The organism is Streptomyces sp. NPDC059092, assembly GCF_042756365.1.
Taxonomy (GTDB): Bacteria; Actinomycetota; Actinomycetes; order Streptomycetales; family Streptomycetaceae; genus Streptomyces.
Window position 1 is genome coordinate 1 of sequence record NZ_JBHZEJ010000023.1, and the last position, 99277, is coordinate 99277.

General features: G+C 72.4%; 76 protein-coding genes and 2 pseudogenes. 41 read left to right on the forward strand and 37 right to left on the reverse strand.

The window, feature by feature from the left end; genetic code table 11:
- Positions 1-115: 115 nt before the first annotated feature.
- Complete coding sequence (locus tag ACFXPL_RS15955; protein WP_384918692.1) at positions 116-640, reverse strand: ATP-binding protein; 525 nt, start codon at positions 638-640, stop codon at positions 116-118.
- A 363-nt stretch (positions 641-1003) separates the two neighbouring features.
- Positions 1004-1321, reverse strand: a complete 318-nt coding sequence (locus ACFXPL_RS15960; protein WP_384918695.1) for a hypothetical protein — start codon at positions 1319-1321, stop codon at positions 1004-1006.
- Positions 1322-1519: 198 nt separating this feature from the next.
- On the opposite strand from ACFXPL_RS15960, the gene ACFXPL_RS15965 reads away from it, so the two are divergent.
- The gene (locus tag ACFXPL_RS15965; protein WP_384918698.1) at positions 1520-2704 is read left to right on the forward strand and encodes a PLP-dependent cysteine synthase family protein; all 1185 of its coding nucleotides are present in this window, start codon (positions 1520-1522) and stop codon (positions 2702-2704) included.
- Between the two features lie 51 nt (positions 2705-2755).
- Here ACFXPL_RS15965 and ACFXPL_RS15970 read toward each other — a convergent pair whose 3' ends face one another.
- Positions 2756-3208, reverse strand: coding sequence for an SRPBCC family protein (locus ACFXPL_RS15970; RefSeq protein ID WP_384918701.1), 453 nt, complete (start codon positions 3206-3208; stop codon positions 2756-2758).
- A 79-nt stretch (positions 3209-3287) separates the two neighbouring features.
- Positions 3288-4157: a DeoR/GlpR family DNA-binding transcription regulator gene (locus ACFXPL_RS15975; protein ID WP_384918704.1), complete on the reverse strand. Its 870-nt coding sequence runs from the start codon at positions 4155-4157 to the stop codon at positions 3288-3290.
- Between the two features lie 245 nt (positions 4158-4402).
- Here ACFXPL_RS15975 and ACFXPL_RS15980 point away from each other — a divergent pair, with 245 nt between their 5' ends.
- Positions 4403-6880 (forward strand): hypothetical protein, encoded by a 2478-nt coding sequence (locus tag ACFXPL_RS15980; protein ID WP_384918895.1) that lies wholly within the window; start codon positions 4403-4405, stop codon positions 6878-6880.
- Here the strand turns inward: ACFXPL_RS15980 and ACFXPL_RS15985 are convergent.
- The 4 genes from ACFXPL_RS15985 to ACFXPL_RS16000 all read right to left on the reverse strand — a co-directional run bounded on the left by ACFXPL_RS15985 (position 6850) and on the right by ACFXPL_RS16000 (position 12029).
- Entirely contained in the window at positions 6850-9264 is a 2415-nt protein-coding gene (locus ACFXPL_RS15985; protein ID WP_384918707.1) for a right-handed parallel beta-helix repeat-containing protein, read from the reverse strand. The two genes, ACFXPL_RS15980 and ACFXPL_RS15985, sit on opposite strands and share 31 nt — an antisense overlap.
- Before the next feature lie 265 nt (positions 9265-9529).
- Positions 9530-10129, reverse strand: a complete 600-nt coding sequence (locus tag ACFXPL_RS15990; RefSeq protein WP_384918897.1) for a hypothetical protein — start codon at positions 10127-10129, stop codon at positions 9530-9532.
- 311 nt (positions 10130-10440) lie between these two features.
- Positions 10441-11409, reverse strand: coding sequence for an MOSC domain-containing protein (locus ACFXPL_RS15995; RefSeq protein ID WP_384918709.1), 969 nt, complete (start codon positions 11407-11409; stop codon positions 10441-10443).
- Between the two features lie 125 nt (positions 11410-11534).
- Entirely contained in the window at positions 11535-12029 is a 495-nt protein-coding gene (locus ACFXPL_RS16000; protein ID WP_384918712.1) for a DUF6643 family protein, read from the reverse strand.
- Between the two features lie 258 nt (positions 12030-12287).
- On the opposite strand from ACFXPL_RS16000, the gene ACFXPL_RS16005 reads away from it, so the two are divergent.
- Positions 12288-13682, forward strand: coding sequence for a TerD family protein (locus tag ACFXPL_RS16005; RefSeq protein ID WP_384918715.1), 1395 nt, complete (start codon positions 12288-12290; stop codon positions 13680-13682).
- A 30-nt stretch (positions 13683-13712) separates the two neighbouring features.
- Here the strand turns inward: ACFXPL_RS16005 and ACFXPL_RS16010 are convergent, their stop codons facing one another.
- Entirely contained in the window at positions 13713-14921 is a 1209-nt protein-coding gene (locus ACFXPL_RS16010) for a glycosyltransferase (RefSeq protein WP_384918718.1), read from the reverse strand.
- A 58-nt stretch (positions 14922-14979) separates the two neighbouring features.
- On the opposite strand from ACFXPL_RS16010, the gene ACFXPL_RS16015 reads away from it, so the two are divergent.
- Together ACFXPL_RS16015 and ACFXPL_RS16020 are read left to right on the forward strand one after the other, a co-directional pair.
- Positions 14980-15786, forward strand: coding sequence for a glutamate racemase (locus ACFXPL_RS16015; protein ID WP_384918721.1), 807 nt, complete (start codon positions 14980-14982; stop codon positions 15784-15786).
- Positions 15787-15859: 73 nt separating this feature from the next.
- Positions 15860-16426: a hypothetical protein gene (locus tag ACFXPL_RS16020; protein ID WP_384918724.1), complete on the forward strand. Its 567-nt coding sequence runs from the start codon at positions 15860-15862 to the stop codon at positions 16424-16426.
- Between the two features lie 126 nt (positions 16427-16552).
- Here ACFXPL_RS16020 and ACFXPL_RS16025 read toward each other — a convergent pair whose 3' ends face one another.
- Positions 16553-17635, reverse strand: a complete 1083-nt coding sequence (locus tag ACFXPL_RS16025; protein ID WP_384918727.1) for an O-antigen ligase family protein — start codon at positions 17633-17635, stop codon at positions 16553-16555.
- Positions 17636-17853: 218 nt separating this feature from the next.
- On the opposite strand from ACFXPL_RS16025, the gene lnt reads away from it, so the two are divergent.
- Both lnt and ACFXPL_RS16035 read left to right on the forward strand, forming a co-directional pair.
- Positions 17854-19482, forward strand: a complete 1629-nt coding sequence (gene lnt, locus ACFXPL_RS16030) for an apolipoprotein N-acyltransferase (protein ID WP_384918730.1) — start codon at positions 17854-17856, stop codon at positions 19480-19482.
- 10 nt (positions 19483-19492) lie between these two features.
- On the forward strand, positions 19493-19972 hold the full coding sequence (locus ACFXPL_RS16035) for an NUDIX domain-containing protein (protein WP_384918733.1): 480 nt from the start codon (positions 19493-19495) through the stop codon (positions 19970-19972).
- Positions 19973-20009: 37 nt separating this feature from the next.
- Here the strand turns inward: ACFXPL_RS16035 and ACFXPL_RS16040 are convergent, their stop codons facing one another.
- The 3 genes from ACFXPL_RS16040 to ACFXPL_RS16050 are packed head-to-tail and all read right to left on the reverse strand — an operon-like array spanning position 20010 to position 23067.
- Complete coding sequence (locus tag ACFXPL_RS16040) at positions 20010-20843, reverse strand: carbohydrate ABC transporter permease (RefSeq protein WP_384918736.1); 834 nt, start codon at positions 20841-20843, stop codon at positions 20010-20012.
- Positions 20840-21712: a carbohydrate ABC transporter permease gene (locus ACFXPL_RS16045; protein ID WP_384918739.1), complete on the reverse strand. Its 873-nt coding sequence runs from the start codon at positions 21710-21712 to the stop codon at positions 20840-20842. The genes ACFXPL_RS16040 and ACFXPL_RS16045 overlap by 4 nt, the downstream gene beginning before the upstream one ends.
- Entirely contained in the window at positions 21709-23067 is a 1359-nt protein-coding gene (locus ACFXPL_RS16050) for an ABC transporter substrate-binding protein (protein ID WP_384918742.1), read from the reverse strand. Before ACFXPL_RS16050 ends, ACFXPL_RS16045 begins: the two co-directional genes overlap by 4 nt.
- A 313-nt stretch (positions 23068-23380) precedes the next feature.
- Between ACFXPL_RS16050 and ACFXPL_RS16055 the strand changes: the two genes are divergently transcribed.
- From ACFXPL_RS16055 to ACFXPL_RS16065, 3 genes are all read left to right on the forward strand, one after another.
- Positions 23381-24403, forward strand: coding sequence for a LacI family DNA-binding transcriptional regulator (locus tag ACFXPL_RS16055; protein ID WP_384918745.1), 1023 nt, complete (start codon positions 23381-23383; stop codon positions 24401-24403).
- Positions 24404-24590: 187 nt separating this feature from the next.
- Positions 24591-26525, forward strand: a complete 1935-nt coding sequence (locus ACFXPL_RS16060) for a cellulase family glycosylhydrolase (protein WP_384918748.1) — start codon at positions 24591-24593, stop codon at positions 26523-26525.
- Positions 26526-26582: 57 nt separating this feature from the next.
- Positions 26583-27224: a hypothetical protein gene (locus ACFXPL_RS16065; RefSeq protein ID WP_384918750.1), complete on the forward strand. Its 642-nt coding sequence runs from the start codon at positions 26583-26585 to the stop codon at positions 27222-27224.
- 84 nt (positions 27225-27308) lie between these two features.
- On the opposite strand, the gene ACFXPL_RS16070 is transcribed toward ACFXPL_RS16065, so the two are convergent.
- On the reverse strand, positions 27309-28253 hold the full coding sequence (locus ACFXPL_RS16070; protein ID WP_384918753.1) for a D-2-hydroxyacid dehydrogenase family protein: 945 nt from the start codon (positions 28251-28253) through the stop codon (positions 27309-27311).
- Positions 28254-28486: 233 nt separating this feature from the next.
- On the opposite strand from ACFXPL_RS16070, the gene ACFXPL_RS16075 reads away from it, so the two are divergent.
- From ACFXPL_RS16075 to ACFXPL_RS16105, 7 genes are all read left to right on the forward strand, one after another.
- The gene (locus tag ACFXPL_RS16075) at positions 28487-29521 is read left to right on the forward strand and encodes a helix-turn-helix transcriptional regulator (protein ID WP_384918755.1); all 1035 of its coding nucleotides are present in this window, start codon (positions 28487-28489) and stop codon (positions 29519-29521) included.
- Positions 29522-29680: 159 nt separating this feature from the next.
- Entirely contained in the window at positions 29681-31327 is a 1647-nt protein-coding gene (locus ACFXPL_RS16080) for an ABC transporter substrate-binding protein (protein WP_384918758.1), read from the forward strand.
- Between the two features lie 7 nt (positions 31328-31334).
- Positions 31335-32294, forward strand: coding sequence for an ABC transporter permease (locus tag ACFXPL_RS16085; protein ID WP_384918761.1), 960 nt, complete (start codon positions 31335-31337; stop codon positions 32292-32294).
- Between the two features lie 65 nt (positions 32295-32359).
- Complete coding sequence (locus tag ACFXPL_RS16090; protein WP_384918764.1) at positions 32360-33226, forward strand: ABC transporter permease; 867 nt, start codon at positions 32360-32362, stop codon at positions 33224-33226.
- Positions 33226-35070, forward strand: coding sequence for a dipeptide ABC transporter ATP-binding protein (locus ACFXPL_RS16095; RefSeq protein ID WP_384918766.1), 1845 nt, complete (start codon positions 33226-33228; stop codon positions 35068-35070). Before ACFXPL_RS16090 ends, ACFXPL_RS16095 begins: the two co-directional genes overlap by 1 nt.
- Before the next feature lie 105 nt (positions 35071-35175).
- Positions 35176-37197, forward strand: coding sequence for a CocE/NonD family hydrolase (locus tag ACFXPL_RS16100; RefSeq protein ID WP_384918769.1), 2022 nt, complete (start codon positions 35176-35178; stop codon positions 37195-37197).
- The gene (locus ACFXPL_RS16105) at positions 37164-37826 is read left to right on the forward strand and encodes a TetR/AcrR family transcriptional regulator (RefSeq protein WP_384918772.1); all 663 of its coding nucleotides are present in this window, start codon (positions 37164-37166) and stop codon (positions 37824-37826) included. The genes ACFXPL_RS16100 and ACFXPL_RS16105 overlap by 34 nt, the downstream gene beginning before the upstream one ends.
- 104 nt (positions 37827-37930) lie before the next feature.
- Here the strand turns inward: ACFXPL_RS16105 and ACFXPL_RS16110 are convergent, their stop codons facing one another.
- From ACFXPL_RS16110 to ACFXPL_RS16130, 5 genes are all read right to left on the reverse strand, one after another.
- On the reverse strand, positions 37931-38995 hold the full coding sequence (locus tag ACFXPL_RS16110) for a bile acid:sodium symporter family protein (RefSeq protein ID WP_384918774.1): 1065 nt from the start codon (positions 38993-38995) through the stop codon (positions 37931-37933).
- 114 nt (positions 38996-39109) lie between these two features.
- Positions 39110-39985: a hypothetical protein gene (locus tag ACFXPL_RS16115; RefSeq protein ID WP_384918777.1), complete on the reverse strand. Its 876-nt coding sequence runs from the start codon at positions 39983-39985 to the stop codon at positions 39110-39112.
- 142 nt (positions 39986-40127) lie between these two features.
- Entirely contained in the window at positions 40128-41135 is a 1008-nt protein-coding gene (locus ACFXPL_RS16120) for a 1-aminocyclopropane-1-carboxylate deaminase (protein WP_384918780.1), read from the reverse strand.
- 79 nt (positions 41136-41214) lie between these two features.
- Positions 41215-41904: a GntR family transcriptional regulator gene (locus ACFXPL_RS16125; protein ID WP_384918783.1), complete on the reverse strand. Its 690-nt coding sequence runs from the start codon at positions 41902-41904 to the stop codon at positions 41215-41217.
- A gap of 62 nt (positions 41905-41966) precedes the next feature.
- On the reverse strand, positions 41967-42659 hold the full coding sequence (locus ACFXPL_RS16130) for a PAS domain-containing protein (RefSeq protein ID WP_384918785.1): 693 nt from the start codon (positions 42657-42659) through the stop codon (positions 41967-41969).
- A 183-nt stretch (positions 42660-42842) separates the two neighbouring features.
- Between ACFXPL_RS16130 and ACFXPL_RS16135 the strand changes: the two genes are divergently transcribed.
- Entirely contained in the window at positions 42843-46220 is a 3378-nt protein-coding gene (locus tag ACFXPL_RS16135; protein WP_384918787.1) for a cytochrome P450, read from the forward strand.
- Between the two features lie 29 nt (positions 46221-46249).
- Here the strand turns inward: ACFXPL_RS16135 and ACFXPL_RS16140 are convergent, their stop codons facing one another.
- Both ACFXPL_RS16140 and ACFXPL_RS16145 read right to left on the reverse strand, forming a co-directional pair.
- The gene (locus ACFXPL_RS16140) at positions 46250-46729 is read right to left on the reverse strand and encodes a MarR family winged helix-turn-helix transcriptional regulator (RefSeq protein WP_384918900.1); all 480 of its coding nucleotides are present in this window, start codon (positions 46727-46729) and stop codon (positions 46250-46252) included.
- A gap of 89 nt (positions 46730-46818) precedes the next feature.
- Positions 46819-48633 carry an FUSC family protein gene (locus ACFXPL_RS16145; RefSeq protein ID WP_384918790.1) on the reverse strand — a complete coding sequence of 605 codons (1815 nt, stop codon included), beginning with the start codon at positions 48631-48633 and terminating at the stop codon, positions 46819-46821.
- A gap of 151 nt (positions 48634-48784) precedes the next feature.
- Here ACFXPL_RS16145 and ACFXPL_RS16150 point away from each other — a divergent pair, with 151 nt between their 5' ends.
- From ACFXPL_RS16150 to aspA, 7 genes are all read left to right on the forward strand, one after another.
- Entirely contained in the window at positions 48785-49243 is a 459-nt protein-coding gene (locus tag ACFXPL_RS16150) for an SPW repeat protein (protein WP_384918793.1), read from the forward strand.
- 108 nt (positions 49244-49351) lie between these two features.
- Positions 49352-49996 (forward strand): peptide deformylase, encoded by a 645-nt coding sequence (gene def, locus ACFXPL_RS16155; protein ID WP_384918796.1) that lies wholly within the window; start codon positions 49352-49354, stop codon positions 49994-49996.
- A gap of 396 nt (positions 49997-50392) precedes the next feature.
- Positions 50393-51349: a TauD/TfdA dioxygenase family protein gene (locus ACFXPL_RS16160; protein ID WP_384918799.1), complete on the forward strand. Its 957-nt coding sequence runs from the start codon at positions 50393-50395 to the stop codon at positions 51347-51349.
- 147 nt (positions 51350-51496) lie between these two features.
- A complete protein-coding gene (locus ACFXPL_RS16165; protein ID WP_384918802.1) occupies positions 51497-52234 on the forward strand; it encodes a FadR/GntR family transcriptional regulator in 738 nt (245 codons plus the stop codon).
- A complete protein-coding gene (locus tag ACFXPL_RS16170) occupies positions 52231-53787 on the forward strand; it encodes an amino acid permease (RefSeq protein ID WP_384918805.1) in 1557 nt (518 codons plus the stop codon). The genes ACFXPL_RS16165 and ACFXPL_RS16170 overlap by 4 nt, the downstream gene beginning before the upstream one ends.
- Positions 53788-53789: 2 nt before the next feature.
- Positions 53790-54815, forward strand: coding sequence for an asparaginase (locus ACFXPL_RS16175; RefSeq protein WP_384918808.1), 1026 nt, complete (start codon positions 53790-53792; stop codon positions 54813-54815).
- 80 nt (positions 54816-54895) lie between these two features.
- Positions 54896-56341 carry an aspartate ammonia-lyase gene (gene aspA / locus ACFXPL_RS16180; protein WP_384918811.1) on the forward strand — a complete coding sequence of 482 codons (1446 nt, stop codon included), beginning with the start codon at positions 54896-54898 and terminating at the stop codon, positions 56339-56341.
- A gap of 136 nt (positions 56342-56477) precedes the next feature.
- On the opposite strand, the gene ACFXPL_RS16185 is transcribed toward aspA, so the two are convergent.
- A complete protein-coding gene (locus ACFXPL_RS16185) occupies positions 56478-58076 on the reverse strand; it encodes an alkaline phosphatase D family protein (protein ID WP_384918814.1) in 1599 nt (532 codons plus the stop codon).
- A gap of 392 nt (positions 58077-58468) precedes the next feature.
- On the opposite strand from ACFXPL_RS16185, the gene ACFXPL_RS16190 reads away from it, so the two are divergent.
- Genes ACFXPL_RS16190 through ACFXPL_RS16205 form a run of 4 tightly spaced genes read left to right on the forward strand, consistent with a single transcriptional unit; the run spans position 58469 to position 64570 of the window.
- A complete protein-coding gene (locus ACFXPL_RS16190) occupies positions 58469-61405 on the forward strand; it encodes a family 78 glycoside hydrolase catalytic domain (protein WP_384918817.1) in 2937 nt (978 codons plus the stop codon).
- Positions 61402-62712: an extracellular solute-binding protein gene (locus ACFXPL_RS16195; protein WP_384918820.1), complete on the forward strand. Its 1311-nt coding sequence runs from the start codon at positions 61402-61404 to the stop codon at positions 62710-62712. Before ACFXPL_RS16190 ends, ACFXPL_RS16195 begins: the two co-directional genes overlap by 4 nt.
- On the forward strand, positions 62709-63689 hold the full coding sequence (locus tag ACFXPL_RS16200) for a carbohydrate ABC transporter permease (protein WP_384918823.1): 981 nt from the start codon (positions 62709-62711) through the stop codon (positions 63687-63689). Before ACFXPL_RS16195 ends, ACFXPL_RS16200 begins: the two co-directional genes overlap by 4 nt.
- Entirely contained in the window at positions 63686-64570 is an 885-nt protein-coding gene (locus ACFXPL_RS16205) for a carbohydrate ABC transporter permease (protein ID WP_384918826.1), read from the forward strand. Before ACFXPL_RS16200 ends, ACFXPL_RS16205 begins: the two co-directional genes overlap by 4 nt.
- A gap of 39 nt (positions 64571-64609) precedes the next feature.
- Here ACFXPL_RS16205 and ACFXPL_RS16210 read toward each other — a convergent pair whose 3' ends face one another.
- From ACFXPL_RS16210 to ACFXPL_RS16220, 3 genes are all read right to left on the reverse strand, one after another.
- Positions 64610-66061, reverse strand: coding sequence for an FGGY family carbohydrate kinase (locus ACFXPL_RS16210; protein ID WP_384918829.1), 1452 nt, complete (start codon positions 66059-66061; stop codon positions 64610-64612).
- Between the two features lie 56 nt (positions 66062-66117).
- Positions 66118-67134: a 2-hydroxyacid dehydrogenase gene (locus ACFXPL_RS16215; protein WP_384918832.1), complete on the reverse strand. Its 1017-nt coding sequence runs from the start codon at positions 67132-67134 to the stop codon at positions 66118-66120.
- 153 nt (positions 67135-67287) lie between these two features.
- Positions 67288-68082 (reverse strand): DeoR/GlpR family DNA-binding transcription regulator, encoded by a 795-nt coding sequence (locus ACFXPL_RS16220; protein ID WP_384918835.1) that lies wholly within the window; start codon positions 68080-68082, stop codon positions 67288-67290.
- Positions 68083-68375: 293 nt separating this feature from the next.
- Here ACFXPL_RS16220 and ACFXPL_RS16225 point away from each other — a divergent pair, with 293 nt between their 5' ends.
- From ACFXPL_RS16225 to ACFXPL_RS16240, 4 genes are all read left to right on the forward strand, one after another.
- Entirely contained in the window at positions 68376-69902 is a 1527-nt protein-coding gene (locus ACFXPL_RS16225; protein WP_384918838.1) for an FGGY-family carbohydrate kinase, read from the forward strand.
- Positions 69899-70546, forward strand: coding sequence for a histidine phosphatase family protein (locus ACFXPL_RS16230; RefSeq protein WP_384918841.1), 648 nt, complete (start codon positions 69899-69901; stop codon positions 70544-70546). Before ACFXPL_RS16225 ends, ACFXPL_RS16230 begins: the two co-directional genes overlap by 4 nt.
- 87 nt (positions 70547-70633) lie before the next feature.
- Positions 70634-70891 (forward strand): hypothetical protein, encoded by a 258-nt coding sequence (locus ACFXPL_RS16235; protein ID WP_384918844.1) that lies wholly within the window; start codon positions 70634-70636, stop codon positions 70889-70891.
- Between the two features lie 174 nt (positions 70892-71065).
- A complete protein-coding gene (locus ACFXPL_RS16240; protein ID WP_384918847.1) occupies positions 71066-71959 on the forward strand; it encodes a serine protease in 894 nt (297 codons plus the stop codon).
- A 118-nt stretch (positions 71960-72077) separates the two neighbouring features.
- Here ACFXPL_RS16240 and ACFXPL_RS16245 read toward each other — a convergent pair.
- The 3 genes and pseudogenes from ACFXPL_RS16245 to ACFXPL_RS16255 form a co-directional block, all read right to left on the reverse strand.
- Positions 72078-73205 (reverse strand): annotated as a pseudogene (locus ACFXPL_RS16245) (glycoside hydrolase family 43 protein); the annotation flags it as partial.
- A gap of 75 nt (positions 73206-73280) precedes the next feature.
- Positions 73281-73589, reverse strand: a pseudogene (locus ACFXPL_RS16250) (immunoglobulin-like domain-containing protein); the annotation flags it as partial.
- 193 nt (positions 73590-73782) lie between these two features.
- Positions 73783-75984, reverse strand: coding sequence for a glycoside hydrolase family 36 protein (locus ACFXPL_RS16255; RefSeq protein WP_384918850.1), 2202 nt, complete (start codon positions 75982-75984; stop codon positions 73783-73785).
- A 103-nt stretch (positions 75985-76087) separates the two neighbouring features.
- On the opposite strand from ACFXPL_RS16255, the gene ACFXPL_RS16260 reads away from it, so the two are divergent.
- The 5 genes from ACFXPL_RS16260 (at position 76088) to ACFXPL_RS16280 (ending at position 83086) form a co-directional block, all read left to right on the forward strand.
- Positions 76088-77203, forward strand: a complete 1116-nt coding sequence (locus tag ACFXPL_RS16260) for a LacI family DNA-binding transcriptional regulator (RefSeq protein ID WP_384918853.1) — start codon at positions 76088-76090, stop codon at positions 77201-77203.
- Between the two features lie 103 nt (positions 77204-77306).
- Positions 77307-78635 carry an ABC transporter substrate-binding protein gene (locus tag ACFXPL_RS16265; RefSeq protein WP_384918856.1) on the forward strand — a complete coding sequence of 443 codons (1329 nt, stop codon included), beginning with the start codon at positions 77307-77309 and terminating at the stop codon, positions 78633-78635.
- 63 nt (positions 78636-78698) lie between these two features.
- Complete coding sequence (locus tag ACFXPL_RS16270; RefSeq protein WP_384918859.1) at positions 78699-79625, forward strand: carbohydrate ABC transporter permease; 927 nt, start codon at positions 78699-78701, stop codon at positions 79623-79625.
- Positions 79626-79627: 2 nt separating this feature from the next.
- Positions 79628-80500: a carbohydrate ABC transporter permease gene (locus ACFXPL_RS16275; protein WP_384918903.1), complete on the forward strand. Its 873-nt coding sequence runs from the start codon at positions 79628-79630 to the stop codon at positions 80498-80500.
- 36 nt (positions 80501-80536) lie between these two features.
- Positions 80537-83086 (forward strand): CBM35 domain-containing protein, encoded by a 2550-nt coding sequence (locus ACFXPL_RS16280; RefSeq protein WP_384918906.1) that lies wholly within the window; start codon positions 80537-80539, stop codon positions 83084-83086.
- 78 nt (positions 83087-83164) lie between these two features.
- Here the strand turns inward: ACFXPL_RS16280 and ACFXPL_RS16285 are convergent, their stop codons facing one another.
- The 5 genes from ACFXPL_RS16285 to ACFXPL_RS16305 all read right to left on the reverse strand — a co-directional run bounded on the left by ACFXPL_RS16285 (position 83165) and on the right by ACFXPL_RS16305 (position 90781).
- Entirely contained in the window at positions 83165-85201 is a 2037-nt protein-coding gene (locus ACFXPL_RS16285) for an RICIN domain-containing protein (protein WP_384918862.1), read from the reverse strand.
- A gap of 105 nt (positions 85202-85306) precedes the next feature.
- Positions 85307-87358: a beta-galactosidase gene (locus ACFXPL_RS16290; RefSeq protein ID WP_384918865.1), complete on the reverse strand. Its 2052-nt coding sequence runs from the start codon at positions 87356-87358 to the stop codon at positions 85307-85309.
- A 112-nt stretch (positions 87359-87470) separates the two neighbouring features.
- Positions 87471-88817, reverse strand: coding sequence for an ABC transporter substrate-binding protein (locus ACFXPL_RS16295; RefSeq protein ID WP_384918868.1), 1347 nt, complete (start codon positions 88815-88817; stop codon positions 87471-87473).
- Between the two features lie 90 nt (positions 88818-88907).
- Entirely contained in the window at positions 88908-89855 is a 948-nt protein-coding gene (locus ACFXPL_RS16300; RefSeq protein ID WP_384918871.1) for a carbohydrate ABC transporter permease, read from the reverse strand.
- A gap of 2 nt (positions 89856-89857) precedes the next feature.
- A complete protein-coding gene (locus tag ACFXPL_RS16305; RefSeq protein ID WP_384918874.1) occupies positions 89858-90781 on the reverse strand; it encodes a carbohydrate ABC transporter permease in 924 nt (307 codons plus the stop codon).
- Between the two features lie 317 nt (positions 90782-91098).
- Here ACFXPL_RS16305 and ACFXPL_RS16310 point away from each other — a divergent pair, with 317 nt between their 5' ends.
- Together ACFXPL_RS16310 and ACFXPL_RS16315 are read left to right on the forward strand one after the other, a co-directional pair.
- Complete coding sequence (locus tag ACFXPL_RS16310) at positions 91099-92094, forward strand: LacI family DNA-binding transcriptional regulator (RefSeq protein ID WP_384918909.1); 996 nt, start codon at positions 91099-91101, stop codon at positions 92092-92094.
- Positions 92095-92203: 109 nt separating this feature from the next.
- Entirely contained in the window at positions 92204-93061 is an 858-nt protein-coding gene (locus tag ACFXPL_RS16315; protein WP_384918877.1) for an SMP-30/gluconolactonase/LRE family protein, read from the forward strand.
- Positions 93062-93127: 66 nt separating this feature from the next.
- On the opposite strand, the gene ACFXPL_RS16320 is transcribed toward ACFXPL_RS16315, so the two are convergent.
- Together ACFXPL_RS16320 and htpX are read right to left on the reverse strand one after the other, a co-directional pair.
- Positions 93128-93718 (reverse strand): hypothetical protein, encoded by a 591-nt coding sequence (locus tag ACFXPL_RS16320; protein ID WP_384918880.1) that lies wholly within the window; start codon positions 93716-93718, stop codon positions 93128-93130.
- Positions 93719-93747: 29 nt separating this feature from the next.
- The gene (gene htpX, locus ACFXPL_RS16325) at positions 93748-94653 is read right to left on the reverse strand and encodes a zinc metalloprotease HtpX (protein ID WP_384918883.1); all 906 of its coding nucleotides are present in this window, start codon (positions 94651-94653) and stop codon (positions 93748-93750) included.
- Positions 94654-94923: 270 nt separating this feature from the next.
- Between htpX and ACFXPL_RS16330 the strand changes: the two genes are divergently transcribed.
- Complete coding sequence (locus ACFXPL_RS16330) at positions 94924-95529, forward strand: LuxR family transcriptional regulator (protein ID WP_384918886.1); 606 nt, start codon at positions 94924-94926, stop codon at positions 95527-95529.
- Between the two features lie 14 nt (positions 95530-95543).
- Here the strand turns inward: ACFXPL_RS16330 and ACFXPL_RS16335 are convergent, their stop codons facing one another.
- Together ACFXPL_RS16335 and ACFXPL_RS16340 are read right to left on the reverse strand one after the other, a co-directional pair.
- Positions 95544-97403 carry an ATP-binding cassette domain-containing protein gene (locus ACFXPL_RS16335; RefSeq protein WP_384918889.1) on the reverse strand — a complete coding sequence of 620 codons (1860 nt, stop codon included), beginning with the start codon at positions 97401-97403 and terminating at the stop codon, positions 95544-95546.
- A complete protein-coding gene (locus ACFXPL_RS16340; protein ID WP_384918892.1) occupies positions 97400-99184 on the reverse strand; it encodes an ABC transporter ATP-binding protein in 1785 nt (594 codons plus the stop codon). Before ACFXPL_RS16340 ends, ACFXPL_RS16335 begins: the two co-directional genes overlap by 4 nt.
- Between the last annotated feature and the right edge of the window lie 93 nt (positions 99185-99277).

The following is a 99277-nucleotide window of genomic DNA, read 5'->3' on the forward strand; positions in this document are numbered from 1 at the left end:
GGCGGGTGGGGGTTACTCTCTTCACTCCCTCGGGGTCCTTGGGTGGGGGGGCGGCGGGGGGTGGCCGTTCCCCCGGGGGGTCCCGCGGTGTCTTCCCCCCGCGCCGCTGTTCCGGTCAGCCGATCACGGCCGACCGGGCCGCGCCGAGGCCGTGCACCTCGGCCACGATGCCGAACTCCATGGCAGGGAAAGGGCCGTCGGTGGTCGCGCCGTACACCGGACGCAGCGGCAGGGCCAGGGCGACCGGCGGGGCGGGAAGCGTGAACCATATGCTCTTCCCCGTGTCGCCCCGGGGACGGATGCCCCAGCTCTCGCTCACGGCCGCTATCAGCGCGAGGCCGCGGCCACCGGTGTCGGACAACTCGGCGTGGTGCACCGTCGGCACGCGTGGATCGTGGTCGCTGACCGAGACCATGAGGCGTTCGAGCAGCAACTCGATGTCGACGGTGCATCTCTTGTCCGGCTGTGCGTGCCGGTGGACGTTGGTCAGCAGCTCGGTCACCCCGAGAGCCGCTGGGTCGATGAGAAGATCGAGGTGCCAGTAGCGCAATTGCGCGGAGATGATTCTGCGGATCTGACCGATCCGTGACGGCAGGGCCTGGAGCTCCACCGTGCAGTGCCTGCTGGGCTGGCTGATCACGGCTGCGACTCCCCGAATGAGGTCCGGAAGAAGACGAGGATGCGGAATCAGCGACCGGCTCGCCGCCGTTTCCCGCCCGGCGGGGCTGGGTCGCAGGGTCACCGCCGGGAAACGCTGAGTGATGTGTGACCAGAGTGAACCAGGGGGCCTGGCTCCGCAACTCGCGGCAGAGCGGCTACGCGGCAGCGGGTTCGCGGCCCTTCACGACGCCGGAGCCGCGCCCGGCCTCGGCGCAGCACGTGACGCCGGAGCCGCGCCCGGCCCCGACCCGGCACGCGCCGTCGGAGCCGCGCGTGGCGCCGGAGCCGCGCACGGCGCCGGCGCTTGTCCCGGCGTCCGCGCGCCGCACCGCGCCGACGCGCCTCACGGCTTCGGGTGACTCGCCCTGCTGACCGCTTCCATGAGCCGCCCGGTCAGCGCCGTCGCGTCGGGACGGCGCCCCCGCTGCCCCATGGTCAGCCGGTAGCGGGTCCCGTTGACGGTCGCGACCATGCTGCCGCTCCCCGCGAACCAGGGCCGTGCCGCCCGGACGGCGCGCAGCGGTGCGCTGTCGATCACCCGCCCGTAACTGGTCAGCAGCGCCAGCCTGCCGTCCTGGACCAGGACCTGGCCCGCCCTGGTGAGCGAGCGGGGCCACCGCTCGATCCGTACGCCGCGCACGTCGAACTCCGGTTCCGTCATGGCGTTTCTGCCCCCTCCGTGCCCCATCCCCGTACGTCCCCTCAAGGCAGTTTGCACAAGTATGGCGCCCGGCACCAGAGCGCATGGAGCGCACTCGCCAAAAGCCATTCCTATGGGTACCCAAAGTAAGCGTTTACGCAGGTGGTAGGGGTACGGTGCGGCTGGGGGCCGGTGCGGAGACAGCGAGGAGCGGCGCGCATGAACGGGCGAGACACGAGCGGACGGCCGGAAGAGCCGACGGAACCGGCGGGCGGGCCCGTTCCCGGGACCACCGGCGGGCGGGTCACGCCGACCGTCGACGTGGACCGCAGCGACCTCGGCTACCGAGCCTGGCTCAAGGAAGCCGTACGCAAGGTCCAGGCCGACGCCAACCGTTCCGCCGACACGCATCTGCTGCGCTTCCCGCTGCCCGAGGAGTGGGGCATCGACCTCTACCTCAAGGACGAGTCGACCCACCCCACCGGAAGCCTCAAGCACCGGCTCGCACGCTCGCTGTTCCTGTACGGCCTGTGCAACGGCTGGATCAGGCCGGGCAAGCCGGTCATCGAGGCGTCCAGCGGCTCGACGGCCGTCTCCGAGGCGTACTTCGCCAAGCTGATCGGCGTGCCGTTCATCGCCGTCATGCCGCGCACCACCAGCGCGGAGAAGTGCCGGCTGATCGAATTCCACGGTGGCCGGTGCCACTTCGTGGACGACGCGGGCACGATCTACGAGGAGTCCGCGGGGCTGGCCGAGCGGACCGGCGGCCACTACATGGACCAGTTCACCTACGCCGAGCGCGCCACCGACTGGCGTGGCAACAACAACATCGCCGAGTCGATCTACCAGCAACTCCGGCTGGAACGCTATCCGGAGCCCGCGTGGATCGTCGCCACGGCGGGGACGGGCGGCACCTCCGCGACCATCGCGCGCTACGTCCACTACATGCAGTTCGACACCCGGATCTGTGTGCCCGACCCCGAGAACTCCTGTTTCTTCGACGGCTGGACGCGCCACGACGCCCGGGCCCGCAGCACCCGCGGCTCCCGGATCGAGGGGATCGGCCGGCCCCGTATGGAGCCGAGCTTCGTGCCCGGCGCCATCGACCGGATGATGAAGGTCCCGGACGCCGCGAGCGTCGCCGCCGTACGGGCGCTGGAGCGGGCCATCGGACGCAAGGCGGGCGGCTCCACCGGCACCGGACTGTGGAGCGCCCTGAGGATCGTGGCGGAGATGGTCGCACGGGGGAGCACCGGCAGCGTGGTCACCCTGCTCTGCGACCCGGGCGACCGCTACCTCGACAAGTACTACGCGGACGCCTGGCTCGCAGAACAGGGCCTGGACATCGCCCCGTACACGCGGACGCTCGACCGCTTCCTGGAGACCGGCGTCTGGCCGGACTGAGCCCCGTACCGCCGCCACCGAGCGCCACGGCAACCCGCGGCGCCGCGCGTTTCAGCCCCGTAGCAGCCGGTCGACGGCCCGGCCGAACACCAGCCGCCCGGCGCGCGCGGTGAGCGGGTCGAGGCGGCGGGGGAGCGGGCCGATCCGCAGCTCCTCCTCCCAGCGCACCCGGGCGGGGCCGCCGTACGCGTTCCCTTCGGCGTCCTGGCGTACGTGGATCTCCGCCCAGCCGGTGATCGTCCCGCCGCGCTTCTCCAGGCGGCAGCGGCCGGGGCTGCCCGGCGCGGGCGGCTGCCAGCGGACGACCTCCATCGGGTCGTCGAACGTCGCGCGGCCGAGCCCGGTCCGCGCGACGAAGACCGTTCCGGTACGGGTCGGGCCCGGCGTCACTACGGTGATCCGCGTCAGCGGCACCTGGGCGGCGTGTGCCGGCCAGTCGGTGAGCCGCCGCCAGGCCTCCTCGGCGGGGAGCGGGGTGGTCCGGTCGATACGGAAGGCACTCATCCGGTGATCGTAGGCCCGGTGGGGCGGGGGAAGGTGTGACGGCGCGTCAGCCGTCCCGGAAGTCCGTGCGGGCCGCGCGTCAGTGGTCGCCCGGAGTCCGCGCGGGCTCGTCACCCTCGGCGGGCTCGTCCTGTTCGCCCGCCACCACCAGCCCCGGCAGCAGCTCCGTGATCTCCGCGCGGTCCCGCGCCGACAGCCCCGCGTCCGTCACCAGTGTGTCGACCTGGTCCAGCGTCGCGAAGGAACTCAGGCCCACCGTGCCCCACTTGGTGTGGTCGGCCACGACCACCACCCGGCGCGCCGACCCCACCAGCCGCCGGTTCGTCTCCGCCTCGCCCAGGTTGGGGGTGGAGAGCCCGGCCTCCACCGAGACGCCGTGCACCCCGAGGAAGAGCACGTCGAAGTGGAGCGAGCGGATCGCCTGGTCGGCGACGGGGCCGACCAGCGAGTCCGACGGCGTCCGCACACCGCCCGTGAGCACCACCATGGCCGCCCCGGGGCGGCCGGCGCCGCCCGGCTCCGCCTGCTGCGCCGCGTGGAACACATCGGCGACCCGCAGCGAGTTCGTCACCACCGTCAGCTCCGGCACGTCCAGCAGCAGGTGAGCCAGCGCGTAGGTCGTCGTCCCGCCGGACAGCGCGATCGCGCTGCCGGGCACGACCATCGCCGCCGCCGCTCGCGCGATGTCCTGCTTGGCGGTCAGCTCCAGCGCCGACTTGGCCTCGAACCCCGGCTCGTGCGTACTCGCCTCCACCACCGGCACCGCACCGCCGTGCACCTTCTCCACGACGCCCTGCCGGGACAGCGCGTCGAGATCCCGGCGCACCGTCATGTCGGAGACATTGAGCCTGCGCGTCAACTCGTTGACCCGCACACCGCCCCGTCGACGCACCTCGTCCAGGATCAGCGCACGACGCTGCTCCGCCAGCAGGTTCAGGTTGTCGCTCACCGCCGCGCCGGCCTTCCGTCTCGTCGTGGACCACGGCCGTGCACCGGCATCGCGCGCCCCCGTCCCGTCCGTTGTGCGGCCCATCCTCGCACGGGGGCCGGACGGCCGCCCCGGTGGTCGCGGAACGAGGGAGCCGGGGAGATTCGGTGACGGAGCGGCGCCGAACTGCCACAATCCGGGACTCTGAAGCCCCGCACTCTTCCACCGCACCGATCCGCCGCACCGTCCCCCACACGAGAGCGAGCATCGAAGTGTCCTCACCAACAGCGGCGCCGCACGGTGGCGGCGCCGCACTCGAACTGCTGGTCCACGGCGTCGGCGGGGCCACCCCGCAGGAGATGCTCGACGACCCGCGCACGGTCAGGGTCACCGGCGACCGGACGGCCGCCGTGTACCGGCGGGCCGACGACGCCGAAGCCGAACAGCACCCGGAGGACTACCGCGACCGCCCGATCCCCGAGGCGTACTGCTGGTCCAACCTCACCTCGGGCAACGGCTCCCGCGCCCTGTGGCTGCTGCTCCTGCCCTTCATGGTGGTCAACCTCGCCCACTGGATGCGCCCGGCCACCAAAGGGCTCGGCAGATCCCAGCGGCTGTACGGCCTGCTGGTCCGCCTGGTCGCCCTCACCCTCACCGTGCTGCTCACCGCGGCGGCCTGCGAGGTCGCGCTCGACCTGACGGCGTGGCAGTGCGCGGGCTCGCCGGCGTGTGTCGAAGAGCGCTCCTGGCTCGGCTTCCTCTCGCCCGAGGCCCACGGCTGGTGGTCGCAGCCGGGCCGGCGCCTCGCCCTCGCCGCCGCCGTGCCCACCGCGCTGGTCACGCTGTTGTGGTACCTCTCCAACCGGACGTGGAGCGCGTACGAGGCGCAGCGCCCGCCCGTCCACGGCAGCGCCGCCCCCGAGCCGTCCGCCAGGGACGCGGCAGCCGCCGACGCCGCCCGCACCGCCGAAGCCGCCCGCACCGCCGGTTCCGCGACCGGTGACGACGGGCGGGCGCGGGTGCGCCCCGCGCTCGGCCGGCCCGGCTTCTGGTACGGCCGCCGCCTCGTCGCCCGGCTGCGCGCCGCGCACACCGCCGCCGGTTTCCTCACCATCGCCGCCGCCCTCGTCGCGGCGGGCGCCGACCACGACCGGAGCGCCGGCGGCCGGCCGCTCGAACCTTTCGGCCTGCTGCTCCAGGCGACGCTCGTCGCCGGCCTCGGCGCCGTGCTGTACGTCGTGTGCAGCAGAGGCCGCAGCGAGCGCCGCAGCGACGGCTCCCTCGACCGGATGGTGATCAGCAGGCTGCCCGCGGGATCGCTCGCCGTCCTCGTCCTGGCCGTGGTGTACGCCGGGTGGTCCAGACCCGGCTGGGCCTCCTCCGGCGCGCTGCCCGGCAACCTCTCCTTCCGGGTGCTCGCGCTCGCCCAGGTCGCCCTGATCGTCGCCCTCGCCGTCACCGCCCACGTCCTGCACCGCCGCGTCGCCCAGCCACGGACGGCGCTGCGCGGACTCGCGGGGCCCGCCGTCGCCATGCTCGCCTGCGCCCTGGCCGGCGTGATGACCGGCGGGGTCGCCCAGCGCGTCGCCGACTGGCTGGACGGCGACGCCACCCCCGGCATGGGCGGCGGCGCGATCGCCGGCCCGCCTGCGCTGCTGAGCTGGCAGGCGTCGGTCATCCCGGTCCTGCTGGTCCTGCTGGTGATCCCCGTCGCCGCCCTGTGCGTCCGTACCGTACGCACCACCCGGGCCCTGGCCCCCGCCGTGGAGAAGGAGTACGGCGAGAACGCCGCCGACTCGCCGCGTACCCGTCAGGTCGCGGGCGCCCGCGCGCGGGCCGAACTCACCGACTCCGTGCCCCGGCTCGTCGGGCTGGTCTCCGGCGCCGCCCTGTTCCTGGGAGCCGCCGCCGTCGCCGGATCCTGGATCAGCGGCCAGGTGCCGGGCAGGGCGATGCGGGGCACCTCACCGTTCCTGGAGTCCGTGGCACAGACCGCGCAGGCGCTCGGCTCCTGGTTCGTGGGGCTCGGCTTCATACTGCTGGTCACCTGGGGCCGGCGGGCCTACCGCGACGCCTCCGCCCGCCGCACCATCGGCATCCTCTGGGACGTCGGTACGTTCTGGCCGCGCGCCGCCCACCCGTTCGCACCGCCCTGCTACGCCGAGCGCGCCGTCCCCGACCTCACCTGGCGCATCGCCTCCTGGACCGAGCGCACGGGCGGCCGGCTGGTCCTCTCCGGGCACTCGCAGGGCAGCGTGCTCGCCGCCGCCGCCATCTGGCAGCTCGCGCCCGCCACCCGCCACCGCGTCGCGCTGCTGACGTACGGCTCCCCGCTGGAGCGGCTGTACGGCCGCTGGTTCCCCGCGTACTTCGGAGCCGGTCAACTCAGCGACCTGAGCAAGGAGTTGCACTGCTGGCGCAATCTGTGGCGCGCCACCGACCCGATCGGCGGCCCGGTACTGGTGCCCGCCGACGGAGACGGGGCCGACGTCGACCGGGGACCGCTGAAGGACCCGCTCGCCTACGGCCGTACGGTGCTCCACCCACTGCCCGAGCCGATCCTCGGCCACTCCGACTACCAGGCCGACCCCGTCTTCGCCGAGGAACGGGCCGAACTCCTCGACCGGCTGCCGCCGCTGCTGCCGCCGCAGCGCACCGACGCGGGCCGGGCCCGGACCGCGCCGCCACCGCCACCGCCGGGTGGCGGCGGTGCTCAGGGCAGGTCGGGCAGGTCGTCGGCGTAGAGCAGGGTCAGGTCGTCCGTGCTGGTCTCCGGGAGCTGGGCGACCCGGCCCGCGTGCCGCTCCACCATCGACTCGAACGTCTGGCGCGCGGTACGGCCGTTGCCGAAGGCGGGCCCCTTCGGCAACTCCGTGAAGTACGTGAGCAGGGCCTCGGCCGTCCCCTCGCCCAGCCGGTACTCCTGGTCCTCGGACTGCTGCTGGATGATCCGCAGCAGCTCCTCGGGGACGTAGTCGCTGAAGGTGATGGTCCGGGAGAAACGGGACGCCACACCGGGGTTGACGGTGAGGAACCGCTCCATCTCCGCGGTGTACCCGGCGACGATCACCACGACCGCGTCCCGGTGGTCCTCCATCAGCTTCACGAGCGTGTCGATGGCCTCCTTGCCGAAGTCACGCCCGGAGTCCTCGGGGGAGAGCGCGTACGCCTCGTCGATGAAGAGCACACCGCCGCGCGCCCGGTCGAACGCCTCCTGCGTACGGATCGCCGTCGACCCGATGTGCTCGCCGACCAGGTCCACCCGGGACACCTCGACGAGGTGGCCGCGCTCCAGCACCCCGAGGGAGTGCAGGATCTCGCCGTACAGCCGTGCCACGGTCGTCTTGCCGGTGCCGGGGGAGCCGGTGAAGACGAGATGGCGGCGGACCGAGGCCGCCTTCAGGCCCGCCTCCTTGCGGCGCCGGCCGACCTCGATCATGTCGGTGAGCGCCCGTACCTCGCGCTTGACGCTGTCCAGACCGACCAGCGAGTCCAGCTCCCCGAGGACCTCCTCCGACCCGCGCGCCGGCTCGGAGGTGGCGGTGACACCGGGCGGCGTGGCCGGGGCGGCCGGCGCGGGGAGCGGCCCGAGCAGCCCGGGGGACTGGGTGGCCGTCAGCTTCGCCGTGAACTCGGCGGACGAGGCCGGTGGGGCCAGCACGCCGCTCTCGTCGCTCGTGCAGTCCTCGGCGGTCGGCCCGTCCTCCGCGAAGTCGTACCCGCCGCGCGCGCACCGTTCCGTACGGCAGCGGGTGAGCGTCGTACGGCAGCCGTCCATGACGTGGAAGCCGTAACCCCCACTGCCCGTCACCCGGCAGTTGTGGAAGGTGCCACGGCCCTCGGCCGAGACGTAGAAACCCGCCTCGGTGGGCGAGGTGACCGTACAGCGCTCGATCGTCGGGTCGGCGCCCTTGGTCACGATGACCCCGGTCTGCACGGCGTCGATGGTGCAGGAACTGAGGGTGCCGCCGCTGCCGTGGTCGCGGAACCACGCCCCCGTGGACGCCTCCCTGATCCGGCAGTCGTCGAGCTGGGCGGTCGCCCCGTCACTCACCGACACGGCCGTGTTGCGCACCTGGGAGATGTCGCTGTCGACGACATCGGCGCGCGAGCCCCGGTCGAGGACGAAGAGCGCGTCGGGCACGTCGTGGAGCCGGCACGAGTCGAGCACGACGGTCGCGCCGTCGCTGACCCAGACCGCCGGGTAGTCACCCGTACTGTCGTGGATCTCGCACTGGTTCGCGTCGACGCGGGTGCCCGGGTCCCACACGGAAAGCCCGTTGCGGCCGAAGCGGCGCACGGTCGAGCGGGTCAGCGTCAGCACCGAACGGGACCGCAGATCGACCGCGTTCTCCGGGATGTCGTGGATGTCGCAGTCGGAGAGCGTGAGAACGGCGTCGGTGTCCAGGGTTATCCCGTCCGCCGAGGTGCGGTGCACGGACGAGTCGGTGAGGTGGACCGTCGCGCGGGACGCGATCTGCACACCCGTGCCCTTGATCTCGTACACCTCGCAGCCGATCGCCTCAAGACCGCTGCCCTCACCGGTGACGGCCAGACCGGAACCGGAGGCGTGGTGGACCCGGCACCGCTCCAGCCGGGGATGCGCGCCCCCGTGCACCGAGATGCCCGCCTGGCCGGCCGCGACGATCTCGCACTCCTCGAACACCCCGCCGGCCCCGTCGAGCACGGCTATACCGACCCCGGCCGGATTGTCGACCGTGCACCGCCGCACGGTGGGGCGCGCCGCGCCACGGACCTCAAGACCGGCCGCCGAGCGGGTCACGATCCGCAGATCCGTCAGCTCCGGGGTGCCGTCCTCCACGAGCAGCGCGGGGGCCGTGGCGTCCTGGCCCTCCACGTGGAGATCCTGGACGGTGGCCGAGGCGCGCACGATCAGCGGGACGCCGTCGAGCGGCGCGATCCGTACGGAGCCGAGTGACCCCTCCGCGCCACGTAGCGTGACCGCCCGCGTCACGACGAGATTCTCCCGGTAGGTCCCGGGGGCGACCGTGAGGATGTCGCCGTCACCGGCGGCCTCCAGTGCGGCGGCGAGAGAGGTGTACTCGCCCGTGCGCCGCCGCCAACGCGATGTTCCGGTGTTGGTCACCTGGACCGTGCCCTGTGCCATGGCGTTGTTCTGTCCCCACCTCGTGCGTGTGCCCGTGTCGTGCCGTCCCGGGTGCCGGCCCCGGCCCCCGGTCAGTGCGGCGTACCGGGCGGCACCACCGTAGCGCGCGCGACGCCGCCGAGTTGACGCGAACAGCAGGTCCGCGACCCCGCTTTCCGGCCGCGCCCCGGACATGGCGGACAACTTCCCGGGCGAGCCTCCGGCCTCTGCCCCGCACTCCGGCCTCTGCCCGGCACTCCGGCCGTGCCCGCTCGGAACGAGAGGTCTAACTGCCCGCTCCCGTACGCCCCCAGTCCGGACCGGCCTTGGCCCACGCGCGGTCGAGCCGCTCGTACCGCCGCTGTACGAGCCGCCGTACGATCAGCCGCCTGGCGCACTCGACCAGCCCCGCGGCCAGGATCGCGAAGCCGAGACCGGCCAGTACGGCGTGGGCGCGCCCCGCCTCGGCGTTCATCGGAGCGCGTACGTGTCTGCCCTGCCCGTCGGCCCAGAGGGCGAAGGTGTCCCCCGCGCGGGGAGTGCGCAGCGTCGTGGGGACCGTGCCCGTGCGCGCCGTGCCGTCCGGCGCGCGCCAGGACGCGACCACCCGGCTGCCCGTCTTCTGCTCCGTCACCGACTCCGCGTCGTACGTCAGGAACGGCCGCTGCGGTGCGCGCGAGACGACCACGGCGGGGGTCCGGTGCCGCTGTTCGTGCTGGATCCGTACCGTCTCACGCAGCGCCGCGTCGACCCGCTTGCCGCCGAGCCAGCCGACGGCCGGCGTCGCCAGTGCCAGGAGCAGTACCGCCGTCAGCGCGACCCAGGCCTCGATCAGGTCGGTGCCCCGGCGCAGGGGGTTGCGCCGCCAGCGCCAGAGTCCCACCATGGTGCGCACGAGTCCGCACCCCCTCTCCGTGTCCTTCCCCGTCCTTCCCTGTCCGTCCTGTCCGGGGCGGCGGGCTCCACGCGCCGCGCGCGTGAAGAAGAGAGCAAGCTCACTTCGGTGCCCTATGCACCGACATTCGCCCGCCCGGTCAACGGACGGCCCTGTACGCCGTGTTCCCGCGAGCGCGGGACATCGCCGCGTGGAGGGGGCTTTTCGGCCGCGCGGCGCACCCGTCGCCCGCGCCGACGTGCGGGGCGGCGAGGTACCTCTGCTCCCTCAACCGCTCCTGTGGCGCCGTCGCGTGGCGCGTGTCACTCCAGCACCGTCACCGGATCGCCCACCCGTACCGTGCCGGTCGACCCGGGGATCAGGTTCTGCCCGAAGACGAGCTTCCCGTCGAAGCGGCGGTGGCGGCCGAGTGTCCGCAGCGGCTCCCTGCCGCGCTCCGCCGTGCGCTGGTCCGTGGTGGTGATGACACAGCGCCCGCAGGGCTTGGCGACCCGGAAGGCGACTTCGCCGACGGTGAGACGCCGCCAGCCGTCCTCGGCCCAGGCCTCCGTCCCCGACACGACGAGATTAGGCCGGAACCGGTCCATCGGCAGCGGCCCCTCGTCCGGGTGGTCCCCCTGCGCGATCAGGGCGTTGAGGGCGTCGAGCGACGCCGTGGTGGTGACGAGCAGCGGAAAGCCGTCGGCGAACGAGACCGTCTCGCCGGGCCGGGCGAAGAGCGGGTCGACCGGGCGCCGCGTCGCCGGGTCGTCGAGGTGGACGAGCCGGACCTCCTCCCCGAGGTACGCGCTCAGCCGGCGGTCCACCTCTCGCGCGGCCGGGCCGGCCGGCACCGACTCGACCTTGGTCCCGAAGATGTCCGCCACGACGAGGTCCGTCCCGGCGGAGCCCGTCAGCGCCGGGTCGGTCAGCGCCGGGTCGGTCAGGGCCGGGCCCGTTCGGTCCGGGTCCGCTCCGGAGGAGGCCACCGCGGCCGTACGTCCCGCCGCGCCCCGGCCTCCCGGATCCGGAACCACGACGTCCACCGGGCCGTCGAGGCCGGGCCCGCGCAGCCGGATCCCGCCTCCCGGCAGCGGCTCGGCGCGGACCAGCGCAAGCCCCGGACGCTGGCGCTGCGTGACCACCTTCCCCGTACGGTCGACCAGGGCCCAGCGACGGTCCGCGGCGAGCCCCCAGGGCTCCACCACGGCGCTGCCGGGCGTGCAGCCGGCCATGGACTTGACCGGGTGGACCCCCAGGGCGTGCACAACGGCGTGGAGCGGCTTCGGCATGAAGCCATCCTGTCAGCCGCCGCCCGCATGACCGATCCTGCCCCGGCCCGCCCCGCGGGCCGGGCACCACCCGTCCTTCCCTGCCACCCCTCCTGCCGATGCCTCCGGCCCGGAAGAGGGCTGTCTCAGTAACCCCGGCTCTGGTAGGGCCGGTTGTACGGGTCCTCGTACTGCTGCTGCGGAGCGGCGGGCGCCGGGCGGGCCGCCGCCGGACGCATCGCCTCGTACCCCGTACCGGGCATCGGACGCTGCGGCTGCGGCTGCCCGTACTGCTGGGGCGGGGCCGCCTGGTAACCGCGGGGCGCCGCCTGCTGCTGCGGGATGTACGGAGCCGGTGCCTGCTGGAGCGGCATCGGCTGCGGCATCTGCTGCATGGGCTGCTGTTGCGGGTAGCCGCCTCCGTAGGACGGGGCGGACTGCGAGGGACCCGCCGGGAGGGCGGGCAGCGCGGCGGGCAGCGCCGGCAGATAGCTGTTGCCCGTGTCGTAGGCGGCGGGAACTCGGATCGGGGCGATCTGAGGCGTGCCCCGCTCCGCGACCAGAGAGTCGTAGATAGGGGTGTCCGGGAACGCCGGGGCGGTGTAGTAACCGCCGCCGTAGGTGGCGCGGGGGGAGGTCATAGAACATAAGTTAAGCGCAGGACGCGTCGGTTGGGGAGTCGGGATTGGGGGTTCTTTAGGGAGCTCTGGGTGACTTCGCATCCCCAATGCGAGCGAACTTGGGGAAAACGGTCGTCCTGACGCGTTGGGATCGTGTAAAAGGCAAGTTCGCGGGGGGTTACCGGTGCGTCCCGCGGTGTCCTCGGTGTCAACGGGGGCGCCGCGCCGACGCCTCGATTAGGTTTGACGGGACCGAATCATCGGACTCAGCGACACGCGATGGGGGCGAGCATGTCCATGCTTAAAGGAGCCAATCTTCCGGTGACGGCGTCCGCCGTTCGCGTCGAATTGGGATGGCGTTCGGGACCGGGGGTGCCGGACGTCGACGCGTCGGCGCTCCTGCTCGTGTCCGGCAAGGTCCGCTCGGACGCGGACTTCGTCTTCTACAACCAGCCGCGGCACGCGTCCGGGAGCGTACGGCACGAAGGCAAGAAGCCCGGCGGCGCGGAGGTCACCGACATCCTCGCGGTCGATCTCTCCCGGGTCGAACCCGCCGTCGAGCGGATCGTCCTCGCGGCTTCCGCCGACGGCGGCACCTTCGGCCGGGTGCCGGGACTGCGCGTACGAGTGCTGGACGCGGCCACCGGCGCCGAGATCGCGCGGTACGACTCCACCGACGCGACCGTCGAGACGGCGTTCGTCGTCGGCGAGCTGTACCGGCGCCAGGGGCAGTGGAAGTTCCGGGCCGTCGGCCAGGGCTACGACAGCGGACTGGGCGGTCTGGCCACGGACTTCGGTATCTCGGTCGACGACCCGGGCCCCTCGGACCCGGCCCCGGCGCGGACGCCGCCCCGGTCCGCGCCCGCCGCTCCCCCCGGCCGCCCGGCGAACTCCGCGCCGCCCGCGCCGCCCACCCGACCGGCACCGGCCCCGGCACCGACCGTGCCGTCCCTCTCCGTCCCTCCCGTTCCCGTCACGCCACCGGCCCCCGCTCCGGCCGCCGCGCCCGCCCCGCGGGCGACGCCCGCGACGCCCGTACGCCTCAGCAAGGTGACGCTGACGAAGGAGGCGCCTTCGGTCTCCCTGGCCAAACAGGGGGGAACCTCGGGTGCGATGCGGGTGAACCTCAACTGGCAGGTGCGTAAACAGTTCAAGGGCTGGGGCGCCAAACTCGGCCGGGCCGTCGCCATGCACGGGGACCTCGATCTTGACCTGTGCGCCCTCTACGAACTGACCGACGGCCGCAAAGGCGTGGTCCAGGCGCTCGGGAATGCCTTCGGCGCGCTCAACCAGCCGCCGTACATCCATCTCGACGGCGACGACCGCACCGGCGCCGTCTCCAGCGGCGAGAACCTCACCATCAACCTCGACCACAAGGACCGGCTGCGCCGCGTCGTCATCTTCGTCACCATCTATGAAGGCGCCCGCAGTTTCGCGGATCTTGACGCGACGGTCACCCTCCAGCCGCAGCACGGAGCCGCGATCGACTTCTCGCTCGGCGAATGCGCGGTGGCCTCGACGGTCTGCTCACTCGCGCTGATCACCAATACCGGTTCCGACCTCGTAGTCCAGCGCGAGGCGCGTTTTCTCGTACCGGAACGGGGTGTCAGTCCGCAGCGCACCATCGATTACGCCTATGGCTGGGGCATGAACTGGACACCCGGCAGGAAGTGACCTACGCCGACGGCCGACCGCCCGCGTCCCTCAGGGGTCGGGGGCGGTCCGGGGACGGCTGTACGTACGTCCCTTCCAGGCCGCCCCCTGTCCCCGGTAGTGCCGCACCGCCGAATCGACCGTCATCAGCAGGTAGAGCAGCGCGGTGAACGGCAGCAGCGGCGCCAGCCACAGGGACAGCCGGTAGTAGCGCAGTATCGGGACGTACGTCCCCGTCATCACCGCCCACGCCGCGAACCCCAGCCACCCCGCGGCCCCGTTCCCGCCGAACGCCCCCACGAACAGGGCCACCGGCGGCGCCAGATAGACCACCGAGATCCCCGCCACCGTACCCAGGAGCAGCAGCGGGTTGTGCCGGAGCTGGGCGTACGCGCTGCGCGAGACCATCCGCCACAGATCGGCCAGCCGCGGATACGGCCGCACACTGTCCACCCGCTCCGCCAGGCCCAGCCAGATCCGGCCGCCGCTCCGCCGCACCGCGCGGGCCAGGGACACGTCGTCGATCACGGCCTGGCGGATCGACTCCGGCACCCGGGCGCGTACGGCGGTCTCCGTCCGCAGCAGGACACAGCCGCCCGCCGCGGCCGAGGTCCGCGCGCCGGGACGGTTGATCCAGCGGAACGGGTAGAGCTGGGCGAAGAAGTAGACGAACGCGGGGACGACGAGCTTCTCCCAGCCGCTCGTCACCCGCAGCCGCGCCATCTGCGAGACGAGGTCGAACTCCTGCGACCGGGCGGAGGCCACCAGCTCCCGCAGACTGTCCGGCTCATGGGCGATGTCCGCGTCCGTCAGCAGCAGGTACTCGGGGGCGCGGGCGCGGGCCAGCGCGATGCCGTGCCGCAGCGCCCACAGCTTGCCGGTCCAGCCGGGCTCGGGCTCCCCGGGCGACGCCACGGTCAGCGGGAGTCCGCCGTAGCGCGCGGAGAGCTCGCGCGCCAGCGCGCCGGTGCCGTCCTCGCTGCCGTCGTCGATCAGGAAGATCTCCGCCTTGCCGGGATAGACCTGGGCCAGCAGGGACGGCAGCGACTCGGGCAGTACGGCGGCCTCGTCCCGGGCCGGTACGACGACGGCGACCGACGGCCAGCACCGCCCGTCGTCCCCCTCGGGACCCTTGAGACCGTCCCGGTACGCGTCATGCTCGGGCAGCCGCTGATCCGTACGCCAGAAGAACCCCTGCCCCAGCAACAGCCAGCCCCACGCGGCCAGCGAACCCACGGCGATCCAGACAACGGCGCTCATTCGCCGCAGTCTGCACCACTGGGGGAGGACCGCAAGGGCCGTCGACTATGGTGACCGGGTGAAGATCGCGCTCATGGACTCCGGCATTGGCCTTCTCGCGGCGGCGGACGCGGTACGGAGGCTGTGCCCCGACGCCGATCTCGTCCTCTCCTCGGACCCCGACTCGATGCCCTGGGGGCCCCGTACCCCCGAGGACGTCACCGAGCGGGCCCTCGCCGTGGCCCGCGCCGCGGCCGAGCACCGTCCCGACGCCCTGATCGTCGCCTGCAACACGGCCTCGGTCCACGCGCTGCACACGCTCCGCGCCGAACTGGAGCCGGGGCTGCCCGTCATCGGCACCGTCCCGGCGATCAAACCGGCGGCGGCCGGCGGCGGCCCCGTCGCGATCTGGGCGACCCCGGCCACCACCGGCAGCCCGTACCAGCGCGCCCTGATCCGCGACTTCGCCTCCTCCGCCGAGGTCACCGAGGTGCCCTGCCCGGGGCTCGCGGACGCCGTGCAGCACGCCGACGAGGCGGCGATCGACCGCGCGATCGCGACCGCCGCGGCGCTGACCCCCCGTGACGTTCGGGCCGTCGTCCTCGGCTGCACCCACTACGAGCTGGTCGCCGGGCGCATCCTCGCCGCGGTCGGCGTGGCCGGTCCGCCGGCGCCGGCGCTGTACGGCTCGGCCGGTGCGGTCGCCGCGCAGGTGCTGCGCCGTATCGGCGCGGCCCCCGCCGGAGCCGCACGTTCCGGCGCGGGACTCCCGGGCGCCGGAGGGCGGCTCACGGTGCTGCTGGGCGGGCGCGAGTCCGTGCTGCCGCCGTCCGCGCTGGCCTACGCGGAGGGGCGCGCGCTCGCGGGGCTCGTACGGGCCGAGTAACCCGTTCGGCGTAGCCGCCGTCCGTTGTCCACAGGGACTCCCCGACGCGCGGAATCTGAGTACGCTGCAAGGCATGAAGGACCATCCCGGGCCCGAGGGCCAGGTGGCGCCGCCCCCGCCGGAGACCTGGAGCGGCCGCGCCACCAACCGTGTGCAGTGGCTGCTGGCCGCCGCGGGCGCCGCCTGTGTCGCGCTCGGCGTCGAGCTGGCCGTCGAGTCCAGTTGGAACAGCGGCCCCGTGGCCCTGTTGATGTCCGTCGTCGGCTGCGTGGCGGCGGGCCTGCTGATCCTCTTCGGCACGCTGGCCTTCGTCCATGTGGCGGTCAGCGTCGACGAGGAGTGCCTGGAGGTGCGCTGCGGTCATATAGGCCTGCCGCGCCGCCGTATCGAGTTCGCCCAGGTGGTGGACGCCGACTTCGCGCCCCGGGTCACCCCGCGCCAGTGGGGTGGCTGGGGCTACCGCTGGCGTCCCGAGATGGGCACGGCGGTGGTCGTACGACGGGGCGAGGCCCTGGTCCTCAAGCTGGGCGACGGCCGGACGTTCACGGTCACGGTGGACGACGCAGAGTCGGCGGTACGGGTCATCCGGCACCGGCTGGGCCTGCTGCCGCCGACCGAAACCGGCACGGCCGGCGTCTGATCCGACGGCTCCGTCCGCCCCACGCATCCGCCGGCAAGACGCGTCTGCCGACCCGAAGCGTCCGCCGGCACGGCGCCTCCTTCGACCTGACGGCTCCGCGCCCCCGTCGTGGGGCTCCGCGCCCCGCTACGCCTCGGCCGTGGCCCCGGCCGGTGCCCTTCCGGCCCGGTCCGGCGGCTCGTCGGGGCCGTCACCCGCCGCCGGCCGCGCCGTCGCCAGCCCGGCCAGCAGCCCCGCGCCCACCGTCACCTGTGTGAAGCTCAGCGCGTTCCCCACGGTCGCCAGCCCGGCCAGTGCCGTCAGCGCGGCCCCCGCCGTCAGAATCACCGGAGTGGAGCAGGGCGAGCGCCCCAGTGCGTACAGCGACCAGCCGTACAGCGCGCCCAGCAGCACCACGCCCACCACACCCTGCTCGGCCGCCTGCTGGAGCGGCGCCGAGTGCGGCTTGCCGTCGCTGTCCAGCGACCGCGCGGCCGTCGGGCTGAGATCGCCGAACCGGTCGGGCCCGGCCCCACGCCCCGGACGTTCCCTTGCCAGCTCCGCGGCGTCGTGCCACAGCTCCACCCGGTGCCGGGTGAGCTGCCCCTCCAGAGAGACCGTGAGACCCTCGGGAAGCGCGCGCTCCGCCACGGCCCAGGACCCCCCGACCACCACCACCGTGACCAGGGCGTACCCCGTGAGCCCCAGGAACCGCCGACGCATCCGGGCCGCGGCCAGCGAGCACAGCAGAACGCCGAGCGCCGCGAGGAACCCCACGACCGAGCCGAGGAGCAGCGCGCACCCCGCGATCGCCACGGCCAGCAGCCGCAGCGCCAGCCGCCCGGACGCCCGCCGGGCCCCCGCAGCCGCGCAGCAGGCCGCCCCGCCGCCCAGCACCAGCAGCGCGGCCACCGCGCCCGAGTCGCCGGGCGGGGAGGTCACGCTCACCGCCGTACCGAGCGCTTCCTGGCTTGATGCGACCGCTCCCGCGAGCCAGACCAGCGCCATGGCGGACGCGGTGGCGACCGGTACGAGCGATCCGCAGATCCGGCCCACGGCGTACCCCGCGGCGACGGCGAGCACCGCGAGCAGTACCCCCTCGGGTCTGGCCTCCCGCCCCGCCGCGCTGATCAGCGCCCACACCGCGCAGCCGGCGAGGAGCGTGGCGCCGACCGTGTCGGGCGCCCTGCCGCGCCGCCCCGGCGCGCCCGGTTCCGCCGGTGCGGCCATCGTGTCGACCCCCGAGCTGTGTCAGGCCCCGCCCTGTGCGCATGGCCGGATCCGGGCGATGTGCCACGGACTGGCGCACACGGTAACGGCAGGGACGGGCGTTTGTGGAGGGATGCGGAGGGATTGCGGAGAAGTGTTCCGGGCTCGGGTGCTCGCGCCGGCCCCACCGCACAGGTCTCGCCCCCCGGCACACGGGGCGCCACCGTAGACTCCGCCAGGTGAGCGCCACCATGACCACCGTCGAACCCCCGCAGCCCGCCGCCCCGACCGGCCCCGGGTGGTCCCTGGCCCGACGGTTCGCCCGGCCGGCCGGAGCCGCGGCGTCCGGGCTGCTGCTGTACGCGAGCTTCCCGCCCCGGACCCTGTGGTGGCTGGCCCTGCCCGCCTTCGCCCTGCTCGCCTGGAGCCTGTACGGGCGCCGGCCGCGCGCGGGCCTGGGCCTCGGCGCTCTCGCGGGGCTCGGCTTCCTGCTGCCGCTGCTGTACTGGACCGGCGCCGAGGTGGGACCGGGCCCCTGGCTCGGTCTCGCGGCGATCGAAGCCGTCTTCATCGCGTTCACGGGGCTCGGGATCGCCGTCGTGAGCAGACTGCCGCCGTGGCCGGTCTGGGCCGCAGCGGTCTGGATCCTCGGCGAGGCGGTCCGCGCCCGGGTGCCGTTCGGCGGCTTCCCCTGGGGCAAGATCGCCTTCGGCCAGGCGGACAGTGTCTTCCTGCCGCTCGCCGCGGTCGGCGGCACCCCCGTGCTCGGCTTCGGTGTCGTGCTCTGCGGCTTCGGACTGTACGAGGGCGTGCGCCAGGTCCTCGCGTACCGCAGGACCCGCACGGTCCCGCGGGGAGCGGTCGCCGCCGCCGCGGCGACCGTCCTCGTACCGGTCGTCGCGGCGCTCGCCGCGCTGCCGCTCGTCAGCGACGCGGCCGAGGACGGCACGGCGACCGTCGCCGCGATCCAGGGCAACGTGCCGCGCGCCGGTCTCGAATTCAACGCCCAGCGCCGGGCCGTCCTCGACAACCACGTGCGCAGGACCCTGGAACTCGCCGCCGATGTGAAGGCGGGCAAGGAGCCGCGGCCCGACTTCGTGCTCTGGCCGGAGAACTCCTCCGACATCGACCCGTACCGCAACGCCGACGCGTACGACGTGATCGAGCAGGCGGCGAAGGCGATCGGTGTACCGATCTCCGTCGGCGCCGTCGTCACCCCCGACTCCGGTCCGCTGTACAACCGGCAGATCCTCTGGGACCCCGAGCGCGGCCCGACCGCCACGTACGACAAGCGGCAGATCCAGCCGTTCGGCGAGTACCTTCCGCTGCGTTCCGTGGTGCGCTGGATCAGCCCCGGCTACGCGGAGATGGTCCGCAGGGACTTCGCGCGCGGCACCGGCACCGGCGTCTTCGACCTCGCGGGCACCAAGGTCGGCCTCGCCACCTGTTACGAGGCGGCGTTCGACTGGACCGTACGGGACGCCGTCACGCACGGCGCCCAGCTCATCTCCGTACCCAGCAACAACGCCACCTTCGACCGCAGCGAGATGACGTACCAGCAGCTCGCGATGAGCCGGGTGCGGGCCGTCGAGCACAGCAGGACCGTCGTCGTCCCGGTCACCAGCGGGGTCAGCGCCATCATCCAGCCGGACGGCAGGATCACCCAGCAGACCGGGATGTTCACCCCCGACGCGCTCGTGGCGAAGGTTCCGCTGCGCTCCTCGCTGACGCCCGCGACCCGGCTCGGCACGCTGCCCGAGGCGCTGCTGGTGGCTGTCGCGGTGGCCGGGCTCGGCTGGGTGGCGGTCGGCGCCGTACGCGCCCGGCGCGCCCGTACGGCCGCCTCGGCCCCGGCGGTGGCCGGTTAGGGTCGGTGGCATGGGAACCCCTGACTTCATCCGTGAGATCCGGGCCGACGCCGGCCACCAACTGCTCTTCCTGCCGGGCGTCAGCGCCATCGTCTTCGACGACGAGGGGCGCGTCCTGCTCGGGCGGCGCGCCGACACCGGCGCGTGGTCGATCATCGGCGGGATCCCCGAACCGGGGGAGGAGCCCGCTGTCGCGGCGGTGCGTGAGGTGGAGGAGGAGACGGCCGTACGGTGCGTGGCGGAGCGGGTCGTGCTCGTCCAGGTGCTGAAGCCGGTCGTCTATCCCAACGGCGACAGGTGCCAGTACATGGACATCGCCTTCCGCTGCCGGGCCGTCGGCGGCGAGGCACGTGTCAACGACGACGAGTCGCTGGACGTCGGGTGGTTCCCCGTGGACGGACTGCCGGAGCTGGCGGAGTTCGCCCTCTTCCGGATCAAACAGGCGCTCGGTGACGAGCCCACCTGGTTCGCGCCCGCCGCTCTCGGCTGACGCCCGTACTCCTGTCCGGTCTCGTTGTGGGCCGGTCTCAGCGGGTCGCCCCCCGGGTGAAGCCGTTGTAGATGTAGCGCTGGAGGAAGAGGAACACGGCCAGCGTCGGGACGATGACCAGCACCGCGCCCGCCGAGATGTTCTCCCAGTGCGCCCCGAAGGGCCCCTTGAAGCGGAACAACGACGTGGAGATCGTGCCCCGTTCCTCCGACGGCAGGTAGAGGAACGGGATGTAGAAGTCGTTGTAGACGGTGATGCCCTTGATGATCACCACGGTGGCGACGGCCGGCTTGAGCAGCGGAAAGATGATCTTCCGGAAGATCGTGAAGGAGTTGGCGCCGTCCAGCCGCGCCGATTCGTCCAGCGAGACCGGGATCCCCCGGATGAACTGGAGGAAGATGTAGACCGAGACGATGTCGGTGCCCATGTAGAGCACGACCGGCGCCCAGAGCGAGTCGAAGAGCCCGAAGCTGTTGACGATCTGGAAGGTCGCCACCTGCGTCGTCACCCCGGGCACCAGCGTGGCGACGAGGAAGAGCGCCACCACCAGCGTGCGGAACCGGAAGTCGAAGCGGTCGATGGCGTACGCCGTCATGGAGCCGATGACCACCGTCCCGGTGATCGCGAAGAACAGGATGAACGCGGTGTTCCCGAAAGCGCCGAGCATCTTGCCGTCCGAGAACGCCGTCGCGTAGTTGGCGAAGTTGAACAGGTTGTCCGGCAGCGCCAGCGCACCGCTGCCGTCGGCCATCTCCTCACCCGTCTTCAGCGAGGTAAGGAACACCACTCCGAGCGGCAGCAGGACCACCACGGCCGCCACCACCAGGGAGAGGTACTTCAGGGAGCCGGCCAGCCGCGCGCGGGCGCTCATACGAGATCCACCTTGTCGTCCGGGACGAGACGCCGCTGCACCCACGTCACCGCCAGGATGATCAGCAGCAGGACGACGGCCGCCGCCGAGGCCAGCCCCGTCTTGTTGAACTGGAACGCCAGCTTCACGGTCTGGATCACGAAGGTCTCGGTGCCGGTGGCCCCGCCGGTCATGATGTACGGGATCTCGAAGACCGAGAGCGAACCGGAGACCGCGAGAATCACACTGAGGCTCAGGACCGGCCTGATACCCGGTGCGATGATGTGCCGGAACTGCTGCCAGCGGCCCGCCCCGTCCAGTTCGGACGCCTCGTACAGCTCACCGGGGATCGACTGGATCGCGCCGAGGAACAGCACGAAGTTCAGCCCCATGAAGCGCCACACCGACACCCCGGCCAGGGAGATGTTCGCCGAGGTGGAGGAGGAGAGCCAGGCATGGTCGCCGGAGGCCCCGAAGAGCCGCAGCACCGAGTCGAGCGTGCCGCCTTCCTGGAAGAAGTAGAGGAAGACGAAACCGATCGCGACCCCGTTGACCAGGTACGGGAAGAACAGCACGCCTTTGAAGAAGTTACGGAAACGGGTGTGGAAGCTCAGCACGGTCGCGAAGTGGAGCGCGGCGGCGATCTGCACCACGGACGCCGCCAGGTAGTAGCCGCTGACGAAGAAGACCTGGAACAGCTCGGGCCGGGTGAAGAGCTCCACGTAGTTGCCGATCCCGGTGAACGTCAGATCCGGGCCGACCCCGTCCCAGTCCGTGAAGCTGTACACGATCATGTTGACGACGGGGGCGTACGTGAAGACCACCAGCAGCGCCAGCGGTACGAGCAGGAAGAGCCAGGGCGTCAGTCCCCGCCACAGCCGCCGTCTCATCGCGCGCCCGCGCTCTTCTCCGCCTCGTTCCAGCGACGGGAGAGCCCGGCGAGGAACCCGTCGAGATCGCCCTCGGCGGCGCCGCGCGCCACATCGACCAGATCCTGCCGGTAGTCCGGCTTCTGCAGACCGACCTCGGCCGCGTTGTCGATCTCGTTGACCAGCGCCGCGTCCTTCTGGTCCAGCTCGATGAACCTCACACCCCGGTCCGTGTACGGCTTCAGCACATCCGGCAGCGGAGCCCCCTTCAGCGGCGAGAGCGCCAGGTTGTCGGCCGCGTACCCGGACTTCTCGGTGAACCAGTCGATCCAGGCGCGCGCCGCCTCCTTCCGCTTCGAGTGGACGTTCACCGCCTGCGCGTAGTCCGGTGAGGCGACCGCGCAGAACGCGCCGTCCACCTGGGCGGGGAAGGGCATGAAACCGATGTCGCCGGGGTCCGTACCGGCCTGCTCGGCGGCGGCCCGGAACTGGGTGACCGCCCAGGAGCCCAGCCACATCGTGGCGATCTCGCCCTTGGCCAACCGGGTTTTCGAACCCTCCCAGTTGGTGGTCGACGGATCCTTCTCGACCAGCTTCCCGCGCACCATGTCGTACAACAGCGCGTCGATCGTGCGCAGTTCTGACCCCTTGGCCCACGGATCGTCCGTCGCCAGCAGGTTGTTCGCCTGGACGTCACAACTCACCGAACCCAGCGCGGTGGTCCACTGGGTGAGCGGCCACATGTCCTTGAAGTTGGTGTAGTACGGCACAGCGTCCGTCCTCGACTTGATCGCCTTCAGGTCGTCGAGGAACGCGGCGGGGGTCGTGGGCCACTCCGTGATCCCGGCCTGCTCCCACACCTTCCGGTTGTAGAGGAAGCCGGGGGTCACCCCGATCGGACTCTGCCCGTAGACCTTGTCGTCCACCGTGGTGAAGGCCGTGAACCGGTACTTCTTCTCCCGCTCCGCCCGGCTGCCCAGGGAGGCGAAGAACCTCGGGTAGTCGTTCTTCCTGATCGCACCCGGGATCATGAGGACGTCGCCGTAGTTCTCGGTGTTCATCCGGATCTTGACCTCCCCCTCGTAGTCGGTGATCCCGTCGAACTTGACGGTCACCTCGGGGTAGATCTTCCGGAAGGCGTCGGCGTACTTCTTCATCGTGCCGTCCTGCACCCAGTCCGTGCGGTGGGTCAGCACGGTGATGGTCCCCGAGACCTTCGACGGGTCGTCGGCCGCCCTCGCCTCCTCGCCCCGGGAGGCGGCGCCGCCGCCGGTGCAGCCGGCCACCAGCAGCGCGCCGGCGACGGCGGTGGCGATCAGGGTCACGGCGGGCGCCCCGCGGCCCGCGCGCACGGTGGTCACGGTCGGTACGGTCATGTCGGCCCCTTGGCTCGGTCGTACGACGGCTGTGAGGGGTGAGTCCGGAACAGCGCCTCCCCGCAGGCGAAACCTCGGACCCACCCGTCCAGGGCCGGGGGTGGTCCGCGCACCTTCCGGCGCGGTGAAAATTAGGGGCGCCGCAAAGCGAGTGTCAATGCCGTTGCATTGCCTTTCTCAACTTCCCTGGTAAACGATGTGCGAGGGCCGGGTTTTCCTCCCGGACCGATTCGGCCATATTTCCCGGAGGCCCACCGGAGGCCGTGACCCGGTAATCCGTCCGTACCTGCGGAGAAAAGCGAGGCACCCCACCGTGAAGCGCCCCACCATGGCCGATATCGCCGAGCGGGCCGGCGTCACCAAGGCCGCCGTCTCCTTCGCCCTCAACGACCGCCCCGGGGTCTCCGAACCCACCCGGCGGCGCATCCGGGCCATCGCCCAGGAGCTGGGCTGGCAGCCCAACAGCGCGGCGCGCGCCCTCTCCGGGGGTACGGCGGGGGCGTTCGGCCTGGTCATCGACCGCCCCGCGCACACCCTCGGCCTCGAACCCTTCTTCATGCAGCTCATCTCCGGGATCCAGGCCGAACTGATCGCCGACGCGACCCCGCTCGTCTTCACCATGGCCGAGGACCGGAACACCGAGATCGCCCTCTACCGCTCCTGGTCGGCGCGGCGCCGGGTGGACGGCGTCTTCCTGGTCGACCTGAAGGTCGACGACGCCCGCGTCCCCGTCCTGGAGGAACTGGGCCTGCCCACCGTGGTGATCGGGGCGCCGGTCGGCACCCGCAGGCTGCCCGCCGTGTGGAGCGACGACGCCGCGGCCGTCACCACCGTCGTCCGCCACCTCGCCGGCCTGGGCCATCGCAGCCTCGCCCGCGTCGGCGGCCCGGCCCCGCTGCGCCACACGGCGATCCGTACGGAGGCCTTCGACGCGGCCGTCCGGGACCTGGGGCTGACCGGCAGGACCGTGGAGGCCGACTACAGCGGCGAGGGCGGCGCGGCGGCCACCCGGGCCCTCCTCGGCGCGGAGGGCCCGCCCACCGCGATCCTGTACGACAACGACGTGATGGCCGTGTCGGGCCTGACCGCCGCGCACTCCCTGGGCGTGCGCGTTCCCGCCGACCTCTCCGTGATCGCCTGGGACGACTCGGCCCTGTGTGAACTGGTCGACCCGCCGCTGACCGCGCTGAGCAGGGACATCGTCGCCCACGGCGCACGCGCCGCCCGGATGCTGCGCGAGGTGGCGGGCGGGCACGCGGTGCGGGACCTCCAGGACCCGGCGCCCCGCCTCACCGTGCGGGGCAGCGTCGGGCCGCCGCCCGCGGCGAAGTCCTGAACCGGTTTATGAAACGGACGGGTGGGGTTGACGCTAAACCGGTACAGCGATTCACTGGAAAGGATGTGGCGCCGCCCGTCCGCACCGGGGCCGCATACGATCTCCACGCACTCGCTGACGCACCGCCTGACGCCCGTCCGACGCACACAGGTATGTCATCGGTCCCCGTTCTAGGGAGAGCACGAAGATGCCGCGTCCCGCTGCCCGGATTTCCGCCGGAGGACACCCCGTCACCTGGATCGGCGCCAATTTCTGGTCGCGTACCGGAGGGCCGCTCATGTGGCGCTCGTACCGGGGCGAGGTGGTCGACGAGGAACTGCGCGTGCTGCGCGACCACGGGCTCAACATGACCCGGTCGTTCTTCTACTGGCCGGACTTCATGCCGGAGCCCGACCGCATCGACGAGCGGCTCTGCGCCCACTACGCGGACTTCCTGGACCGCCACCACGACCTCGGTATGACCACCGTCCCCACCTTCCTCGTGGGCCACATGTCCGGCGAGAACTGGGACCCCGCCTGGCGGGGTGGCCGGGACCTCTACACCGATGTCTGGCTGGTCTCCCGGCAGGCGTGGTTCGCCCGCGAGATGGCGGCCCGCTTCAAGGACCACCCGGCCGTGGCCGGGTGGCTGATCTCCAACGAGATGCCGATCTACGGTCGGGCGGGCGCCGCACGGGAGGAGGTGGCCGCCTGGGCCCAGCTCGTCGTGGACGGCGTACGGGCCTCGGGCGCCCGGCAGCCGGTCTCGCTCGGTGACGGCGCCTGGGGCCTGGAGAACTCCGGCCACGACAACGGCTTCCGGCTTCGGGACTGCGCCGCGCTCACCGACTGGCTGGGCCCGCACGTGTACCGGATGGAGGACGACCCGGTCCGCCAGCACTACGCGGCGGCCTGGGTGTGCGAACTGACCGGCGGCTTCGGACTCCCCGTCGTCCTGGAGGAGTTCGGGCTCACCTCCGACTTCGCGTCAGGACCGCACGCCGCCCGCTACTACCGCCAGGCGCTGCACAACAGCCTGCTGGCCGGCGCCACCGGCTGGATCGCCTGGAACAACACCGACTTCGACGCCCTGCGCGAACAACCGCCCTACTCGCACCACGCCTTCGAGATGCACTTCGGGCTGACCGACAGCGCGGGCACGCCCAAACCGCAGCTCAAGGAGGTCCGCGCCTTCGCCGAACTGCTGGAGCGCGTCGACTTCGGCCACTGCGTCCGGCCAGGTACCGACACCGCGCTGGTGGTCTCCTCGTACCTGGACACGCTCTACCCCTTCACCCGCGAGGAGGACCGCTCGTACGTGGAGCGGACCGGGCGGCAGGCCTGGATCAGCTCCCGGCTGGCCGACGCCCCGGCGACCGTCGTACGGGAGAGCGACGGCATCGCGGACGGCCACCGGCTCTATCTGCTGCCCTCCACCAAGCAGTTGCTCTCGGCGAGCTGGTACCGGCTGGAGGAGCTGGCCCGCGGTGGTGCGACCGTCTACGTCTCCTACTCGCCCGGCGCCCACGAGGAGCAGCGCGGCCCCTGGTACGCGCATCTCGACCGGCTCTTCGGCGTCCGGCACACGCTGGAGTACGGGCTGGTCGACCCGATCGAGGACGACACCGTCACCCTCACCCTCACCCGGCCCTTCGGCACCCTTGCCGAGGGCGACACCCTCTCCTTCCGGGCGGCCGGCACACCCAGCAGCCGGGTCTTCCTGCCCGTGGAACCGTACGGGGCCGAGGTGCTGGCCACCGACGGCCGGGGCCGCCCCGCCCTGCTGCTGCGCGAGACCGGCGCGGGCTCCGTGGTGCTGTGCACCTACCCGCTGGAACACATGGCCTCCGTCACGCCGCGCGTCAACCCGGAACAGACGGTGCGGCTGTACGACGCGCTCGCCGCGCACGCGGGGGTGCGCCGCCCGGTCACCGTGGACGACCTGAGGGTGGCGGTCGACCTGCTGGACCACGAGGACGGCCACCGCTACGTCTGGCTGGTGAGCCAGGGCCGGGAGGAACTGCTGGTCAAGCCCGCCGTCGAGGCCGGGCTGCGGCTGACGGAACTGGACGGACCGGCCGCGGACGAGGTCACCCTGGAGCCGTACGGGGTACGGGTGCTGCGGCTGGTCGGGGCAGGCTGAGCGGGGCGGCGGTGGGCTCACTGGGCTCATACAGCTTCGTCGTCCATACTCACTGCCGTGGAGCAGCGCATAGATCCGAAAATCCAGACCGAGTTCGCCGTGGGGACAGACCCGGCGTACATCCCCGGTCTCGTGGCCCCCTCCCCGCCGAGGCCGGCGGAGACGGACCCCGGGCGGGCCGAGGACGAGAGCGAGGAGCCGGCCGTCGCCGACGACGACGCGAGCGCCCCGGTGACGGCGGAGAAGGGAGAGGAGCAGCCGGAGGACGAGAAGGAGAAGGAACAGGACGAGCAGGAACAGGACGAACGCGACGAGCACGACGTCAGGTCCGAGCACGACGGCAAGTCCGGGAAGGGCGGCAAGGCCGAGCAGGACGGTGAGGCCGACACCGACCCCGAGGGGGAAGCGGCCCCCGAGGACGGTCCCGTCTTCGAGGTCAGCGACCGCCGCGGCTCGATCACCGCGGACCGGGAGGGCGTCCGGTTCCGGCTGGACGACCAGGAGGCCGAGTTCGACTGGGACGAGATCGGCGCGGTCGAGGTCACGACCCCCCGCTTCGGGCGCCGGTTCACGGTCACGGTGCACACCTCGGCCCGCCGCTGGTTCGACGCCGAGGTGGAGGCGCCGGCCAGGAAGCTCCTCAAGGAGTGGGAGGCGGAGCTGGACGTGGTCCTGGACGCCTACTTCGAGGAGTCCTGACCGAGGCCCGCACACGGCGACCGACGGCCGCCCGCCCGCACGGGTGGGCGGCCGTTTCCGTGGGCGGCACCGCCCACAGGGCCCTCAGCCGGTGAGGACGCGCAGCGGGGTGCCCGCCAGGAACGCCGCGATGTCCTCGGCCGCCTGACCGTAGAACACCTCGTACGTGGCCTCGGTGACATAGCCGAGGTGCGGGGTCAGGACCGTACCGGGGAGGGTGCGCAGGGCGTCGTCGGCGGGCAGCGGCTCCATGTCGTACACGTCGAGGCCGGCGCCCGCGATCCGGCCGGCGCGCAGGGCCTCGATCAGGGCCGCGGTGTCGATCAGGGGGCCCCGTGAGGTGTTGACGAGGAGGGCCGTCGGCTTCATCCAGGACAGCTCCCGCGCTCCGATCAGCCCCGTACTGCGCTCACCGAGCTTGTAGTGGACGGTGACGACGTCGGCCCGGGAGAACAGGGTCCGCTTGTCGACCGGCTCCACGCCCGCCGCCACGGCCCGCTCCGCGTCCAGGTTGCCGCTCCACGCGACGACCCGCATCCCGAACGCGGCGCCGATCGCGGCGACCCGGGAACCGAGCCGCCCCAGGCCGACGACACCGAGCGTGCGGCCGTGCAGATCGCGGCCGATCGTCCGCTGCCAGCCGCCCTCCCGCATCCCGGCCGACTCCGCGGGGATGTTCCGGGCCAGCGCGAGGATCAGACCCCAGGTCAGCTCCGCCGTGGCGTGCGGCACCGACTCCGTGCCGCAGACCGTCACCCCGTGGCGCCGCGCCGCCGCCAGATCCAGTGAGGCGTTCGCCAGGCCCGTGGTCACCAGTAGCCGGAGCGCGGGCAGCCGGTCGAACAACTCGGCGGTGAACGGCGTGCGTTCCCGCATGACGACCACGACGTCGAAACCGGCCAGTGCCGCGCTCACCGCGTCCACCCCGGAGAGCGGCTCGTGGAAGAAGACCACCTCGCCGCCGAGCGCGTCCCAGTCGGCGAAGCGACGGGCGGCCCGCTGGTAGTCGTCGAGGACGGCGATACGCATGGATGGCTCCTTCACACGGGAACACGAGGACACAGGTCTACGGGTGAAACGGGCGTACGGACGTATGGATGCACGGATGCGCGGGACGGTGCGCAGGTCCGGCGGCGTGTACCGTCCCCGGCTCGTCCTGGTCGGAAGTCAACACGATGGGCCGGGGCCACGCCGGACCGGCCGGGCGTCACCGCGGGGCCGGGCACCGTCCTCCCGCCGGTCCGAGGAGGAGAATGGGCGGTATGAGGGCCGATCGCCTGGTGGCGACGCTGCTGCTCCTCCAGGCGCGTGGGCGGGTGACCGCGACCGAGGTGGCGGCAGAACTGTCCGTGTCCGAACGTACGGCACGCCGTGACCTGGAGGCGCTGGCGACCGCGGGCATCCCCGTCTACCCGCAGCGCGGGCGGGGCGGCGGCTGGGCACTGGTGGGCGGGGCACGGACTGATTTCAACGGACTGACCGTCGGCGAGATCCGTGAGCTGTTCCTGGTCGCCGGGGTGTCGCCGGCCGCCCCGGAGCCGCGGGAACTCGTCCGGGCCCGACCGCCGGCGCCGCGTTCCGACGCCGGGGCCGCGCCCCGGACCGGGGCCGTGGAGTGGTCCGACCGGCCGGGCGCCCCCCACGAGGGCGTCACACCGCACCTCAGGGCGCTCGAACGTGCCGTGGTCGACGGGGCACAGGTCCGCCTCGGGTACGAGCGGCCCGGGGGACCGGTGGACGAACGGATCGTCCACCCGCTGGGCCTCGCGACCAGGTCCGGGGTCCGCTACCTCGTCGCGAACACGAGCGCGAGTACGGGCTCCGGCACCGGGACCGGCTCCGGCACCGGCACCGGGAGCGGCTCCGGCTCCGGCTCCGACCGGGGCGCGGGCGGCCTGCGGATCTTCCGGCTCAGCCGCGTCACCTCCGTCGAGCCGACCGGTGACCCCGTCGTCCGCCCGGCGGGGTTCGACCTCGCCGTGGCCTGGCGCTCCCTCGCCTCGACGGCCGAGGAACGGACGCGCGCGGCGACCGTACGGGCCAGGGCCGAGCGCGGCGCCGAGGCCGGTCTGCGCGCGCTGTTCGGCAGCCGGCTGCGGCTCGGCGGACCGCTCGCCCACGGATGGATGGCGTTCGAGGTCGACGGCCCGTCGCCGCAGGCCCTGGCGGCGCGACTGGCCGGGCTGGGGGCCAGGATCGAGATCCTCGCGCCCCGGGAGGCCCGGGAGCACCTCGCGCGCCTCGCGGCCGAACTCGCCGCGCTCTACGGACCGCCGACGGCCCCGCCCGCCGGCTGACGGCAGCGCACCGCACCGAGGGCCGCCGCAGGTAACGAGTCGATTTCCCGGGTTAATTTCCGCGCACAAGGGGTTGGCGGGGCGGTGACGCCTGGCTATCGTTCACGCACTTCACCCAATCGTTCAACGGAACGAATCAATGCGAAGGGTGTCCGGTACATGTCCGACACTTACCGACGAACGGACCCCGGGGCGGCCGACCTGGCCGTCACCGCCGGGGCGGCAGGTCCGCCCCGGCGCTCGCTGCTCACTGCCGCGGCGGCCGGCGGCGCGGCGCTCGGCGCCTCCTGGCTGCTCACCGGCTGCTCCGGCGGCGCCGGATCCGGTACGGCGGCGGGCGCCGTGCCGGACGCCGCGCCCGCCGGCCGGCCCGACCGCGGCGGCACCCTGCGCATCGCCAGGCCGCCCGCCTCCGAGGCCGAGACGCTGGACCCGGCGAGCGCGCTCTCCGCGTACGAATACCTCGGCGCCCTCTACAACCGGCTCGTCCGGGTCGGCCCCGACGGCCTGCTCGCCCCCGACCTCGCCGAGTCCTGGGAACCGGACGACCAGGCCCGCACCTGGACCTTCCGGCTCCGCCGCGGCCTCACCTTCCACGACGGCCGGGCCTTCACCTCCGCGGACGCCGCCTACACGCTGCGCCACATCCTCGACGCCGCGACCGCCTCACCGCAGGCCGCCGTCCTCGCCCCGCTCATCGACCCGAAGACGCTGCGCACCCCCGACGCGTACACCCTCGTCGTCCCGCTGAAGACGCCGAACGCCGAGTTCCCCAGTCTGCTGACGCACTACAACTGCTATGTCATCCCTGACGGAAGCGCCCGTTCCATCGGCCGTACCGGCATCGGCACAGGGCCCTTCAAGCTGACGTCCTTCTCCGCCGCCGGACCCGGACGCGTCACCGCGTACGCCGAGCACTGGGCCGGCCGGCCCGTCCTCGACGCCATCGACTTCTACTCCGTCGCCGACATGCAGGCCCGCTCGAACGCCCTGCTCGCCGGGCAGGTGGATCTGCTCTCCCAGACCAATCTGGACTTCGCCACCGCCCGGGTCGTCGCCGCCTCCGACCGTGCCACCATCGCCCGCGTCAAGGACGCCCAGTGGTACGTCCTGCCGATGCTCACCACCGAGAAGCCCTTCACCGACGTCCGCGTACGCCAGGCGATGAAGCTCGCCTACGACCCCGAGCACGTCCTCAAGGTCGCCCTCCAGGGCGCCGGCACCCTCGGCTGGGACAACCCCGTACCGCCCAGCGACCCCAACCACCTCGCCGACCACCCCGTCCACGACCCGGAGAAGGCCCGTCATCTCCTCAAAGCCGCGGGCCAGGAGCGGCTGGCGGTCGACCTCTACACCTCCTCCTACGACCCGATCTTCACGCCCATGGCCCTCGCCTACCAGGAGTCGGCCCGGCGCGCCGGCATCCGGATCAGGGTCAAGACCGCCTCGGCGGACTCGTACTACACCCAGATCTGGATGAAGAAGCCGCTCATGGCCACCTACTGGTTCACCGGCCGCCCCGTCGACCAGCTCCTCAACCAGGTCTTCCGCGGCGGCTCCGGCTACAACGAGACCGCCTGGTCGGACCAGGGGTTCGACGCGCTGCTCGACCGGGCCAGGCGCGAGACCGACGACACGCGCAGGCGCGAACTGTACGGCCAGGCGCAGACCTTCGTCATCGAGAAGGGCGGGGCGATGACCCCGATGTTCGCCGACCGGCTCGTCGGCATCTCCCGCGCCGTGCGCGGCTACGCCGAGCACGGATTCGAGTTCGACTACCTCGGCATCGGCCTGAAGGGAGCCTGAGACCACCGTGTTCACCTTCGTGGCCCGCCGCGTCGTCACCGCGCTCGGCACCCTCCTGCTCTCCTCCGTCCTCGTCTTCCTCGCCGTCCAGGCACTGCCGGGCGATGTCGCCACCCAGGTCCTCGGCAAGGACGCCACCCCCTCCGCCGTCGCCGCGCTGCGCGACAAGCTCCATCTCGACCAGCCCGCTTGGGAGCGCTACGTCCAGTGGGTCAAGGGCGCCGTACAGGGCGACTTCGGCAGCTCGCTCGTCTCCGGCAAGGCCGTGGGCGGCGAGGTGGCGCAGTACCTCGGCAACTCCCTGCTGATCGCCGGTGTCACCGTCCTGTTCGCCGTCACAGGCTCCCTCGTCCTCGGCGTCGTCGCCGGGTACTACCGCGACCGCTGGCCCGACCACCTCATCTCCACGGTCAGCCTGGTCGGGATGAGCGTCCCCGAGTTCGTCGTGGCGACCGTCCTCGTCCTCGCCTTCTCGGTAGCCCTGCCGCTCTTCCCCGCGGTCGTGCTCTACGGTCCCGGCGCCACCGCCGGACAACTGCTGCCGGCGATCTGGCTGCCCGCCGCCTCGCTCGCCGTCGTGATGGCCGCCTACATCGTCCGCATGGCGCGCACCTCGGTGATCGACGTGATGGCGAGCGAGTACGTCACCACCGCCCGCCTCAAGGGCCTCTCCTCCTGGCGCGTGGTCACCCGCCACGCGCTGCCCAGTGCCCTGCTGCCCACCCTCCATGTGATCGCCCTCAACGTGGCCTGGCTGATCGGCGGCGTCGCCGTGGTCGAGAACGTCTTCAACTACCCGGGCATCGGCAAGCTGATGCTCTCCTCCGTGCAGAACCGCGACCTGCCCGTCCTCCAGGCGATCGCCCTCATCAGCGCGGTCGTGTACGTCCTGTGCAACCTCGCGGCCGACCTCGGCGCGATGGCCCTGAACCCCAAGCTCCGTATCCGCGGCGGGAGGACTCGATGAGCGAGGACCCGATGAGTTCCGTGAGTTCCCCGGCTTCCCCGACTTCCCCGGGTTCTCCGCCTTCCGTGCCGCCGCCCCCGCGTCCGGGCTTCGCGGCCCGCACCTGGCGGACCGTACGCTCCTCCCGCGCCGCCTCCATCGGCCTCGCCGTCGTCGCCGTCCATGTGGCCGTCGCCCTGCTCGCCCCCCTCCTCACCCCGTACGCGCCCACCGTGGGCGACTCCTCGCGCGCCCTGCTCGGACCGGGCGCCGGCCACTGGGCCGGCACCGACCAGTACGGGCGCGACGTCCTCACCCGCGTGCTGTACGGAGGGCGGTACGCGCTCGGCGTCTCCGTCGCCGCGACCCTGCTGACCGTCGCCCTCGGCACCGTCCTCGGCTGCGCCACGGCCCTGCGCGGCGGCCGGCTGGACGACGCGCTGATGCGGGTGCTGGACGCGGTGCTCTCCGTCCCCTCGATCCTCGCCCTGCTCGTCATCGTCAGCGCGCTCGGCTCGGGCCCTGGCGTCATCGTGCTGGCCATCGCCGTCGTCTACGTACCCCAGGTGGTACGGGTCGTGCGCGGCGCGGCCCTCGCCGTCGTCCCCGCGGACTACGTCACCGCCGCGCGCGCCCGGGGCGAGTCGACCTGGTCGATCCTGCGCCGCGAGGTGCTGCCCAACATCACCGACGTGGTGTGCGTCGAGTTCGCGATGCGCGCCTCCTGGGTCGTGCTTCTGATCAGTTCCCTGTCCTTCCTCGGCTTCGGCGCCAACCCGCCCACCCCCGACTGGGGGCTGATGGTCGCGGAGAACCGGACCGCCATCACCGTCGTACCGATGGCCAGCCTCGCCCCTATCATCGCCCTGGCCACTCTCGTGGTCGGGCTCAACCTCGCCGCCGACGGCCTCTCCAAGGCGTGGGGCGTCGACCGGATCAGGGAGGGTTCCTGATGACCACGCACGCGACCGGCGGCGCCGCCGCCCGTACGACCGCCCGGGGCGCCGCCCTGGTCTCGGTGGCCGGCCTCCACGTCGCCTACCGCTCCGGCGGCGTGGACGTACCTGTCGTCCAGGACGTCTCCTTCGACGTACGGCCCGGCCGGACCCTCGCCCTGGTCGGCGAGTCAGGCAGCGGCAAGTCCACCGTCGCCGCCACGCTCCTGGGCCACCTGCGGCACGGGTCCAGGATCACCGCGGGCACCGTACGCGTCGACGGCCAGGACGTCTTCGCGCTGCCGGCCCGGGAGTTGCGACGGCTGCGCGGCGGTACGGTCGCGATGGTCGCCCAGAACGCGGGGCACGCGCTCACCCCCTCCATGCGCGTCGGCCGGCAGATCGCCGAGGCGCTGCGCGACGAGGACGCCGCCCACCACTCGGTGGCCGCCCTCCTCGAACAGGTACGGCTGCCCCGCCCCGCCGACCTCGCCCGCCGCTATCCGCACGAACTCTCCGGCGGCCAGCAGCAGCGCGTCGCCATCGCCATGGCCATCGCCGCCCGGCCCCGGGTCCTGGTCCTCGACGAACCGACGACCGGCCTGGACGTCGTCACGCAGCGCGGCGTCCTCGACCTGATCGGCGCGCTGCGCGACGAACTCGGCCTCGCCGCCGTCCTGGTCAGCCATGACCTCGGGGTGGTCGCGCACATGGCCGACCACGTCACCGTGTTGCGCGCGGGCCGGGTCGTGGAGAGCGCGCCCACGCACCGGCTCTTCGGCGCGCCCGCCGAGCCGTACACGCGCCGGCTGCTCGCCGCCGTCCCGCGCCTCGCCGACGACGGCCTCGCGCTGGTCGCCGAGGACGGCACGCGCGAGATCCGCCCCCGGGCCGTGCTGCCCGCCGACGCCCCCGAGGCCGTCGCCGTACGGGACGTCACCATCGACTACGGGGCCACCCGCGCCGTCCACGGCGTCTCGTTCCAGGTGCGGCGCGGCGAGATCCTGGCGCTCGTCGGGGAGTCCGGCAGCGGCAAGTCCACCCTCGCCTGGTCGCTGGCCGGGCTGCGCGCCCCGTCCGGCGGGACGATGACGGCGGCGGCCGACCGCCAGGGCGACGGCGGCCGGGGCAAGGGAGCCCCGGCCGGCGGCGGTCCGGCTGACGGCGGTCCGGGCGACGGGGACCTCACCGCGTCGTCCCGCGAGCGCCCCCGCGACCTGCGCCGCAAGGTCCAGCTCGTCTTCCAGAACGCCGACACCTCCCTCAACCCCCGCCGCTCGGTGGGCGACGCGGTACGCCGCCCGCTGCGTGTCTTCGGTACGGCCGCCTCCCGCGCGGACGCGGCGGTACGGGCCCGCCGCCTCATCGCCGACGTCCACCTCCCCCCGGAGTTCGCCGACCGGCTGCCCGCACAGCTCTCCGGCGGCCAGCGGCAGCGGATCGGCATCGCGCGGGCGCTGGCGGGCGAGCCCGACGTGCTCATCGCGGACGAGATCACCACCGCCCTCGACGTCTCCGTCCAGGCCGAGGTCCTGCGGCTGCTGGACGACCTGCGCCGGGAACGCCGGCTGGCCTGTCTCTTCATCAGCCACGACCTGGCGGTGGTACGCGGCATCGCGGACCGGGTCCTGGTGCTGCGGCACGGCGTGGTGGTGGAGGAGGGCCCCACGGACGCGGTGTTCCTCGCGCCGGCCCACCCGTACACGCGCCGGCTCATGGCCGCCGCGCTGGAGCCCGACCCGGAGGCCGAGCGGGCGGTGGTGCCGGAGGAGGAGTGGCAGGACGCGGCGTCCGGCGACGACATGTGGACGGAGATCACCAGCCGCCACCGCGTCCGCCGCTGGCGCCCCGCGCCCACCTGACCGCCACGACCCGCCTCGACCGGTCCAGCGATCCGACAACCCCACGAACAGCGACCAGGTTCCGCGAAAGCGGCGCCGGCCCAGGTGTAAAGGACACAGCCCTCCATGCGGTACCGCGAGACGTACGACCGGCAGATCCACACCCAGGACGTCTGGATCCCCACCCGGGACGGCACCCGGCTCCACGCCCGGATCTGGCGGCCCGTCGACGCGGCGGCCGACCCCGTGCCCGCCCTGCTGGAGTATCTGCCGTACCGCAAGAGCGACTGGACCGCGCCCAGGGACGCCCAGCGCCACCCCTGGTACGCCGGGCACGGCTACGCGTCCGTACGCGTCGATCTGCGCGGCAGCGGGGACTCCGAGGGCGTCATGCTCGACGAGTACACCGAGACCGAGCTGGCCGACGGCGTCGATGTCGTCAACTGGCTGGCCGCGCAGGACTGGTGCACCGGCAAGGTCGGCATGTTCGGGATCTCCTGGGGCGGTTTCAACGCCCTCCAGATCGCCGCACTGCGCCCCGAACCGCTCAAGGCGATCGTCACCGTCTGCTCGACCGACGACCGGTACGACAACGACGTCCACTACATGGGCGGCGCGGTCCTCGGGATCGACATGCTCGCCTGGGCCGGCACGATGCTCGCGTTCACCGCCCGGCCGCCGGACCCCGCCCACGTCGGCACGGACCGCTGGCTGCCGCTGTGGCGGGAACGGCTCGACGCGATCACCCCGTACCTGCACACCTGGCTGGACCATCAGGAGCGGGACGACTACTGGCGCCACGGCAGCGTCTGCGAGGACTACTCCGCCATCGACGCCGCCGTTCTCGCGGTCGGCGGCTGGGCCGATCCGTACCGGGACACCGTGCTGCGGCTGGTCGAGCGGCTGGACGCGCCGGTACGCGGGCTGATCGGCCCCTGGTCGCACCAGTACCCCGACCGGGGGCTGCCGCCCGGTCCCGCCATCGGCTTCCTCCAGGAGACGCTGCGCTGGTGGGACCAGCACCTCAAGGGCGCCGACACCGGGGTCATGGCCGAGCCGGCGCTGCGCGCCTGGATCAACGACCCGGTCCCGCCGGCCACCTCGTACGCGACGATGCCGGGCCGCTGGGTCGGCGACGATTCCTGGCCCTCGCCCGCCGTCACCTGGGAGGAACGGCCGCTCGGCGACGCCGGGGCGGGCGCGGTGACCGTACGCTCGCCGCACCACACCGGGCTCGACGCGGGCCGCTTCTTCCCCTTCGGCAACCCCACCGACCTGCCGCCCGACCAGCGGGAGGAGGACGGCCGCTCCGTCTGCTTCGACTCGCCGCCGCTGACCGTGAGGACCGAGATCCTCGGCCGGCCCCGGGTCCGGCTGCGGCTCGACAGCGCCACCCCGCGCGCCCATGTCATCGCCCGGGTCTGCGACGTCGCGCCCGACGGCTCGTCCACCCTCGTCACCCGGGGCGTGCTCAACCTGCTCTCCCGCCACGGCAGGGAACGGGCGGACGCGTGGGAGCCCGGCACCTTCGAGGACGTCGAGTTCGAACTGAACGCCACCGGCTACGCCTTCCCGCCGGGCCACCGCGTCCGCGTCTCCGTCTCCGACACGTACTGGCCGTGGGTCTGGCCGCACGGCGAGCGCGGGGCGCTGACCGTGCTCCCCGGCGAGAGCGCCGTACTGCTGCCCGTACGGGATCCGTCGTACGACGCGGGTCGCGCGCCGATCCGGTTCGAGGAGCCGGAGCAGGCCGTGCCGCTCGCGGTGACCGTGGACGCTCCGGACCCGGCCGCCCCGCCCCGTCCGGAGCGGGTCGTACGGCACGATGTCGCCACCGGTGAGTGGACCCTGGAGGTCGACCCGAACTACGGCGGCTCCCGTACCTACCCGGACGGCCTGCGGTACGAGGAGAGCGCCCGCGAGGTCTACCGTATCCGTGCCGACGATCCGCTGTCGGCCGTGGCGGGCTCCCGGTGGACGATCCGGCTGCGGCGCCCGGACGGCTGGGACGCGTACCTCACGACCAGCACGGAACTGCGGGCCACGGCAACGGAGTTCATCATGGACAGCACCCTCGTAGCACGGGCGAACGGAGAGACAGTGGCCGAGCGGTCATGGCACAGGACCACCCCCAGGACGTCCGGATGACGGGCCGGGCGCCACGGCGGGCCGTGGCCGCCGCCAGCCGGACCCGCCAGCCGACCGAGGTGCGCCGCCGCCTCATCGCGGAAGCGGCGGTGCCGCTCATCGCGGAGCGCGGCTCGGCGGCCGTCGGGGTACGGGACGTCGCGGCGGCGGCCGGGGTGTCGGTCGGCACGGTGACGTACCACTTCGAGAGCGTGCAGGAAGTGCTCTCCGAGGCGATGGTGCTGCACATCGAGCGCTACTACGCCGCGCTCAGCGCCTCCGCCGACCAGGCCACCCGGGCGGCGGAGGGGCTGCGGCTGCTGATCGACGCGCTCTTCACCGACCACACCGACCGGCACTGGCGCATGTGGTTCGACTACTGGCACGCGGGCGACCGGGACGAGGCGTTCGCCCGCGGCCAGGCGACGCGCTACGAGAGCTGGCACGGCGAGATCCGGGCGCTGGTCGAACGCGGCCGGGACGAGGGGGACTTCACCTGCGAGGACCCGGCCGACTTCGCCGTGCGCTTCGCCGCCCTCGCGGACGGACTCGCGCTCCAGCGGCTGCGCCGGACACCGCCGCTCACCACGCCGGACGCGCGCCGCCATCTCTACCGGCTGGTCGAGGTGGAGCTGGAGCGGGGGGCCTGACAGGACGGTCGGGGCGGTCGCGGCGGTCGGATCGCCGGGCCGCCGGGCGTACCGCGGTCCGCGCGGTGCCCGGCGGCGGGTGCGGGGGTGTCGGCGCCCGGATGTCAGCGCGCGGGCTCAGCGGCGGCCTCGGCCACCGGCTCGGCCCTCCGTGCCCGGTACGCCATCCACGCGGCGACCAGCGCGCCCGACACGTTGTGCCACACCGAGAACACGGCGGCGGGCAGCGCGGCCAGCGGGCTGAAGTGCGCGGTCGCCAGCGAGGCGGCGAGCCCGGAGTTCTGCATGCCGACCTCGAAGGCCATGGCCCGGCTCGCGGGCGCGCCGAGCCCGGCCAGCTTGCCCGCGCCGTAACCGAGCGCCAGCCCGAGCCCGTTGTGCAGGACGACGGCGACGAACACCAGCAGGGCCGCCGACTTGATGGCGGCGGAGCTGCCCGCCACCACGACCGCGACGATCACGGCGATCGTCAGCGCCGACAGCCAGGGCAGCGCCCCCAGCACCCGGTCGACGTACCGCCCGGCGAGCAGCCGGACCGCCAGCCCGGCGAGGACCGGCAGCAGCACGGTCTTCAGGATGTCGGTGACCATCGAGCCCGCGTCGACCGGCAGGAACTCGCCCGCCAGCAGCAGCGTCAGCGGCGGTGTCACCAGCGGCGCCAGCACCGTGGAGACGGTGGCGACCGACACCGACAGCGCCACGTCGCCCCGCGCGAGATACGTCACGACGTTGGAGGCGGTGCCGCTCGGCGCGCAGCCGACCAGGATCACGCCCGCCGCCAACTGGGGCGGCAGATCGAGGGCGTTGGCGATCAGCCAGCCGAGCCCCGGCATGATCACGTAGTGCGCGACCAGTCCGAGCCCGACCGCCCACGGCCGCTTGGCCACCCCTTCGAAGTCCTTCGGCGTCATGGTCAGCCCCATGGCGAACATGACGACGCCCAGCAGGTACGGCACCGATACCGACCATCCCGTGAAGGTGCCCGGGGTCAGCAGCCCGAGGGCGCCCGCGGCGAGCACGAGGACGGGGAAGACGGTGACCGCGCGCCGCGCCGCCCGGTCGCCGGCGTCGGCCGGGGCGGTGACCGGGGCGGCAGGCGAGGCGGGGCCGTCGGGGGCGGCCGGGTCGGCAGGGGCGGCTTCGGTGGGGGAGTCATGTTCGGATCGCACGGCGCGATGCAACGCCTCGGCGCCGCCCCGCGCAACACCGTCTCGCCATGTGGGCACATATGACCACGGAGCGGGACAGTGGGAAGGGCGGCCCCTGACGGCCCTCCCCGGCCGTCAGGTGTACTGGTTGGCCGGCTCCCAGGGCTGGGTCAGCGGAGCGGCGGTGTGGTGCCAGTGGCTGACGATGCCGTTCCAGTCGGTCTGCGTCGCCATGGAGCTGTCCCACGAGGGGGTGTGGGTCGAAATCTGCTGCCAGGTGATGTCGTCGTTGTTCCGCGGGTAGGGCACCGCGTGGCCCGAGGGCGCGCCGGAGGCGTGGCCGCCCAGCTCCGTCGGGGGGGCGGCGTCCAGGCGCCGGTGCCGGCCGGCCCGGTCCTCGTGGGGCGAGGGCTGGTTGAGGCGGCCCTCGGCGGAGAGCCGCTGCGCCCGGGCGACGAGATGGGCCAGCTCAAGACCGAACTCCGAGGCCAGCGCGGTCAGGTCGAGCCCGGTGTGCCAGCCGCCCACCAGGACCGCGTCCAGCGCGGCCGACCAGGCGGAGTCCGTGACCGGCACGCCCGTGGACGGCGCGTGCGCGGAGTGCGGGGCCGGTACGGGTGGCGGCGGGACCGTCTGTTCGGCGGCCGGGAAGTCCGTCGCGTGCGCTCCCGGGCCGAACCCGGTGGCCGAGGACCCGGTCGGCGGGTCGACGGGCACCGGACCCGCCGTCCGGTGGTCGTCGGGCGTCACGGTGAGGAGGTGCTTGGCGACCGTACGGGCGTCGTCCTTGCCGACGGTGCGCCGGGCGAGCCGCACCTCGCGCTCGTTGAGTCCGAGGAGGTTGGCGACGGCGCAGTCGCTCCCGACGGTCACGGCGAAGGCGGCAAGCATCCGGGTCCGGCCCGCCTGCGCCTCGTCGAGGACGCCCTGGGCTTCCCGGACCTGGTCGTCACTGCCGCAGAACGCCGACGCGAGCACGGAGTGACGCTCCCACAACTCTCTGGGTTCCATGACGTGATCAACGGCCATTGAGATCTTATGGGTCGATTTACCGCCATAGATCACTATATCGAGTGCTATTTCCTTCAACCACTTATCCCGGACCGGTCCGGAGCCGAAAGGCGGCCCCGGACGGGCCGGTACGCGGACTCGCTCAGGCGAAGGCGCCACTGTACGCGTTCAGGGCGGGCTGGCCGCCGAGGTGGGCGTAGAGGACCGTCGAGTCCTTGCCGATCTCCCCCGTACGGACCAGATCGATGAGCCCGGCCATGGACTTGCCCTCGTACACCGGGTCGATGATGACCCCCTCCAGGCTTCCGGTGAGCCGGATGGCGTCCAGCGTCGACTCGACGGGGACGCCGTAGCGGTCGCCCGCCCAGCCTTCGAGCACGCTGATCTCGTCGTCGCGCAGCTCGCGCCCGAGGCCGATCAGCTCCGCCGTGTGCCGGGCGATCCGCCCGACCTGGTCCCGGGTCTCCGCGATCCTGGCGGACGCGTCGATCCCGATGACCCGCCGGGGCCGGTCCTGCCCGGCGAACCCGGCGATCATCCCGGCATGCGTGGAGCCCGTGACGCTGCACACGACGATCGTGTCGAAGAAGACGCCGTGCTCGGCCTCCTGGCGCTCCACCTCGTAAGCCCAGTTGGCGAACCCGAGGCCGCCGAGCCGGTGCTCCGAGGCGCCGGCCGGGATCGCGTACGGCGTGCCGCCCTCGGCGCGCACCTCGTCCAGCGCCTGCTGCCAGGAGTCCTTGACGCCGATCCCGAAGCCCGCCGGGTCGAGCCGGACGTCGGCCCCCATGATGCGGGAGAGCAGGATGTTGCCCACCTTGTCGTTCACGGCGTCGGGCCAGTCGACCCACTTCTCCTGGACGAGCCGGGCCTTCAGGCCCAGATGGGCGGCGACGGCGGCCACCTGGCGGGTGTGGTTCGACTGGTATCCGCCGATCGAGACCAGGGTGTCCGCGCCCTGCTCCAGTATGTCGGGGACGATGTACTCCAGCTTGCGGGTCTTGTTGCCGCCGTACGCGAGCCCGGAGTTGCAGTCCTCGCGCTTGGCCCAGACGGCCGCGCCGCCCAGATGGCGGCTCAGCCGCTCCAGCTTGTGGATCGGGCTCGGGCCGAAGAGCAGTGGATAGCGTGCGAAGTCCTCGATCGGCACGGGGGTGTTCCTCTCGCTCGGGCCGGGTGGTGCGGGACGTACGGGGGTGCGGGTGCCGTGGTGCGGGGAAGGCGACCGCTCAGCGGGCGAGGACCAGGCCGTGGCCGCCGGAGACGGCCGGGTCGGGGTCCGCGTCGGCGAGGGTCATCCAGGTCATGTGCGCGACGGACGCCGCGGTGGCCGCGTCCCCCGCCGCGCAGGCGTCGATCATCCGGTCGTGCAGGGCGACGGAGCCGAGTCCGGCCGAGGAGGAGAAGCGCACCCGCTCGATCCGGCGCAGCAGCGGTGTGTACTGGTCGAGCACATCCGTGACGACGGTGTTGGTGGCGGCCGTCACGCAGATACGGTGCAGGGCGTCGTCGGCCGCCAGCGCGCCCGTCACGTCGCCCCGCTCCAGCGCCGCCGCGAACGCCTCGTTCTCGGCCCGCATCGCCTCGATGTCCGCCGGGGCGAGCACCGGGACGGCGAGCCGTACGGCCAGCTCGTGCAGGGACGCCACCACCGGCTGGGCGTCGCGGACGGCCGTGGCGTCGAGCGCGCTCACCCGGGTCGACCTGCCGGGCCTGCTCACCACCAGACCGCTGCGCTCCAGCCGCATCAGGGCCTCGCGGATCGGCGTACGGCTCACCCCGATCCACCGCTCCAGCTCACTCTCCCGAAGCTGCTCGTCGGGGCGGAGCGTGCCGTCGACGATGGCGTCCCGCAGGGCGGTGAAGGCGCGGTCACGCAGCAGGACCCGGGAGGCGAGCGAGGTAGCGGGAATCGGCATGCAATATATTGCATGCGCCGACCGGGGGCGCTGTCAAGAGCGGACCCGTGGGCGGACCTGGCTCAGGCGGGACGCGGGCCCGTGTCCCGCCGCCCGTCCTCGGCCGGGGCGGGCGGCCAGACCCCGGGGGCGAGAACGCCCGTCACATAGGCGTGCGCGACCAGCGCCGCCCGGTTGCCGACGCCCCAGCGCCGGGAGAGCCGGCCCAGGTGGTAAGTGACGCCGTCGACGGTCAGCCCGACCGTCCTGGCGATCTGCGCCGTCGTACTGCCGCCCGCCACCAGCGCGAGGATCCGCGCCTCGGCCGTACTGGTCCCGCCGGCGTCCGCCGCACCGGTGGCCGGGGGCGCGGGTGCGCGCTCCCCGCGCACCCGCAGCGCCAGCAGCAGGACGGGCGCGGACTCCGGGCCGCCGAGCAGGTCGATCGTCAGCTCGCCGTACCGCTCGGCGCCACCGGCGGCGGACCAGGACACCTCGACGGGGTAGCGCGACCTGCGGCCGTGGCGTACCGCGTCGGCGACGGCGTGGAGCTGCCCCGTCCCCGGTGTACGGAAGAGGGCCAGCGCGCTGTGCCCCCGCAGCCGGCCGGGCAGTACGCCCCACTCCGCCGCCATCGCCGGATTGGCCATCAGGACGCCCCCGTCCGGGGAACAGAGCGCGATCGGCACCGGAAGGCGGTCGAAGAGCAGGAAGGCCCGGTTGCGCCAGGCGACCGCGTCGCCGTCCCATTCCATGGGGGTCTGTCCGTGCGTCACCGCGCCGGCCCCTCTCACAATCCGGCGGCCGGGGCAACCCCGGACCGCGGTCCGACACTACAGGAACATGTAGGAGCGGGGCCGTCCAACGCGGCGGCGCCGGGCCAGGGTTGAAGGAGCCGCCGAAGGCTCCCCGGCACCGGCCGGGAGTCCGCCCCACGTCAGCGGAAGGTGAACCCGCACATGACCGAGACCGTGCTCCCGACGAGGACCGCAGCCCCCGACAGCTCCGTATCCGCCGAGACCGCCGAAGCTGTTGAAGCCGCAGCCGCAGCCGCAGCCGCCGGAACACCGGAAAGCCCCGAGACCCCTGGGGCGCCTGGGACCCCTGGGGGTCTCGACCCCGCCCTCGCCCCGGTCCCCGTCTCCGACATCTCGGAGAGCTTCACGGGCAGCCTCCCCGTCCACGTACAGATGGAACTGTTGCGCCGGCACGGCCCGCTCGTCGTGCAGCGCAGGTACGGGCGGGACTTCGTCATGGCGGGCGGCGTCGACGTCGTCACGGAGCTGGCCGACGAGCGACGGTTCGCCAAGTACGTGGGGCCCGCGCTGGAGAACGTCCGGGAGTTCGCCGCCGACGGACTGTTCACGGCGTACAACGACGAGCCCAACTGGGCCAAGGCGCACGACATCCTGATGCCCGCGTTCTCCCTCGGCTCGATGCGCACCTACCACCCGGTGATGCTGAAGGTCGCCCAGCGGGTGACCGGCGCCTGGGACCGGCGCGCCGCCTCGGGAACCCCGGTCGACGTCGCCGACGACATGACCCGGATGACCCTCGACACCATCGGACTGAGCGGGTTCGGCTTCGACTTCGGCTCGTTCGAGCGCGAAGGTACGCACCCCTTCGTGGACGCCATGGTGCGCTGCCTCGACTGGTCCATGACCCGCCTCCTGCGCGCGCCCGACGCCGACCACAGCGAGGCGGACGCGGCGTTCCGCGCCGACGCGGCCTACCTCGCCTCGGTCGTCGACGAGGTCATCGCCGCGCGTACCGCGAACGGGGCCGGCGGACAGGAGGCCCAGGAGACCCGGGACCTGCTGGGGCTGATGCTCACCGCGCCCCACCCCTCCGACGGCACCACTCTCTCCCTGGAGAACATCCGCAACCAGATCATCACCTTTCTGATCGCCGGTCACGAGACCACCTCGGGCGCGCTCTCCTTCGCCCTGTACTACCTGCTCAAGAACCCGACCGTGCTCCGCCTGGTCCAGCGCGAGGTGGACGAGCTGTGGGGGGACGTCCCCGACCCCGAGCCCACGTACGAGGACGTCGGACGGCTCCGCTACACCCGCCAGGTCCTGAACGAGGCGCTGCGGCTGTGGCCCACGGCCCCCGGCTTCCAGCGCGAGGCGCGCGAGGACACCGTCCTCGCCGGACGGCTGCCGCTGCGCGCGGGGGAGGGGGTCCACGTCGTCGTACCGATGCTGCACCGCGACCCCTCGGTATGGGGCGACAACCCGGAGCTGTTCGACCCCGCCCGCTTCGCCCCGGAGGCGGAGGCGGCCCGTTCCTCGCACGCGTACAAGCCGTTCGGGGTCGGTGAACGTGCCTGCATCGGGCGGCAGTTCGCCCTGCACGAGGCGACGATGCTGCTCGGGATGCTCGTGCACCGCTACCGGCTGATCGACCAGGACGACTACCAGCTCACCCTGAAGCAGTCACTGACCATCAAGCCCGACGGCTTCACCCTCACCCCCGTACGGCGCACCCCCGCCGACCGGGCCGCACACCGCGCCGCTCCGCCCGCCGGTACGTCCGGCGCCGCCGCGAGCGACGGCCGCGACCCGGTGCGGAAGGCCGGGCTCCCCGTACGGGTCCGGCAGGGCACCGGCGCGCTCCTGCTGCACGGCACCAACTACGGGACCTGCCGGGACTTCGCCGGACAGCTCGCCGCCGTCGCCGGCGACCTCGGCTGCGCCACCGACGTCGCCCCGCTCGACGCGCGCACCGCCGCCCTCCCCACCGACCGGCCCGTCGTCATCGTCGCCGCCTCCTACAACGGCCAGCCCACCGACGACGCGGCGGCCTTCCTCCGCTGGCTGGAGCAGGCGGAACCCGGCGCCGCCGAGGGGGTCGACTACGCCGTCCTCGGCGTCGGTGACCGCAACTGGGCCGCCACCTACCAGCGCGTCCCCACACTCATCGACGAGCGGCTCGCCGCGCTGGGTGCCACCCGGCTCATGGCGCGCGCCGAGGGCGACGCCTCCGGCGACCTGACCGGGGCCGTAGACGCCTTCGCCGACGCGCTGCGCACCGTACTCCTGGAGCGCCACGGCGATCCCGGCGCCACCGAGGACGCCACGCGGACGGCCGCCGACGACGCCCCCGCCTACACCGTCACCGAGGTCACCGGCGGCCCGCTCGCCACCCTGACCGCCCGCCACGGACTGGTCCCGATGACGGTCACGGAGACGGCGCCCCTCACGGACCCAGCCCATCCCCGGGTCAAGCGGTTCGTCCGGCTCGCCCTGCCCGACGGGGTCACCTACCGCACCGGGGACCACCTCGCCGTGCTCCCCGCCAACGCCCCCGGCCCGGTCGCCCGCGCCGCCGGGCTGCTCGGCGCCGACCTCGGCACCGTCCTGAACATCGTCGCCAACCGCACCGTACGGGGCGGCATCGCCGTCGACCGGCCGGTGACCGTACGGGAACTCCTCACCCGCCACGTCGAACTCCAGGACCGCCCCACCGCCGCCCACCTGGCCACCCTGGCCGCGCTCAATCCGTGCCCGCCCGAGCGTGCGGCGCTGCGCGCGCTCGCGGACGACGAGGACGCGCGGGCCGCCGACCACCGCACGCTCCTCGACCTGATCGAGGACCACCCCGCCCTCCGCGAGTCCCTCACCTGGCCCGTGCTGCTGGAACTGCTGCCGCCGCTGCGGCCCCGCCACTACTCCCTCTCCTCCTCGCCGTCGACGAGCCCGCACCACGCCGACCTCATGGTCTCGCTCCTGGACGCGCCCGCCCGTTCGGGACGCGGCGGACACCGCGGCGTCGGCTCCGGGTATCTCACCTCGCTGCGCCCGGGGGAGACCGTGCTCGCCCGGGTCCAGCCGTGCCGGGAGGCGTTCCGTGTCGCACACGACGCGACGACCCCGGTCATCATGATCGGCGCCGGCACCGGTCTCGCCCCCTTCCGCGCCGCCATCGCCGAGCGGCGCGCCCTCGTGGAAGGGGGCGCCCAACTGGCCCCGGCACTCTGCTACTTCGGCTGTGACAGCGAGGACGCCGACTATCTGCACGCCGACGAACTGCGCGCGGCCGAGCGGGCCGGCGCGGTCAGCATGCGCCCCGTGTTCAGCCACACCCCGGTCGGCGGACGGCGCTTCGTCCAGCACCGTGTCGCCGACGAGGCGGACGAGGTGTGGGCCCTGCTGAACGACGGCGCCCGCGTCCGCGTCTGCGGCGATGGAGCCAGGATGGCGCCCGGTGTCCGTGACACCCTGCGCGAGCTGTACGTACGCCACACCCCCGGCGCGGACGGGAGCGCGGCGCAGCACTGGCTCCAGGAACTCACCGCTCAGGGCCGCTACGCCGAGGATGTCCACACCGGCTGACCCTCGGCGTACGCGTTCCGGGCCCGACGTCAGTCGAGCAGGCTGCCCAGCCTGCCTTCCAGCAGCACCAGCAACTCGCCGAGTGATTCGGCGAGTCGCTGGTGGCTCTCGGTGTCGAGGCCGTCCAGCAGGGACGCGTCGTACGCCACCTGCTCGGGCAGCAGCCGGTCGAGCAGGTGGCGGCCCTCGTCCGTCAGGGAGAGATGGGTGACCCGGCGGTCCCGGTCGTCGAGGCGCCGGGCGATCAGGTCCCGGCTCTCCAACTGCCGTAGCCGCTTGGTGACGGCCGCGCCCGACGCGAAGGTCTCGCGGGCGATCCGGCCGGGGGTCAGCTCCCGGTCCGTCCTGCGCAGCGCCCCCAGGATGTCGAACTCCGCGCGGGTCAGCCCCTCCCGCCGCAGTGGGGCGTCGGCGGCCTGCTGGAGCAGTGCGGCGCAGCGGTTGAGGCGTCCGATCACCGCCATCGGCGCGGTGTCCAGACCGGGCATCACCTGCTCCCACTGCCGCATCACCCCCGCTACGGCGTCCTCGGCGTTCTCGGTCACCCGCACACTCCTTCGTTCCGGTCGGGCCGATTCTGCCCTCCGGGTCCGGGTGCTCAGGACACCGGGACCCGTGGCGCGGCGTGGCGGACCAGCCGGGCCAACGTACGGTGGCCCTCGCGTTCGGCCGCGGCGACCCGCTCCGCGGGCAGGGAGCGCTGCCACCACTCGCCCGAGGCGACCTCGAACGCCTCGCGCAGCTCGACGAGCGAGAGCGAGAGCGCGAGCCGGTCCCGGGCCCAGCCGCTCTCGCGGTCACCGTCCCCGACGGCCGGACCGTCCTCGCGATCCGGTCCTCCGCCCGCGCCTCCGCCTTCACCGAGCCGGTGCAGGGCCGCGCTCCGCGCCGCCGTGACCCGCGCCAGCGCCTCGTCGATCCGGTCGGTGGCCCGGCGGTTGGTGACCACCGCACAGCAGGCCAGCCCCACCGCCACGCCCACGACCGTGTCGATCAGCCGGTCGGCGATCAACGTGCCGGCCGGCAGACGGCCGCCGAACTCCGTGAGCAGCAGCGCCATGGGGGTCACGCAGACCGAACCCAGCCAGTAGTTACGGGTGATGAGGGCTTCCGCCCCGATCTGGAGGGCCAGCGCGAGCAGCACCATGGCGAGCGGACCGACCCGGATCAGCGGCAGCAGCGCGAAGAAGAGGATCAGCCCGAGCGCGTTCCCGAGCACCCGCTGGAGGGCCCGCTGCCCGGAGAGCGTGCTGTTGGCCTGGTGGATGGAGGCCGCGGAGACCACCGCCCAGTACGGATGCCCGACCCCGGCGGCCAGCGAGACCCATCCCGCCAGGGTGCAGCCGACGGCGACCCGGACACCGATCGGCAGCAGCGGGGAGCCGGGCCGCAGTCGCGCCAGGACGGCCCGTACCCCCGTGACACGATCAGGAGCGGGACGGCGCGGCGCCGCCGGTACGGTGTGTGCCGCGTCCGCTGCCGTCCGCGTCTCCCTCTCCGTCGCCGTTCCGGCTTCCGCGGTGACCTCCGCCGGCCGGCGGGGGTCGCCGGGCGTCGGCCCGATCTCCGGCAGGGCGCCCCGGCTCCGTATCGCCCGGGCCTGCGCGGCGCACCGCTCGGCCTCGTGGGCCGGGGTGCGCGTACGCCCCTCGCAGGGCGCGGCGAGCGCCGACTCCGCGTGTGCCAGCAGGCGTTCGAGCCGGGCGCGGGCGGGGTCGGCGCCCGGGATCAGGAAGAGTGTGTGCCAGGCCGAGTTGACCGCCCCGGCCACGGCCTGCCGGGCCGTCAGCTCGGTGTCCCGCAGTGCCGCGTCCCTACCGTCCCGTGGCTCGGCCCCTTCCCGCCGGAGCCGCCACAGCGCCGCCGCCGACTCCAGGGCCCGGGCCACCGCGAGCCGTTCGGGGCCGTGCGGCCGTACCAGCACGGGCGCCATGCAGACGAGCCAGGCCACCGCGCCGGCGGCCAGCGCCAGGGCGAGATGGAGGGGCACGTCCCCGATCCGCTGCGGCATGAAGAACGCGGACGAGGCGATGAACGTGAGGATCAGATTGCCCGGCGGCCCGATGCGTGTCGCGTCGCAGAGCGTCTTGTGCGCGGCGGCGACCAGCGAGGCGCCCACCACCAGCAGGACGGGCGAGGCGGTCAGTGAGGCGGCCGTCAGCGCGACCCCGAGACTCACGACCATGCCCAGCACCACCCACAGCAGGGTGCGGGCTCGGGCCGCGTACGGCAGCCCGTGCGCGTACAGGGCGCACATCGCCCCCGCCGACGTGTACAGGACGAGATCCAGCCGCCCCAGCGCCAGCAGCGTCAGGTCGGGCACGGCGAGCGCCGCCGCCGCGCTGAGCGCCGGCTTGTGCCAGGTGTCGACGGGCCGTCGCAGTCGAACGGCGGTCCTGAGGTGCTTACGCATACGAAAAGGTTAACAGGTGTTTTACCTGTGAACGTTTTTTCTGTATCCGCCGACTGCTACACAAAAGCGTGGAAAGCGAGCAAACTGGGGTTGTTACGGCTCGATGCCGTACATCCCGGTCAGACTTGCACGAACGAAGGAGGCGAGTCGTATGGCCGACGTCTCACATTCGAGGGGCGACCTGTCCAGTCACCCCGATGTTCCCGAGATGCGCGCGAGGTACGCCCGCATGCTCGGCGGACGCGGTGCGGCGCTTCTGGACGGGCCGGTGTTCCTCGTCGGCCTGTTCTGCGCCCTGTCGCCCTGGATCATCCACTTCACCGTGAGCCAGCCGGCCCTCGCGACGCACAACCTGATCATGGGGATCGCGATCGTCGTGATGGCGCTCGGCCTGACCCTCGCCCCGGTGCGGATGGCCGGGCTGAGCTGGGCCCTGTGCGCCATGGGTATCTGGCTGGTCATCGCTCCATGGATCGTCGGCAGCAGTCCTGACGCGGGCGTCATCTGGACCAACGTCGTCATCGGCGCACTCACGTTCCTCTTCGGACTCGCGTGTGCCGGTACGGCGATGCGAGCCGCCCGGAAGGTGGGAACCACCCGGAAGATGTGAACCGCGCGAGCCCGAGCGGAGCGCGGCCGGCCCGTCCCCAGCGGGCGGGCCGCGCCCCGTTTCCCGGCATCCGTTTCCCACGTGCCACGAGGGTGGGATCATGACGCGATGACGCTGATCGACCATGTGGACGCCCTCCTCGAATCCGCCGGCACACCACCCGGCACACCACCCGTCGTCGCGGCGGGCGACCCGGTCCTGCGACGCCCGGCGGCCCCGTACGACGGGCAGTTGGGGGACGAACGGCTGGCGCGCCTGATCCGGCTGATGCGCGAGACGATGCACGCCGCCCCCGGTGTCGGGCTCGCGGCGCCCCAGATCGGGATCCCGCTCAGGATCGCGGTCGTCGAGGACCCGGCCCAGGCACCGGAAGACGTCCTCACGGCCAGGGACCGGGTCCCGCAGCCCTTCCGGGTCCTGGTCAACCCGTCGTACGAACCCGCCGGCGAGCACCGGGCCGCCTTCTTCGAGGGATGCCTCAGCGTCCCCGGCTGGCAGGCCGTGGTGGCCAGGCCCCGGGCCGTCAGGCTCCGTTGCCAGGACGAACGGGGGCGGGAGATCGACGAGGAGTTCTCCGGGTGGCCGGCCCGGATCGTCCAGCACGAGACGGACCATCTCGACGGAACGCTCTACATCGACCTGGCCGAGACCCGCTCCCTCTCCGCCACCCACCACCTCGCCGAGCGCTGGTCCCAGCCCACCCCCGACCTCGCCGCCCGGGAACTCGGCTTCCCCCTCCCCACCGCTTTCTAGGACCACTCCTCGCGGGCCGCCGGGCCGCGCGGGGGCCGGCGCACCGCACCGTGCCTCGTCCCGCCGTTCGGAGGCAGGGGCGCGGGAGCGGGCGTGCCTGAGGTACGGTGCCTCCCATGGGTACGCATTCTCATCTCCGTGCAGTGGAGTCGCGCTTCGGCGACGTCCGCGGCGGGTGTGCGCCCCGCGGTCTCAGCTTTCTGCGCCGCCGCGGCCGGGTGGGTTCTCCCCCGGCCCTCCCCTGTCTCTGCCGCTGACCCGCGCCGCAGGCCTGTAGCCCCCGTACCTCCGTAGCCACTGAGCGGGTACGGCTCGTACGGCCGTACCCGCATCGCCAGGCCCCACCCCGCGCGTGTCGCGTCGCACCCCCTCCGCCGTGCCGATCTGAGGAGCCCCGTGACCACCACCGCCGAACCCGCCGCAGCCGAAACCCCCGCCGTCGTACAGCCCCTGCTGCGCGAGCACCGCATCCCCGCCGACGGTCTCTACGAAGGCCACCGGGAACTGCGCCGCCTCCCGGAGGGGTGGCAGGAGCGGCCCTACGAACTCTTCGGCCTCGTCCCGCAGGCGCGCACCATCGGGGCCGAGGTCCGGGGCCTCGATCTGTCCCGCCCGCTGGAGCCCGCCGTACGCGCCGAACTCGACCGGGCCCTGCTGGAGTGGAAGGTGCTCTTCTTCCGCGGTCAGCACCTCACCTCCGAGAAGCAGCGCGAGTTCGCCCTGAACTGGGGCGAGTTGGAGACCAACCCGCTGCTCGCCACGGCCGGCGCGCCGGATGTCGTCCGCTTCGACCGCACCGCCGTCCCCACCTTCGAGAACGTCTGGCACACCGATGTCACCTTCCGGGAGCGGCCCGCGCTCGGCGCCGTCCTGCAACTGCGCGAGGTGCCGCCGTCCGGCGGTGACACGATGTGGGCCGACATGGCCGCCGCGTACGACAACCTCCCGCAGGACGTGAAGGACCGTATCGACGGCGCCCGTGCCGTCCACGACTACATACCGGGTTTCTCGCGCTTCTACTCCGCCGAGCGGCTGGCCGCCCTCCAGGACGAGTTCCCGCCGGTCGAGCACCCGGTGGTGCGCCGCCACCCCGACACGGGCCGGCGGATGCTCTTCGTCAACACGTCCTTCACCACCCGCATCGTGGGTCTTGAGCGGGCGGAGAGCGACCGGCTGCTGCGGCTGCTGTTCCAGCAGGCCCATGTGCCCGAGTTCCAGGTGCGGTTCCGCTGGGAGGCGGGCGACATCGCCTTCTGGGACAACCGTGCCACCCAGCACTACGCCGTCAGCGACTACGCCCCGCACCGCCGGGTCGCCGAACGCGTCGCCATCGCGGGGGACCGGCCCTTCTGACCGTCCTTCCCGTCACCGGCAACCGATTCCTTGGGGCCCGTCCGCCGTCGCGGACGGGCCCCAAGGGCTCTGTGGATCTTCCGGGGCCGGGCAAGATCCCTGTTCAGACCCTTGACACATCAGGTTCACGCAAATCAGGATGCCCGGGTGAACCTGTCAGACAGCCAGACAGCCGGGGCCGTGCCCAGAAGGATCAGCGCGATGGAAGCCGTGCTGAACCATCTCAGGAGCGCCATCGAGCGGAGCGAGTACGCGGTAGGGGAGAAGCTGCCCTCCGAGGCGGAGCTCTGCCGCCGTCTCGAAGTGAGCCGGCCGGTGCTCCGTGAGGCCCTACGGGCACTCCAGACGATGGGACTGACCGTCTCACGTACCGGAAAAGGCACCTTCGTCGTGTCCAACGGCCCGGTGGAGGACCCCACCTTCGGCGACTACTCGGCGAGCGACCTCCTGGAGGTACGCCGCCATGTGGAGATCCCGGTCGCCGGGTACGCGGCGACCCGCCGTACCGCCGAGGACCTCGACCACCTCATCCATCTGCTGGAGCGGATGGAACACGAGACCGACACCACCGCGTGGGTGGCGATGGACACCCTCTTCCACCTCTCGGTCGCCCAGGCGGCCCAGAACCCGGTCTTCCGCCGGGTCATAGAGGAGATCCGCGACGCGCTGGCCCGCCAGTCGGCGTTCCTCAACGAACTCGGCGGGCGGCGTGAGCAGTCCAACCTGGAGCACCGGGCGATCGTCGAAGCCCTCGTCGAGCAGTCCGAGAGCGACGCCATCGACGCCATGACCCACCACCTCGCACGGGTCGAGTCGACCCTGACCACCATCGTGCGGTCCCCCCACCGAGCGGCACCCCCCGAAGAAGGCGAAGACCAGGCGTGAGCGAGCAGTCCCTTCAGACAGAGCAGCAGGCGTGTCAGCCGGAGAAACCGCCGGTTCCTTCGAACACCCATGTCGACGCCGGCGACGCCGGATACAGCAAGGCCCTGAAGTCCCGGCACATCAACATGATCGCCATCGGCGGGGCCATCGGGACCGGGCTCTTCCTCGGCGCCGGTGGCCGGCTCGCCAGCGCGGGCCCCTCCCTCGCCGTCGCCTACGCGGTCTGCGGCCTGTTCGCCTTCCTCGTGGTGCGCGCCCTCGGCGAGCTGGTCCTGCACCGGCCGTCCTCCGGGGCGTTCGTCAGCTACGCCCGTGAGTTCATGGGCGAGAAGGGCGCCTTCGTCGCGGGCTGGATGTACTTCCTGAACTGGGCGACCACCGGAATCGCCGACATCACGGCGGTGGCGACCTACACCCACTACTGGGGCATGTTCTCCGACATACCGCAGTGGGTGCTCGCCCTGATCGCCCTCGCGGTCGTGCTGACCGTGAACCTCATATCCGTGAAGATCTTCGGCGAGCTGGAGTTCTGGTTCGCGATCATCAAGGTCGGCGCGCTCGTCCTCTTCATGCTCATCGGCATCTTCCTGCTGGTCACGCAGCACCCGGTCGACGGCCACACCCCCGGCCCCTCGCTGATCAGCGACAACGGCGGCCTTTTCCCGGCCGGGATGCTCCCGATGCTGCTGGTCATCCAGGGTGTCGTCTTCGCGTACGCCTCGGTCGAGCTGGTCGGTGTCACGGCGGGCGAGACCGAGTCGCCGGAGAAGATCATGCCCAAGGCGATCAACTCCATCATGTGGCGCGTGGCCCTCTTCTACGTCGGCTCGGTCGTGCTGCTGACGATGCTGCTGCCGTGGAACAAGTACTCCGCCGGTGAGAGCCCCTTCGTCACCGTGCTCTCCAACATCGGCATCCCCGCGGCGGGCGACGTGATGAACCTCGTCGTCCTCACCGCCGCGATGTCCAGCCTCAACTCCGGCCTCTACTCCACCGGACGCATCCTGCGCTCCATGTCGATGTCGGGATCCGCGCCGAGGTTCACCGGGGTGATGAGCCGCAGCCAGGTGCCGTACGGCGGCATCCTGCTCACCTCGGGCATCTGCGTGCTCGGCGTCGGCCTCAACTACGTGGTGCCCAGCAAGGCCTTCGAGATCGTCCTGAACTTCGCGGCGCTCGGCATCCTCTCCACCTGGTCCATGATCATGATCTGCCACCTGCTCTTCTGGCGGAAGACCAGGGCCGGGCTGCTCTCCCGGCCGAGCTACCAGCTCCCCGGCTCCCCCTGGACCGAGATCGTCACCCTGCTCTTCCTCGCCTCCGTCCTGGTCCTCATGTACGCGGACGGCGGCGCGGGCCGGACGACCGTGCTGGCCCTGCCGCTGATCGCCGCGGCCCTGGTCGGCGGCTGGTACGTGGTACGGGGCCGGGTCGCGACCCTCCGGGACGCGGCGGCCCGAGCGCGCGCCGGCGCCCCCTCCGACACCACCGGTACGACCGGCACCTCCGGCACCTCCGGCACCACCGACCGCGACCAGAACACCGAGAGCTGACCATGAACGACCCCACCACCCGGCGCCGCACCCCGGGCGAGGCGCCCGCCGTCCGCGCACCGGGCCACGTCCCCCTCGCCCATGTCGTACGGGGAGGCGTCGTCGAGGGCGTCCACCACGGCTCGGTCGTCGTCCTGGCGGCCGACGGCGGCGTGGAGTTCCTGGCCGGGGACATCGAGGCCGCGTTCTACCCGCGCTCCGCGCTCAAGCCGCTCCAGGCGGTCGCCCTCCTCCGGGCCGGGCTGCCCCTCCCCGACGACGAGGCGCTGGCCCTCACCGCGGCCAGCCACTCCGGCGAGGAGATCCACCTCGCCGTCGTCCGGCGCATGCTCGCCTCCGCCGGACTCACCGAGGACGACCTCGGCAACACCCCCGACCTGCCGTACGGGGCCGAGCAGCGCGACGCGTGGCTGCGCCGCGGCCTCGGGCCGAGCCGCCTCGCCCAGAACTGCTCGGGCAAGCACGTCTCCATGCTCAGGACCGCCCAGGCCCGGCAGTGGCCGACGGCCGGCTATCTCGACCCGGGCCACCCGCTCCAGAAGGAGATCGCCGGGACCGTCGAGGAGCTGACCGGGCAGCGCATCGCCCGGGTGACCGTCGACGGCTGCGGCGCCCCGCTGTTCTCCGTCTCCCTGCACGGGCTCACCCGGGCCGTCGCCCGGCTGGCCACCGCGGCCCCCGACACCGACGAGGGCCGGGTCGCGCACGCCATGCGCGCCCATCCGGAGCTGGTCTCCGGCACCGGCCGGGACGTGGCCGCGCTGATGCGCGCCGTGCCGGGGCTGCTCGCCAAGGACGGCTTCGAAGGGGTGCAGGTCGCGGCGCTCCCGGACGGCCGGGCCGTCGGCGTGAAGATCGCCGACGGCGCGGACCGCGCCAGGATGCCGGTGACCGCCGCGGCGCTCGCCCGGTGCGGCGTGGACCCCGACGTCCTCGCCCCGTTCGCCCGTACCCCCGTGACCGGCGGCGGCCGGGAGGTGGGGAGCCTGCGGGCGGCGGGCGCGCTGGCTCCCGTCACCCCCTGGTGAGCCCGCCTCCTCAGCGGCCCGGGCAGCTTGCGCCGTGTCCGGCCGACCCCCTTCCCCCCTTCACGAAGGAACCCTGCGCCATGACTGCCGGCCCCCGCTCAGAAGACGACCTGCTCGGTCACCGCTCCGAACACGATCTGCTCGGCGACCGCGACATCCCCGCCGACGCGTACTGGGGCGTGCACACGCTGCGCGCCTCGGAGAACTTCCCCATCACCGGTACGGCCATCTCCGCGTACCCGCACCTCATCGACGCGCTCGCCGCCGTGAAGGAGGCCGCGGCCCGCGCCAACGAGGACCTCGGGCTGCTCGCGGCGGAGAAGGCCGCCGCCATCACCGCCGCCTGCCGCGAGATACGGGAGGAGGGCAGGCTGCACGACCAGTTCGTCGTGGACGTCATCCAGGGCGGCGCCGGCACCTCGACCAACATGAACGCCAACGAGGTGATCGCCAACCGAGCGCTGGAACTCCTGGGCCACGCCAAAGGCGACTACGCGCACCTGCACCCCAACGAGGACGTCAACCTCAGCCAGTCCACGAACGACGTCTACCCGACCGCCGTCAACGTGGCCACGATCATCGCCGTGCGCGAACTGCTCGACGCGATGACCGTCCTGCGCGAGGCGTTCGCCGCCAAGGCCGAGGAGTTCCACGACATCCTCAAGATGGGGCGCACCCAGCTCCAGGACGCCGTGCCCATGACGCTGGGCCAGGAGTTCTCCGCGTACGCGGTGATGCTGGAGGAGGACCAGAGCCGGCTGGCCGAGGCCGTCCTGCTCATCCACGAGATCAACCTCGGCGCGACCGCCATCGGCACCGGCCTCAACGCCCCGGCCGGCTACGCGGAGGCCGCCCGCCGCCACCTCGCGGACATCACCGGGCTGCCGCTGGTCACCGCGGCCAACCTCGTGGAGGCCACCCAGGACTGCGGCGCGTTCGTCCATCTCTCCGGAGTGCTCAAGCGCATCGCCGTGAAGCTCTCCAAGAGCTGCAACGATCTGCGGCTGCTCTCCTCAGGCCCGCGCGCGGGCTTCGCCGAGATCAACCTGCCGCCGGTCCAGGCGGGCTCCAGCATCATGCCAGGCAAGGTCAACCCGGTGATCCCCGAGGTCGTCAACCAGGTCGCCTTCGAGGTGATCGGCAACGACGTCACCATCACCATGGCCGCCGAGGCGGGACAGCTCCAGCTCAACGCCTTCGAGCCGATCATCCTGCACTCCCTCTCGGAGAGCATCACCCATCTGCGGGCCGCCTGCGTCACCCTCGCCGAGCGCTGTGTCGCGGGCATCACCGCCAACACCGAGACGCTGCGCGCGACCGTGGAGAACTCCATCGGGCTCGTCACCGCGCTCAACCCGCACATCGGCTACACCGCCGCGACCGAGATCGCCAAGGAGGCGCTGGCCACCGGCCGGGGCGTCGCCGAACTCGTCCTGGAACGCGGCCTGCTCCCGGCCGAACGGCTCGCCGCGCTGCTGCGCCCCGAGGTGATCGCGGGTACGGGTCCCCGCCCCGCCGCCTCGTAGCGCGGGGCCGCGGGGGCGCCTGGCACGCCCCGCCGGGCGCGCCGGTCCGCGCGTACTCCAGGGACATGTACTCCAGCGGTACGTACCTCCGGAGTACGGGACCGGCGCGCCCGTACGGCGTGGGCGCGCGCCCGGTTCAGACGGAGTGCACGCCCGGCCGGCCCGCCTCGGTGACGAAGGACATCCGGGTCGACACCGGCGCGCCGGGGGTGGTGACGTACGGCAGGACCCGGAAGTCGGCGCGGCAGCTCTGCGGGGTGAGGGAGCAGCGGACGTAGCCACGCTGGTAGTTGGTGAACTTGATGTGCTCGTTGGCGGCCAGCAGGTTCGCCCCCGACGGGTCGAGGTCCATGCCGTCCATCTTCGTTGAGATGGAGGTGCCGACGAACTCGACCCCGATGGTGGGGGAGTCCGGGTCGTCGAAGTCCCGCTTGAGGTCCGCCGCGAGATGCCGGTGCATGTCACCGGTGAGGACGACGGGGTTGGACACGTTCCGGTCGGAGATCTCCTTGAAGAGCCGTTCGCGCGAGGCGACGTAGCCGTCCCAGAAGTCCATCACGAAGGACTGGCCGGGGCCGGGGTCGGTGTCCACCTGGTTCATGGCGATCTGCTGGGGGATCAGGTTCCACTTCGCGTCGGAGCGCCCCAGACCGCGGTGGAGCCAGCGTTCCTGCTCGGCGCCGAGGATGGTGCGCTCGGGGTCGAGCCGCTCCTCGCAGCCGGTCTTGGTGCCGTCGCCGCACGCCTGGTCGTCGCGGAACAGCCGGGTGTCGAGGATGTGGAACGTCGCCATCCGCCCGTAGCGCAGACTGCGGTACATCCGGGCGTCGAAGCCGCTCGGCTTCTGCGGCAGCCGCAGCGGAAGGTGCTCGTAGTACGCCTGGAACCCCGCCGCGGCGCGTTCGCGGAAGACCGCCGGGTCCACGTCCACGTGCTTGGAGTGGTCGCCCGCCCAGTTGTCCTCGACCTCGTGGTCGTCCCAGACGAGGGCGAACGGATGGGCCTGGTGGGCGGCGATCAGGTCGCTGTCGAAGCGGTGCAGCGCGTGCCGGTTGCGGTACTGCGTCAGGTCCTTCGGCTCGGGGCGCAGCTCGGCGGCGACGGGGGTCTTGCGTACGCCGCCCATCGCGTCGATGGGGTTCTCGTAGATGTAGTCGCCCAGATGCAGGATCAGATCGACGTCCTCGTCGGCGAGATGCCGGTACGCCGTGTAGAACCCCTCGAACCACGCCTGGCAGGAGACGAACGCGAAGTTCAGCGAGCGGGGGTCGCTGGTCGGCGAGGGAGCGGTGCGTGAACGGCCCACGGGGCTGAGCACCCCGCCGGCGAGGAAGCGGTAGAAGTACTGCCGGCCCGGCTTGAGCCCGCTGACCTCGACATGGACGGAGTGGGCGAGTTCGGCCACCGCCCGGGTCCACCCCCGGGCCACGACGCGCCGGAAGCGCTCGTCCTCCGCGACCTCCCACCGGACGTTGACCGCGCGCGGGTCCATGCCGCCGGTGCCGTCGGGGGCGAGCGGGTGCGGCGCGAGCCGGGTCCAGAGGACGAAGCCGTCCGGCCAGGGGTCTCCCGAAGCGACCCCGAGGGTGAAGGGGTCCTCGCGGAGGCGGCGTTCGGCGGCGCCCGCCCGGCCCGCCGACAGATTGCCCGCGGCGACCGCCAGCGCGACCGTTCCGGTGGCGCCGAGCATCGCCCGTCTTCCGAAGCCTGAGGCTGTGCTGATCCCACTGTTCATACGCATGAATCCTGGTCCGTTCGTCGTGCGCGATCCCCGCGTGACCCGAGGCGGAAATGGCGCGTGATTTAACGTCCGTTCATGTTGTAATCACACGGTGAATATCACACGTATTCACCCGTCACAAGACCACCCGCCGCCAGGTCGACAACGCCTGTCGCAGGCGACTGTACGGCGGCGTCGGCGCGAAGACCGGTCGCGCCATGGGGTGTCCAACCAGCACCTGTGTAACACCCTTGACACTCCTCGCGGGCTGCTCATAGTGTCCACGCCACAGAATTCACGTTAGATTTCACATGGAGACGGGTCGTCTTCACGCCGGGTGGGTGGTGAACGACGGCGTACGAACGATGTGATGCGCCGTTAGCCCGGCGCGCAGGAAGGACGTGTCCGTGTCCGGTCCCTCCGCAGCAGGGCACTTGCGCCCCTACGGTCTGCGCTGCGACCACCGCGTCACCCCCCTGGGAATCGACGAGCCGGAGCCCCTGCTCTCCTGGCGGCTCGCCTCCGACCACCGGGGCGACGACCCCGTCGCCCACCGGGTACGGGTGGCGCGGCTGCCCGGGGACCGCGCCGCGGGTGACGGGGGCGGCGTGGGAGGCCTGGGCGGCGAGACCCTCTGGGACAGCGGGCCCCTGACGGACCCGCACGCGACCGGCGTCCGCTACACCGGGCCCGCGCTGGAGCCCCGTACGCGCTACCACTGGCAGGTCACCGTCCACCCGGCCGGCGCGGCGGCGCCCACCGAGGCCGGCTCCTGGTTCGAGACCGGCCTCACCATGGCGCCGTCCGACGCCCCGCCGGCCGACCCGCCCGACGCCGACGGCTGGCGCGCCGCGTGGATCACCCACGACCCCGACCCGATCGAGGTGATGGACGCGCCGACCGAGGGCGAGGCGGCCCTCGACCACCACGGACTCGCCCCCTGCCCCGTCCTGCGGCGCGCCTTCCCCGGCACCTCCGCCCCCGTCACCCGTGCCCGGCTGTACGTGAGCGCGCGCGGGCTGTACGAGGTCCGCCTCAACGGCACCCGGGTCGGCGACGCGGAACTCGCCCCCGGCTGGACCGACTACCACCACCGCGTCCAGTACCAGACGTACGACGTGACGGAGCTGGTCCAGAGCGGCGAGAACGTCCTCGCCGCGACCGTCGCCGACGGCTGGTGGAGCGGGTTCGTCGGCTTCGAACCCCGCAGGGCCGGCGCCCACTACGGCTCGGCACCCCAGCTCCTGGCCGAACTCCACCTGGTCGACGCCGAAGGGCGCACCACCAGGATCCTCACGGACCACACCTGGCGCACCCGCACAGGAACGATTCGCCATGCCGACCTGCTCATGGGCGAATGCCACGACCTGCGGCACTCCGCCGACGGCTGGGACCTGCCCGGCTACGACGACCGCCACTGGTCGCCCGCGCGGGTCACCGACGCCGACCACCGGCTGCTCGTCGCCGCCCCCGACGAACCCGTACGCGCCACCGCCGAACTGCCGCCCCGCACGGTCACCCGCCTGCGCGAGGGCGTTCACGTGGTCGACTTCGGCCAGAACCTCGCGGGGCGGGTACGGCTGCGCGTCGACGGGCTCGCCCCCGGCGCCCGGGTGACACTGCGCCACGCCGAAGTGCTGGACGGGAACGGTGAGCTCTACACCGCCAATCTGCGCACCGCCGCCGCCACCGACCTGCTGATCGGCGACGGCCGCGCCCACACCGTCTTCGAGCCCCGCTTCACCTACCACGGCTTCCGTTACGCCGAGATCAGCGGCCCCGCCGAACTGGCCGCGCAGGACATCGTCGCCGTGGCCCTGCACAGCGACACCCCGTGGGCCGGCTCGTTCGACTGCTCCGACCCCGACATCCGACGGCTCCACACCTGCGTCACCTGGGGCCAGCGCTCCAACTTCGTCAGCGTGCCCACGGACTGCCCGCAGCGTGACGAACGGCTCGGCTGGCTCGCCGACGCCCAGGTCTTCCTGCCCACGGCAGCCCTCAACGCCGATGTCGCCGCGTTCTTCACCAAGTGGCTGCGCGACGTGGACGACGCCCGTACCCCCGACGGCGGCTTCACCAACGTCGCCCCGCGCCTCGTGGGCGTCGCCGACGAAGGCGCCCCCGGCTGGGCCGACGCGGGCGTCATCATCCCGTGGCACCTCTACCGCACGTACGACGACCCGCGCTTCCTCGCCCGCGCGCTGCCCGGCATGTGCGCCTGGGTCGAGCTGATCCGCCGTCACAACCCCGACCTCGTCTGGCGCCGCCGCGTCGGACCGCACTTCTCCGACTGGCTCGCCCCCGGTACCCCGACCCCGCGCGAGGTCGTCGCGACCGCCTACTTCGCGCACAGCGCCCACCTCACCGCACGCGCCGCCGACGTGCTCGGCCACCACGACCTCGCCCGCGACCACCACCGGCTGGCCGCGGCCGTACGGGCCGTCTTCAACGACCACTTCGTCACCTGGACGCCCGGCACCGGCGAGGGGATCGACGGAGCGGGGGGCGCCACGGACACCCTGCGGATCGCGGGCGACACCCAGACCGGCTACCTCCTCGCGCTCGCCTTCGGCCTGCTGCCCGAGGAGCACACCGGCGCCGCCGCCCGGCGCCTCGCCCACCTGGTCGAGGCCGCGGGCCCCGGACTCGTCACCGGCTTCCTCGGGGTCGCGCTCGCCGCCCCCGTCCTGGACGCGTACGGCCGCGCCGACCTCGCCCACGCCCTGCTGCGCCGTACCGAAGTGCCCTCCTGGCTCTTCCCGCTGCACCACGGCGCCACCACGATCTGGGAGCGCTGGGACGGCTGGACCCCCGACGCGGGATTCCGCGCCCCGGCGATGAACTCCTTCAACCACTACGCGCTCGGCTCGATCGGCGAATGGCTCTACCGGGGCGTCGCCGGACTCGACCAGAGCGCGGACTCCACCGGCTACCGGCGGCTGACCGTACGCCCCGCCCCCGGCGACCTCACCCACGCGAGCGCCCGGTACGAATCGGTCCGCGGCACCGTCGCCGTCCGCTGGGAACGGAGCGGCGACACGCTCGCGCTGCGCGTCCGGGTCCCCCCGGGCGCCACCGCCGAGGTCCACGTCCCCACCACCGACCCCGGATCCGTCCGCGAGTCCGGACAGGTCCCCGTGGACGGAGCGCACCTCACACTCGCCGGGACGGGCCCCGGCCGTGCCGTCTACCGCGTGGCCTCCGGCGTCTACCGCTTCACCGCGGCCTACGCACCGGCGGGCCCACCGGCGCGCGGGCCACGGCCGTACGCCGCGCGCGTCAGCACCGCAGGTCCGGCGACGCCGTCGTACGCCGGCCCCCACGAGGAGGACACGAAATGACCACGGGTTCCCGCATCCCGCCCCTCCCCGGCACGTTCAGCCGCCGAGGCCTGCTGCGTATGGGCGGCGGGGCCGCGGCGCTCGCCGCGCTGCCCCCGGCTCTCACCGCCTGCTCGGGTTCGAGCGGTTCCGGCAACGGCAAGGTACGTATCGTCGGCGTCGCCGACCAGCAGAAACCCGTCGAGGAACTGCTCGCCGTCTACCGTAAGAGCCACCCCGACTCCACCTTCGCCACCTCCTTCGCCCCCACCGACCAGGTCCAGACCGTCGTCCGCACCCAGCTCGCCGGCGGCAACGCGCCCGACGTGCACGTCCTGTTCCCGGGCAGCGGCAGCGCCATGTCCATGGTCGAACTGGCCAAGGCCGGGCTGCTCACCGACCTCTCGGCGCAGAAGTGGACCCAGGGCATACCCAAGAACTTCGACGCCGCCTACCGCTACGAGGGCAAGACCTACCTCTACTCGGCGGGCAGCAGCGTCATCGGCGCCGTCTACAACAAGAAGGCGTTCGCCAAGGCCGGTGTCCAGCCGCCCACGACCTGGAGCGAACTCCTCGACGTCTGCGCCGAGCTGAAGGCGAAAGGCATCGTGCCGATCGCCCTCGGCGCGCAGACCCCCTGGGTCACCCAGCTCATCACGTACGCACTCGTCCCCAACGCGGTGTACGCCGAGACCCCCGGCTTCGACGCCGACATGGCCGCCGGACGTGCCACGTTCGCCGACTCCGGCTGGGCCGACGCCCTCGGCAAGTACAAGGAGCTCCAGACCAAGGGCTTCTTCAACGACAACCCCAACGGCACCACCTTCGAGCAGCAGACCTCGCTCGTCGCGAGCGGCAAGGCGGCCATGGCCGTCCAGGTCTCCGCGGTGCTCTCCACCTTCCGCGACGCCACCAGGACCCCCGACGACCTGGGCATGTTCCCCTTCCCCGGCGGTGAGGACGCCGCGCGACTGTGGATACCCGCCGGCATCGTGGTCGGGCTCGGCGTCGCCGCCCACGCCAAGAACCCGGACCAGGCCAAGGAGTTCGTCGAGTTCCTCGGCCGGCAGGAGAACATCAACGCCTGGGCGACGGCCGTCTCCGCGATCCCCTTCCAGCGCGACGCGTCCACCAGGATCGACCCGGTGCTCGGCGGCTTCCTGCCGATCATCGACTCCGACCGCGCCGTCCCCTTCATGGACCAGGCCTGGCCCAACGCGGAGGTGCAGCCCGCCCACTTCGCCGCCGTACAGGACCTGCTCGCGGGCAAGACCGACGTCAAGGGCGCGCTCGGACAGATGGACACGGCCTACGGAAAGAAGTCGTGACCCCCCTGCCCGAGCGGACCGCGTCCGGGGGGCCGCCGGCGTCTGCCACCGCCACCCCGAAGAGGCCGGACACCAGCGGCCCGGCGCGTACCGCCAAGTGGCGGCGTGACGTCACCGTCCCGCCATGGGGCTTCGTCGTGCCCGCGCTCCTGGTGTACGCCGTCGTCGTCCTCTACCCGAGCCTCGCCGGCGTCGTGTACGCCTTCACCGACTGGTCCGGAATCGGCGGCTTCTCCTTCGTCGGCCTGGACAACTTCCGTACCCTGCTGGACGACCGGCGCGCCCTGGAATCCGTCGGCAACACCCTGCTGCTCACCGTCGCCGTGGTCGTCGTCCAGAACGCCGTCGGACTGCTGCTCGCGCTGGGTGTGCACGCCAACATCCGATCGCGCTCCCTGCTCCGCGTGATCTTCTTCGCGCCCGCCGTGGTCAGCCCCGTCATGGTCGCCTTCCTGTGGAAGTACGTCTACAACCCCGACGACGGCGCCGGACTCAACGGGATCCTCGGCGCGGTCGGGCTCGGCGGGCTGCGCCAGGACTGGCTCGGCGACCCCTCGCTCGCCCTGTGGTCCGTCGCGGCGATGGTGGTGTGGCAGTACGCGGGCTACTCGATGGTCATCTTCCTGGCGGGGCTCCAGGGCGTACCCGCCGAACTCCACGAGGCGGCACGGATCGACGGCGCCGGTGCGTGGCAGCGCTTCCGTTACGTCACCTGGCCGCTGCTCGCCCCGGCGCTCACCATCAACCTGATGCTGTCGACCATCGGCGGCCTGAAACTCTTCGACCAGGTGTACGCGGCCACCAACGGCGGCCCCGGCACCTCCAGCGAGACCCTGTCGACGGTGCTCTACAAAGAAGCCTTCGTCTTCGGCAAGTTCGGCTACAGCACCGCCGTCGCGCTCGTCCTCGCGCTGTTCGTCGCCGCCGTCTCCCTGGTCCAGCTCCGCTATCTGCGCGCCCGGGAGGTCACCACGTGAGTACCACCGCCACCACCACCGTCCCGCGGGACGTCCGGCCCGCCGGCAGGCCGCCCAAAGGGCTCTCCCGTTACGGCGGTCATGTCCTGGAACTCGTGATGATCGCCGTCGCGGTGGTCTTCCTCTTCCCCGTGTACGCGCTGATCACCCTGGCGATGAAGGACCCGCGACAGATAGCCGAGTCCCCCCTGTCACCGCCCGCGCCGCCCACCCTCGCCAACTTCGGGGACGCCTGGACCTCCGCCTCGCTCGGCCCCGCCCTGGTCAGCAGCGCCGTCATCACCACCGTCAGCCTGCTCCTGCTCATCCTCCTCGGCTCCACCGGCGCCTACTACCTCGCCCGCCGCGCGCGCGGACTCGGCTACGGGCTCTACGTCCTCTTCCTGCTGGGGATCGTGCTGCCGTTCCAGCTCGGGATGATCCCGCTCTACGAACTGGTCGACAACCTCGGCTGGCTCGGCACGTACCAAGGGATGGTCCTCTTCTACACGGGCATCCAGCTCCCGTTCACCGTCTTCCTCTACACCGGCTTCATCCGCGCCCTGCCCGCGGACTACGCGCAGGCGGCGCTGATCGACGGCTGCGACCACCGGCAGGCGTTCACCCGGATCGTCTTCCCCCTGCTGCGGCCCATCACCGGCACCGTGATCATCCTGAACGCGGTGTTCATCTGGAACGACTTCTTCACCCCGCTGCTCTACCTCGGCGGATCCGGCAAGGAGACCGTGCCGGTGGGGGTGTTCTCCTTCGTCGGCCAGTACGTCTCCGACTACGGTCTGGTCTTCGCCGGACTGGTGCTGGCCGCGCTGCCGATCCTGCTCGTGTTCCTGCTCCTCCAGCGCTACGTCATCAAGGGGTTCGCGAGCGGCCTCAAGGGCTGAGAGCCAGGTCCGGGCACGGCGCCCGGGACGGCGCCCGGCTCACCGGGCGGTGGCGGGGCCCCGCCACCGGGCCCGCGCGCTCTCCACCCGGAACAGGTAGTCCGCGTACGCCTCCTCGTAGTACGCCACACCCGCCGGATCCGGGTCCACCACCGCCTCCGGCGCCGTCCACGCGGCGACGTCCAGCTCCCGGCCCAGCCGCTCGCCCCGGGCCGCGACGGCGGCCAGCACGGCGCCGCGCGCGCCCGGCTCCGGGCCGCGTGCCACCCGCAGCGGCCGTCCGATCACCTCGGCGAACAGCCGCAGCCAGGCCGGGCTGCGGGTACCGCCGCCGCACACGGCCAGTTCACCGGTGAGGCCCGCCGCCTCCAGACAGTGCCGGGCCGCGAAGGCGATCGCCTCGCACATGCCCCGGACGAGATCGGCGCGCGAGGCCCGCAGATCGAGGCCGGTGAACTCCGCGCGCGCGGTGTGGTCCACGAACGGGACACGCTCGCCCGAGGGCGAGAGATAGGGGAGCGCGGCCACGCCCCGGGCGCCGCGCGGTGTCCCGTCCAGCAGGTCGGAGAGCTGTCCGTGCGAGGTGCCGGTGATTCCCAGCACCCAGTCGAGCGCCACCGTGCCGGTCATCGCCGGCAGGGCCCGCATATGGCGGTCCGGCCTCGCCAGCGCGAGATGGAAACCCACCGGCTCCTCCTCGAACGCGACCCGTTCGACGACGACCTGGCACGCCAGCGTCGAACCGACGATGAGCAGTCCGTCCCCCGGCTCGGTCACGCCCGCGCCGATCGCGCACGCGGGCAGGTCGTAAGGACCCGAGGTGACCGGCGTCCCGGCGGGCAGCCCCGGGACGTTCCCGAGCGCCTCCCCGTACGGCAGGCTCGCCGCGATGGGCGGCAGCAGCCCCGCGCGGTGGCCGACTCCGAGGGCGGAGAGCGCCTCGGGGGCGTAGGCGCGGGTGCGCGGGTCGAGGAAGGGGACGGACGCGTCGGAGAGATCGGTGGCGCGCTCGCCCGTCAGCCGCAGATGAACGATGTCCTTGCAGCACGCGGCGGTCGTCGCCGCGTCCAGGGAGCGCGGCTCGTACCGGTCCAGCCAGGCCAGCAGCGGGCCCGGGGAGCCCGGGAACAGGACGTTCCCCGTACGCCGGTACATCCGCCGCGCCGTACCGTCGGCCATCCACCCCGCGACGAGAGCGCCCGCGCGGCCGTCCATCCAGGACAGCGCGGGGCGTACGGCCCGGCCCCGGTCGTCTGCCAGCCACAGGCCGTCGCCCTGGCCGGTCAGGGCGACCAGCTCCGGGGTACGGCCCGCGGTCACCGCGGCGACGACATCGCCGGCGGCGCGCACCACCTCCTCGACATCCTGCTCCACGTGGTCGCCCTGCCCGCCCAGCGAGATCGGGACCGACTCCACGCCGAGCGGCGCCCCGTCCTCCGCGAAGGCGACCGCCTTGGCGACCGAGGTACCCATGTCCACTCCGACGAACACCGTGTCTCCTCTTGCCGATTCGATTCGATGTGCTGTGCCGCGGGGGCGGTAGCTGTTCAGACGACGCGGTGCGCGAGCGGCTCACCGCGCAGGAAGCGGCCCACCTCGGCCGCCGCGATCCGCGCCGCGTTGTGCGCGACGGCGGTGTTGGCGCCCGCCAGATGGGGCGTCATGACCAGCCGGGGAGCGGTCCGCAGCCGCGACCCCGCGGGGGGCGGCTCCACGGCGAACACGTCGAGGCCCGCCGCCCCGAGCCGCCCCGACTCCAGCGCGTCACAGAGCGCCGCCTCGTCCAGCAGCGCGCCGCGCGCGCAGTTGACCACCACCGCGCCCTCGGGGAGCAGGGCCAGTTCGCGGGCGCCGAGCAGCCCCCGGGTCTCCGGCGTGAGCCGCGCGTGCAGCGACACCACCTCGGAGCGGCCCAGCAGCTCGTCCAGGTCCGCGACGGGCGTACCCGCCTCGCGCAGCGCGTCCTGGTCCGCGTACGGGTCGTACAGGAGGACGCGCGCGCCGAACGCGGTCAGCGCGCGCGCCACCCGGCTGCCGACCGCGCCGCAGCCGATCAGTCCGACCGTCGCCCCGTCCAGGCCGGGGCCGCAGTTGCCGTACGTGTAGAACTCGCCGGCCCAGCGGCCCGCGGCGAGCGCCGCCGACGTCTCCGGGATACGGCGCATCGCGGCGAGGAGCAGGCCCACCGTGTACTCGGCGGTGGCCGCGGCGTTACGGCCGGGCGTGTTGCAGACCTGGACGCCCCGCTCCTTCGCCGCGTCGAGATTGACGTTGACGGGCCCGCCCCGGCCGACCACCACCAGCCGCAGCTCGGGGGAGCCTTCGAGGACCTTGCGGGTCACCGGGGCCATCTGGGTGACGCATACGCGTGCCCCCTCCAGCGCGGCGAGGACGGTCTCCTCGTCACCCGACGCCTCCTCGACCTCACCGACCGGGCCGAACGGGGTCAGCGGCCAGTCCAGCAGCAACTCCGCGATCGTATGATCTCGGCCGATCTCGGCCTCCAGTTCCCGGGTGAACAGGTCGGGGGCGACGAAGTGGTCGCCCGCGGCGAGGATTCTCATCGGCGCGGTCTCCTTCGGCTGGACTGGACTGGACTGAATTCGGCTGGACCGGGCTGGACTGGACCGAACTCGGCTGGACTCGGCGCTGAACTCGTTCGGGGCCCGCCCGACGGCCCGCCCGACGGCCCGCCCGACGGCTCGTCGGACGGCGCCTCAGACGGCGGCGATCTCGGCGATCTCGTAGGGGACACCGCGCTCGTCGAGGGAGCGCAGCACATCGGGCGGGGTGCGGTCGTCGATCAGTATCAGATCGAAGGTGGTGAGCGGGGTCAGCCGGTGCAGCGCGGTGCGGCCGAGTTTCGAGTGGTCGATCATCAGGACGCTGCGCCCGGCGGCCTTGAGCATCGCCCGCTTGACGGCGACGATGCGCTGTTCCTGGTGGTAGGCGTAGTCGCCGTGGACCGAAGAGGTGGAGACGAAGCACAGGTCGACACGGAGCGCCTCCACGGCCTCCACGCAGGGGACGCCGAGGAACGAGTCGTGCAGCGGGTCGTAGTCGCCGCCCAGCGCCATGAGATGGAGGCCGCGTTCGTCCGCGAGGAGGTTCAGCACCTCCAGGAAGTTGGTCACGACGGTCAGCGGCTCGAAGCGGGGGAGGAGCCGGGCCAGCTCCAGCGCGGTGGTCGAGTCGTCCAGCATCACCGACATGCCGGGCTCGATCAGCGACGCCGCCCTGGCCGCGATCGCCTCCTTCTCCAGCCGCATGGTCTTCTTGCGGAACGCCACATTGCTCTCGAACACGCCGGAGGGCTGGACGGTGACCCCGCCGCGGAACTTGCGCAGCACGCCCTCGCGTTCCAGCTCGTCGATGTCGCGGTAGATCGTCATCACGCTCACGCCGAACCGCTCCGCGAGATCCGACGCCGACACCGAACCCTCGGTCAGCACATGGTCGGAAATCTCGCGGCGGCGCTGGAGAGGGCCCCGCCGGCTCTTGTCCTGTGACATTCCTCGGTCCTGTTCCAGCGACACCTCAGTAACATCAAGTTCTGAGGATATAACATTGTTTGTTGATGTACCGTCGGCAGTGTTCACCACGGACGGCGGGCAGGTCAACCCGTCGGCCGACCGGGCGGAGCGTTCCCCACCAGGCAGGACAGGGGAGATCCGGGCCACGGCCGGCTGTCGGCACGTCAGTCCTGAGGCGTGGACGCGGGTGTGAAAAGCGCCCTGGGGTCACGCGTCGTGAGATCAGCCGGCACCGCTGTACAACGACGGGAACGACGGGAAGGCGGGAGCTTGTGACGGACCCACGCCACGGGGACGTGTGGATCGGAGTGGACCTCGGGACCCAGAGCGTGCGCGCGCTCGCCGTCACCGACGGCGGCCAGGTGGTCGGCCGCGGCTCCGCCCCCCTCACCGGCCACCGCGACCAGGACCGCCACGAACAGCTCCCCGACGACTGGTGGTCGGGCGTCCGCGACGCGCTGCGCGGAACGCTCCGTACCGTCGCCGCCGCGCGGGTACGGGGTCTCTCCGTGTGCGGGACGTCCGGTACGGTCCTGCTGACCGGCCCCGACGGCGCGCCGCTCACCCCCGCGCTCATGTACGACGACGGGCGCGCCGGCGCCGAGGCGGCGCGGGCCCAGGAGGCCGGCGCCGACGTGTGGCGGTCGATGGGACACCGCATCCAGCCGAGCTGGGCCCTCGCCAAACTCCTCTGGCTGACCGGGGCCGCCGAGGACTCCGCGGCCACGGACACGCTCCGCGGCGCCCGCGTCTGCCACCAGGCCGACTTCGTCACCGCCCGGCTCGTCGGACACCCCGTACCGACCGACACCAGCCACGCGCTGAAGACCGGCTACGACCTGACCACCCGGTCGTGGCCCCTCGCCGTCCACGACCGGCTCGGCCTCGCGGAGCTGGACTTCCCGGCCGTCGTGCTCCCCGGCACCCTCCTCGGCACGGTGTGCGCCGCGGCGGCCGATGCCACGGGGCTCGCCGTGTCCACCCCGGTCGTCGCGGGCATGACCGACGGCTGCGCCGCCCAACTCGGCTCCGGTGCCTGGGACATCGGCCAGTGGAACACCGTCCTCGGCACCACGCTCGTCCTCAAGGGCGTCACCGCCGCCCCGCTCCACGACCCCGCCGGCGTGCTCTACAGCCATCTCTCCCCGGACGGCCACTGGCTCCCCGGCGGCGCCTCCAGCGTCGGCGCGGGCGCCCTGACCCGGGCCTTCCCCGGGGCCGACCTCGCCCACCTCGACCGCCTCGCCGCACACCGCGAACCGGCGGGCGCCGTCGCCTACCCCCTGGTCTCGCACGGCGAGCGCTTCCCCTTCCTGGCCCCCGACGCCGAGCCCTTCACGCTGGGCGCGCCCCGCGACGACGCCGACCACTACGCCGCGCTGCTCCAGGGCGTCGCCCTCGTCGAACGGCTCTGCCTGGCGTACATCGGCCAACTCGGCGCCCCCGTCGACCGGGCGGTCACCTTCACGGGCGGCGCCACCCGCAGCGCCTACTGGAACCAGCTCCGGGCGGACGTCCTGGGCCGCAGGGCCACCGTTCCCGCACACACCGACTCCGCCCTCGGCATGGCGGTGCTCGCCGCCCACGGCGTACGGCGCGCCGCCACGGACGCGGGCCGGGCGGGGCCGGACGCGCCCCTCTCCGACCTGCGCGCCATGGTCCGCGTCCGTACGGTCCTGGAGCCGCGCCCCCGGGTCGGCGCCCGCTTCCAGGAACCCTTCGTCACCCTGGTCGACGCGCTGGAACAACGCGGCTGGCTGCCCGCGCCGACCGCCACCTACGCACGGGAGCACGGATGAACCCCGCACCGACCCCCCTCACGCAGGAGCCGGCGACGCTCTTCCTCGTCCGCCACGGTGAGACCGTCTGGCACGCGGAGAACCGCTACACCGGCGTCAGCGACATCGAGCTGACCCCGCGCGGCGTCGAGCAGGCCGGGGAGCTCGGCATATGGGCGGGCGGCGCCCGGCTCGACGCGATCGTCACCTCCCCCCTCGGCCGGGCCCGGCGCACCGCGGAACCGGCTGTCCGTACGACGGGGCTGACGGCCGTCGTCGAACCGGAGCTGGCCGAGATCGACTTCGGGGTCGCCGAGGGGCGCACCCTCGCCGAACTCCAGGCGTCGCACCCCCGCGAGACGGCGGCCTTCGTCAGCGATCCGGCCGCCCATCCGCTGCCGGGAGGGGAGGACCCGAAGGCCGCCGCGGGGCGCGGTGCCGCCGCGCTGCTGCGCCTCGCGGACGCGCGGCCCGGCGGGCGCGTGCTGGTCGTCGCGCACAACACCCTCTTCCGGCTGGTCCTGTGCCGGCTGCTAGGGATCCCGGAGAGCGCGTACCGCAGGGTCCTGCCGGGGATCCGTAACTGCGCTATCACCGAGGTGCGGGTGACGGCCGGGCAGCCCGCGCTCCTGTCGTACAACGTGCCTACGGACAGGGCGTCCTGACGGCCGGCGTGACCGCCGGTCGGAGGACGTCTCATCCCATCGGGTCCCGGAACGTGCCCTCCGGCGTTTCCGCTCGTTGTATCGATCATGAACGTGCAACGGATTCTCACCGCAGCCGCCGCCGGTTCCGCGCTTCTCGCCGCCGTCGCCCCCTCCGCCCAGGCCTTCGACCTCGGCTCCACGCTGAGCGGTACGGCGAAGACCGCCGCCGCCCTCGGCCAGGAGGCCAAGCCGGTCGTCCAGGGTGTCACCGGGGACAAGGTGGGCAAGAAGGTCGGCGCCGTGAAGAAGGCCGTCCAGGCCGGAACGGACGCGGTCCAGGCAGGCAATGAACTGATCAACTGACCCGACGAGCGAGTGTCCGGGGCGGGGCGGTGCCGAGAGGCGCCGTCCCGCCCCGCTCTGTGTTCCGGCCCTCTCCGTGTTCGAACTCCCCAGGCGTGGTTGCCCGTTGGCGTCCCGGCGTCAACAATGCCCATGACAAAACCGAAGGAACTTCGGTCACAGAGGGGACACCACATGAGAAAGCCTCTCCTCGGCGCGCTACTCGCCGTCCTGCTCCTCGGGGCAGGCGCGGCACCCGCGATGGCCACAAGCCATGACGCGGGCGCGCCCACGAAGGCTGTACGGGCCGACGCGGCGACCCGCGTCGCCGATCCGGCACCCCAAGCCCAGCTCGCGGCGGTCGACTTCGCCGGAACGGTCGCGCTCAGCAACTGTTCCGGCTCCGTCGTCCGTACACCCCAGTCGCAGCCGGCCGATCCCGCCCTCGTCCTGTCCAACGGGCACTGCCTGGAGACCGGGTTCCCGGCCGCCGGACAGGTCATCGTCGACCGGGCGTCCACCCGCACCTTCACTCTGCTCAACTCGGCCGGCACCGGCGTGGCGACCCTGCGGGCCAGCAAGATCGCGTACGCCACGATGACCGACACGGACGTCTCGCTGTACCAGCTCACCAGCACCTACGCCCAGATCCAGAGCGCGTACGGCATCACGGCGCTGGCACTCAACGCCGCCCGCCCCGTGCAGGGCACCGCGATCAAGGTCGTCTCCGGCTACTGGAAGCGCATCTACAGCTGCAACGTCGACGGCTTCGCCTACCTGCTGAAGGAGGGGAGCTGGACCTGGAAGGACTCGGTCCGCTACACCTCCGCCTGCAACACCATCGGCGGCACCTCGGGCTCGCCCGTGATCGACAACGCCACCGGAAAGGTCGTCGCCGTCAACAACACGGGTAATGAGGACGGCGCGCGCTGCACACTGAACAACCCCTGCGAGGTCGACGCGAACGGCACCGTCACCGTGCGCCAGGGCATCAACTACGCACAGGAGACCTACGGGATCGTGGCCTGCGTCACCACCGGCAGCAGGATCGACCTGAGCGCCGCGGGCTGCACCCTGCCCAAGCCGTGAGCCGTGAGCCGTGAGCCGTGAGCCGTGAGCCGTGAGCGGTAACGCCCGCGACGCGCGGCGGCTGCCGTCCGGCACTCCGGACGGCAGCCGTTCACTCCCGGCGCTGGACTGTCACTGTGCGGAAGTCCCGCCGCGTTCCGGAGGGCGGGCTGATCCGCGCCTCCTCGGAGAGCCCGAACCTCGGTGCCGGGCCCGGGAGTCGCGTGCCAGGATCCAGTGGCAGGGCGACCCTCGCCGTCGCGTCGTCGACCAGGGCGTACGCCTTGAGGCCGGGGCTCGTCGCGTCGGCGACCGACGCCTTGGGGGCGTACGCGCCGAGCAGCCGGTCGTACTCCGTCCGGGTCACCGGCAGGACGGTGCCGTGGCGCGGGCTCACCGGGAGTTCGTAGTTCTCCGACATGGTCCACCTGCCGGAGTCGAGGTCGGTGGTCTCGAAGGGGATGTAACCGCGGTCCCCGAACTCGTCGATGAACAGGTACCACTTCTCCTCGGTGTTGGACTTGAAGACGGTCGGTCCCTCACCCCGGGAGATCGATCCCCTGCCGATGCAGTCGGCGACGAAGTCGTACGAGGGGGAGCGCAGGTCGCCGGACCTCTCGGCGGTGATGAACTTGGCGCACGGGGTGGACGAGGAGCCGTCCCGCTCGTCCTTCGTGAAGCGGTAGTAGCTGCCGTCGTGCCGGATCACGGTCGAGTCGATGACCGAGTAGCCGGGGTCGTTCCACACCTTCGCCTCGCTGAAGGTACGGAAGTCGCGCGTGGTCGCGTACATCATCCTGTTGTACGTCGAGCCGGTGTGCCGCGGGTCGTCGGCCGCGTAGATCTTCGAGGCCCAGAAGACGACGTACGCGTTCAGCTTGTCGTCGTGGTACGCCTCGGGGGCCCAGGTGTTGCCCGCGGTGTCCGGGGCGACCTTCACCAGCCGCTGGTCGGTCCAGTTCACCAGGTCGGTGGACTCCCACACCATGATGGACCTGCTGCCGGTGCGCTGCACCTGGTCCCAGTCGCCGTTGCCGTACATCCGGAGGTCGGTGGCGATCTGGTAGAACTTGTCGCCCTCGGGGGAGCGGATGACGAACGGGTCGCGCAGCCCCTTCGTACCGAGGTCCGAGGAGAGGACCGGCTTGCCGCCGTTCAACTCCCGCCAGTGCAGAGGGTCGTTGCCACGGCTGAGCGCGGTCCGGATCTGCTCGCCGTTCGCGGTGCCCTCGCCGGTGAAGTAACTGAAGGCGTACCCCGCGTACTTCTGCTTCGCGGGCAGTTCGCGGACGGTGGCGGGGAACACCCGGGTGGTGTGGGCCTCGCCACGGCTGACGGTCGCGGTGAGCCGTAAGGACCGTGCGCCGGAGCCGTGCCGGGGGCGGTGGACCAGACCGGTCGCGTCGATCAGCGCCGGATGGTCGGACTTCCAGCTCACGGAGGTGGCGTCGGTGCCGGTGTCCGGCAGGGTGAGATGGCCGCGCACGTCGTCCAGACCGTCCACGGTGAGCTGTTGGGCGGCGAGCACGGTGGCGGCCCGGTCGCTGTCGCCCGGGGACTCCGCGTGCGCGGACCCTCCGGGGACGGTGAGCAGTCCGAGAAGCAGGGCGACGAGTGGAACGAAGCCTCTGCGTGCGGTGCGGGGGCGCATGGAGGTCCTCCCCGGACAGGATGTTCTGTGGGGTCTTGCGTGTTCCTGTTGGAACGGCCGTCTTGAAGTGTTGCCACGTGTGCGACACAGCGTCAATGGTTGTGTACGGATGGGCCGCACCGGAATCCTCCGGCGCGGCCGGGAGCGCGTCCGCACCGTGGGTCCCACCGCACTCCGTCCCGGAGGCTGTCTCCTACGCCGGCGGGGTGGGCGCCGCCGTCGGTGTGAGGGCCTCCGTCGGTGTGAGGGCGAGGAGCACGCAGGCCGGGGCGGCGGGCAGTTCGACGGTCAGCTCCGCGCGCTCCGCCCGCCAGCGCGCCCTGCCCGACGACGCCGCGGGGTGCAGGATCTCCACGCGCGCCTCGACGCCCGCGAGATGCGGTACGGACAGGGTGCGCGCGGCCTCCGCGTCCCTGCGCCAGAGCGACAGATAGCTCGTACCGCCGGCCGCGTCCTCGGATCCGCCGCCCGGCCGCAGCCCCAGCGCGATCCAGGCGTCGGTCCACTGCGGCAGCCCCAGCGGCCAGAAGGGCACAGCCGCGGGCAGGTCGGCCCGCACCCTCTTGTAGGTGGCCACCGCCTGCTGGACCAGGGCGAGTTGGTCCGGCGTCATGTGATCCAGGTGCCCGGAGAGGTGGATCCGGCCCAGCAGCGCGCTCCCGAGGGTGAAGGAGATCTCCTGCGGGGTGAACCCCGGCTGCGGATACGCCCAGACCGCGCCCTGCTCCGGCGGCACGGCCGTCGGAGCCGAGGCCGCGATCGGCGGGTAGTACAGGGGATCCTGCTGATCGCTGGTGGACTGGAGCTGGGAGACCGCCAGGGAGGCGCCGTCCATCCGCATGCCGCCGGACGCGCAGTTCTCGACGACCAGGCCGGGAAAACGGTCCAGTACCGCGTTCAGCCACTCAAGATAGGCACGGGAGTGGCCGAGCAGGCCGCCGCCGGGCGAGGTGTCCCCGTCGCCCTGGGTGCCCGGCGCCACACTGATGTTGTAGTCGAGCTTGAGATACCCGACCCCCCAGTCGCCGACGATCCGGTCGACCGTCGCGTCGAGATGCGCGCGGGCCGCCGGATGACGCAGATCGAGCTGGTGACGGCCGTGTTCGGTGATCCGGACACCGTCGCGCCGGAAGAACGCCTCGGGAGGCAGGGACGTGGCGACCGGGCTCCGCACCCCCACCACCTCGGGCTCCAGCCAGAGCCCCGGGACCATGCCGCGCGAGCGGATGTGGTCCAGCACGGCCTGGATGCCGCCGTCCGGGAACCGGCGCTCCGAGGGCTGCCACGCGCCGACGCTGTCCCACCAGCCTTTCGCGTGGTCGTCGTACCAGCCGGAGTCGATGCAGAAGTACTCCGCGCCCGCCGCGGCGGCGGCGTCGACGAGCGGCAGCAGACGCTCGGTCGTCGGGTCGCCCATCAGGGTGTTCATGTAGTCGTTGAAGACCACCGGCAGCGCGGTGTGATCCGGGTGCGGGCGGCGCACGGCCCGGCGGTACGCGGTGAGATGACCGAGCGCGTCCTCGAAGTCCGATCCCACCGCCAGCGCGGCGGCGACCGTGGTGAACTCCCCACCGGGAGCAAGCCGTTCACGCCACTGGTGCTCGGCGTCGGTGGGCCCGTTCAGCGCGAGGTACGCGGCGCCGGCCCGCTCGCCGGTGTCCCACCGCCACCCCGCGGCCGACTCGATCTGCCAGAGCAGTCCGCGGCCGGTGGTGCGGTCGGTCAGCCCGCCCATCGGCAGATGACCGTCACTGGGCCAGCTTCCGCGCCCGGCGAGGGCGAGCGCGGCCCGGCTGTCGTGCTCGTGGGCCCCGTGGTTGAGTGCGGCGACCGTCTCGCGCAGCGGCGTACGGTACCAACGGCACTCCGCCAGCCAGTCGTTGCGCGCGCGGTGCACGTCGAGTACGTCGGGGGAGGGCAGCCCGCCCACGAGCAGGCTGCTGACGGACTGCACGACGAGCGGCTCCGCCCCCTCGTTCACGAGCCGCACCTCACCGCGGAGCACGGCCACCCCGTCGGGCGAGGAGAGACGCACCTCGGCGGTCAACCCGCTGAGCGGATCATGCAGTTCGACGGTGAGCCGGTGCCAGCCGCCCACGTGCGCGGAGCGGTGCGCGCGGTACCGCAGCCGCGAGCCGAGCGCCCCGTCCAGGAAGCGCTGCCCCGACCAGCCGCTGCCGTGGCCCAGTGCGGTCACCTCGACGAGCGGCAGCGGCGCCGAGGCGCCCGGGAGAACGCCCCCGGAGCTGTCCGACGGGGCCCCGGCCGTCTCGTCGGGGCGGGTCAGCCCGGTCATCCTCAGCGTGCCGTCGGCGGCCGTCGCGAACTCCGCGCGGAGCTCCGCGTGCCCCCAAGTGAACGTCTCCCGCGTGCTGTTCGCCGGCTGACCGGTCAACGTGTCCCCTCCCGTTCCGCCGGTGTCGGCGGTGTGCGTCCGGCGCGTGAATCCTTCGTTACGGTCTCTTGACGCGCCCTGTGTGACCGGTCACAATCCTGGCATGAATGTGACCGGTCACACAAGGAAGACGGCCAAGGCGGGCGCGAAGGCGGGCCCGAGCATCCGGGACGTCGCCGCCGCCGCCGACGTCTCGTACCAGACCGTCTCCCGTGTGATCAACGGCCATCCGAGCGTCAGACAGTCCACCCGCGAACGCGTCCTCGCCACCATCGACGAGCTGGGTTTCCGGCGCAGCGCCACCGCGCTCGCCCTGGCCAGCGGCCGGTCCCGGTCCGTCACCGTACTCACCGCGAACACCACGCACCACGGCTACGCGGCGATCCTCCAGGGTATCGAGGAGGCGGCACGTGGCGCCTCCTACGCCATGGGGATCGGGGTGCTCGAATCGGCCGACGAGAGCGCCGTACGGGCCGAGGTCCGGCGCGCCGCCGACACGGGCGGCGGACTGATCGTGATCGCGTACGACCCGGCCGGGGTGGCGGCGCTGGGTGCCGTCCCCGCCGGGCTGCCGGTGGTCGGCGTGGTCGAGACCCCCGCGAGCCCGCCCGGCGACGGACTGCCCTGGGTGTGGACCGACGACCGGAGGGCGGCCCACGAGGCCACCCGCCACCTGCTGGCGCTCGGCCACGAGACCGTGCACTACGTGGCGATCCCCTCCAGCACCCCGGGCACCGCGCCCCGAACGGCGGGGTGGCTGGCCGCGCTGCGCGAGGCCGGGGCGCCCGAGCCGCGCCCGGTCCAGGGCGGCTGGGGGCCGGCCGACGGGTACGCGGCGGGGCGGAAGCTGGCCGCGGACCCTGCCGTCACCGCGATCCTCTGCGGCAACGACGATCTCGCGCTCGGGGTGATCCGGGCGCTGCACGAGGCGGGGCGGGCGATCCCCGGCGAGGTGAGCGTGGCGGGCTTCGACGACGCCCCCGGCTCCGCGTACCTCACCCCCTCACTCACCTCCGTACGACTGGACTTCACCGGCCTGGGACGGGCCGCCTTCGGACTGCTGCACGGGGTCGTCGAGCAGTCGGAGCCGGTGGCGCCGCGCCCGCTCTCCGTACCGGAGCTGATGGTGCGGGAGAGCTCGGGGCCGGCCGCCGGCCGCCTCGGGCCCGCCACCGTCCGCCGCCACCCGGGAGCCCTGACACCGGCCCGGGAGCCCTGACACCGGCCCGGGAGCCCTGACACCGGTCCGGAGCCCCACCGGGAACCCGCCGGCCGGAGCGCGTCCTCCCCATGTCCCCCTACGCAGTGAGGCAGAGACCCCGATGAAGAGAGTTCTCCCAGCCCTCGTCCTGATATGCGTGACCGCCCTCACCGCCACCGCGTGCAGCGACCCCACGGCCGGAACCGGCGGCAGCGGCGCGGACTCCGGCTCCGGCGCCCAGGTCGACCCGACGGCCAGGCTCGACGGTGTGAGGCTGACGATGTGGACGGCGCAGAACACCGTCAACGCGCCCCGGCAGGTCGTCGACGCCTTCGAGGAGGCCACCGGCGCCTCGGTCGACACCCAGGCCATCCCCGACCTGTACGAGCAGAACGTACCGACCAAGCTGGCTTCGGGCGACAAGCCGGACCTGATGTTCTGGCAGCCGTCCCTCTCCACACTGCCCTTCATCCAGCCCCGGCAGAACCTCCTCACCCTCGATCAGGAGCCGTGGGCGGACAAGCTCGGCGACACGGAGAAGTCCCTCGGTGTCATCGACGGCAAGCGGTACGCCGCCATCGTCACCAGCCCCGCCATGCTCGGCGTCTACTACAACAAGGACGTCTTCCGGAAGGCGGGCATCACCGAGGACCGGTTCCCGCGGAGCTACGCGGAGTTGCTGAAGCTCGGCCACACGGTCAAGGACCGGACCGACGCGGACGCGTTCTACGAGTCCGGTGGCGACAAGTGGCCCCTGCAGTGGCAGATGCAGGTCCAGCTCACCGACCTCGACCGGCAGTGGTGGGCCGGGCTCAACACGAACAAGGAGAAGTGGACCGACCCGGTCGTCGTCAAGGCCGTCACCACGTACAAGGACCAGCTCCTCGGCGCCGGGCTCGCGCAGAAGAACTACCGTACGGGCACCTTCACCGGCTCCGCCGACGCGCTCTGGAACGGCCACGCGGGCATGGTCCTCAACGTCACCTCCTTCCAGACGCAGTTGCAGGCGAAGCACAGCACGGAGGAGATCGACCGGAGGATCGGCTGGTTCCCGGTGTCGAACTCGGACACCGCCGGCCTGTACTCGCCCGACCAGACGAACGGGGTCGTCGCCTTCAGGACCGGCGACGAGAAGCGCCAGAACGCCGCCCGGCAGTTCCTCGCCTTCTGGCTCGGCACGGACTACGCGGACTACATCAAGGCGATGAAGATCCCGTCCGTACAGCCCGGCGTCCCCAGCCCCGCCGGACTGCCCGGCACCTCTCTGGCCCAGCTCAAGGCGCTGCCGACCGCCAACGGTGTGTTCCAGGCCAAGGCCGTCGTCGCCCCGGACACCCACCTCTACCTCGCCGACATGATCTACGGCAAGAAGACCCCGGCGCAGGTGGCCCAGGCCATCCAGGACCAGTTCGCCCAGGTGGCCAGGGCGCAGGGCGCTCCCGGCTTCTGACCTCACTGACGGGACGCCATCTCCGCCTCATCACTGATCACTTCGGAACGAGGGATGCCCGCCGTGGCGCAGACAGCCATACGCTCACGCAAGGCGGCGCCGTCCGCCCGTGGGGAGAGGAAACCGGTGGGACGGCTGCCCCGCGCGGCCGTCCACCACCCCTGGTGGTTCGCGCTGCCGGCGGTCGTGCTCTTCGTCGGCTTCTTCCTGGTGCCGAACCTGCTCAACTTCTACTATCCGTTCACCAATTGGTCCTCCTACCACTCCGACATCGCCTTCACCGGGCTCGACAACCTCGCGACGATCGCCGACGACGGCTCGCTGCTCAGAGCCATCAGGACCACTCTGGTCTACGCGGCCCTCGCCGCCCTCTTCCAGAACGGCTTCGGGCTCGGCCTGGCCCTGCTGCTGGAGCGGGACTCCCGCTTCAACCGCCTCTTCCGCGCCGTGTTCTTCCTGCCCGTACTGATCTCAGCGCTCGCCGTCGGCTACGTGTTCCAGGCCCTGCTCGACCAGGACGGCGCGCTCAACTCGCTCCTCGGCACGGACATTCCCTGGCTCGGCTCCACCACCTGGACCCTCGTCCTGGTCTCCGTCATCCACGGCTGGAAGTGGATGGGCCTGTCCATGCTGATCTATCTCGCCGGACTCAAGGGCATCCCCGGCGACATGCTGGAGGCCGCGCGGGTCGACGGGGCGGGGCCCTGGCGCGCCTTCCGCTCCGTGCGCTGGCCCATGCTCGCGCCCGCCCTCACCTTCAACGTGACGACCGCGCTGATCGGCTCGATGAACACCTTCGACATCGTCCAGGCCACCACGGGCGGCGGCCCCGCCGCCTCCACCGAGGTCTTCAACATCTACATGTTCCGGATCTTCGGACAGGGCCTTTACGCCCAGGCCTCCGCGATGAGCCTCGTCCTCTTCCTGATCGTCGTCGCCCTCGCGATCCCCCTCGTCATCGGGCTGCGCAGAAGGGAGCGGATGCTGTGACCATCACCCACGTTCTCCGTTCGGCCGGCCGCGCACCGGCCCCCGGCCGGGAGTCCCGGGCCTGGCGCCTCGGACGGCCTGTCCTGGTGGTGGTGCTCGCCGCCGTCGCCGTCGGCGTACCCCTGTGGCTGGTCCTCGTCACCTCGGCCAAGCCACAGGGCGAGGCGGTCCGTCCCAACCTCGATCCGCCGGTCCACTGGCAGCCCGCCGACAACTACGCGGACGCCGTCAACCAGGGCGAGATGCTGCGCGGCTTCGTCAACTCCCTTCTGGTGGTAATTCCTTCGGTGGCGCTGGTGCTGATCCTCGGCGCGGGCGCGGCCTGGGTCTTCGCGCGCCGCTCGTCCCGGCTCGTGTCGGCGGCGTACGCGCTGACCATCAGCGGTCTGCTGCTGCCGCCTGCCGTGATCACCATCGTGATGGAGCTGCGGCAGCTCGGACTCGCCGGCACCCGCCCCGGGATGATCGCCGTCTACACCGGGATGTACCTGTCCACGTCGGTCTTCTTCATGACCGGGTTCATCCGCACCATCCCCTACGAGCTGGAGGAAGCGGCCCGGATGGACGGCGCGACGCCGCCGCGGATCTTCCTGAGCCTCATCCTCCCGCTGCTGCGGCCGGTCATCGCCACCGCGACGATCATGGTGATGCTCTACGCCTGGAGCGACATCTTCTACGCCTTCTTCGTCCTCGGGGGCTCGGACGCCGCGACCCTGCCCATCAACCTGTACCAGGTCGCCGGAGCCCAGCTCTACCTCAACAACTGGCATCTCGTCTTCGCCTACGTCGTGGTGATGAGCCTGCCCATGGTCGCCCTCTTCCTGGTGGCCCAGCGGAGGATCGTGTCCGGAATCACCAGTGGAGCCGTCAAGTAACGCCGAGAAAAGGGAGGTTCAGTGAGTACGAGCCGTATGTTCCGCAGGTCCCGTACGCGGGGCGGGGCGGGACACCGCGCGTCCACCGCCGTGGGAGCCGCCTTGCTGGGAGCAGCGTTGACCGCAGGATTCCTGCCCGCGGCCCAGGCGGCCGAACAGCCCGCCACCGTGGCGGCCCAGCGCCTGACCGTCGACCTCGCCGCCCCCGAGGGCAAGGTCATGCTCGGCGCGAACGGGGCGCTCTACGGGCTGGGCGACGACGGGGTGCCGAGCGACGCGGCCCTGGCGCCGCTGAAGGTCACCACCGTCTCGCAGAAGCCGGAGGGCGGGGCGCAGCACCCCAACGGTGACGCGATCTCCGTCTCGAAGCCGTTCCTGCGCAACGGCGGCGGGGACGTTCTCGTGCTGATGCAGGACATGTACGCCAAGTGGCCGTACGAGGACCTGGGCATCAGCGACTATCTCACCAAGGTCGACCGGATCGCCGCGGACATCGCCGCCGCCCCGGACAGCGAGCACTTCGTCTACGTGCCGTTCAACGAGCCCGACCAGATCTGGTACAACCTGGGCGTCGCCGACCAGGCCACGTACGAGGCCAACCGGGACCGCTTCCTCAAGGACTGGAAGACGGTCCATCAGCGTATCCGCGCCGTCGACCCGGACGCCCGGATCGCCGGGCCCAACGAATCCTCGTACCACACAAGGCTGCTGACCGACTTCCTCGCCTTCGCGAAGCGGGAGAACGTCCTGCCGGACATCACCACCTGGCACGAGCTGGGACCGTCCTCCCTGCGGGACTTCCAGGCCCACCACGACAACTACCGCTCCATCGAGAAGGCCCTCGGCATCGGACCGCTGCCCGTCAACATCGACGAGTACGCCAACCGCCGAGACCTCTCCGTGCCGGGCCAACTGGTCCAGTGGGTCTCGATGTTCGAGCGCAACAAGGTCTTCGCCAACCAGGCGTACTGGGACGCCGCGGGCAATCTCAGCGGCAATGTCGTGCACACCAACATCCCCAACGGCGGCTGGTGGTTCTTCCGCTGGTACGCGGGGCTCACCGGGCAGACCGTGAAGGTCACCCCGCCGTCGCCGCACACCGTGGACACACTCCAGGGCGTGGCCTCGCTCGACACCTCGCGCGGGCAGGCGCAGGTCCTGCTCGGTGGCTCGTCGGGCGACACGGACGTGGCCGTGCGCCACGTCGACCCGAAGGTCTTCGGCACCTCGGTCACCGTGACCGTCGCCGAGGCGGCCTGGTCCGGTTACGAAGGGCAGCACGCCGCCCCGCGCGTGCTGTCCCGTACGAAACTGAACGTCGCCGCCGACGGCACCGTGACCGTACCGCTCACCGGCCTGGACCGGATGTCCGCCTACCGGATCCTGCTCACCCCGGCGGGCTCCGGCAGCCCCGCCACCGCCGCCGTACCGTGGTCCGCGCCGTACGAGGCGGAGGACGCCAGGATCACCGGCGGTCAGGTCTACACCCAGGGCACCGTGGCCAATGCCAACGGGTACGCGGCCTCCGGCACCAAGGACGTCGGCTCGCTCAACACCGCCGCCAGCAAGGTCGAGTTCACCGTCGACGTCCCGGCCGCCGCCATGTACGACCTGTCGGTCCTGTACGGCAACCAGTCCGGCGCCCCGGCCACCCAGACCCTCTCCGTCGACGGCGCGGCGGCGACCGCGGTCAGCTACCCGTCCACCCAGAACTGGCTCTACCGGGGGAAGCGGGACGTGACGGTCGAACTGACCGCCGGCCGTCACACCCTCACCCTCGCCAAGGGCACCGGCGAGGTCACCCTGGACCGGATCGACCTGACGGCGCACACCACACCGGCGACCGCCTACGAGGCCACGTTCGCCGACATCTCCGGCAGTGTGACGTACGACTACCGTGACGCGACCGGCACCGGTACGGGCGCGCTCGTCCTGGGCTCCGGGGGCAGGGCCGTGCTCGACGTGTACGCGCCGCGCGACGGCTACTACACCGTGACCTCACGAGCCTCCGCCGCCGTACAGCTCTCGCTGCACGGCGAGAGCGTCACCGCCGCCCCGGACCAGGCGCTGAAGCTGTACCTCGTGGCGGGCAACAACCGGGTCACCGCCTCGGGCCGGGCCGCGCTGCGCTCCCTCGACGTGGCGGGCGCGGGCAGCCCGGCCGGCTCGGTCACCTACGAGGGCGAGCGGGCCACACTGGCGGGCGGCGCGCGCCTCGTCGACAACGTCCACGCGTCCGCCGGTACCTACATCGGATGGCTGGGCAACAGCGCCGCCAGCACCGCCGGCTTCACCGTCACCGCGCCGCGCGCCGGACAGTACGTCCTGGTGCTCTCCTACAGTCACAACGACCGCCGGGACAACGGCCACGCCTACAACACCGACATCATGTCCCGTACCGCGGACATCACCGTCGGCGGCGTGACCCGCGAGGTGACCTTCAAGAACACCTGGAGCTGGGACGACTTCTGGACCATCGGGGTCCCGGTCACCCTGAAGCAGGGCGCCAACACCCTCACCATCGGCAACGCGTCCGCGTGGGCACCGAACATCGACAGGATCGAACTCGCCCCCGTCCGGGGCTGATCCGCCCGAGCCCGCACGACGACCGAGGACCGGCGCCCGGGGGCGCCGGTCCTCGGCTGTTCTCCACGCTGGTGCCGCCTACCTGAGGCCGGTGACCTTCCAGCGCTGGTTGGTTCCGGAGTTGGGCGTCCAGACCGAGACCCGCGAGCCGTCCGCCGTGGCCTGGCCCGGGACTTCGAGGAGCTTGCCGCTCTCCGTGCCGACCAGGGTGTAGGTGCCGTCACCGGTGGTGGACAGGACCCACTGTGCGGCGGCTTTCGCCTTGCCCCGGTCCGGTTCCAGCACCGCCGCGCCGTCCCGTACCGCCAGCCGCAGCTTCCGCTCGGCGTTGCGCACCACGTAGCGGTCCCGGTTGCCGGTGCCGCTCGCCACCTTCTCGATCCGCCACCGCTGGCCGGTGCCGGCCGCGTCGGTGGTGCGGATGACGGTCCCGGTCGCGTCGTCCGACACGTCGAGCGACTTGCCGCTGCCCACGCCCGTCAGGGTGTAGGCCCGCCCCCGCTGGAGGTCACCGGCGTCCTTCGCGACCCCGGAGACCCCCTTGACCAGCAGGCTGGTCACCGACTGGGCGGGAACGGTGACGGTCGCGCCGCCGCCCTTCACGGCGACCGGGGTTCCCTTGACGAGGGCGCCGCCCGCGTCCGTGACCACCGGGGTGACCGTCGCGTCCCGGGAGATCCGGCCGAAGCCGGAGAGGTCCACGGTCACGGCCCGCGACGCCGTCGTGTCGTTGACATGGACGACGGTGGCGCCCCGGCCCGACGCGGAGACGGCCGCCGCGCTCGCGGTGTCGTCCGTCTTCACCAGCCGGTCCCCGGGCTTGATGAAGTGGGTGAAGTTACGGGCCGTGTTGAACTTGGTGTTGGTCCGGACCGGGCAGGTCTCCAGGGTGTCCTTCGCGGTGCAACTGAACGGCACCTGGATGGAACCCCAGTTGCCGCCCTTCGCGGACTCGCCGCCCGGCCTCATGTTGTCGTAGTCCTCGACCGGCTGCCAGAACAGCCAGGCGGTGGGCTCCAGTTCACGCAGGTCGTCCACCACGTGCTTGGCGAGCCCGAGTCCCGGCTTCATGCTGGTGAAGTCCTGGCCGTCGCCCCAGTCGCCGTCGACCTCGCTCATCCACAGCGGCTTGCCTGCCGCCTTGGCGATGTCCCGCGCGGTGGTCCTGCCGCCGGTGCCGTACGTGTGGACGTTGAGCTGGGTGACCAGGTCCCGCACGTCCTGCGGGTAGGACTCCCAGTTACGGGCGAACGTCGTCGGGTTGGTCTCGTCCATCGCCGAGATCACCGCGTCGGTCTTCGACCTCCCCAGCTTCGCCGCGAGCGCCTTGATGACCTGCTGCTGACGCTCGGGGCCGACATGGGCGCCCTCCTGTCTGCCGCCGGTCGGCTCGCCGTCCGGGCCCAGGGTGGTGCCCCAGTAGGAGGTGTTGGGCTCGTTGAACGGGTCGATGGTGTCGACCTTGATCCGGCTCGACTTCTCCAGCCGCTCCACGGCACCTGTCAGATACGCCGCGAAGTCGTCCACCGAACCGGGCTTGAGCTGGTCCTGGCCGGCCTGGAAGTTGCCGGAGACGTAGCCGCTCTCGGTCATGAACCACGGCGGGGAGTTGGAGAACGCCTCCCAGTGGGTGATGTCCTTGGCGATCCGGTTCACCCACCACCGCTGTGTGGCGTCGGCGTCGGGGTTCCAGTCGGCCGGGTCGTCCGCCGACCACCAGGTGGTGTCCTCGCGCGTGGTGCCCTCCGGCGCCTTCCACCAGCCCTGCACCGCGCCACCGGCGCGCAGGTAGTCCTTCACGTCGGGGGCGTTGCCGCCGCCGACGTTGTACCGGGCGATGTTCAGCGCGAGACCGTCGTCGCCGAAGACCAGCTCGGCGAGCTTCTCACGGATCGCCGGGGGATAGCCGCCGGTCGCGTTGGCGAACCAGACCAGACTGGTGCCCCAGCCCTCGAACTTCTGTCCCTGGTACGAGGGGTCCGGCCGTACGGTGACGGCGGAGCCCGGCTCGGCCGCGGCGGCGACCGGCAGCGGTCCGCCGGCCAGTACACCGCCGGTGGCCAGAACGACGGCCAGGGCCGTCGGCAGGTACCGGATGGTACGTCGTCGCTTCATCGTGGGGTCTTCCCTTGTCCTCGTCGCGTCATCGGGGGAGAACTGCGCACGTGCCTGTCGGAGGTGGTCGAGGTCCCGTACGTCCCTTCTCTGCGGAGGCGGCTCTCAGCGGCGCACCACCGCGACGCCGCGCGGGCCGAGCACGAGGGGCTGCCCGGTGGAGCGGTGGTCCGCCCCGGCCGTCAGGGCGAGCAGCGTCCCTTCCACACCGGGCAGTTCGACGGGCTCGTCGGTGCGGTTGACCAGGAACCGGTAGTCGGTGCCGCCCCGGCCGCGCACCACCAGTTCGACCCGGCCGCGGGCAGCCACCGGCAGTTCGCCGCTCACCCCGGCGCCGTCGAGCAGCCGGGCGAGCACGCCCCGTACGCCCTCGGCGCCGAGCCGGGTGGAGACGTACGCGGCGGACCCCCGGCCCACCGGCCGCCGGGTGATCGCGGGGCGGCCCGTCTGGTCACCGGAGGTGTACGAGGCCAGCACCTCCACCGCGTCGTCGGTGAGGGTGATCGGGTCCGTCCACAGCGTCCCGGTGGAACCGTCGTCCAGGGTCACGCTCCGGCCCTCGGGCAGCGGTGCGAACTCCTCGATCCTGATGCCCAGCAGATCGCGCAGCGCGCCCGGGTAACCGCCCAGCCACGCATGGTCGTTCTCGTCCACCACACCGGAGAAGTAGGTGGTGACGAGATGGCCGCCGTTCTCGACGAAGCTGTTCAGCTCCTTGGCGAGGGCGCGTGGTACCACGTGCAGCACCGGCGCCACCACGAGGTCGTAGCCGTCGAGTGCGTGCCCGGTGTGGACGATGTCGGCCCGTACTCCGAGGGCCAGGAACGCCGAGTACCAGTCGAGTGCTTCCTGCCGGTAGCGCAGCAGGGAGGTCGGGTGGGAGTCCTGTTCGCTCGCCCACCACGACTCCCAGTCGAAGAGGATCGCCGCCCGCGCGGGGCGCCGGGTGGACCCGGCGACCTCGGACAGGTCGCCCAGCAGCGCGCCGAGCCGGGTCACCGAACGGAACACCTCGCTGTCGGGACCGGCGTGCGGCACCATCGCCGAGTGGTACTTCTCGGCGCCCGCCGCGGACTGCCGCCACTGGAAGTAGCAGACGGCGTCGGCGCCGTGCGCCACATGGAGCAGCGAGTCGCGCGCCAGTTCCCCTTCCCGCTTGGCCAGGTTGACCGGCTGCCAGTTGACCGCGCTGGTGGAGTGCTCCATCAGGAACCACGGGTGCCCGCCCGCGATCGAGCCGGTGAGGTTCGCGGAGAACGACAGCTCGTCCAGGCCCTGCGGCCCGGGATGGACGTAGTGGTCGTTGGAGACGAAGTCCACCTCGTGCGCCCAGTCGGCGTAGTGCATGCCCTTGGTCTCGCCCATCACCATGAAGTTGGTGGTGACCGGTACCTCGGGGGTGAGCCGGTACAGCAGATCGCGCTCGGCGCGCAGGTGCTCCTTGAGGGCGTCCGAGGAGAAGCGCTTGAAGTCGAGCTGCTGGGTCGGGTTGGGGTGCGAGGCGGCCAGCCGGGGCGGCAGGATCTGCTCCCACTCCGTGTAGCGCTGGGACCAGAAGTCGGTGCCCCAGGCGTGGTTGAGCGCTTCGACGGTGCCGTAGCGGGCGGCCAGCCAGGTACGGAACGCGCGGGCCGCGTCGTCGGAGAAGTCGTAGATGTTGTGGCAGCCCAGCTCGTTGGAGACGTGCCAGGCGACGAGCGCCGGGTGGGAGCCGTACCGCTCGGCCATCTTCGTGGCGAGCCTCAGCGCGTACGTACGGAACACCGGGGAGGTGGGCCGCCAGTGCTGGCGGGCGCCCGGCCACACCGTCTCGCCGTTCGGCCCCACGGGAAGGATCTCGGGGTGCAGTGTGGTCAGCCACGGGGGCGGGGACGCGGTGGCCGTGGCCAGGTCGACGGATACGCCGCCCGCGTGCAGAAGATCCATGATCTCGTCCAGCCAGCCGAAGTCCCACACGTCCGGGGCGGGTTGGATGCGGGCCCAGGAGAAGATGGCGAGGGACACGATGTTCACCCCGGCCTCGCGCATCAGCCGGATGTCTTCGTGCCACACCTCGCGCGGCCACTGCTCCGGGTTGTAGTCGGCGCCGTAGGCGAACCCCGGTGCGGGGGCGTCGTGCGGCCTGCGCAGCCAGCGGGGCGACGGGGCGCGGGTCATCTTGCTCCTCGGGAAGATCGTGCCGGGTCCGCGCGGTCCGGGCGGACCGCGGGCACCGGGTGGTGACGGACGGCGAAGTCGCCGCCACCCGTCACCACCCGGCCGGCCGGCGTTACTTGACGGTGAAACCCTGCTCCGTGCCGTAGGCACGGGACTGCTTCTGCCAGGCGGCGAGGCCGTCGGAGAGCGGTGTGCCGGAGACGTAGGCCTTGCCGACGGTGTCGTTGAAGATGGAGTTCGCGTAGACCTGGAAGGGCAGGTACGTCCAGCCGGGCACGACCTCGGTGGCCGACTGGGAGAAGACCTTGTTGATCTCCTGGCCGCCGAAGTAGTCGAACTTCGTGTCCAGGAACTCCTTGGACGTCAGATCGGCGGTGGTGGCCGGGAAGGCGCCGTCCTTGATACGGGACTTCACCCCCGCGCCGGCGGCGGCGTACTCGGTGAACGCGTAGGCGAGCGCCTTGTTCTTGCCCGCGGAGGGGACGGCCAGGGAGCTGCCGCCGCTCTCCGCGCTGGCCTTCGCGCCCGCCTTCCACTGCGGCAGCGGGGCGACACGCCAGTCACCCGCCGCCGCGGGCGCGCCCGTGCTGAGGTTGGTGGGCATCCAGGCACCGGTGGCGAGCGTCGCGATGGTGCCGTCGCCCAGCCCCTTGAACCACTCGTCGGTCCAGGAGGTGACGGGCGCCAGCAGCTTGCCGTCGATGAGCTTCTGCCAGGTGTTCGAGAACGCGGTGCTTCCCGCGTCGTTGAAGCCGATGGTCACATCGGTGCCGTCCACCTTGTACGGGTGGCCGCCGGCCTGCCAGATCAGGCTGGTGGCGAAGCCCGCCTCGCCGGTGTCGGCGGTGATGAAGACCTTCGGGTCGGCCTTGTGCAGCTTCTCGGCCGCGGTGACGTACTCGTCCCAGGTGGTCGGGACCGCGATCTTGTGCTTGTCGAAGACCTTCTTGTTGTAGTAGAGCGCCATCGGGCCGGAGTCCACCGGCAGCCCGTAGACCCCGCCACCGCTCTTGACCGCGTTCCACGGGCCGGGCGAGTAGGTGTCGCCCAGCTTGTCCGCGCCGTACGCGGAGAGGTCGGCGACGGACTTGGAGAGGGAGAACTGGCTCAGCGCGAAGTACTCGACCTGCGCGACGTCGGGGACGCCCTTGCCCGCCGCGATCGCGTTCTGGAGGGCGGTGTACTCGTCCTTCGAGGTGCCCGCGTTGACGACCTTGACCTTCACCTTCGGGTGCGCGGCCTCGAAGTCCTTCGCGACCTGGGGCATGGTGCTGTCCCAGGTCCAGACCGTCAGGTCGCCGCCCTTGTCGAGGGCCGCCTTGACGTCCTCCGGGCTCCCCGAGCCGTCGCCGCCGCCGCTGTCGTCGGAGGAGCCGCCGCAGGCCGTCAGGGTGACGGCGAGGGCGAGCACGGAGGCCAGACCTGCGCCGCGCACGGTGCGGCGCGTTGTGTTGAACATCAGAGTCATCTCACTTCGTTGTCAGAGAACTGCCGAAAGCTGGGAGAACGCGGGAAAGTCAGGAATCGGGGGAGAACGACGGGGCGTACGTCACTCCTTGACGCTTCCGGCGGCGAGCCCCGACTGCCAGTACCGCTGGAGCAGCAGGAACGCGGCGATCAGGGGCACGATGGTGAGCAGGGAACCGGTGATCACCAGGTTGAAGATGGCCTCGCCCCCGTTGGTCTGCGCCTGCGCGTTCCAGGAGTTGAGCCCGAGGGTGAGCGGGTACCAGTCCGGATCCTTGAGCATGATCAGCGGCAGGAAGTAGTTGTTCCAGGTCGCGACCACGGTGAACAGCAGCACCGTGACGATGCCGGGGGCGAGCAGCGGCAGACTGACCGTGAAGAAGGTACGGATCTCGCTCGCCCCGTCGATCCGGGCGGCCTCCAGCAACTCGGTGGGGATCGCCTCGGCGGCGAACACCCACATCAGGTAGAGGCCGAACGGCGAGATCAGCGAGGGGATGATCACCGCCCACGGGGTGTCGGTCAGCCCCATCTTGCTGAACATCAGGAAGGTCGGGACCGCCAGCGCCGTACCGGGAACGGCGACGGCGCCGATCACCACGGCGAAGACACCGCGCTTGCCGGGGAACTCGAACTTGGCGAGGGCGTAGCCGCCGAGCACCGCGAGGAAGGTCGCGCCGCCGGCTCCCACCACGACGTAGAGCAGTGTGTTCAGCAGCCAGCGGACGAACACACCGTCGTTGTAGGTGAGGGTGTCGCCGATGTTGCTGAAGAACGCGAAGTCGCTGTCGAACCAGAGTCCGGAGGAGCTGAGCAGGCCGGTCTGGGTCTTCGTCGAGTTGATGACCAGCCAGACGAGCGGCACCAGCGCGTAGACCAGCACCAGACCGGTCAGCACGGTGAGCAGCACACTGCGGCGCGGGCGGTTGACGCTGTGCCGCCGTCCGGTGCGCGGGGTGCGCAGCCCGGTGACGGGACGGGGCGCGCGCTTCTCGTCCGGGGTAACGGTGGCAGGGGCGGTGGCTCCCATCGTCACGCTTCCTTTCGCATGCCGCGGAGCTGTACGGCATACGCGATGATCATGGTGAAGATGCCCATGACGATCGCCACCGTGGCCGCGTAGTTGTGCTGCTGGCCCGAGAAGGCCAGCGAGTAGGTGTAGAAGTTCGGCGTGAAGTCCGTGGTGATCGTGTTGGGCGCCAGGTTCTTCAGGATGCTCGGCTCGTTGAAGAGCTGGAAGCTGCCGATGATCGAGAAGATCGTGGCGATGACCAGCGCGCCCCGGATGGCGGGCAGCTTGATCGCGCCGATGATCCGGAGCTGTCCCGCGCCGTCGATCTCCGCCGCCTCGTAGAGCGAGTGCGGGATCACCCGCAGCGCCGAGTAGAAGATCAGCATGTTGTAGCCGACGAACTCCCAGGTCACGATGTTGCCGATGGAGGCGAGCACCAGGCCGGAGGAGAGCGGGTCGGGCAGTGAGACCCCGAAGGCGTCGTTGATGTTGCCGACCAGGCCGAAGCGGGTGCCGTACATGAAGCCCCACATCAGGGCGGCGACCACGGCGGGTACGGCGTACGGCAGGAAGATCGCGATCCGGAAGAAGTTCTTCCCGTAGAGCCTGCCGCTGTCGATGGCCAGCGCGACGAGCAGCGCGATCCCGAGCATGACCGGTACCTGGACGGCCAGGAAGAGGGTCACCCGGCCCAGCGCCGCCCAGAAGTTCGGGTCCTCCAGCGCGCGCTGGTAGTTGTCGAACCCGACGAAGGAGGTGCCGCCGACGAGCTGGGTCCGGAAGACGCTCAGGTAGATCGAATAACAGATCGGCGCGAGGAAGACCAGGGCGAAGACCGCCATGAACGGGCCGATGAAGCCCCAGCCGATCAGGGCCCGCCTGCGTCGTGGGCCCCGTGGCAGGGCGGGGCCTTCCGCCGTGGAGGGCGGTGACATCGTCGTCATGGCTGTTCCTCGCTGGTCGTCGGCACCCGGCCGCCGGGTGGAAACGTCCGTATCGAGCCGTGGCCCGAAGCGGGCGACGGCGCTGATGTTTACGTAAACATCGATGGATGGGATGCTTGCACCGGCCCCGGCGGGGCGTCAAGATTTCGGCTGGTCTCAGTTGAATCAAGCAGGTCGCGGCGGTGACGGCGACGGGAAGCGCGGGAGCGGGAGTGGAGGAGACGGTGGACGGCGTTCAGCGGGCGGTGGAGGCGGGCGAACGGCCGCCGCCGGCTGAGGCGGGCCAGGGGCCGCGGGGCCGGCGGCGCAGGGTGTCCATGGCGGACGTCGCCCGGCGGGCCGGTGTCTCCTCACAGACCGTCTCCCGGGTCTCCAACGGCCACCCGGGCGTGGTCGACGCGACGCGCCAGGAGGTGCTCGCCGCGATGAAGGAGCTGGGCTACCGGCCCAACAGCGCGGCCCGCGCCCTGAAGAGCGGCGAGTTCCGCACCATCGGCATCATCCTGTTCACCCTCTCCACCACCGGCAACGTCCGCACCCTGGAGGCCATCGCCACCTCGGCGGCGCAGCAGGGGTACGCCACCACGCTGCTCCCGGTCGCCATGCCGACCCAGGACCAGGTACGGGGCGCCTTCACCCGGCTGGGAGAGCTGGCCGTGGACGCCATCATCGTGATCATGGAGGTCCATCTGCTGGACGCCGCCACGGTCACACTGCCCCCCAACGTCGGTGTGGTGGTGGCCGATTCGAACGCCGGTGACCGCTACAGCGTCGTCGACACCGACCAGGCGGGCGGCGCCCGCGAGGCGGTGAGCCATCTGCTCGGCCTCGGGCACACGACGGTCTGGCATCTCGCCGGACCCGAGGAGTCCTTCGCCGCGCAGCGCCGGGCCGACGCCTGGCGCGCCACCCTGAGCGAGGCGGGCCGCCCGGTGCCCCCGCCGCTGCGCGGCGACTGGTCGGCGGAGTCGGGGTACCGGGCCGGACTGCTGCTGGCCGCGGAGCCGGAGTGCACGGCGGTCTTCGCGGCCAACGACCAGATGGCGCTGGGCCTGCTGCGCGCGCTCCACGAGTCCGGCCGCGCGGTGCCCGGGCAGGTGAGTGTGGTCGGGTTCGACGACATCCCGGACTCCGGTTCGTACATGCCGCCGCTCACCACCGTCCACCAGGACTTCGCGGAGGTGGGACGGCGCTGCGTGGAGGGCGCGCTGCGCCAGATCAACACCCATGAGGAGGAGCGCGGCACCACCCTCGTCCCCACCCGGATGGTGATCCGCGGATCCACCGCGCCGCCGCCCCGGCCGGGGGACTGAGGCCCCGGCCACGGGGGAGGGGCGGGTGCCCGGTCGCCGGCCGGGCCGCGGCGGGCAGGGTTAGCATGCAGCGATCATCACGGTGATGTGACGGGCGAGAGGGGCGGGCATGCGCGCGGAGCAGTGGACCGAAGTCGTCACCTACCACGGGGAAGGCCCCGGATGGGACCCCGGGACCGGGCGGTTGAGGGTGGTCGACATGCTCGCGGGGGACCTGCTGACCTTCGGCGCCGACGGCGCCGAGGCCCCCGAACGCCACCACCTCGGCGAGGTCGCGGCGGCCTGGCGGCCCCGTACCACCGGCGGTGTCGTCGCGGCGGTCGAGCGCGGCTTCGCGCTCATCGCGGCCGACGGTACGGTGACCCGCGGCGAGGAGCTGTGGAGCGACCCGACGATCCGGATGAACGAGGGCGGCTGCGACCCGGCCGGCAACTTCTACTGCGGGTCGATGGCGTACGACACCCGCCCCGGCGCCGGCCGGGTCTTCCGGCTCACCCCCGGCGGCGAGACCTCCGTGGTCCACACCGGCGTGACCATCTCGAACGGCCTGGCCTGGTCCCCGGAGGGTGACTTCGCCTACTACGTCGACACCCCCACCCAGACCATCGCCCGGGTGACGGTCGACCCGGCGACCGGCCGGTTCGCCACCCCTGAGCCCTGGGTGAGCGTCGATCCGGCCGACGGCGCGCCCGACGGCATCACGGTGGACGCCGAGGGGGGCGTGTGGGTCGCGCTCTGGGGCGGCTCCGCGGTCCGCCGCTACACGGCGAAGGGCGTGCTCGACACGGTGGTGGAGGTGAACGCCCGCCAGGTGAGTGCCTGCGCGTTCGGCGGCGACGGCTACCGGCGGCTGTTCATCACCACCTCGCGCGAGAACGTCCCCGACGGCGAGGACCCGGCGGCGGGCGCGGTGTTCACCGTCGAGCCGGGGATCGCCGGACGCGCGCCGCTCCCGTACGCCGGATAGCGGCCCGGAGCGGCCCGGAGCGGCCCGGAAGAGCGGGGGATACGGCGCCCACGCGTTCCGGGCTGCTCACAGCCCGGGCGCGCCCCATACGGGAAACCAGCGCGCGAGGTCCTGCTCGATCCGCAGATCATCCCCGAGCACCGCTCTGACCTGGAGCTCCCGCTGATTGTCCCGCTTCTCGGCGCCGCCGGGGAGCGGGGCGAACGGATAGAACGTGCCGCGCTTGTAGAGATAGACGAGGGCCAGCGACCGTCCCTCGGTGTCCCGGAAGCCGACCAGCGAGCACAGGAGCTGTGGCCCGAAACCGCCGTCCTGGAGCAGTGTGTTGACCGCGTGCAGATCGTTGACCAGCGAGGCGGTGTCCTCCGGGGGCCGCTGCGAGAGCAGCCAGGTGTAGCCGTACGGATCCTGGCTGAATGTGACGGGGACCCCGGACCGCTCCCGCGCCGTGTCCGCGTCCAGCAGCTCCCGCACGTCCTGCCGGATCCGCGCGAATCCGCCACCCTCGACGCCCGCGAAGCAGACCGAGCCGAGCCCGGTGGGCACGTACCCCGCGCCCGCTTCGAGGGTGAGCGCGGCCGACGGGAGGGAGAAGAGCTGATCGAGTTGGGGGCGGACCGGCTTGCTGCGGCCGAGGATGGTGTCGAGAAGGCCCACGGGCCCAGCTCCTTCGCGTACGGGGGTGGTCACGGGCGGGCGAGTTCGGCGGAGATGCGCGCGAGCTGCTCCAGCCGCTGTTCGAGCGTCGGGTGAGAGGAGAGCAGCCGGCCGAGGCTCTCCTTCGAGGAGAACGCCGGGACGAAGTAGAAGGCGTTGTACGGCTCCGCCTTCCGCAGGTCCTCCGTCGGTATCCGCGCCATCTGGCCGCTGACCTTGGTCAGTGCGGACGCCAGCGCCGAGGGGCGGCCGGTGAGCAGGGCCGCGGCCCGGTCCGCCGACAGCTCGCGATAACGGGAGAGCAGTCGGGTCAGCAGAAAGCCGACCGCGTACACCACTGCGCTGACCAGCGGGATCAGCATGATCGCGATCCCGGCGGGGCCGGCGTTGCGCGCGTTCCTGGCCAGCCCGCTCCACAGCGCGATCCGGGTGATCAGCCCCGCCAGCACCCCGAGGAACGAGGCGATGGTCATGACGGCCACATCGCGGTGCGCGACGTGGGACATCTCATGGGCGAGGACGCCTTCCAGCTCCTCGGGCTCCAGCCGGCGCATCAGCCCGGTCGTGGCGCAGATCAGCGCGGTGCGCTCGCTGCGTCCGGTGGCGAAGGCGTTGGGTATGTCGCTCTGCGCGATGGCGACGCGTGGCTTGGACATGTCGGCCAGCGCGCAGATCCGGTCGACGGCGCCGTGCAGGGCGGGCGCCTCCTCGGGCGTCACCTCGCGGGCGCCCATGCTGAACGCCGCGATCTTGTCGCTGAACCAGAACTGCGCGACGAACAGACCACCGGCGAAGATCAGGATGATCGGCCAGGCGTGGTTCAGCACCGCCAGCAGCACACCGACCAGGACCACGTACAGCAGGCCGATCAGGAACATGGTGGTCACCATGCGCGTGGTCAGACCGCGGTCCGGGGTGTAGCGGTTACGTGTCATCGTCCCTCCACTCACTCTCTCTCCTGCCATTTTCCTCCTTTCCTCGCCAAACGGGATAAGGGGGGTGTATGGGCGCGTACGGAGGGGGCGCACGGTGGCGCACTGCTGTACAGGGGGGCTCGCGCCGCCCTGGAAAGTGCCCCCCGTGCTGCGATGCGGCGCGTTCTCGCGGGATGGATCCAGGCGTTGGCCTGTATACGACGGGAATAAATGACCATCATTTATCTGGGTAGACGATCGAATGCAGAGGGTGGAATAGGGAGGTGCTGCATGATCCGGGTTCTTGTGGTGCACGGGGTGGGGCTGTTTCGTTCGGCGCTGGTGGCGTTGTTGCGCACCGAAGAAATGTTCGAAGTTTCGTCGGTGTCGGGGTGCGCGGCATTGCGCGGTCCGTACGGTGTTCCCCCTCATGTCTACGTAGCCGATATCGACTGTCCGGCTTCCTCGGCGTACATCGGGAGAGCCACGTCCGCCCGCGATGAACTGGGCTGTCAACCGGCTCTGCTGGTTCTGGCCAGCGCCCGGAAGCCCGGATCCCTCCGTAAGGCTTTTGACGCGGGGGCGCTCGGATACGTCGACAAGGATGGGGATCCGGGACGTTTAGCGGACGCCATCCGCAACGTCGCGCGCGGCGAGCGGTTCATCGACGAATCACTCGCTTTCGATTTTCTCCAGGCCGGGAAGATGCCACTGACCCCGAGGGAACTCAGCGTCCTCGGCCTGGCGGCGGAAGGCGCGCCGATCGAGGAAATCGCGAGCTCCCTGCACCTGTCCAACGGCACGATACGGAACTACCTGGCCGCCGCCATAAGGAAGACCGGCGGCCGGAATCGGATGGACGCGGTCCGGATATCCCAGGGCGCCGGCTGGCTCTGACGAGTGGCCCCCGTTCAGCCGCCCTGCCAGTGGCCGGTGAGATCGCGGTAGAGGGCCGAGCTGGACAGCAGGTCGCCATGGGTCCCGCACTCCGGCCTGGTGCCGTCCAGCACGAGGACCCGCCCGGCGCGCCGCGCCGACGACAACCGGTGCGCGACGACGACGAGCGCGCCGGGACGCTCCGCCAGCGCCTCCTCGGCCCGCGCCTCGGCGGCCGGGTCCAGATGGCAGGTGGCCTCGTCCAGCACCATCAGGGCGGCGGGGGACACATAGGCCCGGCACAGGGCCAGCAGCTGGCGCTCCCCCTGCGAGAGCGTGCCGGGCTCCACCGTCGCGTCCAGCCCGCCGAGCCGGCCGACCAGCGCGTCCGCGTGCAACGCCTCCACGGCCCGCACCAGCTCACGCGTCGACGCGTGCGGACGGAGCTGGCACAGATTCTCCCGGACGGTCCCGGTGAACACGTACGCCTGCTGCGGGATCAGGACGCGCAGCCCCGCCAGATCGCGCGCCGTCCGGCCCGCCACGGGCTGCCCGGAGAGCAGGACGGTCCCCTCGCCGGGGGTGAGCAGCCCCGCGAGCACACCCGTCAGGGTCGACTTGCCGATACCGCTCGGCCCCACCACCGCGAGGTGCTCACCCGGTCCCACGGTGAGATCGAGCCGGTCCAGCACCGGCGGCGCCCCCGGAGCGTACGCCAGGGTCACGGACCGCAGCTCCGCCGCGGGCGGGGAGCGGCGGGCCCGGGGCACGGACCGGGTCGCCCCGTCCGTCGTCACCGTCCGCTCCTCCGCGGCCCGTACGGTTTCCGGCCCCCCGGTCGCGCCTGTTGTGGCACCGGCCGTGCCGTCCTCGAACCGGTCCAGCACCACCAGCAGCCGGGTGCCCGCCGCGCCGAGCGCCGTCATCAGGGTGTGCAGCGCGGGCAGCAACGACTGGACGAGATAGGCCAGCGCCCCCATCAGGGCCCCCGCCGTCACCCCCTGGCGCAGCAGCCAGGGCGTGGCCGCCAGCAGCAGGATCACCGGCAGTTGACCCGCCACCCCCAGCGCCAGCGTACGGACGGCCGCCCACCGCGCCAGCACACCTGACGCCCGCGCGCCCGCCTCGATCAGCCGCTCCGCGTGGTCCGCCACCTCCGTCCGCGTCCCGCACGCGACGATGTCGCGCAGACCCGCGCCGATCGTGCCCGCCCGGTCCGCGACGGCCTCGTCGAGGTCGAGGAACGCGCGCTGGGCCGCGGCCATCGGCGCCAGCGTGGCGAGGAACAGGGCGAGTCCGAGGGCCAGCGGCGGACCCACGACCAGCAGGAACTGCGGGGCGAGGGCCAGCAGCCCGGCCAGCGCGCCGACCGCGGTGAAGACGAACGACCGCGCGGTGAGCACCAGTCCGGCGAAGCTGTCCCGGACGATCTCGGTCTGGTGGGTGAGCCGGGAGACCGCCGTACCGTCCGCGCGGGCCGGATCGGCCACCGCCGCGTCGAGCGAACGGCTCACCGCCCGCCGCACGAGGCCGTCCCGCAAGGGCTCCACCAGCTCGGCGAGCTGGGCGAAGACGCCCCGGACCAGCGGCCCCCCGACGAGGATCGCGACCGCCGCCACGGCCAGCCACCCCAGGCCGCGTCCGGTACGCCCCGCGAGGAACCCCTCGTCGAGCGCGCGCGCCAGACAGTAGCCGCCGAGGAAGGTCTGCGCGGACTCCAGCAGGGACCACCCGGCGAGCCTGACCAGGACGCCCTTCCTGCGCAGCAGGAAGCGGCGGCCCGGCGGAAGGACCCGGCGCAGCGCGCCCCGGCCCTCCCCCGCCGGCCGGCCCGCCGCCTCCGGTGCCTCCCGGGCCGGACGCCCCGCCCCCGCGCGTGCCTTCGCCGCCGTCACCCGCGACCTCCCGGCGCGGCCCCGTCGGGCCCCGCGCCCGACGGCACGGAGCCGGCGTCCCGGCCGGCCGCCGCGAAAACCGCGCGGTACCCGGGGGACCGCCACAGCTCCGCGTGCGGGGCCACCGCCCGGATCCGCCCCTCCTCCAGCCAGACCACCACATCGGCGCGGACGGCCGAGGAGAGCCGGTGAGCGATGATCAGCTTGGTGGAGGCCCGTACATCGCGGGCGAGGGCGCGCTCCACCTGACGTTCGGTCACGGTGTCCAGGCTGGAGGTCGCGTCGTCCAGGATCAGCAGCCGCCCCGCGTGCGCGAAGGCGCGCGCCAGCCCCAGCCGCTGGAGTTCGCCCCCGGACAGCGGCGCCCCTGCCCGCGGGGTGTCGTACCCGTGCGGCAGCAGCCGTACGAAGGGGTCCGCGCCCGCCGCCCGCGCCGCCGCCCGGATCCGGTCCGCCGGGACGCGCTCGGCGCCCCAGGCCAGCGCCTCGCCGATCGTGTCGCCGAAGAGGACGGGCCGCTCGAAGGCGTAACCGACCTCGCGGCGCAGTTCCGTACGGCCGAGGGTCTCCAGCCGCACCCCGTCCAGCAGCACCTGGCCCGCGTCCGGGTCGGCGAGCCGGCCGGCGACGGCGGCCAGCGTCGACTTGCCCGCCCCGGAACGCCCCACCACGGCGGCCGTGACCCCGCCGGGGATCTCCAGGTCCACGTCGTGGAGCAGCCGCCGGCCGTCCCGTACGACCCGGACGCCCCGCAGGGTGAGCGTGCCGGGCCCGCCGGCCGGCAGTGAACCCGCCCCGTGCGCCAAGGCGGGCAGCGCCACGAGTTCGGCGGTCCTGCGGGCCGCGGCCCCGCTACGGATCAGCGCGCCCAGCAGCCCGGCGCCCGCGCCCACCCCGGCGGCCAGGGCGGCGTAACGGGAGACGGCGAGCAGTTCGCCGACGCTGATCGCGCCCGAGGCGAGCCGGACACCGCCGACCGCCAGGACCCCGGTCGTCAGCAGCGGCATGAGCACACCGCTGTGGGCGACCGCCCGGCCGTGCACCCGCCACATCCGCCGCCCCTGTACGCCCAGTTCGGGCAGCGGCGCGAGGACCCGGGCGCGCTCGCGGCCGGCCGTCCCCGCGGCGGCGATGGTCCGCGCCCCGCCCAGCGCCTCGACCAGCCGGGACGCGATCTCCGACTGGACCCGCTGGTAGCGCGCCACGCTGTCCGACGAGCCGCGCGCGAAGGCGCGCACCACCACGACCAGCGCGGGCAGACCCACCAGAAAGGCCAGAGCCGTCCACACGTCGATGAGGAACAGTGCGACGAGCGCCCCGGCCGGGGCGAGCAGCGACGCCGCGAGGGCCGCCGCGCTCACCGGGGCCGTACCGGCCTCCGTCGTGTTCGCGGACAGCCGCGTCGCCACATCACCGGGCGCGAGTTTCCCGCCGTGCGCCGGCGACGACGCGAGCAGCCCCGTCAAGGCGCGCATCCGGAGCCAGGCGGTGGAGCGGGCGCTCGTGGTGCCGCCGATCAGGGCCACGAGCGCGTCGAGAACGACCTCCGCCGCGACCACCGCGGCACACAGGGCGAGCCCGCCACCGGAGCCGGTGGAGGAGGACAGCAGCAGGTCGAGGGTGCGGCCGATCACGGCGGGCGCCGCGAGGGCGGCGCCCGCGGACGCGGCCGAGCAGACGAGGACGGCGGCGGTGCGGCCCGCGCTGTGCCGGGCGGCGCCACGCAGCAAGGCGGGGCCGGTCGCCGCCGCGTCGCGGGCTCCGCGACGGGGGAACACCATCGGGAGGCGTCCTCCTCACCACCGGGAGTCCGGCGAGATCCATGGGACGGGCCCCGGGCGGTGGAACGCCCGGGGCCCCGGGATGCCTCGCGG

What these genes read in the sequence shown, in the direction of transcription:
- ACFXPL_RS15990 (WP_384918897.1), bottom strand. Translation starts at nt 10,129, where the DNA reads ATGGTGGGACTCTGGCGCTGGCGGCGCAACCCCCTGCGCCGGGGCACC.
- ACFXPL_RS16330 (WP_384918886.1), top strand. Translation starts at nt 94,924, where the DNA reads ATGATCCGGGTTCTTGTGGTGCACGGGGTGGGGCTGTTTCGTTCGGCG.
- ACFXPL_RS16025 (WP_384918727.1), bottom strand. Translation starts at nt 17,635, where the DNA reads ATGGCCGCACCGGCGGAACCGGGCGCGCCGGGGCGGCGCGGCAGGGCG.
- ACFXPL_RS16305 (WP_384918874.1), bottom strand. Translation starts at nt 90,781, where the DNA reads ATGACGACGATGTCACCGCCCTCCACGGCGGAAGGCCCCGCCCTGCCA.
- def (WP_384918796.1), top strand. Translation starts at nt 49,352, where the DNA reads ATGACGCTGATCGACCATGTGGACGCCCTCCTCGAATCCGCCGGCACA.
- htpX (WP_384918883.1), bottom strand. Translation starts at nt 94,653, where the DNA reads ATGACACGTAACCGCTACACCCCGGACCGCGGTCTGACCACGCGCATG.
- ACFXPL_RS16315 (WP_384918877.1), top strand. Translation starts at nt 92,204, where the DNA reads ATGCGCGCGGAGCAGTGGACCGAAGTCGTCACCTACCACGGGGAAGGC.
- ACFXPL_RS15960 (WP_384918695.1), bottom strand. Translation starts at nt 1,321, where the DNA reads ATGACGGAACCGGAGTTCGACGTGCGCGGCGTACGGATCGAGCGGTGG.
- ACFXPL_RS15965 (WP_384918698.1), top strand. Translation starts at nt 1,520, where the DNA reads ATGAACGGGCGAGACACGAGCGGACGGCCGGAAGAGCCGACGGAACCG.
- ACFXPL_RS16035 (WP_384918733.1), top strand. Translation starts at nt 19,493, where the DNA reads ATGGGAACCCCTGACTTCATCCGTGAGATCCGGGCCGACGCCGGCCAC.
- ACFXPL_RS16220 (WP_384918835.1), bottom strand. Translation starts at nt 68,082, where the DNA reads ATGTCACAGGACAAGAGCCGGCGGGGCCCTCTCCAGCGCCGCCGCGAG.
- ACFXPL_RS16095 (WP_384918766.1), top strand. Translation starts at nt 33,226, where the DNA reads ATGACCACGCACGCGACCGGCGGCGCCGCCGCCCGTACGACCGCCCGG.
- ACFXPL_RS16150 (WP_384918793.1), top strand. Translation starts at nt 48,785, where the DNA reads ATGGCCGACGTCTCACATTCGAGGGGCGACCTGTCCAGTCACCCCGAT.
- ACFXPL_RS16145 (WP_384918790.1), bottom strand. Translation starts at nt 48,633, where the DNA reads ATGCGTAAGCACCTCAGGACCGCCGTTCGACTGCGACGGCCCGTCGAC.
- ACFXPL_RS16000 (WP_384918712.1), bottom strand. Translation starts at nt 12,029, where the DNA reads ATGACCTCCCCCCGCGCCACCTACGGCGGCGGTTACTACACCGCCCCG.
- ACFXPL_RS16280 (WP_384918906.1), top strand. Translation starts at nt 80,537, where the DNA reads ATGTTCCGCAGGTCCCGTACGCGGGGCGGGGCGGGACACCGCGCGTCC.
- ACFXPL_RS16185 (WP_384918814.1), bottom strand. Translation starts at nt 58,076, where the DNA reads ATGAACAGTGGGATCAGCACAGCCTCAGGCTTCGGAAGACGGGCGATG.
- ACFXPL_RS16230 (WP_384918841.1), top strand. Translation starts at nt 69,899, where the DNA reads ATGAACCCCGCACCGACCCCCCTCACGCAGGAGCCGGCGACGCTCTTC.
- ACFXPL_RS16115 (WP_384918777.1), bottom strand. Translation starts at nt 39,985, where the DNA reads ATGGAACCCAGAGAGTTGTGGGAGCGTCACTCCGTGCTCGCGTCGGCG.
- ACFXPL_RS16235 (WP_384918844.1), top strand. Translation starts at nt 70,634, where the DNA reads ATGAACGTGCAACGGATTCTCACCGCAGCCGCCGCCGGTTCCGCGCTT.
- ACFXPL_RS15985 (WP_384918707.1), bottom strand. Translation starts at nt 9,264, where the DNA reads ATGGCACAGGGCACGGTCCAGGTGACCAACACCGGAACATCGCGTTGG.
- aspA (WP_384918811.1), top strand. Translation starts at nt 54,896, where the DNA reads ATGACTGCCGGCCCCCGCTCAGAAGACGACCTGCTCGGTCACCGCTCC.
- ACFXPL_RS16075 (WP_384918755.1), top strand. Translation starts at nt 28,487, where the DNA reads ATGAGGGCCGATCGCCTGGTGGCGACGCTGCTGCTCCTCCAGGCGCGT.
- ACFXPL_RS16260 (WP_384918853.1), top strand. Translation starts at nt 76,088, where the DNA reads ATGAATGTGACCGGTCACACAAGGAAGACGGCCAAGGCGGGCGCGAAG.
- ACFXPL_RS16285 (WP_384918862.1), bottom strand. Translation starts at nt 85,201, where the DNA reads ATGAAGCGACGACGTACCATCCGGTACCTGCCGACGGCCCTGGCCGTC.
- ACFXPL_RS16070 (WP_384918753.1), bottom strand. Translation starts at nt 28,253, where the DNA reads ATGCGTATCGCCGTCCTCGACGACTACCAGCGGGCCGCCCGTCGCTTC.
- ACFXPL_RS16240 (WP_384918847.1), top strand. Translation starts at nt 71,066, where the DNA reads ATGAGAAAGCCTCTCCTCGGCGCGCTACTCGCCGTCCTGCTCCTCGGG.
- ACFXPL_RS16295 (WP_384918868.1), bottom strand. Translation starts at nt 88,817, where the DNA reads ATGTTCAACACAACGCGCCGCACCGTGCGCGGCGCAGGTCTGGCCTCC.
- ACFXPL_RS16195 (WP_384918820.1), top strand. Translation starts at nt 61,402, where the DNA reads ATGACCACGGGTTCCCGCATCCCGCCCCTCCCCGGCACGTTCAGCCGC.
- ACFXPL_RS16060 (WP_384918748.1), top strand. Translation starts at nt 24,591, where the DNA reads ATGCCGCGTCCCGCTGCCCGGATTTCCGCCGGAGGACACCCCGTCACC.
- ACFXPL_RS16310 (WP_384918909.1), top strand. Translation starts at nt 91,099, where the DNA reads ATGGCGGACGTCGCCCGGCGGGCCGGTGTCTCCTCACAGACCGTCTCC.
- ACFXPL_RS16005 (WP_384918715.1), top strand. Translation starts at nt 12,288, where the DNA reads ATGGGGGCGAGCATGTCCATGCTTAAAGGAGCCAATCTTCCGGTGACG.
- ACFXPL_RS16175 (WP_384918808.1), top strand. Translation starts at nt 53,790, where the DNA reads ATGAACGACCCCACCACCCGGCGCCGCACCCCGGGCGAGGCGCCCGCC.
- ACFXPL_RS16080 (WP_384918758.1), top strand. Translation starts at nt 29,681, where the DNA reads ATGTCCGACACTTACCGACGAACGGACCCCGGGGCGGCCGACCTGGCC.
- ACFXPL_RS16215 (WP_384918832.1), bottom strand. Translation starts at nt 67,134, where the DNA reads ATGAGAATCCTCGCCGCGGGCGACCACTTCGTCGCCCCCGACCTGTTC.
- ACFXPL_RS16300 (WP_384918871.1), bottom strand. Translation starts at nt 89,855, where the DNA reads ATGGGAGCCACCGCCCCTGCCACCGTTACCCCGGACGAGAAGCGCGCG.
- ACFXPL_RS16050 (WP_384918742.1), bottom strand. Translation starts at nt 23,067, where the DNA reads ATGACCGTACCGACCGTGACCACCGTGCGCGCGGGCCGCGGGGCGCCC.
- ACFXPL_RS15995 (WP_384918709.1), bottom strand. Translation starts at nt 11,409, where the DNA reads ATGCCGAAGCCGCTCCACGCCGTTGTGCACGCCCTGGGGGTCCACCCG.
- ACFXPL_RS16340 (WP_384918892.1), bottom strand. Translation starts at nt 99,184, where the DNA reads ATGGTGTTCCCCCGTCGCGGAGCCCGCGACGCGGCGGCGACCGGCCCC.
- ACFXPL_RS16125 (WP_384918783.1), bottom strand. Translation starts at nt 41,904, where the DNA reads ATGCCGATTCCCGCTACCTCGCTCGCCTCCCGGGTCCTGCTGCGTGAC.
- ACFXPL_RS16040 (WP_384918736.1), bottom strand. Translation starts at nt 20,843, where the DNA reads ATGAGCGCCCGCGCGCGGCTGGCCGGCTCCCTGAAGTACCTCTCCCTG.
- ACFXPL_RS16105 (WP_384918772.1), top strand. Translation starts at nt 37,164, where the DNA reads ATGGCACAGGACCACCCCCAGGACGTCCGGATGACGGGCCGGGCGCCA.
- ACFXPL_RS16100 (WP_384918769.1), top strand. Translation starts at nt 35,176, where the DNA reads ATGCGGTACCGCGAGACGTACGACCGGCAGATCCACACCCAGGACGTC.
- ACFXPL_RS16135 (WP_384918787.1), top strand. Translation starts at nt 42,843, where the DNA reads ATGACCGAGACCGTGCTCCCGACGAGGACCGCAGCCCCCGACAGCTCC.
- ACFXPL_RS15970 (WP_384918701.1), bottom strand. Translation starts at nt 3,208, where the DNA reads ATGAGTGCCTTCCGTATCGACCGGACCACCCCGCTCCCCGCCGAGGAG.
- ACFXPL_RS16020 (WP_384918724.1), top strand. Translation starts at nt 15,860, where the DNA reads ATGAAGGACCATCCCGGGCCCGAGGGCCAGGTGGCGCCGCCCCCGCCG.
- ACFXPL_RS16010 (WP_384918718.1), bottom strand. Translation starts at nt 14,921, where the DNA reads ATGAGCGCCGTTGTCTGGATCGCCGTGGGTTCGCTGGCCGCGTGGGGC.
- ACFXPL_RS16140 (WP_384918900.1), bottom strand. Translation starts at nt 46,729, where the DNA reads ATGCGGCAGTGGGAGCAGGTGATGCCCGGTCTGGACACCGCGCCGATG.
- ACFXPL_RS16290 (WP_384918865.1), bottom strand. Translation starts at nt 87,358, where the DNA reads ATGACCCGCGCCCCGTCGCCCCGCTGGCTGCGCAGGCCGCACGACGCC.
- ACFXPL_RS16265 (WP_384918856.1), top strand. Translation starts at nt 77,307, where the DNA reads ATGAAGAGAGTTCTCCCAGCCCTCGTCCTGATATGCGTGACCGCCCTC.
- ACFXPL_RS16045 (WP_384918739.1), bottom strand. Translation starts at nt 21,712, where the DNA reads ATGAGACGGCGGCTGTGGCGGGGACTGACGCCCTGGCTCTTCCTGCTC.